Genomic DNA, 115,343 nt, shown 5'->3' with positions numbered 1-115,343 from the left:
AACCGTTGGATTTGGGAGCTGATATTGTGATGCATTCTGCGACTAAATATTTAGGCGGACATTCTGATGTGATTGCCGGCGCTTTGATTGCAAAAGATGTTGAATTAGGAGAGAAATTACATTTCATTCAGTTTGCGAGCGGTGGAATTTTAGGTCCTCACGATTCTTATTTGGTCTTGAGAGGAATCAAAACTTTGGCGCTTAGAATGCAAAGACATTCTGACAACGGTTTCGAAATCGCTAAATTTCTTGAAAATCATTCTTTGGTAGAAAAGATTTATTATCCGGGATTGTCGTCTCATCCGCAATATGATTTGGCAACAAGACAAATGACAGAATTTGGTGGAATGGTTTCTTTCACGTTCAAGTCTGGAAAAAAAGAAGATGCCATTAAATTCTTAGAAAATATCAAAGTTTTCACTTTGGCAGAATCTTTGGGCGGAGTAGAATCGTTGGCGAATCTTCCTGCGATGATGACACACGCTTCAATTCCTGAAGATAAAAGAGCTGTTCTTGGAATTACTGATGACTTGGTAAGATTAAGTGTCGGAATCGAAGATGCAGAAGATTTGATTGCTGATTTGGAACAAGCGTTTAACTCAATTATTTAAATCGTAAAATTGTTGATTTGTAAAATCGTTTTGCAGTTTTGAGATTAATCAATTTTATGATTTTACAGTTTAACAAATCAACAGTTTAACAAATAATAAACTATGACTTTTCGTGATGCGACTTTAGATGACCTTCCTAAGATTGTGGAAATTTACAATTCTACGGTTGCATCGCGATTGGTTACTGCTGATTTGGAACCTGTTTCTGTCGAGAGCAAAATCGACTGGTTTCATCAGCATAATTCTGAATTTCGTCCGCTTTGGATGGTTTTGGATTCGGAGAAAAATACCGTTGGCTGGGTAAGTTTTCAGGATTTCTACGGAAGACCGGCTTATCAGAAAACTGCAGAAATCAGTATTTATATTGATGAAAAATATCGAGGAAAAGGTTTGGGCAGATTGATTCTGGAGTATGCCATCGAAAAATCTCACGACCTTGGAATCGAAAATCTTCTCGCATTTATCTTCGCACATAACCTTCCGAGTTTGACTTTGTTTGAGAAATTCGGTTTTAAATTATGGGCAAATCTCAAAAATATTGCCGAATTGGACGGCGAAAAACGAAGTCTGATTATCCTCGGAAAAAATATTAAAGAATAAATTGATTGAATGGAACACTGGACGTCTTATTTGTATTGGAGCATTTCGGTTTTGGCGATTTTATCGGTTCTGATGCCGGCGATTAAAAATACATATTGGACTTTCAGAGTTTTTGATTATCCACGTTTTCAGAAGTTTATCATTCTGTTGGTTCTCATTTTAGTTTGGTTTTTTACTTTTGAAAATCCAACGATTTATGATCAGGTTCTTCTTTTTTCGGAGATCATTTTGTCATTTTATTTATTTTATATCATTCTTCCTTACACAAAATTTGGAAAAACAATGATTGATAAAATTAAACCAAATTCCGGTGAAAAACCTTTGGATATTTTGGTTTGCAATGTTTATCAGTACAATAATAATTATCAGAAATTAATTGATTTAGTTAACGAAAATAATCCGTCTGTTTTGTTTTTCTTGGAGACTGATGAAGAATGGAAAAACGCTCTGAAATCGGCTACAGATAGTTATCCTCATAAAATTGAAGTTCCTTTGCCAAACACTTATGGACTTCTATTTTACAGCCAATTCCCGATTAAAAATCAGGAAATCAATTATTTGATTGATGACGATATTCCGTCTATTGTAGCGGATTTGGAATATAATAATGACATCGTTCGTTTATATGGAATTCATCCAACACCGCCTGTGCCACAGGAAAATCCTGAAAGTACAGAACGTGATGCCGAGATTCTTCTGGTGGGCGAAAAGGCAGAGGAATTTGGAAAACCAGCCATTGTTTTTGGAGACCTGAATGATGTCGCCTGGTCCAGAACCACCAAGTTATTTCTAAAATCCAGTGGAATGCTCGATCCGCGACGTGGACGAGGAATGTACAATACGTTTCACGCCAAATATTGGTTTCTTCGTTGGCCTCTTGACCATTTTTTCGTAAGTCCACATTTCCGATTGGTTGATATGAAAAGAATGAAATCTGTGGATTCTGACCATTTCCCGATTTGGATTTCACTGGTGGTGAGAAATGAGGATAAAGAAGACCAATTCGAAATTTCACAAGAAGAAAAAGAAGGGGTTGTTGAAAAAATTGAAGAAGGTATCGAAAAAGGCGACGCCAATTAAAATTCTTAATTTAGTTCTTTAAATCCAAAATTTATGAAAAAGCTAATTCTGGCTTTCGCAGTTTTCTTTTGTGTTCAATTTTCTTTTGCCCAGAAATCTGACGTTAATCCGATTTATATTGTTGATAATGTAATTGTTTCTAATGTGTTGCTTCACAGTTTCAATCCAGAAGAAATTCAAAGTGTTCAAGTTTACAAATCGCCGTTTTCGCAAATCGAACAATATGACGACCTCGTGAAAAATGGTTTGATTAATATTGTAATGAAAAAGCCTCAAACTATCAAAAAAGTAACCATTGCTGAAGCTAAAACAAAATTGAATCTTACATCAGAATCAAGGTTTTTTCTAAATGATATCGAAGTTCACAACCAATCGATTCTAATTGCAGAAGACCTTCTGAAAAAAGCCAGAATTCTACAGCCTGACAAGAAATTCAATAATTATAAAGTTCCTGCAATTAGCATAGAAACGAATTAAAGTCATTTGCTTTTCCCTTTCTGAATCGTTAGTTTTGTAGAAATCGATAACATTTTAATATGGTTTTCACTAAAGCAAAATTATTCTTTAGCGCATTATTTCTGGTTTTAATTTCAAATTCATTGTCCGCACAAAACCGAATAAGCAATCACAATAATATTGGCTGGTACGCTTACAACGGAACGTTTAAATTAGATTCAAAATTCTCCATCCATACCGAATATCAGTGGAGGAGAAATGATTATATCACAACCTGGCAGCAGAGTCTTTTACGTTTGGGAATCAATTTTCAGGCAAACCCGAATCTGCAATTACGACTTGGTTACGCTTGGGCAGAGACTTTTCCTTATGGTGAAATTCCATTGAACGGAATGGGAAAAGATTTCACGGAGCATAGAATTTACGAAATGGCAACGGTGACCGACAAGATTGGGAAAATCGATTTGTCACACCGTTTTATGTTGGAACAGCGCTGGGTTGGGAGATATTCTAATGCTAATCTCACTTCGGAAGATGAGTTTCCTTTTATGAACAGAGCTCGTTATATGATTCGTTTGCAAATGCCTTTGAAAGGAACTTTGATTGTTGAGAAAACGCCTTATGTTGCGGTTTATGATGAGGTAATGATTGGCTTTGGAAAAAATGTTGTTGAGAATATTTTTGACCAAAATAGAATCGGAGTGTTGTTAGGTTATAAATTCAATGATTTGTTGAGAGTAGAAGGTGGTTATCTGAATCAGATTGTACAGTTGGGAAGGGAAGTGGAAGGTAAAAATGTGTTCCAGTATAACAATGGTTTTATCGTAAGTGCAAATTTTAATTTTGATTTTTCTAAGAAAGCTGATTAACGACAAAAGGCACAAAAGCTATTGTCATTTTTAAGTCTGTCAAAAGTTCAAAAAAGAATCTGTTTTAAAGTTTTAACTTTTGTAATCTTCAGTAAATTTTTGTTTTTCGATATCTTTTGTGACTTTTGTGGTTCAAAAATTCTTTAATTTCGCAAAATGAAAATAGCATTCTTAGGACCCGAAGCCTCTTTTACGCAGTTGACCGCGACTCAATTATTCCCAAACGAAGAATTGATTCCGAAAGCCAATATTTTGGATTGCTTTTTGGCGGTTCAGAATAATGAAGTGGATAAAGCGGTTGTTCCTTTGGAAAACTCTATAGAAGGAACGGTTTCTATGACTTTGGATTATCTTTATCAAACGCCGGAAATCAGAGTTGAAGCGGAAGCTGTAATGCCGATTGCGCATCATTTGATGATTCATCCAAATCAAGAAAATGATACTGAAATTGAGAAAATCTATTCTCATCCGCAGGCTCTTGCACAAAGTTTTCATTTTTTAAATCATAATTATCCCGAAGTTACAAAACAAGATTTTACTTCTACGGCTGCGGCTGCAAAACGGGTTTCTGAAAATCCTGACCGGAAAATTGCGGCTGTTGCCAACAAATTTGCTGCGGAATTATACGGTCTGAAAATCATTAATGATAACATTCACGATGTTGAAGAGAATCATACGAGATTCATTGTGATTTCGAAAAGTGATGAAAGTTTTGATAGCGATTTGAACAGTTCAGGAAAGAAAACCGGGCTTTTGATTACGCTTCCCGAAGACCACGCTGGAGGACTGCATCAGGTTTTATCGGTTTTTGCGTGGCGAAATATGAACCTTAGCAAAATCGAATCCCGAACTTTGAAAACCAAACTCGGTAACTATTTCTTTTTTGTAACTGTTGTCGGAGATTGGAACAATGTTCTTTATATCAATTCGATTGATGAATTGAGAGCAATTGGCGCAGATGTTAAGTTTTTGGGGAATTATAAGGAGTTTTTGTTGGAATCTTAATCTTTTATTCTTGATTTCAAATCCATATTAGCGCTAATAATTCTTGTAATTTCTATTTCATTGACATTTAAAATTCGGTAAAAGATAATATGTCGATTAGCAAGAAATCCAAAAATGTCAGAAGCAATTTCTTTATAATTTTTACCAATATTCGGGTTTTCTGAAAGCATTTCACAGAAGCTAATTAGTTCTTCATAATATTTATCAGCTTGATTTTCTGACCAAAAGTGATAAGTATATTCATAAATATTGGAAAGGTCATTGACAGCTTTGTTCGTGAACAAATATTTAGCCATTTTTAATTTTGGCTTTTAAAGATGCAAGATGATTTTTTGGTTCAAAATCTTTTGCAATCCCACTTTCGGTGCCTTCTTTGATTGCATTTTTAAGGAATTGTAATTTATTTTCCTCTTCTTCCAAAAGTCTTAATCCCGCACGAATCACTTCACTTGCATTCTTGAATCTCCCTTGTGAAATTTTTTCATCCACAAAATCTTCAAAATGATTTCCTAAAGAAACGGATGTATTACGTCCCATTTTAATTTTTTATTCTAAATCAAAGTTACCAAATTTTGGTAACAAACAAAATTTATTTTTTGCTTAACTCTCTTTGAATATTTAATCTCGCATTTACTTCATACTTTTCTTTAAAGTAATCTGTTTTGAAAATCTCATCAAATTCAAGGAAATGAGTCAAGACTTTTTTGCGACCAGGTTTATACATAAAGTCAGGATAGATTGAATATTCCTTTCTGATTTGTTGAGTGTAATTTTCATACATTTCCCAATCTTGACCGAGAATTGCTAAATCTGCATCAAGAAGAAAATTAGTGTCAGAATCTTTACTTTTTTTGTGTGACTTTGTTGCAAGAATTTGATTGTAAATCCTAGTTATTTTTTCACTCGGAATATTCAGTTTTTCCAGTCTTGTTTTTGCTAATTCTGCACTTTTTTCTTCGTTATCTTTTGATGTCGCTTTGTAAATAATATCGTGATAGAAAATGGAAAAAAGTATGCAATGATAATTTGAAATTTTATCTTTCACTTCTTCCAATTCAAGAATCATATTCTCAAGATGAATGAGATTGTGATATTTTCTGCTTTTCTGAGAATAAGATTGTTCTAGCTCTTTCCAATAATTAAGTTTCAGTTTTTCGTCGTCGCAAAAATTTGAGACTAAATCAAAAAAATGTAATTGAGATTAATAGTCATTCTGATGGCATTTTCCACATCTACAATTTGCTTTCATTTTTCTTATTAATAAAAAAATAAACCGGCAACCCAAGCAAAATCAATCCCAATCCAGGCCACGTATATTGTGGTTTGTAGATAAATAACAGAATACAAAATCCTGTACCAATCAAAAGATAAAGAATAGGTGTGAAAGGATAAAGAAATGTTTTGTAGCCTCTTTCCAGTTCAGGTTTTTTGATTCTTAGGTAAATTACACCAAAAACTGTAATCATATAAAACAAAACAATTACAAATGAAATCATATCCAGCAAATCGCCGTATTGTCCGCTAAGACAAAGCAAACTTGCCCAAATCCCTTGCATCCAAAGAGATTTTGCAGGTACGCCGTTTTTATTATTTTCAACTGCAGATTTCAGGAATAATCCGTCTTTTGCCATTGTCTGGAAAACTCTTGCGCCAGCGAGAACAATACCGTTCACACAACCAAAAGTCGAAATCATCACAAGAATAGCAATGATAATTGTTCCTGCATTTCCGAACATTTTTTCGGCAGCAGCAACAGCAACTCGGTCATTTGTAGCAAAAGCGATAGAATCTCTGCCGAGTGCGTTAAGGTAAACAAAATTCACTAAAAGATAAAGAATCATCACAGCCGAAGTTCCTAAAATCATTGCCTTTACAACGTTTTTCTTTGGATTTTCGATTTCACCGGAGATAAAAGTCACATTTTCCCAAGCCACAGAACTGAAAACCGAACCAACCATTGCGGCAGCAATTCCACCAACAAGAGTAGCACCAGAAATACTTTTCCATTCGGTTTGTTTCAGGTTTTGGAAAGCGTCCCAGCCGAAACTCATATTAGAATTCCAATTAGATTGAGAAATCAAGACAAAACCAAGAACAATCAAACCAAGAAGCGCAATGATTTTGGATGAGGTAAAAACATTTTGGAGAATTTTCCCAAACTGAACGCCTTTCGTATTCACAAATGTCAAAAACAAAATCACAACAATCGCCAGAATCTGAATCCACGTGATTTTAAATTCGCCACTTTGGAAAATCGGAGCCGCATCATTGAGACTCGGCACAAGATAAGCTGTAAATTTGCCGAAAGCCACCGCAACTGCGGCAATTGTTCCTGTTTGGATGACGGTGAACATTCCCCAACCGTAAAGAAATCCCATTGGTTTACCAAAAATCTCTGTGATGTAAGTATATTGTCCGCCTGCTTTCGGGAACATTGCTGATAATTCGCCATAACTTATTGCTGCTGCAACGGTCATTACAGCCGTAATCAACCAAACGACAATCAGCCAATGACCAGAACCGAGATTTCGCATAATGTCTGCGCTTACGATAAAAATTCCGCTTCCTATCATTGAGCCCATTACAATCATCACCGCGTCCCAAAGTTTGAGTTTTTTCTCCATAGTTTTTATTATTAATCAAATATATAAAAAGATGTGATAAGTTTTTTAGGTGATTTTTTTGTGTTTAAAAGTCTAATCAACTGAAAAATTTTAGGTTGATAAGTGATTGTGGTAAAACTAAAAGGATAATTTTCTTTAAATTATATTATAAAATGAATCTTTTATTAAGCTTTTTGTAATAATTTGTTAGTCTGAATAGAAATATATAATTTTGCAACTTCAATTTTAACAAATTATGGAATTAGAATACATAGAACATCTGAGCCCAATGCTGAAAGGCGATGTAAAGAATTATCTTATCGATATCGATGGTACAATTACCGAAGATGTTCCTAACGAAGAACCAGAGAGAATGGTAACTTGCGAGCCTTTTCCGGATGCTTTGGCGACCATTAATAAATGGTATGACGAGGGTCATCAGATTTGTTTCTTCACTTCCAGAACAGAAGATTTGAGAGAAATTACAGAAACTTGGTTGAACAAACACGGTTTCAAATACCACAGCGTTCTCTTAGGGAAACCAAGAGGTGGAAACTATCACTGGATAGACAACCACCTTGTACGCGCAACAAGATACAAAGGAAAATTCACGGATTTGGTTGAAAAACAAGTAACCATAGAGGTTTTCCGTGACTAAAAATATTTTAAATTAAAAATTCCCGAGCCTCAAACTTTCGGGAATTTTTGATTTGATGACAAAACCCCTAGCCCCGATTGCAGCGACATCCTTTTTCTTTTTTTGCTAAAAAAGAAAAAGATATAGCGGAAAGCGGGATTAAGCTCCTAAACCAATTAATTATTGAACAGATTCTGTTCTTCAAAAAACATACAATTTATAATGAAAGTACTTGCTAATGACGGATTGACACAATCTGGAATAGACGCGCTAAAAGAAAATGGATTCGAGGTAATTACTGATAAAGTAGCTCAGGAAAATCTGATCACATACATTAATGAATATCAAGTGAAGGTTTTGCTTGTAAGAAGTGCAACGAAAGTGACGAAGGAAATGGTAGATAATTGCCCAAGTCTGGAAATCATCGGTAGAGGTGGTGTTGGAATGGACAACATCGAAGTGGCTTATGCTAGAGAAAAAGGAAAACACGTAATCAATACACCTGCAGCATCTTCGGAATCTGTGGCGGAATTGGTATTTGCACATCTTTTCTCTGGAAGCAGATTTCTTCAGGATTCTAACAGACAAATGCCTGTAAAAGGTAATACTGAGTTCGCAAAATTGAAGAAAAAATACGAAGCTGGAATTGAACTGAGAGGTAAAACTATCGGAATCGTAGGAATCGGAAGAATCGGACAGGAAGTTGCAAGAATTGCCCTTGGTTTGGGAATGAAAGTGATTGCTTCCGATACAAGAATCGGAAAAGCAAGTGTACGTGTAGATTTCTACAACCAGCAATATATCAACGTGGAAATAGAAACAGAGCCGTTGGAGCAGTTGATTCAGCATTCGGATTTTATCACACTTCACGTTCCTGCTCAGAATGGTCCTATCATTGGAAAAGCAGAATTGGAAAAAATGAAAACTGGCGCAGCTATTGTCAACTGTGCTAGAGGTGGAGTAATAGATGAAGAAGCTTTGATAGAAGCTTTGGATTCTGGGAAATTGGCGTTTGCAGGTCTTGATGTTTTCGAGAACGAACCAACGCCTTCTGAAAAAATCCTGACGCATCCAAAAATCTCTTTGACGCCTCACACCGGTGCGGCTACGGAAGAAGCTCAGGACAGAATCGGAACTGAGTTGGCAAATCAGATCGCAAGTATCCTTTTGGTTAAATAATTTAACTAAAACATCAAAATAATGCTCGTTTTTTAACGGGCATTTTTTATTTTCCCCATTCAGATTAAAATTTTACTTTTGTTGAGAATTTTTATGGCAGCTTAATCCGTCTTCCGCTCCCAATCTTTTTTGCAGACGATTTCAGTTTAAATAGAACTTAATGAAAAAGCAAAAAAGGATTTCCGCTCAAGCCGGGCTGCAGTTTTCACTTTCGAATCAACATTAGTCTATGAAAAGAAAAGTCCTATTGATATACACGGGTGGAACCATCGGAATGGAAAAAGATTATACGACAGGAAGTCTTGTTCCATTTGATTTTTCCACTATTTTCAAAAGAATCCCGGAAATGAATCTTCTCGAATGCGAGGTTTCTGTTCATCCTTTTGAAAAGCCAGTCGATTCTTCTGATATGGGACCCAATGAATGGCGGATGATTGCAGAATGGATTCATAAAAATTATGATGCTTTTGACGGATTTCTAATTCTTCACGGGACAGATACAATGTCTTATACTGCTTCTGCGTTAAGTTTTATGCTAAAAAATCTTAGTAAACCGGTGATTCTGACGGGTTCACAATTGCCAATTGGAGATTTGAGGACAGATGCGAAAGAGAATCTTCTCACCAGTCTTTATTATGCCAGTCTTTATGAAAATGATGAAGCAGTTATAAAAGAAGTTGCTGTTTACTTTGAATATAAACTTCTTCGTGGAAACAGAAGTTTGAAATATTCTGCTGAATTCTTTGATGCTTATCAAAGTCCAAATTATCCGATTTTGGGACAGTCGGGCGTTCATCTTAATATTGAAAAAGATTTGCTTTGGAAACCAAAAGGCAAATTCGAATTGGATACTTATCTCAATGAAAATGTTCTTTTCTACAGAATCTTCCCAGGAATGAACTTCGAATCTTTATTGGAACTCAAAACTCCGGAAGCCATTGTTTTGCAGGTTTTTGGTTCAGGAACAATTTTTAATGGCGAGAAAACTCAAAATGTTTTACAAGAACTAAGAAGTCGTGGAATTGAGATTGTGGTTATTAGTCAATGTGTATCAGGAGGAATCAGTTTTGGGAAATATAGCAATAGTAATATTTTTACAAAAATCGGTGCAATCAGCGGAAAAGATATGACCGCAGAGTCAGCTATTACAAAATGTATGCACATTTTGAAGAATCCAAAATACTCAAAAAGCTTCTCTCACGTCTTCTCAGAAAATATTTGTGGAGAAATTACAGAAGAATTTCAATAATCCTTGCAGTAATCAGATATTTCATTATATTTGCAACCTCAAATAGAGAGGTGTCCGAGTGGTTGAAGGAGCTAGCCTGGAAAGCTAGTATACGGGTAACTGTATCGAGGGTTCGAATCCCTTCCTCTCTGCTAAAAACATTGAAAATCAAATGATTACAATGATTACACCCATTTTAACACCCACTTTTTTAGTGGGTTTTTTATTTTACAACAAAAGTAATTTGCGCTCATTTATAATAACAATTACATAAAATGAGTAACAAAGATTTAATGCACAAAAATATTGCTCTTATCTCAGAAGCAAAATTTTTACCGATGATTTACAAAACTCATTTACTGCTGAAAGTAAAAAATGATTTGGTGCAGGGATTAAATCTCGTTGATTTAAAATTCTGTAAACACTTGATTATAAGATAAAAAAAACCTTGCTTGTCAGTTTTGTGCGCCAGTTCTCTTGAGGAAAGTTCGGTGTTTCAAAGCGATTTCTACTACCAGATCTTTTTGTTCTTCCGGAATGCTGTTCCATTGTCTTTTAGATGTTCTTTTAGATGTTCTTTTGGATGTTTCCGAGCCATCGTAGCCATTTTCAAAGTATTTCTGATACCATTTGTAGAAAGTACTTCTTGCAATCCCAAGGCTTTCTAGGGTTCGTTTAACACCAATTTCACTTGTGGCAATGGCTTGCATTACGATTAAAATTTTCTGCTCGGCTGTAAAGATGCTCCTTGTATTTTTACGGATGTTTTTTACTAATTTTTCGGAACTTTTCTTTTTAGGTGTTTCCATAATTAAATGTAATTATTTTTTGAAAACACGCCTTAACTATTATATTATATAATGTCTACTTTTTGCTGACGATTTAAATTATTTGCATATCCAGCTTATCATATAAAACCTTAAGCCCTTTTGATATCAATAATTTTACAATAATAATATTGAATTTCAATTTTATGTCTTTTTACTACATTTTTTGGTTAATTTTTTTTGAGTCAAAACAAAATATTAAGTTAGTTGCAAGTCTTAATTTTTACTAATTTAATGTTAAATATTTGTTAAAATAATAGAATTAATTTATCTATTAAGTTATGATTAAAGTTTACTTAATATTTGGTTAATTTTCAAATTTGATTTTATTTCCAAAAAGGTTAATTGATTGGATATTAATTGATTAATGTTTTTTTTTAATGCCGTTGATTTATTTGGTGTAGTTGTTTTTTTGTTTTTTAGTCTTAGTTTTATCAGACAAAACATCAACAATATTACCCCTAATTATTAACAAATTACCCTTGACCTATTTTCTATGTCAATTCTTTTATTACATTTAGAAGTGTAAAAAATACATTTATAAAGTAAGCCTTTTATGAATAAAAAAATTGATTCCATTTCAAAGATAGCAGGAAGATTCTTATCATTTTCTGGCTCTCGAAAACTAGTTGTTGTTCTTTTTGCAACAATCTCAAGTTCTATTTATTCACAACAGATCATAAAAGGGTCGGTGGTGAATACTACTGACGGTAAACCTGTGTCCAACGCAACAGTTAAGATTGCTAATTCTGATGTCTTAGTTGAGAGTGATGCAGATGGAAATTTTGAAATCACGGCAAAGCCGGAAGACATCCTTATTTTTACTTCTTTGGATTATGATCCTCAAGAATTAAAGGTTGGAAATAAAACAGTGTTTAACATTAAACTAAGAAAGAATGTAAATAATATAGACGAAGTTGTGGTAATTGGTTACGGTAAGCAAAAGAAGTCTGATATTACAGGAGCGGTTTCTGTGGTGAAAATGGATGATGCTAAAAAAACGGTGACTTATGATATTGCGAAACAATTGCAAGGTCAAGTTGCAGGTGTTACAATGCAGTCTTCTGGCGAACCTGGTGGAACTGTTAATATGAAGATTAGAGGAATCACTTCTTTTACGAATAATAATCCTTTGTTTGTAGTAGATGGTGTAATGGTTAATAGCCCCAATGATTTTGCGCCGGGTGATGTAGAGTCTATCCAGGTTCTAAAAGATGCTTCTGCTGCTGCAATCTATGGTGTTCGTGGTGCAGCTGGAGTTGTAATTATCACAACAAAACAAGGTGCTAGAGGTAAAGTAAATCTTAGCTACAAAGGTCTTAATGGTTTTCAGTTTGCACCTAAAAAAATAAGTGTTACCAACCGTGAGCAGTATCAACAAATTACCAACCAATCCTATCTTAATGCTGGATTGGAAATTCTTTCTGGAAATAATCCCAATAGTCCATATTATATTAATAATGTAGATACAGATTGGCAAAAAGAAGGCTTTACCACTGGAAATGTTCAAAATCATTCGGTTAATTTTAACGGAGGATCCGAGAATATCAGTTATAGTATTAATTTAGATTATTTCAAAAATACAGCTTATCTCAATACACCTCAAGATTTTGAAAGATATGCCTTGAATGCTAACTTCAGTGGTAAAAAAGGTAACAAATTTAAATATGGAGGTAAATTCTCCTACACACAATCAGATAAAGAGAATTTTACAGGCTATAATAATGGTTCTATTTTGATTTCTCTTCTTCAAGCTATTCCAACAATGCCAATGTATGATCCTAACCGTCTAGGAGGTTTTGGGGGAACAGATGCTAATACACAAGCTGCTATTTCGCTTAATATTTTAGGATTTAACAGATTGGTTCAAAATAATACGAAAAGAAATCGTTTTCTTGGAGATTTTTGGGGAGAATATGAGATTGTAAAAGGTCTGAAATATAAATTAGATGTTTCTGCCGATAGAACCACAGTCCACAATCGTTTATTTGTTCCGCAATCTGATCTTGGATGGTATTATGTTACAGAAGCAAACGAAGCACAATTAGATATCTCGGATAATACTTTGCAGACTACCTTTATTAACAATCTATTGACTTATGATTTCAAACTAGGAGATCATAGTTTCAACTTATTGGCGGGTTGGATTCAACAAAGAGATGATTATTATAACCACTGGTCTAGAGGTGTAGGTTATGCGGCAGGAACTATTGCTCAATTGGAGTATGCAACAGCAAGAGATACAGGAGAATATAATAATAGGGTTACAACATCCTCTGTAATTGGAAGATTGAACTATAACTTCCAAGAAAAGTATCTATTTACAGCTAACTTCCGCCAAGATAAATCGTCATTATTTGCACCGCGTAATAACCACGCAGAAAACTTCTCGTTCTCTGGAGGATGGAGATTGGACAAAGAAGAATTTATTAACCTTCCAGATTATATTAATTTATTAAAAATAAGAGGAAGCTGGGGTAGACTCGGGAACAATACCATTGGTGTTTATTCTTGGGAAAATACAATTAATCCTTTTGCAAATTATATTTTTGGTGGTGTTTTGCAACCTGGTTCTACAGTTATTTCTATCAAAGATCCTAATATCAAATGGGAAACCGTAGAGTCTTCTAGTGTGGCTCTTGAGCTTAGTTTGTTCAATAAATTAGATTTCTCTGCGGAGTATTATTCTAAGAAGTCCTACGATATGTTGCTTTCAGTTCCATTACCATTTAGCTCTGGGGGAACACCTAATAATATCACGACTAACGCTGGTGATATGAAAAATATGGGATGGGAATTTAGTTTAGGTTATCGTCAAAATATTGGAGATCTTAAACTTAACTTTAATGCGAACTTAGGATTGCTGGATAATGAGGTGCTAAAACTAGGGGATAATAACAGTCCGATTTTTGGAGTTAATTCTAAAACAGAAGTTGGTAGATCTGCAGGTGAGCTTTACGGATGGATTGCAGAAGGTATTTTCCAAAATACTGGAGATATTCAAAACCATGCGACGCAAGTTAATGCAGCACCTGGAGATATCAAATTCAAAGATCTAAATGGTGATGGTATTATTAATGATAATGACAGAACATTCTTAGGTAGATCAATTCCTAAATATACCTTTGGGCTTAATTTAAGTGCGAACTATAAGAACTTTGATTTGTCTATGTTTTGGCAAGGGATGGCAGGACATTACATTTATAATGGTACTTATTCTTCTCTAATGATTGGTGACTTAACAAACCATTCTACGGATATGTTAAATTATTGGACACCAGAAAATACGAATACCAATGTCCCAAGACCAGTAAAAAATAATCCTAATGATAACAACAGACCTTCTAACAGATTTGTGGAAAAAGGAGATTATATCAAATTACAAGCATTAGAACTAGGTTATACTTTTACTACAGATAAAATAATTTTCAATAAACTGAGAATCTATACTTCTGGACAGAATCTTCTGACAATAACCAAGTACAAAGGCTATGACCCAGATTTTATTAGTGATGGATTATTATCAAGAGGATTTGAATACGGATCTTTCCCAAATCCCGTAACTGTTTCATTTGGTATCGAAGCTAACTTCTAATTTTAAATCTACTACAAAATGACAAAAACATATTTTTATATAGCACTGGCAGCATTTTCATTAATGAGCTGCGTGAAAGAAGATGATCTAGATCAGCACGATCCAAACGTAAATACAGAAGCAAATTTCTGGAAAACAGATGAAGATGGCCTAAAAGGTGTGACAGCGGTTTATCAATCATTGATTACAGATGGTACTTATATGAGAAGTACACCATTGTTATTAGATGCAAGAGCAGATGATACCCATAGTGTGAGTCCTTGGGGAGCTATGTTCACTGCAGGGAAGTTTACAACAGTTATTTCTTTAGATGATATCTACGGTTGGGCATTCAAAGATTACTATCAAGGGATTTACCGTGCCAATCAAGTAATTTTAAATGTTCCTAACATAGCATTCTCGGATCCAGCTCTTAAAGATAGAGTAATGGGACAAGCCTATTTTTTAAGAGGTTTGCTATTCTTCCATTTGGTTAATTTATATAATAGAGTTCCTCTTCCTTTGGATATGGAGTTGTACCACGGACAAAAAACTCATGAGGAAGGATGGCAACAAGTGATTTCTGATTTGCAAAAAGCTTCAGACTTGCTTCCTGTTTCTTATACTAATCTTAATGGTTTAGATAAAGGCCATACAGGTAGAGCAACCAAAGGAGCAGCTATGGCTTATCTTGGGAAAGCTTACTTATTTACGAAAGATTTTGCAAAAGCAAAAGAACAATTTGAGAAAGTTATTAATCTAGGAACATACTCTTTGGTAGATAACTATGCAGATAATTTTACGGATGCCAATGAAAATAACGCCGAATCAATCTTTGAGCTTCAATTTGATAGAAATGCCGGCGGTATAGACCTAGGATGGGGTGGAGCGCCAGGATCATCATGGGGTAAAACATCTGCTAGAGCTATTACTTATGGCCCTCCGGGATTTGGATTTAATGATATCCAACCTACAAAAGCTTTGTTTAATGAATACCAAGTAGAAAAAACAATCAATGATGAGCTAGATCCAAGATTAGGCGTAACCATGTTCTACAACCATCCGGGAGAAACACTTTATGGAAAAGACTTCGCAACAAATTATGCAAACAATCCAGCCTATCTTAATGATGTATTTACAAAGAAATATCAGAATTATAACAATGGATCTGTAAGCGAATATGATTGGAGATCTGGTATCAACGAAAGATTGATGAGATACGCAGACGTTTTAATGATGTATGCAGAATGTCTAAACGAATTAGGTAATACTGCTCAAGCATACGACTATATCCAAATGGTAAGAAGCAGAGTTCAATTACCAGATCTTAGAACCACAAAACCGGGAATGACTCAGGCTCAAATGAGAGAGCAAATTGGACACGAGAGATTTCTAGAGTTTTCTTTAGAAGGTCACCGTTTCGATGATATCAGACGTTGGGGATGGCTTCAGGATCAGTCTAAATTGAATTGGCTGAAATCTAGAGACAACGAGTTCAATACATACTCTCCAGGTAGAGAATTTTACCCAATTCCTTTAACGGAAATCGATAACAACCCAAATGGTCTTACCCAAAATCCAGGTTGGTAAAAAACTAAAAGTTCATATTAATTTTAACTGTCTGCAGTGTTGAGGCTGTAGGCAGTTTTTCTAAGATTTAATATCCTATGAAATACGCAAACAAATATTTTACAGCAGCGGCTCTAGCATTCACTGTTTCATTGGGAGCACAGCTGAAATCTACAATCAGTGCTAACAAAGAAGCTAAATCTCAAATTATCAATAAAAATATATACGGTCATTTTGCTGAACATCTTGGAAGAGGAATTTATGACGGAATCTTTGTAGGAGAAAATAGTACCATTCCTAATACAAAAGGTGTTAGGAATGATATTATCAAAGCTTTGAAAGACCTAAGTATTCCAAACTTGAGATGGCCAGGCGGTTGTTTCGCAGATACTTACCATTGGAAAGATGGCATCGGTCCAAAAAAAGAAAGACCAACTATTGTTAACAGATGGTGGGGAGGAAACACAGAAGATAACAGTTTTGGAACACACGATTTTCTTGATTTAGCGAAAGAATTAGGCGCAGAGCCTTACTTAGCAGGAAATCTTGGAAGTGGCGAAGTGAAAGAATTGTCGGATTGGGTAGCTTATGTCAACGGCGTTACCAAAAATCCAATGAGCGATCTTAGAAAAAAGAACGGTCAGGACAAACCTTGGAATGTAAAATATTGGGGTGTTGGAAACGAAATGTGGGGTTGTGGTGGTAATATGACACCAGAATTTTACGCTAATCTTTACCGTCAGTATTCCACTTTTATGACAGATTGGAATAACTCAGATAAACTTTTTAGAATTGCTTCGGGAGCTAATATTGATGATTATCATTGGACAGAAGTAATGATGCGAGATATCCCGAGAGGCTTGATAGAAGGTGTGGCTTTACATTCTTATTCATTTTCCAATTGGGAGAAAAAAGGAGATGCAGTAGATTTTTCCGAAGACGAATATTTTGCAACAATGAAATCTGCGCTTCGTATGGATGAATTAATCCAAAAGCACAGTGCTATTATGGACAAATATGATCCAGAGAAAAAAACAGCATTGATTGTTGACGAATGGGGCGGATGGTACGAAGTTGAAAAAGGAACTAATCCTGGTTTCTTATATCAACAAAATACAATGCGCGATGCGATGATTGCAGGCGTTACACTTAATATTTTCAACCAACATAGTGATAGAGTGAGGATGGCAAATCTTGCACAAACAGTTAATGTTTTACAAGCAGTAATCCTTACTAAAGGTGAAAAAATGTTATTGACACCAACTTATCACGTAATGAATCTTTATAAAGCACACCAAGATGCTCAATTGATTCCTTTGAATATCGATAGCCCAAATTACAGCAACAAAACTGAAACTTTGAAAGCAGTTTCAGGATCAGCTTCAGAGAAAAATGGAGTGACTACAATTTCTTTGGTTAACATCGATAGCAAAAACTCGGTGGAAGCGAGCATCGATTTGAAGGATTTTAAATCTAAAAACTTCACCGCTAAGATTATTTCATCAAACAAAATCAATGATCACAATAGTTTTGATAAACCAGAATTGATTGTACCAAAAGACTTCAAAAATATCAAAAAAGAGAAAGATGCTTTGAAATTGACATTGCCTCCGTTCTCAGTAGTTGTTCTAACTTCTAATTAATATTACTATGAAAACTCAAATTAATACTTTAAAAAAACTTCTTTTCGTAGCGCTTTCTTCAGCGGTAATTTACTCTTGTAAAGATGAAAATTGGGAACCTGTAAACAATTACGATGCTGAAATAGGAACGGGTGAGAATACTAATTTCGATGCAATTACAGATACTTATGCAGATGTTTCTGGACTTCCTTACATCAATATGTGGGGCTACAGAAACGTTCACGATCCATCCGTTATAAAAGTGGGAGATACTTACTATATGTACAGTACAGATGTTGCTTTTGGTGTAAGTGTAAAACCAGGAATCCAGGTTAGAAAATCAAAAGATCTTATCAATTGGACTTTCGAAGGTTGGGTTTTTGACGGCCTTCCAAAGAAAGGTGTAGAATATATTACACAAAATGGAGGCACACCAGACAATTCTCTTTGGGCACCTTACATTATGGAAGTTAATGGAGAATACAGATTGTATTATTCTTTGGCATCTAACAAGGGTAGATTAAGTGTTACCGGTTTGGCAACTTCATCTTCGCCAATGGGACCTTGGGTAGAAAAAGACATCGTAGTGACTTCCAAAGATGACAACAGCATTGGAACCAATGCCATAGATCCTACAGTTTTGGTAGCCGATGGAAGACATATTATGTATTACGGTTCTTCTTGGGATGGGATTTATAAATTAGAATTAGATCCGGCGACAGGTTTAGCGAAAAATGCTGGAGACAGAGGAACAAGAATTGTTCAGCGTGGAATGACAGGCGGAATGAGAAATGGAAATCTTGAAGGCCCTGAAATTATCTATAATGCAGAACAAAAGAAATATTATCTATTCTTAGCTTACGACTGGTTACAAACCAAATACAACGTGAGAGTAGCAAGATCCGACAGTCCGGATGGTCCTTTCTTGGATTACAATGGCGCTAATGTTAATAACAACATAGATTCTGCACCAATGATTATTGCGCCTTATCAGTTTAAAGGTCATTCTGGATGGCAAGGTGTTTCGCATCCAGGGGTTTTCAAAGGAGAGAATAACCAATATTATATTGCTCACCAAGGTCGTCCGGGTGTGAACAGTTTCTATATGGATCTTCACGTTCGTGAGTTGTATTGGATGCAAGATGGCTGGCCAGTTGCTTCTCCAGAAAGATACGCTGCGGTAACTCAGAAAGAAATCAAATCCGCTGATTTAGCAGGAACTTACGAACAAATCGTTTTGGGGTACAATGTCGTTCCAGGTTATGGTAATGAGCAAACGAGTCCAGATTTCCAATTGTCTTCAGAAACTATTCTAAGTCCAAACGGAACGATTAATAATGATCCAAATAATACTTGGTCTTTTAATGCACCTTATTTAACATTGTCTTGGGGCAATGGCGCTTTCAAAGATATTCTTTATGTAAAATACGGTAGAGATTGGGAAAACAAAGTCTCTTCTACAATTCTATTTACAGGTCTTAATCAATTCGGAACTGCGATTTGGGCTAAAAAAATTAAATAATGAAATTGAATCTATTATCAAAAAAAATAGCAGTACTAGCATTGTTTTCTTTTTACAATGTTAGTACAGCACAATCAACTGGTGGAAATCCTGTCATTAATAATGAATTTCTAGGAGATCCTGCAGCAATGGTTCACAAAGGAAAAGTGTATCTCTACGCTGGTCACGATGAGGCGCCGGATGATTTCCATTTCTATAAAATGAATGAGTGGAAAGTCTACTCTTCATCCGATCTTAAAACTTGGGATAAACATCCAGTTCCTTTGAAAGCTTCAGATTTTGCGTGGGCTTCTGGCGATGCTTGGGCTTCTCAGGTTATTGAAAGAGATGGTAAATTTTATTGGTATGTTACAGTTAGCCACAAAACTGTTCCAGGAAAAGCAATTGGTGTTGCAGTAAGCGATTCACCACTTGGTCCTTTCAAAGATGCACTGGGAAAAGCTTTAGTAACGAATGATATGACCAAAAAAACGCATATCGATTGGGACGATATTGATCCAACAGTTTATATTGATGACAAAGGTCAAGGTTGGTTATTCTGGGGAAACACAGCTTGCTATTACGCCAAGCTGAAACCAAATATGACAGAACTGGATGGCGAAATTAAAACCATAGATCTTCCAAAATATACAGAAGCACCTTATATCCACAAAAAAAATGGATGGTATTATCTGTCTTATGCAACAGGTTTTCCAGAAAAAATCGCTTATGCAATGAGCAAATCTCTGGATGGACCTTGGGAATACAAAGGGATTTTAAACGAATTAGCAGGCAACTCCAATACCAATCATCAATCTATTATCGAGTTCAAAGGCAAAGATTATTTCATCTATCACAACGGGGCTATTGAACCCAATGGCGGAAGTTTCAGACGATCGGTTTCAATCGAGCATCTTTATTATAACAAAGATGGAACAATTAAACCAATCATTATGACTACAAAAGGCATTAACTAAATTTTCAAAATGAATTTTCTAAAATATTTCTCTATTATTTTCTTAGTCAATGGTTTCGCTTTCGCACAGGAAGCGAAGCCAATTGATGTTCAATTTTCACACGATCCGGTTGCTATCAAACAAGGTAATACCTATTATATGTTTACAACTGGGAAAGGAATTGGCGTTTATTCTTCCACGGATTTTAAAAACTGGAAACCAGAGAAAAGTGTTTTCGATGTAAAACCGACTTGGGCAGACCAAGTGGTTCCAAATTATGACAATCACATTTGGGCACCGGATATTGTTTTCCACAACGGACTTTATTATTTATATTATAGTGTTTCGGCTTTTGCTAAAAATACTTCTGCAATCGGCGTTACGGTTAACAAAACTTTAGATCCGAAAAGCAAAGATTTCAAATGGATTGATAAAGGCATCGTCATCCAAAGTTATCCGAACAGAGATATGTGGAATGCCATCGATCCTCAAATTATTTTCGATGACAACAAAGTGCCTTATATGGCTTTCGGTTCTTTCTGGGACGGATTGAAAATGGTAAAACTGAATCCAGATCTCATCAGCATTGCACAGCCTCAGGAATGGCACACGATTGCGAAAAGAGAACGTTCTTTCAAATTGGATGATACAGATCCAGGCGATGCAGCGATAGAAGCACCTTTCATTTTCAAAAAAGGAAAATATTACTATCAATTTGCATCTTGGGATTTGTGTTGCAGAGCGGAAAAAAGTACGTATAAAGTGGTTGTAGGTCGCTCCGAAAAACTCACAGGACCTTATGTAGATGATAAAGGAATTCCAATGAACGAAGGTGGCGGAAAACTGGTCATCGAAGGGAATAAAAATTGGTTTGGCGCAGGACACAACAGTACTTACACTTTTGATGGAAAAGATTATATGATTTTCCACGCTTACGACGGCAAAAACAAAGGTTTCCCTGTAGGCAAAATCAAAGAAATCACTTGGCAGAATGATTGGCCGACTGTTACACCATTAGATTAATTTTCAACAATAGATTTGGCATTGTCAACCGATGCCAAATTTTCTTTTTTTAATAATTATCACTCCTATTTTAATCCAATTATTATGATCCGAGTAAGACATAAAATGCTTGCGGCAAGCATCGCATTATTAAGTTCAGCAACTATCTGGGCACAAAATTCAAAACACACTTTGGAATTGGACGGAAGTTCAACAAACATCAAAATTCAACCAACAATGTATGGTGTTTTCTTCGAAGATATCAATCAAGGTGCAGATGGTGGACTTTATGCGGAATTAGTAAAAAACCGTTCTTTCGAATTTTATAATCCTTTGATGGGGTGGACACAGCCAAAAGGTGATCTCCATTCAGAAAACAAAAATTCTGGTTATGCTAATATCGTGACGGATAAAAATAAAAGCAATCACAACTACGCCAGAATTACCATTAATAATGATAAAAACTACGAACTAATCAACGAAGGTTTCAAAGGTATGGGACTTCATAAAGGTTCCAAATATAACTTCAGTTTTTTATCAGAAAAGGCTTCTGGAAACATTCATCATATCAAAGCTGATTTGTTGGATGAACAAGGAAATGTGGTTGGCTCGGCTAATATCGCATTAGACAAAAATGGATTCCAAAAATATGATGCTGTAATTACCCCTAATAAAACAGTAGAAAAAGGAAAATTAAAATTAACTTTTGAAGGCAATGGCGTCTTGAATCTTGATATGGTTTCATTATTCCCGCAAGAAACTTGGAACAACAGACCAAATGGTTTGAGAAAAGATCTTGTGCAGAAATTGTACGATTTGAAACCTGGATTTGTACGTTTCCCAGGAGGTTGTATTGTGGAAGGAAGAACTTTGGCAGAACGTTACCAGTGGAAAAAAACCGTTGGTAATATTGCTGACAGGGAAATCCTAATCAACAGATGGAATACAGAATTCGCCCACAGACCGGCGCCGGATTATTTCCAATCTTTCGGACTTGGTTTCTTTGAATATTTCCAATTGTCAGAAGATCTTGGTGCAGAACCGCTTCCAATTTTGAGTTGTGGAATCGCGTGTCAGTTCAACACAGGAGAATTGGTTCCGATTGGTGATATTGATACTTATGTTCAGGATGCTTTGGATTTGATTGAGTTTGCAAATGGCGATCAATCCACAGCTTGGGGAAAAGTGAGAGCAGATATGGGACATCCAAAACCTTTCAATTTAAAATACATTGGTGTTGGAAACGAGCAGTGGGGACCAGATTATATCGAGAGATACAAGATTTTCGAAAAAGCGATTAAAAGCAAATATCCTAATATGATTATCATCTCTGGAAGTGGACCTTTTGAAGCTGGAGAATATTTCGATTACGGTTGGGACGAATTGAAAAAACTGAACGCAGAAATCATCGATGAACATTACTACAAAACACCACAATGGTTTCAGGAAAATGCTAAAAGATATGACAGCTACGACCGTAAAGGACCAAAAGTTTTCGCTGGAGAATATGCTGCACAAACTGTAGCAATCGCAAGTCCAGACAACAAAAATAGTTGGGAAACTGCACTTTCCGAAGCGGCTTTTATGACAGGTTTGGAGAGAAATGCGGATGTGGTTTATATGACATCTTATGCACCGCTTTTGGCTCACGCAGAAGGTTGGCAATGGACTCCGGATTTGATTTGGTTCAACAATTTATCGTCTTATGTAACACCAAATTATTACGTTCAGAAGTTGTTTTCTAATAACAAAGGAACAGATGTTATTAAGATCTCTGAAAACGGAAAAGCGGTGACTGGAGATGAGAAATTATACGCTTCTGCGGTGGTTGACAAAAATTCGAAAGAAACGATTATCAAGATTGTCAATACAGATTCTCAATCCAAAGAGATTAACATCAGTGCTAAAAATCAAAAATGGGGTAAAAACTTAACCAAAACTACATTGTCTTCTTCCAGTCTTTCTGATGAGAATAATTTCAGCTTGGAGAATATAAAACCAAAATCGGAGAATATAAGCGTGAAAAGTGGGAATCTTTCTACAACTATTCCGGCTAATTCTTTGGTTGTTTTGAAGATTAAATAGTTTTAAATTATTGACAATCAGTGTACTTAAAAAATAAGTGTTTTTTTTACATTTATTTCAATAAGAATATTATATTTGTGTTAACAGAAACTTAATATTTCAACTTCTGCAGTAGTAATTTTTAAAATTAAATAATGAATATCACTAAACTTTCTAAGGATTTTGCAGTTCTATTATTTTTTTCGATAAGCTTCAATGCTTTTGCTCAAGAGGCAGAGATTTCTAGCCCAGACAAACTTTTGAAAGTGAAAGTTTCTGTGGAAAATCAGGAGTTGAAATATTCTGTTTTTTACGAAAATAGAGTAGTTCTGGAAAATTCGCCACTTGGTATAACGACTAATGCTGGAGATTTTACCAATAAGATGAGTTGGAAAGATTCGAAAACGTCTTCTGAAAACAAAACTTACAAGAATCAGAAAATCAAAAAATCAGAAGTTACTTATTCTGCCAATGTTCTGGAAGTAGAAACTCAGAATAATGAAAACAAGATTTTGAAACTTCGATTCCAAGTTAGTAATAATGATGTAGCATTTCGATACGAGATTCCTTCTTGGAAAGATAAACTGAGTTTGGTTGTATTATCTGAAAAAACAGGTTATACTTTTCCAAAACATACGACTACTTTTCTTTCTCCAATGATGCCTGCAATGACAGGTTTTGGAAACTCTGCTCCAAGCTACGAAAGCGGTTATGAAGCTGATGCAGCTTTAGGTAAGATTTCAAAAAATAAAGAAGGTTACGTTTTTCCAGCGTTATTTCACGTGGGTAAAGATTGGGCAATGATTTCTGAAACTGGTGTTTCCAGCTTGTATTGTGCGTCACATCTTTCCGAAGCTAACGGAAATACTTATAGCATTGCTTATCCAGATCCAAAACAAAATAACGGATTCGGAACTTCTGGTGCAGCTATTTCACTTCCAGGTATTACGCCTTGGAGAACAATTACAGTTGGAAATTCTCTGAAACCAATTGTAGAAACTACGATTCCTTTTGATGTTGTAAATCCTTTGTTTGAGGCTTCTCAGAATTATCAATTCGGGAAATCCTCTTGGAGCTGGATTATCTGGCAAGATCCAAGTATGAATTACGAAGATCAAATCACATTCATAGACTTAGCGTCAAAAATGAATTTTGAATACATCCTTGTTGATGCATTATGGGATGTTAATATCGGAAAAGAAAGATTCAAAGATTTGATTGCTTATGCTAAGTCAAAATCGGTAGATATTCTTCTTTGGTACAATTCCAACGGTGCAGCAAACGACGCTCCGATGGGACCAAGAAATATGATGAATACTTCCGTTGCTCGAAAAAAAGAAATGAAATGGCTGAAAGAAGTTGGCGTAAAAGGTTTGAAAGTCGATTTCTTTGGCGGCGACAAGCAAGAAACAATCCGTCTTTATGAAGATATTCTTTCCGATGCCAATGATTATGGATTGAGTGTGATTTTCCACGGTTCAACTTTGCCGAGAGGTTGGGAAGTAATGTATCCGAATTTTGTGGGAAGTGAAGCGGTTTTAGCTTCTGAGATGTTGGTTTTTGATCAAAATGTAAGAAACTCAGAATCATTTTACGCAAGTCTTCATCCGTTTATGAGAAACTCGGTTGGAAGTATGGAATTTGGTGGCGTTGTTCTTAATAAATATTTGACCAAATCCAATTCCGGAGAAAACAAAAGATTGACGACTGATGCTTTCCAATTGGCAACTTCAGTTTTATTCCAAAATCCTATTCAGGCATTTGCCATTACACCAAATAATTTGACGGATGTTCCAGCTTTCGAATTGGATTTCCTCAAAAAAGTGCCGACAACTTGGGACGAAACAGTTTTCATCGATGGTTATCCAGGGAAATATGTTGTTCTTGCAAGACGTCACAAAGATCAATGGTTTATTGCCGGAGTGAATGCAGAGAAAAAATCAATCAAATTAAAACTTAATCTCAACGTTTTGAAATCCAAAAAGATGGATTTGATATTTGATTCAAAAAATAATGAAACTCAAACCAAATCAATTCAAATCAATAATTCTGGAGATTTTGAAGTAGAAATGCCTTCCAATGGTGGTTTTGTGATTCATTAAAAATATTTAGACATTAAAAATTAATTAAACAAAATTTATAAAGCTTTTACAATGAAAAAATATGTTATAGGTCTGGATTATGGTTCCGATTCCGTAAGAGCCGTTCTGATTGACACGGATAACGGAGCAGAGCTTGCTTCCAGTGTTCACAATTACAAAAGATGGAGTGAAGGAAAATACTGTAACTCTAGCGAGAACAGATTTAGACAACATCCATTAGATCATATTGAAGGTCTTGAATTTACAATCAAAAATGTACTTCAAACCAGTCAGATCAACCCTGAGCAGGTTGCAAGTATCTGTATAGATACAACAGGTTCTTCACCAATTCCGGTAACTCAGGACGGAACGCCATTGGCTTTGGTTCCAGGTTTTGAAGAAAATCCTAATGCAATGATGGTTCTTTGGAAAGATCATACTTCAATCAAAGAAGCAGAAGAAATCAATGAATTGGCTCAAAGATCATTAGAAGATTACACCAAATACGTTGGCGGAATCTATTCATCCGAATGGTTCTGGGCAAAGATCTTACATATCGCAAGAGAAGATAAACAAGTCAAAGATGCGGCTTACAGCTGGATGGAACATTGCGACCTAATGACATTCTTGCTGGCAGATCATAAAGATCTGGCAACGTTCAAAAGAAGCCGTTGTGCAGCTGGTCACAAAGCAATGTGGCATGAGAGCTGGGGCGGACTTCCACCGGAAGAATTCTTAAATGAACTTGATCCTTACCTAGGCGAACTCAGAGGTCGTTTGTTCAATGAAACCTACACGTCTGATCAAGTTGCAGGTCATCTTAATGAAGAATGGGCAGCTAAATTAGGATTAACGACTAATACAGTGATTGCAGTTGGAACTTTTGATGCACACGCAGGAGCTGTAGGTGCAAAAGTAGATGAGAATATTCTTGTAAGAATTATGGGAACTTCTACTTGTGATATTATGATTAGTTCTTATGAGCAAGTTGGAGACAGAACTGTAAAAGGGATCTGTGGTCAGGTTGATGGATCGGTCATTCCAGATTGTGTTGGTTTGGAAGCAGGTCAGTCTGCTTTTGGAGATTTATTGGCTTGGTACAAGGATATTCTTCTTTGGCCGGTGAATACTATTTTAATGAATTCTGAATTATTGAGTTCTTCCCAAAAAGAAGCACTTAGAGAAGAAGTTTCTGATAAATTAATCAGAAGCCTGACTCAGGAAGCGGAGAATATTCCATTGTCTGATGCAGTTCCGATTGCTTTGGATTGGATTAATGGAAGAAGAACGCCAGACGCAGATCAAACATTGAAAGCTTCTATCAGTAATCTTTCTTTAGGTACAAAAGCGCCTCATATTTTCAAAGCTTTGGTTAATGCTATTTGTTTTGGATCAAAGAAAATCGTAGATCGTTTCGAGGACGAAGGTGTTAAAATCGAAAAAGTAATCGGAATTGGAGGTGTTGCTAGAAAGTCACCTTTCATTATGCAAACTTTGGCTAATGTTCTTAACAGACCAATCATTGTTGCGGAATCTGATCAAGCACCGGCTTTGGGTGCAGCGATTTATGCAGCTGTTGCAGCAGGTGTTCATCCAACGGTTATAGAAGCAAGTAACAAAATGGGATCTGAGTTTGAAGCAGAATATTTCCCACAAGTTGATCAGGTGATTAAGTACGAGGCTTTTATGGAGCAATATCAAAAATTAGCGGATTTCACAGAGTCTAATATTAAAGCAAAGAAAAATTATGAGCTCAAAGTATAAAGAATTACAAAGAGAATGCTACGAAGCTAATATGCAGCTAGAAGAACTGAAATTGGTAGTTTACACTTTCGGAAACGTGAGTGCAGTAGATAGAACAGAAGGTATTTTTGCCATCAAACCGAGTGGCGTTCCTTACAAAGATTTGAAGCCGAAAGATATGGTAATATTAGATTATGATGCCAACTTGGTGGAAGGAAAATTAAGACCATCATCTGATACAAAAACCCACGCTTATCTTTACAAACATTGGGAGGATATCGGTGGAGTAGCGCACACGCACGCAATGTATTCTGTGGCTTGGGCTCAGGCTCAGTTGGATATTCCGATTTTTGGGACCACGCACGCAGATCATTTGACTTCTGATATTCCTTGTGCTCAACCAATGAGCGACGAATTAATCCAAGGAAATTACGAGTACAATACTGGAATTCAAATTCTAGATTGTTTCAAAGAAAAAAATCTATCTCATCTGGAAACAGAAATGATTCTGATTGGGAATCACGGACCTTTCACTTGGGGCAAAAACGCAGACAAAGCAGTTTATAATAGTAAAGTTCTGGAAACCGTTGCAGAAATGGCTTATCTCACAAGACAGATCAATCCATTGGCACCGCGTTTAAAGGATTCTTTAATCAAGAAACATTACGAAAGAAAGCACGGCAAAGACGCTTACTACGGGCAATAATTAAAATAATAATATAATATATATAATCAATGTTAACAGATTTAAGCACAAAAGAAATTTGGTTCATCACCGGAAGTCAACATTTATACGGACCTGAAACACTAGCTCAGGTTGCAGAACATTCTCAAAAAATTGTAGAAGCATTTGGACAATCTTCTTTGATTCCTGTAAAAATCGTTTGGAAACCAACTGTAAAAACAACAGATGAAATCTACGAAACTCTTATGGCAGCGAATCACGCTCCAGATTGTATCGGGATTATCACTTGGATGCACACTTTCTCTCCTGCAAAAATGTGGATCAGAGGTCTAAGCGCTTTACAAAAACCTATGTTGCATCTTCATACGCAGTTCAATCAGGATATTCCTTGGTCTACAATGGATATGGACTTTATGAACCTTAATCAAGCGGCTCACGGAGATAGAGAATTTGGATTTATGGTAAGCCGTCTTCGCAAAAACAGAAAAGTGGTTGTTGGACACTGGGCAGAAGAAAGAGTACAAAAACAAATCGGAGAGTGGACAAGAGTTGCTGCTGGTTGGGATGATTGGCAAGGTGCAAAATTCGCTCGTTTCGGAGATAACATGAGATATGTTGCCGTAACCGATGGCGACAAAGTGGAAGCTGAAACTAAGTTTGGATTCTCTGTGAACACTTGGGGAATCGGAGATCTTGTAAGCGTTGTTAATTCAATTGGCGAAGGCGAAGTTAAAACTTTGATTGAAGAGTACGAGGCTTCTTACAATATGGCTGCATCTTTATTAGCAGGTGGAGCAAACAGAAAATCATTGGAAACTGCGGCAAGAATTGAACTTGGATTAGAAAAATTTTTGGTTGATGGTAACTTCAAAGGTTTCTCTGATACTTTCGAAGATCTTCACGGGATCGAACAATTGCCAGGAATCGCTGTTCAAAGATTGATGGCAAAAGGCTACGGATTCGCAGGTGAAGGTGATTGGAAAACGGCTGCTTTGGTTCGTGCAATGAAGATTATGGGACAAGGTCTTGAAGGTGGAAACGCTTTTATGGAAGATTACACTTACCATTTGAATCCATCCAATCCATCGATTTTAGGTTCGCATATGTTGGAAGTTGATCCAGTTTTGGCGGTAAACAAACCATCTTGTGAGATTCATCCTTTAGGAATTGGTGGTAAGGCAGATCCGGTTCGTTTGGTTTTTAACTCAAGAGGAAATATTGATTCTTTGGTAGCCGCATTGATGGATTTCGGAAATCATTTCAGATTATTAATTAACAAAACTAAAGCTTTAGATATTACCGAAGAAATGCCAAATCTACCTGTGGCAAGAGTTCTTTGGAAACCACTTCCAGATCTTTACACAGCTGCAGAAGCTTGGATTCTTGCTGGTGGAGCGCATCACACTTGTTATTCTGAAAACTTGAGCGTTGAGCAATTGGAAGATTTTGCAGGAATTGCTGGCATCGAATCTTTAGTGATTGATGAAGATACCAAAATACGCGATTTTAAGAACACAATTAATTGGAATGAGATCTATTATAGATAATTTTACGAATTAATTTATTTAAATTATGAAGAAAAGATTATTTAAAATATCAGTCGTTTTGCTGGCAGCTCTATCTATTTGGAGCTGTAGTAAAACAGAAAAACCATCAGATGCAACTATGGAAAAACTAAATGTTTCAGATTATGCGGTTTCTCCGGCTGGAGATTCTATCAAGCAATATACTCTGAAAAATAAAAATGGAATGGAGGCGAAGATCATCAATTATGGTGCAATCATTACATCTCTTACTGCGCCTGACAAGAACGGGAAATTTCAGGATATTGTTTTAGGATATACAAAACCTGAAGATTATTTCAACGGAAATCCTTACTTTTTTGGTGCTTTGATTGGAAGATACGGAAACAGAATTGCTAATGCTAAGTTTGAACTAGACGGTAAAACTTATGATTTAGACAAAAATGATGGTTCAAATCATCTTCACGGCGGTAAAAAAGGATTCTATACCAAGTTATGGAAAGTGGATGAGAAAGGTTCTAACGATCACACTTTGAAGTTGGATTACACCAGTGCAGACGGCGAAGAAGGTTTTCCTGGAAAACTGGATGTTTCTGTAATTTATACGCTTAATGATGATAATGCGCTTGAAATCGAATATTCTGCAACAACAGATAAGAAGACGATTGTGAATTTGACGCAGCATTCTTATTTTAATTTGTCAGGGAATTTCACGCAGCCTATCACAGACCACGAACTTCAGTTGAAAGCTGCTCAATATATTCCTGTTAATAATACTTTGATTCCAACTGGAGAATTGAAAAATGTCGCAGGAACACCTTTCGATTTTAATCAATCAAAATTAATTGGTAAAGATATCGAAGCGGCAGATGAGCAACTGAAATTAGGAAAAGGTTACGATCATTGCTGGGTTTTGGATGGAAAAGGGTTGAGAACGATTGGCTCACTTTACCATCCTGCTACTGGAAGAGTAATGGAAGTAATTACAACTGAACCTGGCGTACAATTCTATTCTGGGAATTTCCTTGATGGAAAATATAATACAAAAACGGGCGGTAAAAACGAATTCAGAACTGGATTATGTTTAGAAACTCAACATTATCCAGATTCTCCAAATCAGCCATCTTTCCCTTCTGTAGTTCTTGAACCAGGACAGAAATATGAGACAAAAACGATTTATAAATTCTCTGTAAAAAAATAACTATGAATTGGAATTCACACGAATTTATCTGGTTAGACTGGGTAATCATAGTAGTAGGAATCGTAGCAGTCGGTTGGGCTGTTTGGCGTTCTGTACAAAAAGATAAAAAATCTCAAGACGGGGCTAATAGTGAAGATTATCTATTTGGAAAAGGAGAACCTTGGTACATCATTGGAGCAGCAATTTTCGCTGCAAACATCGGTTCTGAACACCTTGTAGGACTAGCAGGAACTGGTGCGAAATCCGGAGTAGGAATGGCGCACTGGGAAATGCAAGGTTGGATGATTCTTTTGTTAGGATGGCTTTTCGTTCCATTTTATCAATTGATGAACAACAAAATGGGGAAAATCATTACAATGCCAGATTTTCTTAAATATAGATATACACCTAAAACAGGTTCTTGGCTTTCTATTATTACATTGATTGCTTATGTTTTGACCAAAGTAAGTGTGACTGCTTTTACAGGCGGAATCTTTATGGAAAGTCTATTAGGAATTCCGTTCTGGTATGGTGCAATCGGATTGATTTTGTTAACTGGAGTTTTCACCGTTCTTGGTGGAATGAAGGGGGTAATGACATTGTCTGCAATCCAAACGCCTATTTTGATTATCGGTTCTTTTATGGTTCTTTTCTTAGGATTATCTGCTCTTGGAAATGGAAGTATCGGAGAAGGTTGGACTGCAATGATAGAATTTGCTAAAACTCAAAATGTTGGAGCGGATGGCGTTGCTTATGGTACCAATCATATGTTCCATTTGCAAACCGGTGATCCTATGTATGATGACTATCCAGGTTTCTGGGTTTTCCTAGGAGCTTCCATTATTGGATTCTGGTATTGGTGTACAGATCAGCACATTGTTCAGAGAGTTCTTGGACAGCAAAAAGGCGAGGCTAATGATGTAGTAATGGCTCGTGCAAGAAGAGGAACTGTTGCGGCTGGTTATTTCAAATTGTTACCGGTTTTTATGTTCTTGATTCCTGGGATGATTGCTGCAGCTTTGGCAGCTCGTCCAGATAGTGGATTTGTTTTGAGTGATCCCGATACAGCTTTTGGTTCTATGGTAAAATTTGTTTTGCCTGCGGGTGTTAAAGGAATTGTAACGATTGGATTTATTTCCGCTTTGGTAGCATCATTAGCAGCGTTTTTCAACTCTTGTGCAACATTGTTTACAGAGGATTTTTACAAACCAATGTACAAAGATAAATCTGAAGCAACTTACGTAATGGTTGGGCGTGTAGCTACAATGGGTGTTGTTGTTTTAGGAATTGTTTGGATTCCTGTGATGAAAAGTCTAGGTAGTTTGTACGATTATCTTCAAGGGATTCAGTCTTTGTTGGCGCCGGCGATGGTAGCGGTTTTTGCATTAGGAATTTTTTCTAAGAAAATCTCACCAAAGTCTGGAGAAGTGGGGATGATTGTAGGTTTTATTCTTGGAATGGTTCGTCTCTTAACCAATATTTTTACCAACTCTGGAAAAGATGTAATGACGGGCACATTTTGGGAAAGTACAACTTGGTTCTGGCAAACAAACTGGTTGATCTTCGAAATATGGTTATTGGTTTTCATTATTGTATTAATGATTGTCGTTTCTATGTTTACCCCAAAACCTACGGCTCAACAAATTGATGCCATCACATTTACTGGTGATTACAAAGAATTAATTAGAAAAAGCTGGAACGTTTGGGATGTAGTAGCATCGCTTGGTGTTGTAGTACTTTGTGGATTATTCTACTGGTATTTCTGGTAAAAGAAATTTTGTACTCTTTATATTTATAAAAAAATACTGATCACTTTTGCGGTGATCAGTATTTTAGTAAAGTTTTTTTGATGTTGGAACTTTAATCAACGAATACAAGATATGATCAAAAAGTCTTTTGTCTTTTCTCTATTATCTTTATTCTATTAAAGAATTTATATTTTAAATAAGTAACCTTGAGACAATTTTTTGTGATATTTTTCCTTATCAAATCGGTATAAGAAAGAGCCTTTTCTGGAAGAAGTCATATCTTTTTCATCGGTTTTCACAAGGATATCCATACTGTTGATTTTGCTGATGAAGTTTCTTTTGTCATATTTCTCATCAAAAATAACTTCGTACAAAGATTGCAAATCTTTCATTGTGAATTTCTCTGGTAAAAGTTCAAATCCGATGGGTTGCGTAGAAGCGCGATATCTTAATCTAGTAACAGCATTCTGAACCATTTTGTTATGGTCAAAGATTAAATTAGGGAATTGTTTAAGGTCAAACCATTTCGCACTGTATTTTTCATTAATTCTGATATTTTCATCAGTGCTAATGAGCGCATAATAAGAAACCGAAATAATACGTGCGGTAGGTTCTCTTTCCAGTTCGCTGTAGCATTTAAGTTGTTCCAGGTAAATGTTTTCCAAACCTGTCAAAGAGGTAAGAACACGATTAGCGGAGTCATCCAGAGTTTCTTCTGCATTTACAAAACCACCAACAAGAGACCATTCTCCTTTCTTAGGTTCAAAGTTTCTCTTGACCAACAAAAGATTGAGATTTTCACCATCAAATCCAAAAATGATACAATCTACCGCGATAAGATGTTTAATATATTGTGAATAATCTTTTTTCATTAAATGGTATTAATTTTTTAATAATTTACAAATCTATAATTTTTAATTATTGAAAACCTTATAAATAATAAAATAAATGTTTAATTTACATTTATTAAAAATTAGGAAATGATTTTAATTCTAAAAATCATCTCTAAAATTAATTTTAAATCTCAATAATATGATGAATCAAAAAGTCATTATAATTTTATTGTTTGCTTTCCAATGGATTGGAGCTCAAAAAAACCAAAAATATCAAAAAATCTCATATTTCCAACTTCAGGATGTTCAACTGCTGGATAGCAACTTCAAAAACGCAATGAATGTCGATAAACAATACATTCTTTCACTTAATCCAGATCGTTTACTGGCGCCATATTTTAAAGAAGCTGGACTAAAAACAAATGCAAATAATTACCCCAACTGGGAAAATACAGGCTTGGATGGACATATTGGTGGACATTATTTATCTGCGCTTTCTTTGATGTACGCTTCCACGGGAGATTTCAAAATCAAGGAAAGATTAGATTATATGATCAATCAATTGGAAATCTGCCAAAATGCGTCTGGAAATGGCTACATTTCAGGAGTTCCCAATGGAAAAGCAATCTGGAAAGAAATTTCCGAAGGCAATATCCGTTCTTCTCTTTTTAGTCTTAATGACCGTTGGGTTCCTTTGTATAATATTCACAAAATCTATTCCGGATTGCGCGATGCTTATTGGTACACAGACAGCAAGAAAGCCAAAAAAATGCTCATCAAACTGACGGATTGGATGATTGCCACCACTTCAAAATTATCCAGAAATCAAATCCAAACTTTGCTCATCAGCGAACACGGCGGTTTGAACGAAGTTTTTGCTGATGTTTACAATATAACTGGCGACAAAAAGTATCTTAAATTAGCCAAAGATTTTTCACAAGACACAGTTCTTGATCCGCTTCTGGAAAAGAAAGATGTCCTGACAGGAATGCACGCCAACACCCAAATTCCTAAAGTGATTGGGTTCAAGAGAATTGCTGATATCACCAATGATCAAAACTGGAATCAGGCTACAGATTTGTTTTGGCAGAATGTGGTTCATAAAAGATCCGTTGCAATTGGAGGAAATAGTGTGAGTGAACATTTCAATCCGATTACAGATTTTAGTGGAATGATGAAAAGTGTAGAAGGTCCGGAAACCTGCAATACGTACAATATGCTGAAACTTTCCAAAGATCTTTTCGCGACTTCTGGTTCGTCATCGTATATGGATTATTATGAAAAAGCGCTTTACAATCATATTTTATCGACCCAGCACAATGAGAAAGGTGGTTTTGTATATTTCACGCCAATGCGTCCGGGACATTACAGAGTTTACTCTCAGCCGGAAACTAGTTTTTGGTGTTGTGTAGGTTCTGGTTTGGAGAATCACGGGAAATATGGAGAGATGATCTATGCCCATACAGAACAAGATCTTTTAGTCAATCTTTTTATTCCTTCAAAACTTAATTGGAAAGAGAAAAATGTGACAGTTACTCAAATCAATCATTTTCCAGAATCTTCCGATACTAAGTTGATTTTCAATTTAAAAAACAAATCAAAATTCAATTTAAAACTAAGAATTCCAGATTGGACAAATGCTTCGGAAGTCAAAATTTTAATTAATAATAAAGAATATCCAATCAATAAAGACCAAGACGGCTATTCTAATATTAATAGAACTTGGAAAAACGGTGATGTTGTCGTGATGCAACTGCCAATGCATCTTTCTGCGGAACAACTTCCTGATGGTTCAGATTATTACGCTTTCAAATACGGACCGATTGTTTTAGCGTCGAAGTATGGAACAGAAAACCAATTGGGATTATTTGCAGATGACAGTAGAGGAGGACATATTGCGCACGGAACACCAATTCCATTGAATGATATTCCTGTGATTGTTGGGAATTCTTCGTCAGTTTTAGAACATATCAAAAAAGAAAATACACAAGGTTTGAAATTCAAATTGGATGGAGTTTATCCAAAAGAAAAATTCAAAGATGGTTTGGAATTAGTACCTTTTAATACGATTCAGGCAGAGCGATATATCATTTATTGGCCTCAGGCAGATGAAGATAAAATTGAGGAATTGATGACTCAGAAAGCTAAAGAAGAGCAAGAACTGAGGAAATTAGAAAGCATTACAGAAGACAAGATTTCTTTGGGAGAACAGCAACCAGAGTCGGATCATTTCTTCAAAAGTCCCGATTCTTATGCAGGCTATTTTGATGAATATCACTTTAGAGATTCCAAAGCTTGGTTTAGCTATGAGATGAGAAATAAGAATAAAAAAGCTAAGTTTCTTTACATTTCTTATTTTGATTTAGATAAAAATCGCAGTTTGAATATTGAGATTAATGGTAAAAATATCATTTCTAAAACTTTGGATGGATCAAAAGGTGCAAGCTTGCAACATTTGGTAATTCCAATTCCACCATCTGAATACGACAAGGAAACGCTTATTGTGAAAATAATTGGAAAAGAAGAACAATACACAGCGAAAATTGTTGGAATAAGATTACTCAATCAAAATATCAACTAATAAATATCATTTGATTTTATTTCAAATATTCTTAAATAAAATTTTACCAATTGGAAAATAAATGTAATTTTAACACTTATAAAATTTAAACTAAATATTTATGAAATTTTTTATAGACACTGCGAATCTTGAGCAGATCAAAGAAGCCAATGACTTAGGAATTCTAGACGGTGTAACGACCAATCCATCCTTGATGGCAAAAGAAGGCATCAGCGGAAACGAAGCGATTCTTAAACATTACAAAGACATTTGCGATATTGTAGATGGAGACATCTCTGCAGAAGTTCTTTCAACAACTTATGAGGAAATGATTGCAGAAGGCGAAGTTCTTGCAGCTATTCATCCAAATATTGTGGTGAAAATCCCAATGATAAAAGATGGTGTAAAAGCCTTAAAATATTTTTCAAACAAAGGAATCAAAACCAACTGTACTTTGATTTTCTCTTCTGGACAAGCACTTTTGGCAGCGAAAGCTGGAGCAACTTACGTTTCTCCATTTTTAGGAAGATTAGATGATATCTCAACAGACAGCTTGAATTTGATTGAAGAAATCAGAGTAATCTTTGATAATTATGGTTTCGAAACTGACATTCTAGCAGCTTCTGTTCGTCACGCGATGCATATTATCAATTGTGCAAAAATTGGAGCAGATGTTGTGACTTGTCCTATCCAACCGATTTTATCTTTACTTAAACATCCTTTGACAGATAGCGGATTAGAGCAGTTTATCAAGGATTCACAAAAAATGCAATAATCGATTATGGCTCACGATATTTCAAAACTTCAAAGTATCGCTTCTCAAGTCAGAAGAGATATTGTAAGAATGGTTCACGCTTGTCAATCCGGACATCCTGGTGGATCGCTTGGTTGTACAGACTTTTTGGTTGCATTGTATTTTGATGCGATGAAACGTAAAGAAGGCTTCGATATGAAAGCTAAAGGGGAAGATGCTTTTTATCTTTCCAATGGACATATTTCGCCGGTTTTTTATAGTGTTTTGGCGCACGCTGGTTATTTTGACAAATCAGAATTAGCCACTTTCAGAAAACTGAATTCCAGATTGCAAGGACATCCAACTACACACGAAGGTTTGCCAGGTGTCAGAATCGCTTCTGGTTCTTTGGGACAAGGTTTGTCTGTGGCAATTGGTCACGCTATCGGTAAGAAATTAGATAAAGATGAGAACTTGGTTTTTAGCCTTCACGGTGATGGAGAATTACAGGAAGGTCAAAACTGGGAAGCAATAATGTACGCTTCTCACAACAAAGTGGATAACCTGATTGCAACTGTAGATTATAACGGACAGCAAATCGATGGACCAACTTCTAAAGTTCTTTCTTTAGGAAATCTTAGAACAAAATTCGAAGCGTTTGACTGGAAAGTTCTTGAAGTAGAAAACGGAAACGATTTTGAAGAAATTGTGAAAGTTCTGGACGAAGCAAAATCTCTAACTGGAAAAGGACAACCAATCTGTATTCTTTTGAAAACAGAAATGGGTCACGGTGTAGATTATATGATGGGAACGCACGCGTGGCACGGAAAAGCTCCTAACGATGAGCAATTGCAAAAAGCATTAGACCAATTAGAAGAAACTTTGGGTGATTACTAAAACTAATAACAATGAAAAAATATACATATACAGAAAGTAAAGATACCAGAAGTGGATTTGGAGCTGGATTGGCAGAATTGGCGGACAAAAATCCTGATGTTGTAGCACTTTGCGCAGATCTTATTGGTTCTTTGAAAATGGAAAAATTCATAGAAAAAGCACCGGAGAGATTTTTCCAAATCGGAATTGCGGAAGCGAATATGATCGGAATTGCAGCAGGTTTGGCAATCGAAGGTAAAATCCCATTCACAGGTACTTTTGCGAACTTTTCTACAGGTAGAGTTTATGACCAGATTCGTCAGTCGGTAGCTTATTCTGATAAAAATGTGAAAATCTGTGCGTCTCACGCAGGATTAACTTTGGGTGAAGATGGCGCAACACATCAGATTTTGGAAGATATTGGATTAATGAAAATGCTTCCTGGAATGACAGTAATCAATACTTGTGATTATAACCAAACCAAAGCAGCAACTATAGCAATTGCAGAACACCACGGTCCGGTTTATTTGAGATTCGGAAGACCTGTGATTCCTGTTTTTACAGATGAAAATCAAACATTCGAAATTGGAAAAGCTTGGATGGTAAACGAAGGGAAAGATGTAACAATTGTTGCAACTGGACACTTGGTTTGGGAAGCAATCAAAGCTGGAGAAATCTTGGAAGCAGAAGGAATTGATGCAGAAATCATTAATATTCACACCATCAAACCTTTGGATTCTGAAGCGATTTTAAAATCAATCAAAAAAACAGGTTGCATCGTAACTGCCGAAGAACACAACAGATTAGGTGGACTTGGTGACAGTGTTGCTCAGGTTTTAACGACAGAATATTACGTTCCTCAAGAATATGTTGCGGTAAATGACAGCTTTGGAGAAAGCGTAACACCAGCCGAGTTGATGGACAAATACGGCTTGAATGCGGAAGCAATTGTAAAAGCTGTGAAGAAAGCTATTTCTAGAAAATAATAGTGAAATTTAACAAAAAAAATTCCGGACTTTGATTCGGAATTTTTTTGAATTTTAGAAAAATAGAAATATTTCAAAGGAAAATCTGTTTACCAGTTAACCAAACCACTTTCCAGGGCTTTGTTATAATTTTCTTCATCAAAAGAATAGAGATCTGGAGCTTTGTGTGCGCCTCCGCGTCTTTGTTCATCCAGTTTTCTAAGTATTCCTAGATTCTTGATTTTTCGGTAGAAATTACCACGATTCAATTCTTTTCCTAAAATTACTTCATATAGTTTTTGGAGTTCAGAAAGCGTAAACTTTTCGGGAAGAAGATTATATCCAATTGGTTTGATAGAGATTTTTTCTCTCAAAGTCAACAATGCTTTTTCTATAATTTCTCGGTGATCCATAGCAATATCTATATTGCCCAATTGATCAAGATAGATCCATTCGCAAGTCGTACTTATTTCATCTTTTACCAATGTCGTCTGAGTTGGATTGTACAATGCAAGATAACCAATCGAAATAAACCTCTGCTTGTAGAAAAGCGTTTCATCAAAATCCTCATAATAAAATTCGCTTCTATTTTTTTTTCCAAAAGCTCCAAATTCTTCTAGATAGGCATCGGAAACTCCAGCCCGTTCTTTTAAATTTCTAACAATAGCGTCATCCAAATCTTCGTCCTTTCTAACATAACCGCCTGGCAATAACCATTTTCCGCGATAGTTCATTTGTAGCATAAGAACTTTTAGTTTGTTATTTTCAAAACCGAAAATGACGGGGTCTAGGGATAGATGAGGTAAATAAATTTCTTTTGCTTCATCGGAACGAAGCAAAATCTGCTGTTTAGAATCCATTTGTTTTTTTAAGGCTGTGTGAGCAAATTTAGCATTAATTTCAGTTAATATAAGAATAAAGCGTCCTAAGCTGTAAAAATGGTAAATCTTTTATTTGATTATCTCATTGATTCTTATTGAATCAATAAGATTTTTAATTTTAAAACCATTATAAGCTATTGATTATTAATTATTTATTGTGAATGTTAATTTTTCTTAATATTTATTTGTTAGTTATAAAAATTTAATGTACAATCGCAATGCTTCAATATGAAACATTGGTTTGTCATCATTGAAGTAGAGAAAATAATAGAATATAATAGAGAAATTTTTAGTACCACAAATTCGATTTCAGGCTGATATAATTCAGAAGTAAACTCCTTAAATATCATTGAGTTATTTACAACTTCATATTTTGATGTTGCTATATCTCTTGTTGTTTTTCAAAAGAAAATTAAAAATATATAATAGAGAAAATGAGAAAATCAACTTTGAAAATTTCAGCTTTAGGACTGATACTTTCATTTGCCACAGCTTTTGGTCAAGAGAAGACAGATAGTCTGGCTGTAAAAAACGCTTTGAAAGAAGCTTCAAAAACTCAGGAAGGTGTAAAAACCGTGACTTCTTCTAAAGAAGACAACAACAGAAACGTAATGCTGAATGCAACCAATAACACGAGTCCAAGAGACGTGAATATCGGTTTGCCGGCAACGGTTGGAGGTATTACAATTCTTGAAAATGACTTGCCTTCCGTTTACTTTTTCTGGCCGGAACTTCCCAACAAAACGTGGAGACAAAGTGTAGGTCTTGAAAGAACCGGACTTTTGAAAATGGACCAATTAGCGAACACAATGGGCGACCTTGGTTTTGCGGTTAACTCTTATTCTCAAACGGGAACTAAAGATTTTAAATTAAAAGGAAAGTTCACGACAAGTAATTTTGGATGGTTGCAAGGTGATGTTAATGCTTCCGGACCAATTTCCAAAAACGGTTGGACGTACACAGTTGGTGCTTTTGCGAATTACGACCCAAGTACTTTCAAGTTAGGATTCAACAGAAATGTAGACGAAACCAAGATTTTCAGAGCTGGACTTACCAAATATTTCAATGATGATAAAGGTAAAATCTCAATTTTATATAAATACGCAGATTCTTTCAATGTAGGAAACTACGCGGTTTTCCAATATGGAGCAGAAGGAAAAGTAACTGAGCTTGACAATTTCAGAATCGGTAGAGATTCTTATGTTGTGAACGATGGACAAATCAGAATGAAAGATATCCTTTCAGGTCAGGATTATTGGGCTGGAATGAGCGGAAAAGACAACAGAACTTCTTCTCACAACATCGATATTTTCGGGAATTATTTATTGAATAACGGTTGGAATTTCAAGTTCTCAACAAGAACGCATTTTGCAACAGCAAGAATGTCAACCATTATTCCTTTGAGTATTTTCAATGCTGATGCTTCTGCAGGTTATACTTTGGCTTCAAACGGTCAGGCTTACTCAGGTCCGGTTGGAACTCAGTTGGCGATGCACACGCCAGAAACTCCGATTACCAATATCGCAGGTCGTTTTTCATTAAACAAGCAAATCAGAAATCACAATGTGACGGTTGGTTTGTTGGAACAATATTATAACATCGATAAATTCACTTCAAACCGTTCGTTCTTCTTCCAGACTGTTGGTGCGCAACCTCAGAGATTGATTGGTCCAAATACAGATAGTTATGGATTCTACAATTATAACTCTGGAGGAGAATTCCACAGCGGAACAGAAAATAAACTTTCAGTTTATGCAAACGACGAGTGGAAAATTTCAGATAACTTCAATTTAAGCTACGGTTTACATTTAAGAAATCAAATCATTGACGGACAATATTCTACGACACCAAGAACACAAAATTTTGTTTTTAGAGCTAATGATTTCCAGAATATCAAAGAAAACTGGTTCCACGTTGCAGGAAGTTTGAATGCGACTTATAACATCAATAAAAACTTTGGGCTTTTAGCTAACTTCTTATATACCGAAGAAAACAGAAGATTGGAGAGTTATTCTCAGCCATTCACGCCAGATACAGGGAAAATCAAAAGTCCATTGGGAGCGTTTGGAGTTTTCTGGAATACCAATTTCATTCAGTTGATTTCTCAGGCTACTTGGTTGACGAAAAACGGATACTTGGGAAGATACAACCTTGTAAATCCTAGCAACACAACTCAGGTAAGCGTTGCTCAGGTAGATTACAGTATTCAGACTTTGGGTTGGACAACTGACTTTGTTTTAAAGCCTTTCAAAGGATTCAACTTACACTATTTGATTACGTTCCAAAATCCGGTTTACAAAGATTTTGCATTTGATGCTTTTGGACAGAATTACAATTATGGAGACAAAAACGTGGTTGGAGTTGCGAAAACATTAATGGAAATCGCCCGAGTTATACAACAGGGAAATTCAGATTCTGGGCTAGTTTCAGATATTTCTCTAAGCAATATGCAAGTATTACCAACGCATTGTATTTCGCTCCAAGATGGGAAACCTTCGGCGGTTTGAATTATACGGTTAACAAAAATATCAGTCTTGGCGCAACAGTTATCAACTTCCTTAACCAAAGAGGTGCAAGTGGAACCATCAACGGTGCCGAATTGATTACAGACGCAAGTCAATATTACGAAAGATTGTTGACTGGAACGTACATCATGCCATTAACAGGTCAATTCTCAGTAAGCTTTAATTTCTAAAATTTAAAAAATGAAAAGAACGGTTTTAAATGTTGCTGCATTATTTTTAGGAGTAACAGCATTTGCACAAAACATTCAGACAGTTACGAATTCTAAAGGTCCTGTTTTAGGATATTCTTCAGAATCTGGTGTTAAAATTCTGACGGTTGGCGGAAATAAATTTAAAGATTTAAACAGAAACGGAAAACTCGATAAATACGAAGATTGGAGACTTCCAGTTGACGAAAGAGCAAAAGATTTAGCTTCAAAAATGACAATCGAACAGATTGCAGGTTTGATGTTGTACAGCGGTCACCAATCCGTTCCAGCTCCTGCAGATGGTTTCAGAGCGGGATAATATAACGGAATGTTGTATAAAGAAAGTGGCGCAAAAGCTTCTGATTTAACAGACCAGCAAAAGAAATTTTTAAAGGAAGACAACCTTCGTCACGTTTTGGTAACAACAGTTGAATCTCCCGCAATTGCCGCACAATGGAGCAACAATATTCAGGCTTATATTGAAGGTTTAGGATTGGGAATTCCTGCAAATAACAGTACAGACCCGAGACATTCTGCAACTGTAACCGCTGAATTTAATGAAGGAGCAGGCGGACAGATTTCTCTTTGGCCAGACGGTTTGGCAATGGGTGCAACGTTCGACCCTGAATTGGTTAGAAAATTCGGAAATATTGCTGCTCAGGAATACAGAGCTTTAGGAATTTCAACAGCTTTATCTCCACAAATCGATTTAGGAACAGAACCTCGTTGGTACAGAATCGCTTACGTTTTCTCTGAAAGTCCGGAATTAACGGCTGATTTAGGAAGAGGTTATATTGATGGTTTTCAGACAACAATCGGAAATAAAAACGGTTGGGGAAACAAAAGCGTAAATGCAATGGTAAAACACTGGCCGGGAGGCGGACCTGAAGAAGGTGGTCGCGACGGTCACTGGGCGATGGGGAAATTTGCGGTTTATCCTGGAAATAATTTCCAAAACCACGTAAAACCTTTTACTGAAGGTGCTTTCAAATTAAATGGAGGAACCAAAGAAGCTTCTGCGGTGATGCCTTATTACACGATTAGTTTTAATCAGGATACTAAAAACGGCGAAAATGTTGGAAACGGTTACAGCAAATACTTAATCACAGATTTACTTCGTGGAAAATACAAATATGACGGCGTAGTTTGTACCGATTGGTTGATTACGGCAGACGAACCAAAAACTCCCGGCGGATTTGCCGGAAAACCTTGGGGAGCAGAAAAATTGTCAATTGCTGAGCGTCATTACAAAGTTTTGGAAGCTGGCGTTGACCAATTCGGAGGAAATAATGATAAAGAACCTGTTTTGGAAGCCTATCAAATGGGTGTAAAAGAACACGGCGAAAAAGCTTACCGTGCTAAATTTGAGCAGTCTGCAATTCGTTTGTTGAGAAACTTCTTCAGAACGGGATTGTTTGAAAATCCTTACGTGAACGTTGAAGAAACCAAGAAAATCGTTGGTAATCCTGAATTTATGAAGGCAGGTTACGAGGCTCAGGTAAAATCAATCGTAATGTTGAAAAACAAAGCGAATATTCTTCCAATCAAAGAAAGAAAAACGGTTTACATTCCGAAGAGATATTCTCCTGCAACGTTCAACTGGTGGGGAATTTATACGGCTCCGTCTTTGGATTTTCCTGTTGATATTAATCAAATTAAAAAACATTTCGATGTAACTGAAGACCCGACAAAAGCTGATTTTGCATTGGTTTTTGTGAAAAGTCCGCACAGTGAAGAAGGCGGTTATAGCGACATCGATGCCAAAGAAGGCGGAAACGGTTACGTGCCGATTTCTCTTCAATATCAAACTTATACGGCAACAGAAGCTCGTGAGAAAAGTATCGCTGCGGGCGATCCCGTTGTTGCACCAAATGTACACGACAGAACTTTTAAAAATAAAACTTCGACTGTTACCAACTTCACAGATTTGTTGACGATTGAAAACACTTACAAAGCAATGAACGGAAAACCTGTCATTGTTTCTGTAACGGCTTCAAAACCGATGATTTTCAATGAATTTGAAGGTCACGCTGATGCAATTTTGATGAATTTCAATGTGTCAAATCAGGCTGTTGTAGATATTGTAACTGGGAAATACGAACCTTCAGGATTGCTTCCTTTACAAATGCCTGCAAATATGGCGACTGTTGAAAAACAAAAAGAAGACGTACCTTACGATATGGAAACGCATAAAGATTCCGAAGGTCACAACTACGATTTCGGATACGGAATGAACTGGGCTGGGGTGATTAAAGATGCCAGAAATCAGAAATATCAAAAGTAAGATTCATCATAAAATGTAAAAATAATTGATGTCTTGAGACCGGACATTTTGTTCGGTCTCATTTTTTAATCGTTATAATATTTAAACAAAATTAATATGAAAATCAGATACACAATCTATTCATTAATGCTTGGCTCATTAATGTTTGCTCAGGAAAGCCTCGATTTCAGCGGAAAGAAAAACTTAATTTCTCCTGAAATCAACGGTCAGAATGTTACTTTTCGTTTGCTCGCTCCCAATGCGAACAGCGTAAAATTACAGGGAAACTGGTTTCTTTCAAAAGGAATGGAGCCGGGTTCTGTTGATTTACAAAAAGACAAAGACGGAATCTGGAGTTTTTCAAAAAATGATTTCAATCCAGATTTATATACTTATTCATTCATCGTTGACGGCGTAAAAGCCAACGACCCAAATAATTCTTATCAGGTTCGTGATGTTTCGTCGGTGATGAGTATGATTTTAATTGACGGAAAACAATCTGAAAATTACAAAGTTCAAAACGTCCCACACGGAACGGTTTGCAAAAGATGGTACAAATCAAACGGACTGAAAGAAGACAGAAGATTAACCGTTTACACACCTCCGAATTACGAAAATTCTAAAGAAAAATTCCCTGTTTTATACTTATTACATGGAATGGGCGGCGATGAAGAAGCGTGGATGACTTTGGGAAGAGCATCACAGATTTTAGATAATTTGATTGCTCAGGGAAAAGCAAAACCAATGATTGTTGTAATGCCAAACGGACACACCAGCAATTCCGCAGCACCAGGCGAATCTTCAAAAGGGTTGTATAAAATCGATATGAGAACGCCGGATATTTTCTCAGGCGATATGGAAACCTATTTCAAAGAAATTATGGATTTTACGGAATCGAATTATCGAGTAAAAGCTGATGCCAATAACCGTGCAGTTGCCGGACTTTCGATGGGCGGTTTTCATTCGTTGTACATCTCTGCCAATCAGCCGAAAACCTTCGATTATGTTGGTCTGTTTTCTCCTGCAATTCTTCCGCCAGACGAAAAGAAAAGTCCGATTTATCAGAATCTTGACCAAAAACTGAAAACCCAACAAACCAATTCATACAAACTCTATTGGATTGCTATCGGAAAGACAGATTTCTTATATAAAAATGTAGAAGAATACCGTCAGAAACTCGACAAAATGAATTTCAAATATCAATATGTAGAATCTGAAGGCGGTCACACGTGGAGCAATTGGAGAACATATTTGAACGAGTTTGTTCCGCAGTTATTTAAGTAAAATTTAAACAAAATAATTAACCACAAATCGAAGATTCGAGGGAGTTAAAAGTCACAAATGTATCAAGTTTAAATTAATACTGTTTAAAAGCTCACAAAACTGAAAATCTTTGATTTTCAAACTAATGTGTTCTATGGTTTCAAAGTAAGAAACTTAAAACTAATGTGAGTAATGTGTCAAAAAACTTTTGTGGTTAAATCTAAAATCAAAAATGAAAAAATTCATTATAGCAAGTTTATTTCTTGCAGGTTTAACGAGTATCAGTGCTCAAAAACAAATTCAATTATACAAAGGAAAAGCTCCGGGAACAGAAAACTGGACGCAGAAAGAAGCACAGCAATTCAACGAATTGTTTAAAACAGAAGTTGTTTTCAATGTTACACAACCTTCAATTTTAGTTTTCGAAGCTGAAAAATCAAAAGCTAATGGAACTGTTGTCGTTGTCGCTCCGGGTGGAGGTTTCCAAAGCTTATCAATCAACCGAGAAGGAATTGATATGGCAAAAAAACTCGCAGAAAACGGAATCACAGCAATCGTTTTAAAATACAGATTATTGGAAACAAAATCCAACGACCCAGCCAAAGAAATGATGGAAAACATCAAAGATAGAAAAGCTTTTGATGCGAAAACGGCGCCTATCAAAGTGATGGTAGGAGACGACATCAAAACAGCAATTTCTTATGTTCGAACTCACGCCAAAGAATTGAATATTAATCCTGAAAAATTAGGTGTAATCGGATTTTCGGCAGGAGCAAGTGTAATTTTGGAAAGCGTTCTTCATAGTAAAGATGCTTCAACATTACCAAATTTCGCAGCATCCATTTACGGTGGACCAAGTCAGGAAATTTTAAATACAGAAATTCCAAAATCTCCGCTTCCTTTGTTTATTTGTGCAGCAAGTGATGACCAATTGAAACTCGCTCCTAAATCAGTTTTACTTTACAGCAAATGGCTGGAAGCAGGACAACCAACGGAGCTTCATATCTACGAAAAAGGCGGTCACGGTTTCGGTATGGGAAAACAAAATCTCCCTGTTGATCAATGGTCTAATGTATATCTTGACTGGTTGAGATTCCACAAATTTTTATAAACATTTAAACTGAAAAATATTCACCACAAAAGTCACAAAAGCGTCAAGTTTTAAAATAATTCTTCTGAAAGTTCACAAAAATGAAAATCAAAGATTTTCAAAACTTAAGTAATCTTTTAAAACATATAGCATTGAACTTAAAATGACTAAAGTGTCAAAACTTTTGTGCCTTTTGTGGTTAAAAAATAAACAATGAAATCAATTTTTAATATAGTTTCTTTTTTTGCGGCAATGGCTGTGTCCGCACAGTCTAATGCCGTGATTTCGGAAATGGATAAATATGTAAAACCCCGCTATCGTGTCATCGTCGACAATGATTTCGGTGGCGATCCCGACGGACTTTTCCAGCTCGTTCATCAGATTCTTTCGCCTTCTGCGGAAATCAAAGGAATTATCGGTTCGCATTTAAAACCTACTGACCCTTTTGATAAATCGAATATCACTGCTGAAAACGCGGTGAAAAGAGTCAACGAAACTTTGGAAGTAATGGATCTTAAAAACAAATTCAATGTTTTTCAAGGTTCGAATGACCAGTTAAAAGATACCAAAACACCAAGCATTTCTGAAGGTGCAAAAGCGATTGTTGCAGAAGCAATGAAAGCCGATGAGAAAAATCCTCTGTTCGTGGTTTGTGGCGCAGGTTTAACAGAAGTGGCAAGTGCTTATCTGATGGAACCAAAGATCGCCGACAAAATCGTTGTCGTTTGGATTGGCGGTCCCGAATATCTTGATTTGTCAACGCCTCCTCCTGGATTTACGCCTTTAGAATACAATCTTGGAATCGATATCAAAGCCGGACAAGTTGTTTTCAACGAATCTAATCTGAGAACATCTGGCAAATCCCTAGAAATGCTTATAGACAGACTTTGATGTCTTATGGAGAACTCATCACCAAAGTAAAACCTGAAGGAAAAACAGGCGCTTATTTAACCAAGAAAATTGAAGATTTAATGGAAAGAGTTCAGAAACTGAATTTCCATATTGGTGAAACTTACATTATGGGAGATTCGCCTTTGGTTTTGGTGACAGCTTTACAGTCTTCATTTGAAGCCGATTCTTCATCAAGTTCTTATGTCTTGAAAAACGCTCCGAAAATCGATGATAATGGTTTGTATCAATACAATCCGAAAGGAAGAAACATCAGGGTTTATACACAACTCGATACAAGATTGATGTTCGAGGATTTCTACACAAAACTTAAATTATTTAACAACAAAAAGTAAAAATATAGTATTATGAACAAGAATGAAACTACCTTGCTGATGCTTTCAAAAAAAGCAAAATTTGCAGGATTGTTCCTAGCTTTATTAGCAGTTTCGCCTTTTGCAAAGGCTCAAAATAATCCAACGGTTACAGTTGGCGGAAAAACTTTCAAAGACCTCAACAAAAATGGTAAGCTGGATGTTTGGGAAGACACAAGACTTTCGGTGGACAAAAGAATTGATGCTATTATCAAGCAAATGACCAACGAAGAAAAAGTAAATCTTCTCATCGGAACAGGAATGCCCGGAATTGAAGTTCTGACAGGTCCTGTTGGGGATTCAAAACAAGGTTTGGTTCCCGGAGCTGCTGGTGGAACAGATTCTTTTGACAGATTCGGAATTCCAGCGACGATTGTCGCGGATGGACCTGCAGGTTTGAGAATTCAGCCAACGAGAGAAAATGATTCTAAAACCTATTATGCAACGGCTTTTCCTGTAGGAACAGCTTTAGCTTCAACTTGGAATAAAACATTGTTGGAGCAGGTTGGAAAAGCGATGGGAAATGAAGTGAAAGAGTATGGTGTTGATGTACTTTTAGCGCCTGCTTTGAATATTCAAAGAAATCCATTGAACGGAAGAAACTTCGAGTATTATTCTGAAGACCCATTGATTTCCGGTAAAACTGCGGCTGCGGTCGTGAACGGAATTCAGTCTCAAGGTGTGGGAACTTCAATTAAACATTTCGCAGCGAATAATGAGGAAACCAACCGTTTGACAATCAACGCTCACGTTTCTGAAAGAGCAATGAGAGAATTATATCTGAGAAATTTTGAAATCACAGTTAAAGAATCTCAGCCTTGGACTGTGATGTCGTCTTACAACAAAGTGAACGGCGTTTATACTTCAGATTCAAAAGATTTGTTGACTCAGGTTTTGAGAAACGAATGGGGTTTCAAAGGAATTGTAATGACTGACTGGTTTGGTGGTTTCCCAGGATTTGAATCGATTAGAAGCGGTGGGATTTCCGATGTTGTAAAACAGATGAACGCTGGAAACGACCTTTTGATGCCGGGAATTCCAGCGCAGAAAAAAGTGTTGTTGGAAGCTTTAAACACAGGGAAATTATCTCAGGAAGTTGCTAACCTCAACGTGAAAAGAATCTTGGAATATGTTTTCAAAACGCCAACTTTCGCACAATACAAATACAGCAACAATCCGAATTCTGTTCAAAATGCAGAAACAACAAGAAATGCAGCTGCAGAAGGAATGGTTTTGCTTAAAAACGAACAAAATGCTTTGCCTTTTGTCAACAAACAGAAAGAAGTTTCATTATTCGGAGTGACTTCTTACGCTTGGATTACAGGTGGAACGGGAAGTGGAAGTGTGAACAACAAACACACAGTTTCTCTTTTGGAAGGCTTGAATGCGGCAGGTTACAAATTAGATAAAGAACTGGTTGATTTATACAAACCATTTGCTGAAAAAGAAGAAGCGGCTGAAAAAGAAAGAAGAAAAGAAAGAGGGATTTTGGCACTTCCGGGAAGATTGTCTGAGATGAAATTAGACGACGCTTTCTATGCTAAAAAAGCAGCAACTTCAGAAATCGCTTTCGTTACTTTGGGTAGAAACTCTGGTGAAGGCGGCGATAGAGTAGTGAATGAAGATTTTAATTTGGCTACAGAAGAAATCGAAATGCTGGATAAAATCTCAAAAGCTTTCCACGCAAAAGGGAAGAAAGTGGTTGTGATTTTAAATATCGGAGGTGTAATTGAAACTGCTTCGTGGAAAGATAAAGTTGATGGAATTCTTTTAGCTTGGCAACCGGGTCAGGAAGGTGGACATTCTGTTGCAGATGTGATTTCAGGAAAAGTAAATCCTTCAGGAAAACTGACGATGACTTTCCCTGTAAATTATGCAGATCACGCTTCAGCAAAGAATTTCCCAGGAATTCCTGCGGATAATCCAAAAGATGTGACGTATCAGGAAGGTGTTTATGTTGGGTACCGTTATTTCAATACGTTTGGTGTGAAGCCTTCGTATGAATTCGGTTATGGTAAGTCTTATACGGATTTTGCTTATTCGAATATTAAAACCAATTCAACAACTTTTAACAACAAATTAGAAGTTACCATTGATGTAAAAAACACTGGGAAAATTGCAGGAAAAGAAGTGGTAGAATTGTACGTTTCAGCTCCGGGAGAAACGATTGACAAACCAAAATCTGAGTTGAAAGCCTATGCTAAAACTAAAGATTTGAAACCTGGAGAATCTCAAACGATTACTTTGACTTTAAATGCAAAAGATTTAGCTTCATTTGAAACTGCAAAATCTGCGTGGATTGCTGAAGCAGGAAGTTACAAAGTGTCTGTGGGAGCATCTTCTTTGGATATCAAACAGACTGCAGAATTCTCTGTTCCAAAAGAATTGGTGGTGGAGAAAGTGCAACATATTTTGCCTGCAGATGAGAAGTTTGAAGATTTGAAGCCTTAAAAATAAATTCTCGCAGATTGAGCAAATTTTGCAGATTCTTTTTTTTATCCGCGCTATCTGTAAAATCTGCGAGAGATTTCAGTCAAATTAAATAATCAATATTAAACTTGACTTTTAATGACAAATTTAATGTTTCAAAATAATATATTATCAACAAAAGGGGCTATCTTTAGCCTCTTTTAAAATTAAAAATATATGGCGAATAATGAAGTTGGAACAAAAAGGAATTATACGGTTCCTTTGGTTACGATTACACTTTTATTTTTTATGTGGGGGTTCATCACGTGTATGAATGACATCCTTATCCCATACCTGAAACAACTTTTCAAACTGTCGTTCTTCGAATCGATGTTGGTGCAGTTTTGTTTCTTTGGAGCTTATTTTATCGGCTCATTAATTTACTTTTTAATTTCAACAACCAAAGGCGATCCAATTGATAAAGTCGGTTACAAAAAAGGAATCCTTTTCGGGATTTTCTTGGCAGCATTTGGTTGCGTATTGTTTTTTCCTGCAGCGAGTTTGGCTTCTTATCCATTGTTTTTAGGAGCTTTATTCATTTTAGGACTTGGATTTACAGTGTTGCAAATCACGGCGAATGCTTACGTTTCACTTTTAGGACCAGAAGATTCTGCATCCAGCCGATTGAATATGACTCAGGCTTTCAACGCATTCGGAACTACAATTGCACCGGTTTTGGGAGGACATTTGATTTTCGAATTGTTTTCTGAGGCAGATGGTTCTTTCTCTGCTGCAGCGACTAAAATCCCTTATTTGATTTTTGCGGGGATTCTATTGTTGGTAGCTTTGATTATCTCTAGAGTTAAATTACCAGATTTCAAAGTAGCTGGGGAAGAAGTAGTGAAAGGTTTTGGAGCTTTGCAACACAATCATTTGAAGTTCGGTGTTTTGGCAATGTTCTGTTATGTAGGTGGAGAAGTGGCTGTTGGAAGTTTCATCATCAGCTTTTTGGAACAACCGCAAGTGATGAATCTTACCGAGTCTGTAAGTAAAAACTACCTTTCTCTATACTGGGGTGGAGCGATGATTGGTCGTTTCCTTGGTGCTATTTCATTGAATCATTCTATTAGTCAAAGTAAGAAAGCTTTGTATATGTTAGGTGCGGCTGCGGCTGTTTTCTTGGTGATTTTCAGTATTGTGGATTTGACGTTTGCACAGATTAGTTTCTTCTTGGTATTTATTGCTTTGAACTTCGTGGCATTCTTTATCGGGAAATCTGCTCCGGCAAGAACCTTATCTATTTTTGCTGCAATAAATGTTGTATTATTAATTTCTGCAATGTTGACCGAAGGACCATTAGCAATGTACAGCATCTTAGGAATTGGGATTTTCAACTCAATTATGTTTTCTAATATCTATACATTGGCGATTTCCGGTTTAGGAAAATATACGAGCCAAGGTTCATCATTAGTAGTAATGGCCATCTTAGGAGGTGCTATTGTTCCGATTTTCCAAGGATATTTGGCAGATACTTTTGGAGTTCAGCATTCCTTTATTATTCCTGTGTTCTGTTATCTTGTGATTTTGATTTTTGGTGCGTATTGTACTAAATATCTTAGCCACGTAAAACAAGATGCAGATGCTAAGTCTGGACATTAAGATTTTTACTTTATAAATATGAAAACCTGCTGTTGAGCAGGTTTTTTTGTTTTATTTATTAATTAGCACGAGCTGGAAGCTCGCGCTAACGAATTGGTATTTATAATGCTGGCGCGAGCGTCTCGCTCGTGCTCATATGAATAGAAAATTCTTTGAAGCTGGCGCGAGCGTCTCGCTCGTGCCCATATCATAAATTAACATCAATCTTCAAAACTCCTTCAAAATCATCACAATAATTTCTTGCACTGCTGTATTTCCACTCCCAAGATTCAATGACAAAACCACTTTCAACAGGATTTTGATGGATGTAATTAAGTTTTTGCTCAAATACTTTTAATGACCAAATTTCTATCGGTTGATTGTTTTGCTGCCAAAATTGATATTCTTTTACATTAGAATTTCTACTTCCAGCTTTTTTAAACATCCAAAGCATCCATTCTTTTCTACTTTCCTGATTATTCTCTTCAATGGCTTTAAGTAATTTTCTAGAAGTAAACCCTTTGAAATCTCTAATTAATTCAGAAGGTTTCCCGTCATCAGAGCGAAAGATTAAATGTACGTGACTTGGCATAATACAATAACCAAAAATCACCATTCCTTTATTTTTCCTACAGTAATCTAAAGAACTGATTACGATGTCAAAATATTCTAATCTTGAAAATACATCTATCCAAAAAACAGTTGCAAAACTGATAAAGTAAGCTCCATCTTTTTCTCGGAATTTATATTTTCTACTCATTGTATTGTGTTTTAAGTAAAACTACAAAATATAATGATATGCTGGTGCGAGCACCTTGCTCTTACTCATAAAGTAAAAAGGCACGAGCTTGAAGCTCGCGCCAGCGTGGTGCAAAACTTATGAAATATGCTCCATCTTTTTCTCGGAATTTATATTTTCTACTCATTATTTTGTGTTTTAAGTAAAACTACAAAATATAATGATACGCAGGTGCGAGCACCTTGCTCTTACTCATAAAGTAAAAAGGCACGAGCTTGAAGCTCGCGCCAGCGTGGTGCAAAACTTATGAAATATGCTCCATCTTTTTCTCGGAATTTATATTTTCTACTCATTATTTTGTGTTTTAAGTAAAACTACAAAATATAATGATACGCTGGTGCGAGCACCTTGCTCTTACTCATAAAGTAAAAAGGCACGAGCTTGAAGCTCGCGCCAGCGTGGTGTCAAAATATTCTAATCTTGAAAATACATCTATCCAAAAAACAGTTGCAAAACTGATAAAGTAAGCTCCATCTTTTTCTCAGAATTTATATTTTCTACTCATTATTTTGTGTTTTAAGAAAACTACAAAATATAATGATATGCTGGTGCGAGCTTCAAGCTCGTACTCATAAAGTAAAAAGGCACGAGCTTGAAGCTCGCGCTAGCGTGGGCTAAAATTGTATTCCGCATCTCTAGCATCTGATCCCAATTCTCATCCTTCCGTATTTCTACTGCAATTAATAAAAATTTCCAACCCCAAAAACCCTAGTTCTCCAACCTACCCAACTCCTCCGGAAGTCTCAAAACCCTAGTTTTGTAACAAAACAACTTTTACTTTGGTTTCCAAACGAGGGTTTTGTAACCAAACAACTTTGGCAGAAGTCAGAAAACCTTCGTTTTGTAACAAAATGACTTTTACTTTTGTTTCTCAACTATAGTTTTGTGACTAAAGAATATTTTTTATACATTTAAAACGTTTAAAAACTATATTATTCACAAAAAAAATTAATCATTACATGAAAATTACATTATCCAAGTTGAGCACCAAAGATTTGGCTACACTTGCTCAAAGAACCATCAATGTTTCAGAATCCGGAACTTATGCTGTCATCACAGCTCATCCATTATTAGCAGATCTCAAACTGAAATATGCAGATTATGATGCCGTTTATGCTAAACAAATCTACAGTGGGAAAGGAGATTCGGTTGCTCAAGCTGACAAAGAAAGAGACGATGCTTTTTCTAACCTGAAAGGATTCTTAAATGGTTACAGAAAACTGTCGTCAGTTGCCAATCAACAATCTGCAGAAGACCTGTATCAGATTTTTAAATTGTTTGGTCTGGAGCTATATAAGTTAAGCTATTCCTCCCAAACCGCTCAAATGAAAAAACTAATCGAGGAGTTGGAAAAACCAGAGAACAGCCAAAAACTGAATGACTTGAAAATAATGGCGGCTTTTGATGATATGAAAACCAAGCAGATAGATTTTGAAACACTCTTTGCAGAACAAGCTTCTGCCAATGCCGACCTTAGGAATCAGAAGAGTGCATCGGGAATCCGCAAAGATCTGGAAAAGTCTTTGAAATCTTTCCTCAATCTAATCACCGCAATGAAAGATGTTTCCGATTGGAAATTGTTCTATGCCGATGTCAATGAGCTGGTAAAGGCTGCAAAAAATTCGAACAATTTGCCTCATAATAATGGAGAGGGTAATCCTCAATAAAATCAAAAAAGCAACCTATATTTGGTTGCTTTTGTTTTATTTAATCTTTTCCAATAGGTAAAGTTTACCACCTGAGAAAGCTTGCTTCGGAATCAGAGCGCCTTCCAGTATCATGGTTTTGTTATTGATATCGATGATAGAGATGTAATTGCTGGAGTTGATTTTCAGATAGTTTTCTTTCTCCTTGGTCAGCGGATTTTTTCCGAATTCGAAGTCGTACTTTTCCCAGCTCACCTTTTCCGTATTGCAATGCACAGGCTTGTATTTGGATTTTTTAGAATTGAAAATAATCTGATCAAATCCCTCTACGCACTCACTTTCGAAGGAGCTTTCTGGATTAGGATCATTGGTGAAAGCTTCAAAATCTCCTTTGTATACGCCTACTATTTTCCAAGTACCGTCTATTCGGTCTTCATCTATTTTGCCTTTGGCTTTGCTCACAGCCCAGCTAACACCTTTTACAGTACCTTTCACTGTTTTGTAACCTAGTTTTGCAACGCCTGTTACGACCTTGGTTGCAGTAGAAACAATGCAAGATTGCAAAAGACCTATTACACAAATAGAAACTATTATTTTTTTCATAACATTCGTTTTTCTGATACGAATATAATGTTTTAATTAGGTTTTCCCCGAAAAAAAATATTTATTGATAACGCTCGTGTTCTTTTGGTTTAGAGAACTTCTCGATAATTGGTTTGAAAAGCGCTTTGTACTTCTCTATATCAAATAACTGAGAATCTGTCAATGCTTTGTAAGTAATCCACACACTGAAAGGGAATAAGACCATGTTCGGGATCCAAGCAGCAATATAAGGGTTGATACCGCCTTTCCAAGAGATGTTTTCTACAGTAAGATTAAGGACATAAAAAATGATGAAGATTACAATGGCAATGATCACGGGAAGTCCCATTCCTCCTTTTCTAATGATAGATCCAAGGCTGGCACCAATCAAAAAGAAAATAATACAAGTGAAAGAGTAGGATACTATTCTTTGCTGATACATCACGATTTTGTTATGATTTTTTACAATATCTGAGATGCTATTTTGGTTAGACTCTATGCTGGACTTCAAAGCTTCAATTTTGTTATAAGCGCCCCAAAGAACCTCCAGTTTTTTATCTTTTTTCAGCGTATCGATTTTGTAAGGTTCTTTTATAACCTTATTCATAGGTTTGGTTTTGTCGATATATTGGACAAAGTTATTGGTTTGCGAGATCACAGGAGAAGCCATCGCACTTACCGAGACAATGTTGCTTTTTCTGTTTTTAATAAGAGTTTGGTTGACCTCGCCATAAGTCTGGAAACGATAATCATCTGTGATTTTTTCTTTTTCAATGGCATTATTTATCAGCTCACTGATATCGAAGTGGTAAACCAAACTATCATATTTTACCGATTGATTGGGTTGTTTTTTTCTTTCTTCGTAAGGTTTGTTGGAGATGTTATCTTCGTAAACGTATCCATCATAAAGAATCAGTTTCAGATAATTTCTATCTTCTGCATTAGCAAATTTTCCTTTTTTTGCAATAATGGTTTGCTGATTGTCGTATGGGCTTGCATTTTTGTGTAAGAAAACACCTTCTAGTTTTTCACCTTCTTTACCATAGATTTTATCAAATTTTACAGAGTATCCGGAAATTTGATCTATGAAAACACCAGGAGTAAAATTGATGGCTGGCTTAGAAGACACAATATTGAACAGCATATTCTTGGCTTTTCTTTGAAAATCCGGAATAATGTTATTGGAAAATAAAAACAAAATTCCCGCAAGAAAAGAAACCGTAATCAATAATGGCATCATTACCCGAAGCAGAGAAATTCCCGCAGCTTTCATTGCAGCAAGCTCGTACCGTTCTCCGAAATCTCCAAATGTCATGATGGAGGAAAGTAGGATTGTAAGTGGTAAAACCATACTTACAACGTTCATCCCAAGATAGAAAAGCAGTTTTGTAATTTCTCCGTAGGTCAATCCTTTTCCCGTTAATTGGGACATCTGTGTCCAGATAATATTAACAATGAAAATGAAGAACAGTACACTGAAAATAAATAGAAATGGGCCGAAAAAAGTCTTGATTATATATTTGTCTAATTTTTTCAATTCAGAAATTTAGACTTCAAAAATACTGTAAAAAAAGCAATACTGAAATTGATTGTGTGATTTTAGGAAATTTTTAGAATTAAGTTGATGCAATAAGCATAAAAAATCCGCAATCATATCGATTACGGATTTAATTTATTAATGATAGAAAGTCTATTATCTATCCATCTATCATCTTTTAGTTTGATTTAGAAAATATAATCTGTACTCAGGAAATTAGAATCGTGGTCTCTAACGATTGTGTTTAACAATTCTTTGTTGGAATCTGTCACTTTTGCTGCGACCAAAGAACGAATTGAGAAAGATCTCAAAGCATCGAAAACAGAAAGTGTTCCTTCTGCACTATCTTTTCTTCCTGTGAAAGGGAAAACGTCTGGACCTCTTTGAGCCTGACAATTGATGTTGACACGGCTGACCAAATTCACAAATGGATCAATTAATTTTGAAACCTCCATTGCATCTTCGCTGAAAATACTAACCTGCATCCCATGGTCTGCGTTGACTTGATAATCAATTGGTTCATCAATCGTTTCAAAAGGAACAACAGGAATGACTGGTCCAAATTGCTCTTCGTGGTATAATTTCATATCGCTGTTTACGGGATAAACAACAGCAGGGAAGAAGAATGAAGCGTCGTTATAACCACCATTTTCATTCAAAACTTTAGCACCTTTTGATAAGGCATCATCAAGACATTCTTTCAAGTATGATGGTTTGTTAACTTCTGGAAGAGGCGTTATTTTCACGTCTTTTTCCCAAGGCAATCCGCCCTTCAGAGCAGAAACAGCTTCAGACAATTTTTTAGTAAATTCTTCCGCAACTTCTTTCTGAACGAAAATCAATTTAAGAGCTGTACAACGCTGTCCGTTAAAAGACAATGAACCTAAAATAATTTCGCTGACTGCAATATCCAGATTGGCATTTTTGGTGACAATGGCTGCGTTTTTGGCATCAAGACTTAGGATTGCTCTTAATCTGTTCACTTTTGGGTGCAGTTTTTTCAAACCATTAGCCACTTTACTCGAACCGATGAAAGCCAGAACATTCACTTTTCCACTTTCCATAATTGGTGTGATGATTTCCGAACCTTTTCCATAAAGTGTGTTTACAGTTCCCTTTGGAAACGCTTCTTTGAAGGCATTCAGTAAAGGATAATGAGCAAGAACACCGTGTTTTGGTAATTTGAACAAGATTGTATTTCCCATGATTAGAGCAGGAATCAAAGTGGTGAAAATCTCATTCAGTGGATAATTGAAAGGTCCCATACTTAAAACAACGCCAAGCGGAGCTCTTCTGATTTGCGCAATAGTTCCTTCGGCTTGTTGGAAACGAGAAGATTCTCTGTCTAGGTCTTTCAGAGCGTCAATTGTTTGATTGATGTAATCTACGGTTCTGTCAAATTCTTTGGTAGAATCGGGTAGGGTTTTCCCAATTTCCCACATCAATAATTTGATAACCAAATCTCGCTGCTGGATCATTAGATAAACAAATTTCTGCATACATTTGATTCTACCTTCGACTGACATTGTTGGCCATTCGCCGAGTCCATTGTCGTACGCTTTTACGCAGGCTTCCAAAACGTCAAGCGCTTCTTTTGGGCCAATGTTAGGAATACTTCCCAAGAGTTTTCTTTCCAACCCATTTTCTGTAGGGATGCAAACCGGCGAATATATTTCTGTAACATCGCCGTCCCATTGTACCAATTCTCCGTTCAGAAGATATTCTCTTTGATGGATTACTGGAACTTGGTATACTTCTGGGATTTCTTTTTTGAATAGATTGTCAAATGCTTGTGCTGAACTCATAGTTTTTTATTTTAAATATCATTTTTAGTTACAATAAAGTTAGAACTTATAATCGATTTTTAATATTAAATAAATAGGATTTATAAAATCTTAATAATTAAAAATCAACATCATTGTTGAGTTTTATAATGAATTAAAAACTGGCCTATTTTGTTGACTTAATAGCCCAAAATAATAGCAAAGGTTGCATAAATAATCTTGCCAATCTTTTATTGTCTGTATTGAGGCCAAAGCTGTCTCGTCTGTTTTTGTATTGGGCAATGTTTCCGGGGAAAACGGCTGTGAATAAACCTGCAGCTATTTCTCCAATTATAGGTTCATATTTTTTAGGTGCGGCGATGATGGCAGTTCCCACGGCTATTTCTACAATTCCCGAATAGACAACAGTATCGTCTTTTTCTAACGGAACCCAGTCCGGAACTTGAGCCTGAAATTCTTTCCTTGCGAAAGTAAGATGTCCTATTCCAGCTGAGATAAGCATGGCGCCCAATCCGTATTTTGCGATTTTTTTGATGGTGTTTGATTTCATATTAAAGGATTTCCTCATATGAAGTCAAGAATGATTCCAAATTGGATTTTAATTAATGAAAATACCTCGGATCTGGATATTGAAATTCGAAGTCCAATTCTTGAATTAATTTTTCAGGAGAAATGGTTCTGCCTTTTGTGGTTCGTTCGCCGGAGTAGGGAAGTCCTTTCTGTGCATTGATGACTTCTTCTTTGTTAGGATGTATTGGCGCAACTATGTTATAAACTTTTGACTGCGAATTATTTTTCAGCATCTTTTCAAAAACTGAACAGATATCGGCGTAATGAATATGATTAACCAGCATATTCAGATTAGAGATATTGTAATTCTTAAGTAATCTGTTGTCACCCATCAATCCTGCTAATCTCATAATATTAGTCTGAGGAAATTTTTCTAAAATGAAATTCTCGCTTTCCACTTCCAGTGCTGGTTTGTCTTCTTCTATGAAATCTTGTTCGGTTTCGGGATAAACGCCCGTTGAGCTCAATAGGAAGAGTTGACCTTTGTAATCGCCAAGGAAATTGAGGAGGTTTTGGCGTTTGTCATTCATCGGAATCTGTGCACCTCGGATTCCGGAAAACGGCACGCTGATGATGATGGCATCCAGATCTTTGGCGGCTTCCCAAGCTTGCATCTTAGTATCTATGGTTTCCGGAAAACTAACCAAAGTGGCGTGGTAGCCTTTGGTGTTGAGGTCTTGTGCTTTGGTGGGTGTGGTAGTGGTGGCAAAGATTTTATATCGGTTGGATAATCTATCTGCGATGTGATTGCCGAGCCAGCCGAAGCCGATGATTCCTAGGTTTTTCATTTATAATCTTTTGGAATTTCAAAAGTATCAATTCCTCTTGTTTTGAACAACTAAAGTTCTCTAAGGCTTTTCCGCAACTTGTAGGAGACTTCTGCAGTTCTACAAAAGTTACAAACAAGTTTGTTTTAAACAAAATGTAAATGCAGGAGGCTTGTTTTAAGATTGTTTATGAATTTCTGCGGATGCGTGAGGTTTTAAACGAGGTTATTTTGAAAATGAATATTTCTGCATCATACTCCGCTAGCGCGAGCTTCTAGCTCGTGTCTCAAGATAAATAATGGGAACGAGCAAGATGCTCGCACCAGCGAAGGGACTATACTTGAAAGAATTTCTCCTATCACATTTCCATTCTCATCTAATAATTGAAGTGGAGAAAATATAGGATAAATTACAGTGAATTCTTTCATTAAAGCTTAATAGGATTAAAACAAACTCTCATCCACAAAATTCGGCAATGTCACTTTTAAATTCGGTTCAGCTTCCATCGCTCTTTTGATGGCGAACACAGCACCTTCATTTCTTGCCCAGCTTCGTCGGGAGATTCCGTTGTTCACGTCCCAGAAAAGCATAGATTTTAATCTTCTGTCGGCATCATCACTTCCATCAAGCAACATCCCGAAACCACCGTTGATCACTTCGCCCCAGCCAACGCCACCACCGTTGTGAATAGAAACCCAGGTCGCTCCACGGAAACTGTCGCCAATCACATTGTGAATCGCCATATCTGCCGTAAATCTCGAGCCGTCATAAATATTGGAAGTCTCTCTGTACGGCGAATCCGTCCCCGAAACATCGTGATGATCCCTACCCAAAACTACCGCCCCGATTTCTCCGTTTTTAATCGCTTTGTTGAAAGCTTCTGCGATTTTCATTCTTCCTTCCGCATCGGCGTATAAAATTCTCGCCTGCGAACCTACGACCAGTTTATTTTCCTGAGCCCCTTTGATCCACTGGATATTATCCTTCATCTGTCGCTGAATTTCCTCGGGAGAATTTTTAATCATTTCCTCTAAAATCTGGCAGGCAATTTCGTCTGTTTTCTGTAAATCTTCCGGTTTTCCGCTCGTACAAACCCAACGGAACGGCCCGAAACCATAATCAAAACACATCGGCCCCATAATATCCTGAACATAAGAAGGGTATCTGAATTCTCTTCCCAACGTAGGATTTTCTGACATTACATCAGCTCCGGCTCTGGAAGCTTCCAATAAGAAAGCATTTCCGTAATCGAAGAAATAGGTTCCTTTTGCCGTATGTTTGTTGATGGCTGTAGCGTGTCTTCTCAAGGTTTCCTGAACTTTTTCTTTGAATAATTCAGGGTTTTCTGCCATCACCGTATTTGATTCCTCGAAAGTCTGGCCAACCGGATAATAACCGCCCGCCCAAGGATTGTGAAGCGAAGTCTGGTCTGAACCAATATCGATTCTTAAATTTTCTTCATCAAATTTCTCCCAAACTTCTACGATATTTCCCAAATAAGCCAGAGAAACCGTTTCTTTATTTTCCTGAGCTTTTCTCACTCTTGCCACCAATTCATCCAGATTTTCGTGGATTTCGTTTACCCATTTCTGGTCGTGACGGATTTTAGTAATCTTTGGATTGACTTCTGCAATCACCGTTACGCAACCAGCAATATTTCCTGCTTTTGGCTGAGCTCCGGACATTCCACCCAAACCGGAAGTCACAAACAAACCGCCTTTCGGTTCTTTATTGATTTTTCTAAATGCATTCAAAACAGTAATCGTCGTTCCGTGAACAATTCCCTGCGGACCGATGTACATATAACTTCCTGCTGTCATTTGTCCATATTGCGAAACGCCCAACGCATTGAATTTCTCCCAATCATCTGGTTTAGAATAATTCGGAATCATCATTCCGTTTGTCACCACCACTCTTGGCGCATCTTTATGTGAAGGAAACAATCCCATCGGATGGCCAGAATACATCGTTAAGGTTTGTTCATCTGTCATTTCAGACAGATATTTCATCGTTAAAAGATACTGCGCCCAGTTGCTGAAAACAGCGCCGTTTCCACCATAAGTAATCAATTCGTGAGGGTGTTGCGCCACGGCATAATCCAGATTATTCTGAATCATCAGCATAATAGCTTTTGCCTGCTCAGATTTTCCAGGATATACTGCGATGTCTCTTGCTTTCATTTCGTAATCTGGACGAAAACGATACATATAAATTCTACCGTATTTTTCTAGTTCTTCCTTAAATTCTGGCAACAATTCTGCGTGAAATTTTGGCTCGAAATAACGTAGAGCATTTTTCAGAGCGAGTTTTTTTTCTTCTTCTGTTAGAATTTCTTTACGTTTTGGAGCGTGGTTGACGTTTTGTTCGTATGGTTTGGGTTGAGGTAATTCGGATGGAATACCTTGTTTTATTTGTTCTTGGAAAGTCATTGTATGGTTGATGGTTGTTTGTTGACTGTTGTTGGTTTTTTTGTGGTTTTAAAGATATTTAAAATGAAAATTATAATTCCCATTACACTTATTGGAATAAGGATTTTGTTTAGCATATCATTAACAAGTAAAAAATAGTTTGCAATGAATATAAGGAGGTTCAATGCGGAGTAAAGGAAATTTGTACATCTTCGCATTAGAAAAATAACAGAATAGCCTACAAGATATATCGCATAAGATAAATAGAAACTAGATATTGTATAAATAGGATTACTCAAAATTGCATTAATATCTATTCCAAAATTAATAGTTCTATTGACTCCCCAAGTTTTTACTTCACCTTCTGTTTTTGTACTAAAAAAATAAGCTATCATAAATATTAAAACCGGCAGAAAGAATATAAAAAATAGATATTTAGTAAAAACTTTTTTCATAAAGAGTTTTAGATTTTCAAAGTTTTAAAGATATTCAAAATTGGAAAAATGATTTTTATGAAATTTTATAAAATTGAGGCTATCTCATTTTTGAGATAGCCTCTTTCTTTTTTATCCAAGAACATCATCGTTTTGTTCTTCGTGGTCATCATCATTATCACTGGTGCTCCAATAGTTGTTTTCTTCATCTTCAGAACCTATTTCTTCCATCTCGTCATCTTCTTCAGTCCCTGGGATATCTAAACCTTTATCAAGTTTGTCTTCATCTGTTTCAACATTGAAAATGGGATTTCCGTCGCCATCTAAAGGGATGTGTTTTTCTCTGATAAAGATATCTTCTGATTTTGGATAGTCGAGTTCTTCTAGATTTCTGTCTTGTTTGCTGGTGTTGTCTTTTGGTATCATAATATTTTGTTTAGTGTTGAGTATTTTATGAACAAATATGATTCCAAGCGGTCAATTTAATTATTGATAAATTTCAGGATTCACACAATTGGGCATTGGTTGATTTTTGGAAAAAGCGATGACATTTTCTGCTGCCAATCTCGCCATTCCGTTTCGGGCTTCAATGGTTGCAGAACCAATGTGCGGCAAGATGCAGACATTCGGGAGTTGGAGTAGGGGATTTTCATTACTCATAGGTTCTGGATTAGTAACATCTAAACCTGCGCCCCAAATTTTTCCTGATTTCAAAGCTTTGTATAAATCTGTTTCGTTATGAAATCCGCCTCTTGCTGTGTTAATGAAAATCAAATTAGGTTTCATTTTTTCAAAAACTGATTGGTTGAAAAGATTAGCTTGCTCTGGCGTATAATTGGCGTGAATACTAATGATATCCGAATTTTGAATTAATTCATCAAAAGAAACATATTTAGCATCCAATTCTTTTTCAGCAGTTTCATTATGACTTCTGTTATGATAAATGATATTCATTCCGAAAGCGCCTTTACATTTTTCAGCCATTTCAAAACCAATTCTTCCCAAACCTAAAATTCCCAAAGTCTTTCCATACAATTCCTGTCCGAGTTCTTCCAATGCATCAAAGTCTTTCCAATTTCCTGATTTTACTTTTTCGATGTTATAATTGACTTTTCTGGAAACCATTTGCATTAATAAAAATGCGACATCAGAAGTGGCTCTACTAAGAACATCAGGCGTATTTCCAACGGGGATTTTTCGTTTTGTAGCTTCGGCAATATCAACTTGATCGAATCCTACTGAGAAGAGTGAAATAGCTTTTACATTTGGAAAATTGTCAAAGAAATCCTTATCATATTTGTTCTTACCAACATTGAGAATAATATCTGCTTTTTTACAGTTTTCCAACCATTCTTCGTGAGATAGATTGTCTGTTTGAGGTGTTATGATTTCGAGATTATTTTCTTTCAGTAAGTCGATTCCGATTTGTGGAATCCTTTTGTTTAGGAATACTTTCATTTTTAATATTTAGATTTAAATAAAAAAACCGGAAACTAGCTCCGGTTTTATATGTTGTTTAAATTTTTCTTATCAAAAATTATTCCTCTGTTGGTCTTTCTTTGTCTTTTGAGAAAAAGAATTTGATAATGATTGGCAATGTTGTAACCAAAACAATGATTAGAATTATGATTTCTAATTTTTTCTTAAGGTCTATTCCGAATTGATCCATAAACAACTTGTCTAGATAATGACCTGCAAAAATCATTGTGAAAGACCAAAGAATTGCGCCTACAACATTGTAAAAGAAAAACTTTTTTTTGTCCATTTTAACAATTCCTGCAACTATTGGAGAAAACGTTCTCACAATAGGAAGAAATCTGGATAAAATCACGGCTACGGTTCCGTGTTCTTCGAAGAAATCGTGCGCTTTGAAAAGGTATTTTTTCTTGAACCAGAATGTGTCTTTCTTTTCATATAGAATTGGACCACTCTTGTAACCAAACCAGTATCCAACTTCGTTTCCGATGATTGCTGCAATAGCGACAGCAGTTGCAAGAATAGTAGTGTCTAGAAAATCGGAACCTGTAGACCCAAAAGTCGTATCAATGATCTGAACAGCATAAATCCCAGAAATGAAAAGCAAACTGTCACCTGGCAAAAAAAATCCGACAAATAATCCAGTTTCAGCAAAAATAATGAATAAAATCAACCAAAAACCACCTAACTTGATGTAAAATTCGGGGTTTAGTAAGTCTTTCCAACTTTCAAAATGTTCCATAGTTATTTCTCTTGCGCAAATATATTAAAAGCAAATTGAATTAGTTGGCTTAAAAAATGATTTTATGATTATTTAACGAAAGCTTTATTAATCGTACTTGTCACCCCATTTATCTTTGAGCTGTTCCTTGATTTTTTTCTCTGTAGAGTTATTAGCTGGATGATAAAATGCTGTACCTTTGATGTCATCTGGTAAAAATTCTAAATCTACAAAGTTACCTTCGTAAGAATGCGCATATTGATACTCTTTGCCATAATCCAAGTTTTTCATCAGTTTGGTTGGTGCATTTCTAAGATGTAGTGGAACAGGAAGATTTCCGGTTTTCTTCACAAAAGCCATTGCTTCATTAATTGCGCTGTAAGTCGAATTACTTTTCGGAGATACAGCAAGATAAACCGCGGTTTCACTTAGGATAATTCTAGCTTCCGGATTTCCAATCACGTTGATAGCTTGAAAACAATTATTTGCCATTACAAAAGCGTTGGGATTGGCGAGACCAATATCTTCTGCAGCAAGAATCATCATTCTTCGGGCAATGAATTTGATGTCTTCGCCTCCGACCAACATTCTAGCAAGCCAATAAACAGCGCCGTTTGGGTCGGAACCTCGCATCGATTTGATGAAAGCAGAAATAATATCGTAATGTTGTTCCCCATTTTTGTCATACAAAGCCATATTTTCCTGCAAAACAGAAAGTACATCTTTGTTGGAGATTTTGTTTTTCTTAGCTGATTTGAATTGATTCAGAACCAATTCTATGGAATTAATCAACTTTCTCGCATCGCCTCCCGAATATTGGATGAATGCTTCTTTTTCTTCGAGATAGAATTTGGTATTGTTGATTTCGTTATATTTTGAAACGCTTATATCTGCTAACTCCTCCAATTTTTCAAAAGTCAAAGCTTTCAGAATATAAACTTGCGAACGAGAAAGCAAAGCTGAAACCACTTCAAAACTTGGGTTTTCTGTAGTTGCGCCAATCAGAACAATCCAGCCTTTTTCAACCGCGTGAAGCAAAGAATCCTGCTGCGACTTGTTGAATCTGTGGATTTCATCAATGAATAAAATCGGACTTTTTCCAGAGAAAAGATTCTGTTTTTTAGCTTCATCAATAATGTCTCGTACATCTTTTACACCAGCGGAAACAGCTGATAATTTGTAAAATTTTCTTCCAGATTTTTCAGAAATAATTTCTGCCAAAGTCGTTTTTCCAGTTCCCGGCGGACCCCAAAAAATAAGAGAATTGATGGTGTCATTATCCAACATTCTTTTGATAGTTCCGTTTTTTCCTGTGAGATGTTCTTGACCTAAAACATCATCCAAAGTTTTTGGACGTAAGATTTCGGCAAGTGGAGAATTGTTCATATTTCAAAATTACGGAATTAAAATTTTCGGAGGAATTAAATTATACTAAAAACCCTTTCAAAGTTCTAAATTGACTTACGTCGAATCTTCGATTTCTGAAAGGGTTGATTTTTATTTTAATGTAAATATTAAAGTTTTCTGCTAATCACATAATCCAGCATTAGTTTCAGTGATTCTTTAGCTTCGTTATCAGGAAATTCAGCCAGAATGTCAAGCGCTTTTTGCTGATAATCTTTCATTGTTTTGATAGCATAATCCATTCCGCCAGAAGATTTCACAAATTCTACCAATTCGCGAACTTTTTTGGAATCGTTGTTATAACGCTTTATCGTTGCAAAATATTTTTTGTAATTCTCAGGACTTGCATTTTTCAAAGTATAAATCAAAGGCAAAGTCATCTTCTGTTCCTTGATATCGATTCCGACAGGTTTTCCGATGATATTGCTCGTTTGATAATCAAAAAGGTCATCTTTGATTTGGAAAGCCATTCCTGTGTAAGTCCCAAATTCCTGCATTTTTTTCGCAGTCGCTTCATCCACACTATTTGATAAAACACCAACTTCGCAACACGCTGCAATCAAAGTTGCTGTTTTTTGACGGATGATTTCGTAATAAACATCCTCAGTAATATCCAATTTTCTGGCTTTTTCCAATTGAAGCAATTCGCCTTCAGACATTTCTCTGATGGTTCTGGAAATTACAGCTAACAAATCAAAATCCTTGTTGTCTGTAGAAAGAAGAACCGATTTCGAAAGCAAATAATCGCCCACCAAAACCGCAATTTTATTCTTCCAAAGTGCATTAATAGAAAAGAAATTTCTGCGCTTAAAACTCTCATCCACAACATCATCGTGAACCAAAGTCGCTGTATGAATCAGCTCAATCATACTGGCACCACGGAATGTTTTTTCATTCACATTTCCGACCAACTTTGCGCAGAGAAAAACAAACATCGGACGCATTTGTTTCCCTTTTGTCGTCACAATAAAACGCGTGACTTTATCCAACAGCGCCACATTACTTTTCATCGATTCGTAAAACTTTTGTTCAAAAAGTTTCATTTCGTCAGAAATCGGAGCTTTGATTAGTTCTACTGTATTGGCCACTGTTCGCGTTTAAAAATTATATTTTTGGAGCAAGACGATTAGGTTTCTTTTCACTTTTTCAACCCGCTGTCCGTTGCAATCTTTTTTTACAAAAAAGGATTTCCACTACCATCGGGGCTATGTTGAGGATTTGTCTTTCGTCTCACCGGAAAAACTGTTGTAAAAATATCAAGAATTCTGAAATATCAAAGCATCAGATACAGCTTAATATTCAAATGATGATATCTTACATCCAATCTATTATTCTACAAATATAATTATTCTAAATCTTCAAAAGGAATAAAATAAAGACTTTGAGGTACTTTTTTGATTTTAATACTGAATCGTTCTCCAGAAATGTAAATTCCCTTTTCGGTTGCAGTAATTCCTTCGATTTGCCCGACATTGTAAGCTCTTCCAAGAGAATATTTTTTTAGAGGCTTATTAAAGAAAAGATTTCCAGTTTCATCTTTCTCGAAAATCATCATATAAACCGAAGCTTTTTTGGTATAACCAACAACATATAATTTGTTTTCAAAAACCGAAGCATCTGTCACAACAAAACCTGTATCAAAACTCTCGAGTTTTTTTGCTGGTTGATTTTCTGTCAGATTTTTATTAATGACATAATGTGAAACAGTATTTGTAATCCATTCTTTTGTAAATAGATGAATGTTTCCGTCCAAGAAAATCATCGCTTCTGCATCGAAATTATTATTGATGTTTTTCGGAGTAAAATCAGTTTGTTCAGGATAAAAAAACGGAATAGTTTTAATAGAATCAACAATCAAAGAATCATTTCTGAAAGGAATTCGATAAACTTTCAAATCTTTTCTCGTTCCCAAATTATTCCCGAATTCGCCAACATAGAAATTTTCTCCGTCATTCGTAAACGCTTCCCAATCGATGTTTTTGAGTCCGGTTTGAAAGGTTTTTTCTATGTAAGGACTTCCTGCTTTTATTTCAAAAATTTCGCTGGTGTTTCCGCTGTCATTAAAGGAGAAGAGTTTTCCGTCGAGATTTGTCAGACCAGAAGATTCTTGCAAAGAGTCACTCAAAACAGCCATTTTATATTTTTTCAGATTTAAGGATTCAACTTTTTGAGCTGAAATCTGAATCCCAAATAGAAAAACTAAAAAATATAAAACCTGATTTTTCATTTTTTGAAATTACAGAATATTCATAATATCATCCCAGCCAGAAACTCTTACCGAATTTTCAACCTTTGAATTCGCATTATGAGGCTGAGAAAACAGAATTCTTTGACCTGAAAAAAGATTCAGGTTTTTCGGATGGTCATCAATCATAATGTCGCCGATGATAAAATCCTTTCTTCCACAAAAAATCATCTGCTTCCAGCTGATAAAAGGAAAATGTTCCATCAGCCATTCAGCTTTTTCGGTAAGACTATTTGGAAACTCTGTTGCAGAGGAAACGATGAGAACATTATATTTTTCGTTCAAATATTTCAAAACTTTTACTGCATTTTCTATAACTGGAACTGTTCTGAAAAATCCTTTGGAATTAACATCTTCCAAGAAATTAGGAAAAGCTTCGGCTTCTAAAAGTCCTGAGATATTTTCCCAAAGAATTTGGTTGCCGTTTCTTTTGTATTCGTAATCTATAAAATGTTGGTTCGTATTGGCAAGAACGCCGTCCATATCTACTAAAATCGTCTTCATATTGTAAAAATAAGAATTGATTTTTTGAGTAGGAAATTTACTGGATTAAAATATTGTTAAAGAATTACTCCGCCGTTTTGTTCGCCAATTGTCCACACGCCGCGTCGATGTCGCTACCACGACTTTTTCTAACAACGATTGTGATTCCGGCTTTCTCCAACTCACGGACATATTTTTGCTCAGCCTCAATGCTTCTGTGGTCAAATTTCCCTTCGCCAATCGGATTGTATTGGATCAGATTGACTTTGCTTGGAACTTGTCTGCAATATTTGATTAAAGCTTTGATGTCTTCGTCTCCGTCATTAATTCCTTTCCAAACACAATATTCAAAAGTAATTGGAGAACCTGTTTTTTGATACCAATATTGAAGCGAATCCATAATATCGGTCAACGGAAATTTTTCCGAAAAAGGCATTATCTCATTTCGTTTATGCTCGATGGCTGAGTGTAACGAAAGTGCTAATTTAACTTTCAATTCTTCATCCGCCAGCATTTTTATCATCTTCGGAATACCCGATGTTGAAACAGTGATTCTTCTTGGTGACATTCCCAGACCGTCCGGTTTTGTGATTTTGTGAATCGCTTCGACAACGTTTTTGTAATTCATCATCGGTTCGCCCATTCCCATAAACACAATATTTGTGAGAGGTCTGTCAAAATATAATTTACTTTGACGGTCAATCAGCGCCACTTGGTCTACGATTTCTGCAACTTCCAGATTTCTCATTCTTTTGAGTTTGGCTGTTGCACAGAATTCACAGTTCAGAGAACATCCAACTTGTGAAGAAACGCAGGCTGTACTTCTGGATTCAGTTGGAATCAGAACGGATTCTACCATCAGTCCGTCGTGAAGTTTTACACCGTTCTTTATCGTTCCGTCAGAAGATTTTTGTAATAGGTCAACAGCAATCGGATTGATGAAAAAATCACGTGAAAGATTATCACGAAGATTTTTAGGAAGATTTGTCATCTCATCAAAAGAATGCAGATTCTTGCTCCAAAGCCAATCATAAACCTGCTTGGCACGAAACGGCTTGTCACCAATTGTGCTGAAGTAATCTTTGAGTTGATCGAGGGAAAGTGTACGGATATCTTTCAATGTATTCTGAAAATTTTTGCAAAGATACGTTTAATGTAACAATTTTAAAATCTAATAATGAAACGATAGATATATCTAATAATCTTGAAATTATTTTAAATTTAAAAGATAATTTCTAAGCTATGTCTCAGATTGATAATAGATTAAAATTTAATTTTTTTAAATTATGAAATTAAATTAAAGTATTAGGAATCATCATTCGACTTTACTAATATATTCATAATTATTACATTTGCATTGATTTTTACCCTTATGAAATTCCAAGCCTTTTACGACAGCCCGTTTGTACTTAAATTTTCTTTTGAAAAACTCATCCGAAAAATGGAAGCAGAAGCTTCTGAGAGCTCGCAGTATGCGCTTTCGCATCAAAGGATTTTGGATAAAACCAAAGAATTTCCCGAACTTTTAAATGGCATTAGCAATCTTGATTTCTTCAAACACAACGAAACAATGATGAAGGAACTTTTGCGTGACCTTTTTCCGCCAATGCTGACTGGGAATGAAATCAAAGCAATTGGTTTTCCTTTTTATAATTTTTTTTTCAATCCGTCGAAACGTTTTCAAAGTATTCTGAAAAATGCTGGCGAAAACTTTGATATGTTCATCAAAGGTCTTGACCCGCATCGCTTTTATGTGATGAGCTGTTGTATTATTCTAAGAAATTTTTATAATGTTCCGCTCAATTTTTCAATGCCTTTTATTTTCGATATTCCGAATGAAGAAGGTGTTGTAAATCATTATCGTTTTCTGAATAATATTGATTTCATCGATGTTAATCCATTGGAAAATTTCAAGAGATTAACAGAAGAGGAGATTGCAGAATTGCTGGATAATTTTGAAGATTACGAATTGTGGAAAGAAAAATTCCCCTCAAAAAGTTGGGAACTGAAAGGTTTTGCTGTGGTTAATTTCTTTGATGCAACAACGGAAATTGCCGTTTCTAATCTCAAAACTAAGCTTATTAATCTTGAAGATGATGAAAACCTAAAACCAGAATTGAACAAAATCTTCCGATCGATTTTTCAGGTTCCTGATTTGGAATTAGGATATACGTCAATCAACCACGAAGAAAATAAATTTGTGAAAACGCCTGTCAATAGTGTGATTGATAGTTTTATTCTCTCAGGATTCAACCATTCTAAAAATGAATTGCTTTGCGAAAAGAATTTCAATGCGTTGGTAGAATCCAGAAAATATTTCAGCATTTCTGATTTTGAAAAGATTTACAAAGAGTTTCCGGACAGTGATTTTGCAAAACAATTCTACGACGCTGGAATCAAAAGTGCGATTTTTGCTCCAATTATAAAGAATAAAAAAGTTCTCGGAATTATCGAACTCGTTTCCAGAAAAAAAATGCTGAACAGCATCAATGCTCAAAAAATGGAAATTGTAATGCCTTATCTGGAAGATACGATGGACAGGCTTTATGACGGCATTGAGACGAGAATCCAAGCGATTATCCAAAGAGAATATACATCGATACATCCCAGTGTTTATTGGAAATTCCGACAAGAAGCGGAACGCCATATCGGTTTTTACAGAGAAGAATTTGATTTGCCTTACCGAGAAATCACTTTCGAAAATCTGACACCACTTTTTGGACAAACAGATATCAGAAACTCTTCGGTTTCCAGAAATTTGGCCATTAAAAAAGATTTGGAAATCAATCTGATGCTGATTTCTGATGTTTTCAAAAATGTGAGTTCTGACAATGATTTGGAATCAATTAATCTAAAACTGATTCATTTTCAGGAATTGTTGGCTAAAGATTTAAAAGCAGATACAGAAAGCCAGGTTCAGAATTTTATTCATCAGGAAGTTCATCCTTTGTTGGAATCAATCAAGCTTCAGAATGTGAATTATAATCAGGTAGTTACAGATTATCATAAGCAATTAGATTCTAAAACTGAATTGGTTTACAATTTCCGTAAAAAATTTGATGATAGTTTGTCTTCGGTTAATAAAACCTTAGCAGATATTCTGGATAAGCGTCAGGAAGAGCAACAGCGCAGATTTCCGTTTTATTATGAGCGTTTCAAAACCGATGGAGTTGAGCATAATATATATATTGGTTCATCGATTGAACCTGATTTGATTTACGATCCGATTTTCTTGAAAAACCTACGTTTGTGGCAATTGAGAGTGCTTTGTGAAACAGAAATCGAATATGCAAAACACAAAGACCGATTGGCTTATCCTTTGGATGTTGCGTCTCTGATTTTGGTTTACAGTACGCCAATCAGTATTCGTTTCAGAATGGATGAAAAACGTTTTGATGTGGACGGAAGTTATAATGCGCGCTACGAAATGATTAAAAAACGTATAGACAAATCCTTAGTGAAAAACTCGGATGAACGGATTACACAATCTGGAAAAATAAGCATTATCTATTCTCAGGAAAGAGAACGTGAAGAATATCTGAAATTGATAAAAATCCTTCAAAACCAAAATATTCTGGAATCGAGTATTGAAGAATTGGATGTTGAAGATTTACAAGGAATTAATGGACTCAGAGCTTTGCGTGTTGCTGTGAATTATCAAGCGGAGAAGGTGGAGTATGATTTTGTGGAAGTTCTCTAAATTCTAAGCTAAAGTTTTCAAATAAGTTTCTGGAGTCATTATTGATAAACTGCTGGTTTTATAATCTTTGATATTTCTGGTTACGATGATTGTGATGTATTTTTCCATCTGTGCTGAAAAATTCTGCAGAGCATCTTCAAAATCCTTGAAATCAGAATCTAAAGCGTTTTGGACAGCTTGTCTATTTGTGACTGAAATATCTACTATCAATATTAAAGATTTTAAACTTTCAATCACTTTTTCGTGTTTAGCAGATTTTCTTAACAGATAATAAATATTGCTAAGCATTATAGCTGTTACAAATCCTTTTATTTCTCCTTTTTCGCAAAGGCTAAGCAATTTGGCGCTATCTTCGGAAAATGGTTTTCTATCAAAAAGAAAATCCAAAATAACATCAGTGTCAATGAGTATATGATGCATCACAGATATTTTTCGGACAAACGATTTCCTAATTCTTTTTTGTAATCAAAATCTTTTGGAGCTTTAAAAGACCCTTTCAAAGAGTCCACGATTGGTGTAGTTTCCTTCGGCTCCGAAGGCTCTACTTTTGTTAAAGCTTTTAAATAATTTTCAATCAAATCAGAAAGGCTTCTTTCTTTTTTGCGAGCATATTTTTTTGCTTTTTCAATAACAGATTGTTCTATGGTAAGCGTTAGTTTTGTGTTCATTATTAATAGATTGGCTAAACAAATATACTGAAAATAATTATAACACGTGTTTTTGCGTTTTTTATTATACGTGTTAGATTTAAGAGGAAGTGGAGTATGATTTTGTGGAAGCTTTGTAAATTATTCTCCGTGTGTTATTTTTATTATTTTACCATTTTTTGAATTCAAAATAATTAGAAAAACGCCACCGATTTCTGCTTTTTTTTTGTTCCATTTATAATCCAATAACTATCTTGGAATACTAAATTATATGGTCGTTGTCTTTTGATATTTTTTTCACCATAAGTATTAAAAAGAATATCTTCTGCAATGTCAACGGCATTCTTAGCGTCATTAATAGGTTTTGGAGGATAATTTAATCCTTGTTCTGAAAATGTTTCATTATTCAATATTGTTTTTTTTAATTCAGAATTTGAATATTCACGATTTTGATTCAATATAAATCTTTCATCTGAGCCGATTTTATCAGAACAGGATAAATTTAAAATCGCTATTAATACTAAACAAAATTTTCTAACCACTTATATAGATATAGATAATAACTAAACCGTCGCATTCCGAAAAGCCACCACAAAAGCCACCACAGAAGCAATAATTCCGATTGTGAAAACTGTGTAAGTTAGCCTTAATAAAGTATATTTTCTGTTCAGAACCACACCAAGATAATAGAGGTCTTTTATCATCGTATCGTAGAGATATTGTCGGTCTTTCATCATTTCTTTCATTGCCCAGATATATTCTTCCATTGGCATTTTGTGGAAATTTCCGAAGAAAAGGAGATTCACTTTTTTCTCTTCAATTTCCTTTCTGGTAAAGGTTCCGCTGGAGACTTTTGGTCTTGTGGACATTATTGCGAGAATAATACACGCCACACTAAACATAATCATCACAAATGACGGAATTACAAGATGCGCATTTCTCGGCGAATCTAGTTTTGGAATCAGTGTTGACAAAGCGATAGAAATAATAATGGCGTTGACGGAAAGTAAGATATTCGCTTTGCTATCAGCAATCTGGCTCAGTTTAGTATGGTTGTTCAGTGTCACTCGGAACATCGTTTCTATACCACGTTCAGGACTTTCCAGTTTCTCAAGCTTTTTCTTATTCAGAAGTGCTTTATCTTTTTCCAGACTGCTTTTCTCTTTTTTCTCTTCCTTCATATTTCTGATGGACGACAGTATTTTTTCAACATTTTTTTCCTTTTCAGGTTGCCAGTTCTCTTTCGCAAATTTAGTATAGAATTGATGCTTGGCAAAAAAACTAATATTCAGTTCTGCCCATTTCAGTTTACTGAATTTTTGATGATGAACTTCTTTGATTTCCTGTCTCAGATTCTCACAAATCCTGAAATAATCATCCGAAGCCAAGTGGTACAAATCCGCATCTTTTATGACTTCTTCCAGATGATTTTTTGGTTTGTAAAATTTGTCTGTAGCCAAAATCAACTCGCCAATTTTCTGGATTCGCTCTTCGCTGAATTGATTTTGTCTCAAAAAATCCTGAATCGCTTTCCTGCTTTCTTCCTCGTGATTTTCGCAGTCGCTGATGTATCCCAAATCGTGAAACCAACCTGCCAGAAGAAGATTTTCTGTGTCTTCGGGACCAACGTTTTCTGCTTTTGCAAGGATCTTTATTTTATCAACAACCTGAATCGTATGTTCCAGATTATGGTAAGTGTAATCAGAAGATAATCTATCTTTGAATAAATTTTTAACGTAATCTTCCGAAATTTTTAAAATATCCATAAAAGCAATTTGAAACAAATTTAAGAAAGTATAATGGCTTTTAAATTTTAATTTTGTTAAATATTGTTAGAGTTTCAGTAATTTTAAACTTTTAATTATAAAATAATAATTATGGCAGCTTAATCCGCCTTCCGTTCCCGCTTTTTTCTTTTTTGAGAAAAAGAAAAAGAGCTCCACTCAAGTCGGGCTGCAGATTCAGTTTTATAATAACATTGATTATAAAAAAGAAGTTTTGTCATTTTATAGAAATCTAAACAGCACTGAAATTTCTTAACAGAATAACAAACTGAATTTTTTTAGAAATATTTTATCAACCAGAGCAATTATGAAATATATATACCAACTTTCTTTATCAATAATAATTTCATTAGCTACAATTTCCTGTGCAGTTCAACAAGCCGATTACGGAAAGAATGCCAGAAATTTTGAAAAGAATTCAACCATAAAAGACAGCATCATTCATACATTTTATTTGGTTGGTGATGCTGGAAACCTTGACCAAGACAAAGCTTTCCAAAATATAAATATTCTAAAAGATTCATTGTCCAAAGCTTCTGAAAAAAGCACACTAATTTTTCTTGGCGATAATATCTATCCAGCAGGAATGCCAAAAAAAGAAGATAAAGAAAGAGGTTTAGCAGAGAAAAAAATCGATAACCAAATCTCATTATCCAATCAATTCAAAGGAAAAAAGATTTTCATTCCTGGCAATCACGATTGGTATAACAACGGCATCAAAGGTCTGAAACGTGAAGAAGATTATGTAACAGAAAAATTTGGGGACAAAAATACATTTGCGCCAAGAAATGGCTGTCCCATCGAAACCAGAAAAATCAACAAAAAGCTGACTTTGATTTTAGTCGATACAGAATGGGTTTTAGCAGATTGGAATAAGAATCCGAATATCAACGAAAAATGCGACATCAAAACCCGAGAAGATTTCTACACAGAATTCGAAGACCAATTGAATAAAAATCAAAACAAAACAATTGTCGTTGCAACGCATCATCCTTTGGTTACAAACGGTTCTCACGGCGGATATTACTCTTGGAAAAAGCAGGTTTTTCCTTTGGAAAATAAAATTCCTCTTCCAATTTTAGGTTCCATCATCAATTTGACGAGAGCAACCGGCGGAATCACGCATCAGGATATCAGCAATCAGAATTATAAAAATCTGGCAGACCGACTGAAAACTTTGATCAGCGGACGGAAAAATGTAGTTGTAGTTTCCGGTCACGACCATAATTTGCAATATATTGAGCAAGGCGACATCAGACAAATCGTGAGCGGTGCTGGTTCCAAAACAGAATCTGCAAAAGCTGTTGGAGCTAATGATTTTTCATTCGGAAAAAATGGATATGCGGAACTGAAAATCTCAAATTCTGGAAATGCAGAAGTGAGTTTCTACAACCTTAATCCGGAAAAATCGGAATTGTTGTTCAGAAAAACGGTTCTTGGAACCGAAGAAAAAACTTCCAAAGATTACCCGAAAAACTTCTCGGAATATACAAAGGCTTCAATCTATGATTCATCGATGACCAAGAAAAGTAAACTGTACGAATTTCTTTGGGGAAAACATTACAGAGATTATTATTCTAAGAAAATCGATGTTAAGAACCTAGCTCTGGACACGCTTTTCGGAGGTGTGAAAACAGATAGAGCAGGAGGTGGACATCAAACCAAATCGCTTCGTCTGGAAACCAAATCAGGAAACGAATATGTGATTCGAGCACTCAAAAAAAGTGGTGTTAGATTTTTGCAGGCTGTTGCGTTCAAAAACCAATATGTTGTAGATGATTTTGACGGAAGTTATGCGGACAAATTTTTGCTTGATTTTTATACAACTTCTCATCCTTACACACCTTTGGCAATTGGTGAAATGTCCGATAAATTGGGAATTCGTCATACAACACCTGAACTTTTTTACATTCCGAAACAGAAGACTTTGAAAAATTTCAATGAGACTTTTGGTGACGAATTGTATTATCTCGAAGACAGACCAATGGAAACTGAAGAAAATCCAAATAAAGTTATCGGAACTGATGAAGTCATCCTGAATCTTGCCAAAGATGAAAAGTATAAAATGGATGAAAAAGCTTGGATAAAAGCACGTTTGTTCGATATGTTGATTGGCGATTGGGACAGACATCACGACCAATGGAAATTCGAAGCTAAAAAAGAAAACGGAGATGTGATTTACAGCCCGATTCCGAAAGACAGAGACCAAGCATTTTCAAAATATGATGGATTGATTTTGTCTTTGGTAATGAGAATTCCTGATTTGAGACATATGCAAGGATTTGATAATAAAATCAGAGATATTAAATGGTTCAATCGCGAACCTTATCCTTTGGATCTAGCTTTTACAAAAAATTCTAGTGAAAAAGATTGGTTGGAAGTTGCCGATTTTATTCAAAATAATTTAACTGAAAATGATATCAGAAAAGCATTTGAAAATTTGCCGAAAGAAACTCAGGATAAAGTTTCCGAAGATTTGATTCAGAAATTGTTGATTCGTAAAGGTGATTTGAAAAAATATGCTTCGGATTATTTTAGATTCTTGGAAAGAAAAGTGATGCTGACAGGAACGGATAAAAAGGATAAAATTATTGTCACAAGATTGCCAAACAACGAAACCGAAATCAAAATCTATCGTTTGAAAAAATCAGGCGAAGAGTTGGATTCTTCCAAGATTTATTCAGGAAAAGAAACCAAAGAAATTTGGATTTATGCGCTTTCTGATGACGATGAGTTTGTTGTGGAAGGAAAATCAAATTCAAGTATAAAAGTTAGATTGTTAGGTGGTTTGGACGAAGATAAATACACCGTTTCTAACGCTAAAAACTTGAAAATCTATGATTACAAAAGCAAAAAAAATAACTTTGAAAATAAAGGAAAAGCTAATGTAACTTTAACCGACGATTACGATATCAATCAATATAATTACAAAAAACCGAAATATAACAGCACTTTGGTAATGCCAAATTTGGGTTTCAATCCTGATGATGCGCTTTCTTTTGGAGTTGTCGGAACTTATATTGTGAACAATTTTGTGCAAAATCCTTTTTCTCAAAAACATCAGTTAAAAGCCAATTATTTTACAGGAACCAAAGGTTACGAGTTGGCTTACCAAGGCATTTTTCCGCAGTTGACAGGCGGATGGTTTTATGGTTTAGATGCGAGAGTTACGAGTTCGCATTACATCAGAAATTTCTACGGAATAGGGAACGAAACTGTTAATTTGAATGAAGAATTTGGAAATCGATTTACGAATGTAAGAGCAAAAGAATTTGCGTTTTCTCCGTCTATTAATTGGAACAAAAATGCGTCAACTTTCTCAGCAAAACTGAAATATGAAGTTTTGAAAATTGATAGAACTTCAGACCGATATATTTCGTTGCCAAATGTTGTGAACGAAGATGTCTTCAATTCGAAACAATTTAGTGGAGCGGATGTTTCCTTTAATTATGAGAATTATGACAACAAAGCTAATCCGAAATTGGGAATGAAATTCGATGTACGAGCGGTTTACAATATGAATCTTGAAAATACCGACAGGAACTATACTTCACTCGAAACAGGGCTTGGTTTTTTACATTATTTAACGACTGATAAAAGATTGATTTGGTCTACTTATGCAAAAGCAAAATGGCTTTTGGGAGACGGTTATGAGTTTTATCAGATGGCGACTTTAGGCGGAAATAATGATTTGAGAGGTTTCCGATTTAATCGTTTTTATGGAAAAAATTCTTTCTTTGAAACCACGGATTTGAAATATGAAGTAGGGAAAATTAAAAACTCGATTTTACCTTTGAGTTATGGATTTTTTGGTGGATTTGATTTAGGAAGAGTTTGGAATCCGAATGAAAGTTCCAACAAATGGCACAATTCTTACGGTGGCGGATTTTGGTTGAATGCAGTTGATGCAATTTCTTTGAACGCTTCTTATTTCAATTCTTCTGACGGCGGAAGATTGGTGATTGGAATTGGCGGAACTTTTTAATAATTGGGTTATAATAACAATTTATTTAAAGACAAAAACGCCTTCAGGGTTTCAAACTCTGAAGGCGTTTCTTTATAAATGGCTACATTATTTCAACTTCAATTGATAAAGATTTCCCGTTTGTTTTTTTCCACCTTCGTCAGTCATTAAAATGGTATTTTCATCTTTGAAACATAAGCCTTCTTTCTGAGTATGATGATTCAATTCAATTTTTTCAACCTTTCCAGATAAGAAATTGTTGTCTTTCCAATTGGTGAAAATCCAAACTTTATCGGAGCTTAAGATGGCAACTTTATCTTTTTTAGGACTGATGTCTGCACTTGTCACAGCGCAATGGTTGAATTGCTCGCATGTCACAAAACTCCCGATTTTTTTAGCAGGTAATTTTTGAGACGAATTATTCTCAACTTCATATAAAACGGTTGTTCCATCGAATTTTGAACTTCTGTTTTTTGTAAAAAGATAAAACTTATTGTTATGAATAAAGAACGATTCTACGTCAAAAATTCGGTCTTTTTTCTTTGGAGGAAATTCGGTTTGTTCAGGATAATAGAATTGAACAATCGATTCTGCTTGTGCTTCATCCTTATTTAAATCCGAAGCCTTGATTTTATAAATAGCAAGATTCTGCCTTTCGTTATCATTATTTCCAAAATCTCCGATATAAATATTGCCTTCATCATCAGAAGTCAAATCTTCCCAATCGTTATTTTCAACATTAGAAATGGTGATTTGCTTTATTAATTCTCCTTTTTCATTGAATCCGAAAAGAACATTATGATTATGATTATCCTCAATTGTCCAAATCAATGGTGAAGCTTTCGAAATTTCACAAGCTGAAGCTTCTTTTATTTTTTTTGGTAGGGATGAAATAGTGGAGAAATTGTCCTGAGTTTGTGAACAGGAAAACGTAATAGATAATAATGCTAAAAAAGAAAGTGCTTTCATACGATGAAATTAATGAAATTACAAGACATAAAAAAATGCACAACCATAAAAGTTGTGCATTCTATCTTTGAAAAATTCAAATCTTAAAGAATCAACATTGCGTCTCCGTAAGAGTAGAATTTGTATTTTTCTTTTACAGCTTCCTCGTAAGCTCTCATTATGAAATCTTTGTTTGCAAAAGCTGCAATCATCATAATTAGAGTAGATTTAGGCGTGTGGAAGTTGGTAATCATTGCATTAGCAACACCAAAATCGTGAGGCGGATAGATGAATTTGTTCGTCCATCCTCTGTAAGCAGATATTTTTTTATTAGAAGAAACAGATGTTTCAAGCGCTCTCATTGTAGTTGTACCCACGGCAACAACTCTACGGCCTTCTTGAACAGCTCTGTTGATGATTTCTGCGTTTTTCTCATCAATAATCGCCTCTTCAGATTCCATTTTGTGCTTAGAAAGGTCTTCAACTTCGATTGGGTTGAAAGTTCCCAAACCAACGTGAAGCGTAATTTCAGCGAAATCAATTCCTTTGATTTCCAATCTCTTCATCAAATGTTTTGAGAAGTGCAGACCAGCAGTTGGAGCCGCAACAGCACCTTCTACTTTTGCATAGATAGTTTGATATCTTTCAGCATCTTCTGGCTCAACATCTCTTTTGATGTATTTTGGAAGCGGAGTTTCACCAAGTTCAGTCAATTTTGCTCTAAATTCTTCGTAAGAACCGTCGAATAAGAATCTCAATGTTCTTCCTCTTGAAGTTGTGTTGTCGATAACTTCTGCAACTAGAGATTCGTCCTCTGTGAAGAATAATTTGTTACCGATTCTGATTTTTCTTGCAGGATCAACCAAAACGTCCCAAACACGAGTTTCTGCATCTAGTTCTCTCAATAAGAAAACTTCGATTTTTGCGCCTGTTTTTTCTTTGTTTCCGAACAATCTTGCAGGGAAAACTTTTGTATTGTTGAAGATGAAAAGGTCTTTTTCATCAAAATATTCGATGACATCTTTGAAAAGACGGTGTTCGATAGTTTCAGTTTTTCTGTTAAGAACCATCAATCTTGCTTCGTCACGGTTTTCTGAAGGGTGTTCAGCTAATAATTCCGCAGGAAGGTCAAAATTAAAATCAGATGTTTTCATAAAATTTACGGATTTTATTTGTTTTAAATTTTCGAGGTGCAAAGATACGACATCAAAAAGCCTTTGTCAAGTAATTATTGATTTTTAAATCTTCTGTCATAATCTTGGTAAATATTTAGTGCTTTTTTTTGAAAATTAGTATTAATATTTGGTGTTTTCTAGAAAAAACAGTTAATTTAGTGCATTTAAAAGTTGTTTTTGTCAATTAATTTGCCTTGTTATGAGTATTGAAAACGAAAATCCTGAAAACGAAAAACTTAATTCTGAAGTCAATCCTTCTGAAAATCAATCAGTAGAAGAAGTGACAACAGAACAGGTTTCGGAAACCGAAACGCCTAATTCTGCATCTGAAGAAGTTGTTGCAGAAGAAAATTCTGAAACCGAAACTCAACATCAGGAAATCGAACTTGCAGAAGAAAATTATTCTAATCTTTCTCTGAATGAAACTTTGAATGAAATGGAAACTATCGTGAACAAAGACGATGCTTTTGCTTTTTCGAAAAAATTCAACGCGCTTAGAGATCATGCTAATCATAAATTGGCAGATGAGGTTGAAGACAAAAAACACGAATATCTTGAGCAAGGTAATCCGGAAGAACACTTCGAATTTCATCATCCACTAGCATCCAAACTGTCAGCGTTAGTCAATATATTCAAGGAAAAACTTGATGTTTTCCACAAAGCTCAGGAAGCTGATCATCAGAAAAACTTAAAGGAAAGATTGTCAATCATCGAAAGATTGAAAAACCTTTACACCAATTCTGAGCCAGGTGTCAATCTATTTAAGTCCATTAGAGAAATTAAAGAAGCTTGGGGTAATGCTGGTCAAGTGGCGAAATCCGAATTCAAAAATCTTAATAACAATTATTTCCATCATTTGAAAATGTTCAACGAAATGTTGGATCTTAATAAGGAATATCTTGAGCAGGAGTTTGCTCATAACCTTGAAAAAAGAGAGCATATCATCCAAAGAGCAAAAGAATTGTTGGACGAAAAAGTAGTTCAAAAAGCTTTGAATGAGTTGCAATATCTACACAAACTTTGGAAAGAAGAAGCAGAGCCAGTTGCAGAGGAATTCCGTGAGAAAACTTGGGATGAGTTCAAAGAAATTTCTAATAAAATCCACGAAAGAAAATCTGAACTGATTGCAGTTCAGGAATCTGAGCAACAAGAGAATCTTGATAAAAAGAATAAAATCATCGAAGAGTTGAAAACTCTGTCTGCAACTCAAAATGTTAATCATTCTTTTTGGCAACAAGCTATAAAAAGAGTGGAAGATTTGCGTACAGAATTTTTGAAAATAGGACCGGTTCCTAAAAAAATATCCAACCAAAATTGGACAGATTTCAAACAAACCTTGAGAGATTTCAATACCACTAAAAATGATTTCTACAAAAATCTGAAAGGTTCTCAGATTCATAATCTTGAGGAGAAATTAAGCTTGATAAAAACGGCTCAGGATAATATGAATTCTGAAGATTGGGATATTATAGTTCCACTGTTCAAAAAATTGCAGGAAGATTGGAAAAAGATTGGTCACGTTCCTAGAAGTCAGGCAAACAAAGTTTGGGATGATTTCCGTGATGCTTGTAATACTTTTTTCAAGAATTACAGAGATAAGAATAACGCAACAGGAGATAACTGGAAAGAAAATTATAAAAACAAAAAAGCACTTCTGGAAGAGTTGAAAGCTTTGATGGACGAAGAGGGTTCTGTAGAAAAAATTGAGAACATCAAAAATGCTTGGAATGCAATTGGTAAAGTTCCTAAAGATAAGTTGTCTATTAATACAGAATTCAACAAGACACTTAGAGAGAAATTAAAACTTAATAAGATTAATGAATTCGATTTGAAAGAAGAAAACCTTTCTGAAAGCCAATTGACAGATAAGGCAAGGAAAATCAAAAATCAAATTGCTGATTTGGAAGCTGAAGTTGTACAATTGGAAAATAATTTGGCATTCTTCAATAATCCAAGTAGAGAAAATCCTCTTTTGAAAGATACTTATAGTAAGTTAGATGCTAAAAAAGAACAACTTGAAAGCTTGAAAGTTACGCTTCATAACATTATCGCAGGAGAGTGAAGTTTTTGAATCTCAGAATATATAATATATTAATCCTCTTTTATAGGGGATTTTTTTGTCTAGATATCTAATGTAAATTATTATTAATAATCAATTTTTAAAAAATAAAATAAGTCTTATAAAAAAATGATATTTTTATAGCCCGATTATTAAAAAATATTCTATTTTGAAAAAATACTTATTCGTATTGTCTGTTTTGCCGGTTTTAGTTATTGCACAAGCTGCACCGGAAGGATACTACTCTGGAACGGAGAATTTGACAGGTTATCAATTGAAAACTAAACTTCACGATATCATTTCTACAAAAGTTTATAATTATCATTACGACGATTTGAAAACTTTGTATGGACAGACGGATATTGATAAGTATTATGATTACGATGCTAATAATTCAACTTATTTACTAGATATCTATTCTAATAATCCAACTGGTGAGACGGCTTATCATTATACTTTGAATGATATTGTTAGCTCCGCAGCTTCGGAAGGATTAGGTTGGAATCGGGAACATATGGTACCGCAAAGTTCTTTTAATAGTGCTTATCCCATGTATTCGGATTTGTTTTTTGTAATTCCGACCGATGGGAGAATCAATCAGCTAAGAAGCAATTATCCTTATGGAAAAGTTGCAAATGCGAGCTACACATTTACCAATGGTTCAAAACAAGGAACTAATGGGATTCTTGGTTCTAGTTATAAAGAAAGGGCTTATGAACCGATAGACGAATTTAAAGGTGATATTGCAAGATCTTTGCTTTATTATGTAGTTAGATATGAGGGAAAGTTAAGAAGTTTTAATTATAGTTCAAATGAGGATCCTGCGAAAGATAGAAATCCAATGGATGGAACAGAAGAAAGAGCATTTGAAAGTTGGTACATTGATATGTTGCTTTCTTGGCATCAGTTAGATCCTGTTTCACAACGGGAGATTGATAGGAATAATTCGGTTTATATTATTCAGAAAAATAGAAATCCTTTTATTGACCATCCAGAATGGATAGACTTGATTTGGAATCAGACACCTGATAATATTGCTCCATCGGCACCTTCTCAACTTACATTGGAAAGAAACTCTGCCTATTTTGTAAACTTGGTTTGGCAAGCGAACTCAGAATCGGATGTTTTAGGGTATAAGATTTATCAGGATGGCGTATTAACAGGAACTTCAAAAACCAATTCTTTTTCAGCCGATCATTTGATTCCTAATACAACCTATAATTTTTCTGTTAAGTCTTATGATTCTAGTTATTTGGATAGTCCGGAAAGTAATACTTTTTCGGTCACAACTTTGGAAACTGATATTTTTGCAAAAGATTTACAAATAATCAAATATCTTGAAGGAACTGAAAATAACAAAGCTTTTGAAATTGCAAACAGAACCGGACACAAAGTCAACCTTCAAGGTTATAAACTATACATTCAGTACAAAGGAACTGCTTATTATTTTGGAGAACCATTTGAATTGGAGGGCGAGGTAGAAAATAATCAAAGTTTTGTAGCAATCAATCCGAATGCGAATTTCAGTTGCTTCAATGTTTCTGATGCCAAATTCGTTACAGCAGCTCCGTCTCTTTCTTTTACAGGAAGCAACTATGTTGATCTTTCTTATAAATCCGAAACTGTAGATGCCATTGGAATCAAAGCTCAGGATAATGCCAATGCTAATAAGTCACTTTACAGAAACTCGAATGTTATCAATCCTACAGCAACTTTCGATGCAAACGAATGGACTTCTTACGCATCAGATTATTGCCAAGGTTTAGGCATTTTAGCGGTTAATGATGTTGTGAATCCTAATCTGGATTTCAAGATTTATCCAAATCCAGTGGTTGATAGAATCAATATTGCCGGCGATGTTAGCAAAGCGAAATCTGCGAAGATTTATGATCTTTCTGGGAAATTGATGAAAAATATCGGTAATCCATTTACAAATGAAAAATCAATTGACGTTCACTCATTACTTCCAAATACTTACATCCTGAATGTTGATGGAAAATCAATCAAGTTCATCAAAAAATAAAATTGGTTAAAATGTATTTCAAAAGTCTCTTTTTCGTAAGAGACTTTTTTTTGTTTTATAATTTGGGCAGCTTAATCCGTCTTCCACTCCCGCTTTTTTCTTTTTTATTCAAAAAAGAAAAAGAGCTCCGTTCAAGTCGGGCTGTTAAGATTTTCTGTTTCAAAAATGCTTCATGAACTCAATATTTACAAAACCGGATTTAATGTAAAAATTTCGTAAATTTGCGCATAAATCTAACAGTAAAAAGTTTAATTGGAAATCGAAGTGATTCGCGACTTCCTTTTAAAAAAATGAAACATTATGAGTCAAAAGAAAGAAATGCTTTACGAAGGTAAAGCTAAACAGGTTTTCGCTACCGAAAACCCTGACGAAGTCGTTGTTCGTTACAAAGACGATGCTACAGCTTTCAATGCACAGAAGCGTGGACAGTTCGATAGAAAAGGCGAATTGAACAATGCTATTTCTACACTTATTTTCGGATATCTTATCGAAAACGGAATCCCAACACACTTCATCGAAAAATTGGATGACAGAGAACAATTGGTAAAAAAAGTGGATATCATTCCATTAGAAATGGTTGTTCGTAACTATGTTGCGGGAAGTATGGCTCTGAGATTAGGCGTAGAAGAAGGTCTTAAATCTCCAGTAACTATTTTTGATCTTTGCTACAAAAAAGATGAATTAGGAGATCCGTTGATTAATGATCATCACGCTGTTTTCCTTGGAGCTGCAACTTACGATGAACTTGACGAAATGTATGCTTTGACAGATAAAATCAACAAACTTTTAATTGATTTATTTGATAAAGCTAATGTGATTCTTGTAGATTTCAAAATCGAGTTAGGAAAAACTTCCGATGGTAAAATTGTTTTAGCAGACGAGATTTCGCCAGACACTTGTAGACTTTGGGACAAGGATACAATGAAAAAGCTTGACAAAGACAGATTCCGAAGAGATTTAGGCGAAATCACGGAAGCTTATGTTGAGATTTTTGACAGATTACAAACTGCTCTAGAAAAATAAAATCCGAGAAAAATTTAGAATGGATTTAGAATTTCAAAATTACAGCACATTACCAAAATACGCTTTTCAAAACCGCTATCAGGAATTCGAAGAAACCAAGCATCTCTCCAAAGAAGAAAAGGAAGCTCACTATCCTTTTGATAAAATGGAAGAAGAATGTGGGATTTTCGGATTGCATTCTACAGAGAATTTGGACACGTTTTCTCTGTCGCAGTTCGGTCTTTTTGCCTTGCAACATCGCGGTCAAGAAGCTTGCGGAATTGCGGTTGGTAATAATGGTAAAATACTTTCCGTAAAGGATGAAGGGTTGGTTTTAGACGTTTTCAAAACGATAGAAGAGCCTCAGCAATACATGGGAAGTACCGTTATCGGGCACACGAGATATACTACTGCAGGAGACAAAAAGAAATATAATTTTCAACCGTTTTTTGCAAAGAATGAATACGACCAAATCATACTTTCTATAGCTCATAACGGAAATCTTACCAATGCAAAGCAACTTAGAAAAGAGTTGGAAGACGAAGGTGTTGTTTTTCGTGCAACTTCTGATACCGAGGTTATATTAAGATTAATTCAAAAAAATCTTGATCTTGGACTTCGTGGGGCAATCAAAGCAACCATGGAAAAAATCGAAGGTGCATATTCTGTAGTTGGGATTACAAGGAATAAGTTTTTTGCTTTCCGCGATTTCAATGGAATCAGACCGTTGGTTCTTGGAGCAATTGACGAAAATACATTTGTTGTAGCTTCCGAAAGTTGTGCTTTGGATGGAGTAGGAGCGCAATATGTACGCGATGTTTTACCTGGCGAGATTATCTATACCAGTGATAACGAAGAAGGATTACAGTCCTATCTTGTAAAAGATGACTGCGTCAACAGGATTTGTGCTTTCGAATATATCTATTTTGCAAGACCAGATTCTACTTTAGAAGGAATTAATGTTCACGAAGTTAGAGAGCAATCAGGAAAGAAGATTTGGGAACAAGCTCCTGTTGAAGCGGATATTGTGATTGGTGTTCCAGATTCTGGTGTTCCAGCAGCAATTGGTTTTTCTAAGGCTTCAGGCATTCCTTTTCGTCCGGTTTTGATTAAGAATAGGTATATTGGAAGATCATTTATTATCCCGTCTCAAGAGATGAGAGAACATTTGGTTAATCTTAAATTGAATCCCATAGTTTCTGAAATCAAAGGTAAAAGAGTTGTTATTATTGATGATTCTATTGTAAGAGGAACTACATCAAAACGATTGGTTAAGATTTTGAAAAAAGCAGGTGTGAAGGAAATTCATTTTAGAAGTGTTTCTCCGCCAATTATTGCGCCTTGCTTTTTGGGAATAGATACGCCAACAAAAGATGATTTGATTTCTGCTAATATGAATAAAGAAGAACTGAGAAAGTATCTAGATGTTGATAGCTTAGAATTTTTGAGTGTTGATAACCTGATTAATATTTTAGGTTCTCCTAATCATTGTTTTGGTTGTTTTACAGAAAAATATCCCGTAGCTAATCCGGAAGCAGTAGCGCTCTTTTAAAATAAAATATCATATGATATTTATCAAATTGATTTAAATCAATTGTTTAATAGTAAAAACCGTCAGCAATATTTGTTTGACGGTTTTTTTATTTGACTAATCTTATTTTAAAAACAAAAAAACCCCAACCGAAGTTGGGGTAAAAACTAATAACCATGAAAACTCAAATTAAACATGAGAATCGAATTAATTAGAACAAATAGTGTGCCAAAGAATGTCGTTTCCCAGAAAAGAATTTCCGAGAACAAATGTAACAAAAAAATATTGTAAATTTGTAACTCTTTAAAAAAAATAAATAAAAAAATGTCAGGAAAAATCACTTTTACCATGATTAAGCCAGATGCAGTAGCGGATGGACACATTGGAGCGATTCTTGGAAAAATCAGCGAGGCTGGTTTTAAAATTAAAGCTTTGAAATTAACTCAGTTAACTGTAGCTGATGCAAAAAAGTTCTATGAAGTACATTCTGAAAGACCTTTCTACGGAGAATTGGTTGACTTTATGTCTTCTGGACCAATCGTAGCAGCAGTTCTTGAGAAGGATAACGCTGTAGAAGATTTCAGAACTACAATTGGAGCTACTAATCCAGCAGAAGCTGCTGAAGGAACTATCAGAAAGCTTTTTGCAAGAAGTATCGGAGAGAATGCTGTTCACGGTTCTGACTCTGATGAGAATGCGCTTATCGAAGCTCAATTTCATTTTTCGGGGAGAGAGATTTTTTAATTTCTTCTGAAAATAAAATATAAAAATAGGCTGTCAAAACTGATAGCCTATTTTTTTTTTGTATTAGCTTGTCACTAGCCCCGATAGTAGCGGCATCCTTTTTTGTCTTAACAGAGAACTTCGACTCGGTGTCAAAATTTCTAAGACAAAAAAGATATAGCGGATAGCGGGATTAAGCTCCTAAAATTTAAGTAACTCAATAGTTCTCTCGGGATCTTGGGAAGAGAAAACTGCATTCCCTGCTACCAGAACGTCTGCTCCTGCCTCGAAAAGCTTAGAAGCGTTGTCTAAGTTTACGCCGCCGTCAATTTGGATTAGTGCGGTTGAATTGTTGCTTAGAATCAAATCTTTGGTCTCGCTAATTTTTTTATAAGTGTTCTCAATGAATTTTTGTCCTCCAAATCCTGGATTGACACTCATCAATAAAACTAAATCTACATCTGCAATAATGTCTTCCAACATCAAAACGGGAGTTGCCGGATTAAGAACTACGCCTGCTTTCGCCCCTTTGTCCTGAATCTGATGAATGGTTCTATGGAGATGTGTGCAAGCTTCGAAATGGAGAGAAACCAAGTCAGCACCGTATTCTATAAATTCTTCCACATATTTTTCGGGTTCAACAATCATCAGGTGAACATCCACGAATTTTTTGGCGTGTTGCTGAACGGTTTTCATCACAGGAAATCCAAAAGAAATGTTTGGGACAAAACGACCGTCCATCACATCTACGTGGAGCCAGTCTGCCTGAGAATTATTTAGCATTTCGATGTCTCTCTGTAGATTTCCAAAATCCGCAGAGAGAAGAGAAGGCGCTATAAGTTTGTTTTTCATTTTTATAGTTACTTTTTACTTGAATTATTAATGATATTTCAACTTCATTGTTGGTTCGATTTTTAGAAGACTTTCGTAGATTAATTTTATAACATTTGAAACGTCTTCTTTTGAAACCATCTCTACCGTTGTATGCATGTATCGTAATGGTAGGGAAATCAAAGCGCTTGGAACACCGCCGTTGGAATGTGCAAATGCATCTGTGTCAGTTCCTGTTGCTCTGCTTGCTGCGGCTCTTTGGAAAGGAATTTCTTTTTCTTTGGCTGTATTGATGATTAATTCTCTGATGGTGTGATGTACGCTCGGGGCGAAGAAAACTACCGGTCCGTCGCCGCATTTTTGGTCGCCTTCTTTTTTCTTTTCAATCATTGGTGTTGTGGTGTCGTGTGTCACGTCTGTCACAATGGCAATATTGGGCTTGATGGTATCGGCAATCATATCTGCGCCATAAAGTCCGACTTCTTCCTGAACGGAATTTGTAATGTATAATCCAAAAGGTAATTTCTTTTTGTTTTCTTTTAAAAGTCTTGCAACTTCAGCGATCATAAAACCTCCGATTCTGTTGTCCAAAGCACGACAAACAAAATATCTGTCATTCAGTTCGAAAAATTCATCGGGGTAAGTAATCATACATCCTACGAAAATTCCTAGTTCTTCAACTTCTTTTTTGGAATTTGCGCCACAATCGATGAAGATATTATCAATTTTTGGTGTAGGTTCGTTTTGATTAGCACTTCTTGTGTGAATTGCTGGCCATCCAAAGACGCCTTTTACAACTCCTTTTTCTCCGTGGATATTTACCACTTTTGATGGCGCAATAGTTTGGTCGGAACCTCCGTTTCTGATAACGTAGATTAATCCATCATCTGTAATATAATTGACATACCAAGAGATTTCGTCTGCGTGAGCTTCTATTACTACTTTGAAATCGGCTTCTGGATTAATGATTCCGTAGGCTGTTCCGTAATGATCAACTTCAATTTCATCAACATAAGGTTTGATGTAGTTCATCCATATTTTTTGACCATTATGTTCATAACCTGTTGGCGAAGCTGTATTTAAGTAGTCTTCTAAAAATTTAATTGATTTCTTTTCGAATTTCATATCTAAAGGGAATGATTTTTGATATTAAGATTTGTTGATTTTTATGAAGGTAAAAGTAATGATTTTTGATAAATTGATTCCAATTCTTTTTTTGTTTATCGGTGTATTTTGTTTTTCGCAGCAAGATACTTTGGATGTTAAATCTTTTGATGATATCCCAAAGAGCAAATTGAAAAAAGATGAATTTGGAAATGAATATTACTACGATGAAGCCCAAAAGGCTAAAATCTATAAAATAAACGGAGAACAGGTAATTGTGATGGATGAGTTGACTTTGAGAGCTAATCCGCATTTTAATAACCAGCTGGATAAAAATTTCTATTTTTTTCTTAATAAAAAACTTAATCGTGTGTATCCTTTGTTTCTTGATGCGCTAGAACAATATAGAGATATTCAAAAGGAAAGTGCTAATATGAAAGGTTCTGACAGGAGTCGCTACATCAAACAAAGACAGACTGAATTAGCCGCTAGTTATGAGAAGCAACTCCGGGGATTGACAACTACAGAAGGTCAGGTTTTTGCAAAATTAATGAACAGAGCAACTGGTAAAACTGTTTATGAAATTATTAAAGAATTGCGAGGAGGTTGGAGTGCTTTTTGGTGGAATGTAAAAGGAAATATTGCGGATATAAGTTTGAAAACACCATATGATCCACACAGATTCAGAGATGATCTTTTTATAGAATCTCTCTTAAAGTCTAATTGGAATTTAGGGTATTTGAAGCCATATCCTGGGGCAGATGAATATGAAATTAAGAAATAAAAAAAATGCATTACTTTTTGTGATGCATTTTTTTATTTTGTTTAGACTAGTTTATAATTCTGTAATCAGGTAATTCTGATATTTCGATTTGTCAAAAGTAAATGTTGATGGAGAAAGAGTTTGATTTTCTTTGTAGTTGCTAATTGTAATTACAGCTAAATCATTGCTTGTGGAAACTTGTTCTAATTTGATTAGTTTTTTCTGAGGAGTGTTAACATATAGTGTTACACTTTTCAAACCATTAGATTTTACTGGAGTCATTTTGATAATATCTACAGGGATTCCGCTTATGGTTTTCTTGCCAGAATAAGTGACGTTATAATCTTTCTTGTATGAATCCAAATAACTCAAAGGTGAGAAAGCAACTTGGTTGTCATTGGGCTTTGCGATAGTTACTTCTTTATCTTCTTCGCTAATGCTGTAAACCTTATTTCCGTCAAAAATCTGCTCAGTTCCCATTATTTTCAGTTTATATCTTTTATTGTCAGAATAGAAAATTCCTGTTTGGCTAGCTTTTCCAGATGTGTACAAGAATTTGAAATAAGAATTCTTTTTACTTTTATAATTTTTGGTTATATCATCAAGAATAGTCTTTGATTTTGTGTCAATAGTTTGACCAAATATCACTAGGTTGATTCCTAAAAAAGCTATTGCTGAAAAAGATTTTGTAACGAGATTTTTCATTTAGTTTTTGCAATTTATTGTTATGCAAAGTTAAGTTTTCAAGATTGATGCCAAATATTATGAATAATAAAGTTTGTTAAGATTTGAATAAAAAAAACCTTTCCAGAAAAGTCTGAAAAGGTTTTAGTTTTTAAGATGTAATCTATCTCTTGAGTTATTCTATAATAAGTTTCTCAGCATTAGATTTTCCATTCTCAGTTATTACAACAAGATAAGTTCCCTTGATGAGGTCTTGTGTTGAGATAGAGTCTGAGCTATTTTTCTTTCTTTCAAGGGATTTAACAACTTTTCCACTCAAATCGAGAATTTGAACTTTAATAGTTTCATTTCCTACAGTTGGTTGAGTTTTGATGAAGAATTCTCCTTTTGCAGGGTTAGGATAGATTCCAAAGTTTTTATTCTTTGTAATATCTTCAGTCGCAAGAATGCATGCTTCTGGCGTAGTGAAGTCTTCGACTTGATCATAGATGTTTGCTGCAGTACCAGAGGATGCATTAACTCCTAATCCTCTTCTTGCAAATACCTCCCAGATAAGACAGTTGTCGGCTCCTCCGGCTAATTGGTCAGCTTGAAGAATAGCATCTCTACCAGAAACGAAGTTTGGGCTACAAGGTTGTAGTTTCAAACCATCCATTACCAATTGTAATGCCTTCGCACTTCCGGAATTTGGATCAGCGGTTACGTCAGAATTGTAACCATATTTTTCTGCTAATTTCCAATGCAAATCCCATAACATTGTTGCCCAAATCTCACCAACAGCGTGTGGTTGTCCACCAGTAGAATTGGTGTCTGCATATGTGTGAGGGTTGATTGTCATGTCCGTAGTATATCTGTATTGTCTGATACCAGGGCCTGTTGTTACAGTGTTTGTAGAGTAAGTTCCAATTCCTCTTCCAGTTGTTGCGGATGCGTTTGGTGAGTTAGTTAACATGAGAGCGAAGAAATCTGACCAGCCTTCACCCATTTGTTCTAAGTTTTGTAAGCAGCTATAACCCTGACCTGTTAATCTATTAGAAATTCCATGTCCATATTCATGAATGATTACTCCGTTATCAAAACTTGAATTTTTGTATCCAACAGCTAAGTCTTTTAAGTTAACATTGACTGTTCTACCCGCAGTAAGTTCGTCGGTTATGAAGTTGCCTTCATCGCGTGGTATCATTATAGATGGGATAGACACGTTGGTAACATTGGAAACGCTGATATTTGGTACTGTATTGGAGTTTGTTCTGTGAACAATCATACCAATTGCTCCAGCATCTTGTACTGTTTTTGCTTTTATATTATAGGCGCATCCAGTAGTATTAACCATTGCTATTTTACCAGTAAGACTTCCTGAGGGTAAAGCGGTACATCCTGTAGCAACACTAGGGATAATTACATCTCCTGTAATCCCTGCCTCCATCAATGGTCTTCCGAAGTTTGCAGAACCAGTATTTACAGGGGGTCTTGTTGCTAAAGCGGGATCTGTGTAGAATAATCTTTGCTTAAGAGAAACACTGTAATTCCAAAGATACATCTGCATTCTTGGAGCTTGTACTGTGTAATTTCCGGTAACCGTATTTAGTATTTCATAGCCAGATGCAAAGTTGGCATTGTTGTATCCACTGCCATCGTAAGCTTCTGCTCTTACGGCATCTCCTTGTCCGCCTCCTTTTCCAAAATTATTAGATTGAAAGTTTCTTGTAGCTTCAGTAAATCCAAATTTATAGAAGATATCATGAACCATGTTGTTAGCATAGAAAAGATTGGTTACGGCAGAGCTTCTATTGTCATATGCGCTTAGTGTAGTGCTTTCTGCAAAAGGAAAATCAAAAGTGAAATCTCCTGTTGTTGTGCTAGTTGGAGAAAAGCCATAACTATTACTACCATTATTATCTACGTAAGCTAAAACATTGTTTCCATAAGTGTTTGAGTAAGTAGTGTTGCCGTTAGAATGCCAACCTTCTGGAGAAGCAGCAAGATCCCAAGGATTTGTAACAAGGGTTCTAGATCCAAACGTAGGTGCTTCTAATGGGAATGGGAAAACATTGTAAGAAGCATTTGTAAATGCTTTTGATTCGTTTTTGGCTGTAGTATTATGGTTAAAATGACTAATTAAATGTTCTGTAGTATCAAATGATTCTGATGAAGAAAAATGATCAGTGTCAAAAGAACATTCATCAATCATTTTATTATTTTCCAAAATTTCACCAGTTGTAAGACTTACAAGAATCCCAAAAAACTTATTCTCTTTACTTTGGTTGATGAAAAATAATTGAGCAGGGATCAAACTATTATTTTTTTCAAAATAAAAACGAACATTTGCAACTTTGTTATCCGGAAGATTTACAAGATCTCCGTCTATATCATTAGCAAGTTCAAAGCTACTATCTTTGATGTCTAGATATCTTAAAGCAGAAGATAAAGCTTCGGTTTTATCAATTTTATCAGAAATGACATTGTTGCTAGCTTTCTGAAAATTATTATTAAAAGAAATTACTTTACCATCTCGGATCACAGCTTTTGCTAATGACTTATATATTGGTGTATTTCCTAAATATTGCTGAACATTGACGATGTTAGATTTAAGACTTACAGAATTATCTTCATTTAAGATTTTAAATTCTGCTGTGGAGTTGTTGCGAAAATTGACATCGTTTTGGATGAAATTCTTGATAACTTTCTCACTAGATTGTGCATTAAGATTAGCAAATAAAAAGAAAACGCCAATTCCTGCACATTTAGATAGTTGATTTATTTTCATATTTAAGATTTATTATTCTAAATTTTAAGAAAAAAGATTAGCAAAAATATTAAAAAAAAACCTTTTCCATGTAATAACTGTAATGAAATTTACTTATGTTGTGTCTTTGATATAAAAATAACTTTTTTGTTGTTGATTTTATAATTAGAAAAGTTTGTTCCCTACATATACTACGTTTGGATTTTCTAATAATGAAACGATATTCTCACGGAACTTCAGCATGTGGTCAGAAACCTGATGATTATGTAGATCTTCGCTAGTTTCCCAATTTTCGTGGATGAAAAACACACCTTTGTTTCTGTGATCTTCGAAGAGATCGTACTGTATACAGCCTTTTTCTTTACGAGTTTCTATAACAAGTTTTTTTAATAATTCAATAGCATCCATTATTGAGTTTTCTTTGATTTGGATGATTGCACTCAGGTAGATATTCATTGTGTGATTATAAAAATTTTGATTATCAAATTTATAAAAAAATAGGGCTTACAAATTTTAAATATGATAATTATATATTTAATAAAAAAAAGTGTACTTTTGGGAAAATTCAAAAAACCAAAAAATGGCAGAATATAAACTATTGCTCCCGAGTATGGGCGAAGGAGTTATGGAAGCAACAATTATCACTTGGTTGTTTAATGAAGGAGATATTATTAACGAAGACGATTCTATTGTAGAAATTGCTACAGATAAAGTAGATTCTGATGTTCCTACGCCGGTTTCGGGGAAAATTGTCAAAATTCTTAAACATAAAGATGAAGTTGCTAAAATAGGTGAAGCCATTGCGATTTTGGAAATTGGAGGCGAGGCTAATACTCAAGAAACTCCTGAGGCTAAATCTTATGAAGAAGTAAAAGAACAGATTGTTCAGCCGGAGCCTGAAGTTGTAAAAACTCTGGAACAGCCTTTGTCTAATTATTCTGATAATTCATTTAACAATCAAAATTCAGATTTGTATCTTTCTCCGCTGGTGAGATCAATTGTTCAAGAAGAAAAAATCTCTGAATCTGAACTGAAATCAATCAAAGGTAGCGGATTAGAAGGCAGAATTACAAAAGAAGATATTCTTGGTTTTGTAAAAAATAGAGGCGCGGTTCAAGCAACTTCTGTTCAAAATACTGTTGCACAACAAGCTCCTCAAGTTAAAGCTCAACCAGCTCCAGCTCAGCCAATCAGTATTAATGATGGAGATGAAATTATCCAAATGGACAGAGTTCGTAAAATCATTGCAGAGGCGATGGTTAATAGCAAACATACTTCGCCGCACGTAACATCATTTATAGAAGCCGATGTTACAAATGTTGTGACTTGGAGAAATGCCAACAAAAATTCTTACCAAAAAAGAGATGGCGAAAAATTGACTTTTATGCCGATTTTCATCAGAGCGGTTGTGAAAGCCATTCAGGATTTTCCAATGATTAATGTTTCTGTTGACGGTGACAAAATCATTAAGAAAAAGAATATCAATATAGGAATGGCAACAGCTCTTCCGGACGGAAATCTGATAGTTCCTGTTATTAAAAATGCAGACCAATTGAGTTTGTCAGGATTGGCAAAAGCAATCAACGATTTGGCTTACAGAGCACGTAATAAAAAACTGACTCCAGCCGATACACAAGGTGCAACTTACACGATTTCTAATGTTGGAACTTTCGGAAACCTTATGGGAACGCCGATTATTCCTCAACCTCAAGTGGCTATTTTGGCAGTTGGTGCGATTGTGAAAAAACCTGCAGTTATCGAGACAGAATTTGGAGATGTGATTGCGATTCGTCAAAAGATGTTTATGTCACATTCTTACGACCATAGAGTAGTGGACGGAAGTCTTGGCGGAATGTTCCTGAAACACGTCAACGATTATCTAGAAAATTGGGACCTCAATACAGAAATATAAAAACAAAGCCTCAGAATTTTCTGAGGCTTTTTTATATTTTTAAAATTATAATTTCATTTTATCTGGAGATTGTCTGTTTAAGAAGAATTATACAATTTCAATTTTATCATTCATAATTCTATAGTATAAAGTGTTAAATTTTAAAATTACTGCTTTTCTAGTTTGTAATCTATCAGAATGAGGGAAAATATTTGGATTTTGCGATATGATTGAACTAATTCTTTCAATTTCATCTCCCAAATTGTCAATTTCTTTTTGAGAAAATTCTCTTTTAAGATATCCAACAGTTTCAGAAAGTTCTTATAAAGCTAAATCAGTCCAAAGAATTTCAAATCCTTTTTCCATAGATCTCTCGCGCTTTAGAATGTGGATTTAATTTTCCAGCATCTGCTTGTGCAATTCCTTTTTCAATAGATTGTCTTTCAGTGTTCGAAATTTGATCTGCCCAATCTTTTTTGTTTTCACGAGAAATTAAATCTGAAATTTTTTCCAGAAAATTTAAATCTTCAATCGTTGATAACCATTGAATTAACTCTAATTTTTTATTTTGTATTTCTAAATCAGTGTCCATTGTAAATCTTTTATTAAATTTAAAAATATTATTTCAAATTGATTCGAAGTTTTCTACAAATCATCCATCTCATCTGCAGAACCTTGCCCTTCATTCATCAAGTAGGCTTTTAGAAAAGGGGTTAGGTTACCGTTCATCACACCATCCACATCAGAAGTTTCGTATCCGGAACGCACATCTTTTACCAATTTATAAGGATGCATCACATAATTTCGGATTTGAGAACCCCATTCGATTTTCATTTTTCCGGCTTCGATTTCGTTTCTGGCTTTCATTCGTTCCTCGAGTTCAATTTCATAAAGTCGGGAACGTAATAGTTGCATTGCTTTTTCTTTATTCTGAAGCTGAGAACGAGATTCTGAGTTTTCAATGATAATTCCTGTTGGCGCGTGACGAAGACGAACTGCAGTTTCAACCTTGTTTACATTTTGTCCACCAGCTCCGGAAGAACGCATCGTTTCGAAACTGATATCGGCAGGATTAATATTGATTTCAATCGTGTCATCCACCAAAGGATAGACATACACCGAAACAAAACTCGTATGACGTTTTGCATTACTATCAAAAGGCGAAATTCTCACCAATCTGTGAACCCCATTTTCACCTTTCAAATATCCGAAAGCAAATTCCCCTTCAATTTCTAAGGTTACGGTTTTCACACCTGCAACATCACCTTCTTGGAAATTCAGTTCACGGATTTTGTAACCTTGTTTGTCTGCCCACATTGTGTACATACGCATCAGCATACTTGCCCAATCGCAAGATTCTGTTCCGCCTGCACCGGCTGTGATTTGAAGAACGGCAGACAGCTCATCACCTTCGTTGGAAAGCATATTTTTGAATTCCAGATTTTCGATTTTTTCTACCAATTGTGGGAACGTTTCGTCCAGTTCTTTTTCGGAATCAGGGTCTTCTTTGGCAAATTCTATCAAAACCTGCAAATCCTCGAATTGCGTTTTGATTTCCTCATAGCTTTCCACCCATTTTTTTTTGGAACGGAGCTGTTTCAGAAAAACTTCAGCTTCTTTTGGTTTTTCCCAGAATTCCGGCGCAGCGGTTTTCTCATCGTCGTTAGAAATTTCAATTTTCTTTTTCTCGATTCCAAGAAATTTGTGCAGGTCTTCTATTCTGGATTGTATATCTTTTATTTGGTCTGTGTTTACCACGTTTGTTTTAATTTTTGCAAAAATAAGAAGAAAATGATGAATGTTGGGAAATGATTTTGTTCTCTTGATTTAATAATGTTTTTAAATACAAAGTACACTAAGATTTCTTAATCTTAGTGAAAATATTTTTAAGGTACACAAAGGCTCTTCGCTCGGACAAGAATCGTTTTCAGGATTTTGTTATTCCGTAGGAAACCTAACAAAGTGATTCGACGCAGTCGATCTCAACAGTTTATATTCCTACGGAATGACAAACTCGCTTCAATTTTCCTTAAATTTTGCTACAAAAAAAAGCCACACATCAAAGATTTATGACTTTCACTAACAATTTAAATTTCTATCGGTAGCAATTGTAATACTTACCGACATTACATAAGAGCTTGCTATCAGCAGGCCAGACACACATGTTCTATTTGTTTGCTCACGTTTTTGCAATCTCCGTTGGCGTGAATGTTGGTAATTTTTCCGTTTTCAGAAAGACTGAATCTTACGCTAGAATTTACGATTCCTTCTTTATAATCTTGATTGGTGAAATCAAAATTATCTTTCAATAATTTCCTTAATTCCCCGAAACCGTCTCCAGAACTTAGGATAACTTCTTGTATATTGTTGTCTGTCGTTTGAGCATTTACTAAGTTGAGCGTTCTTAAAATTCCAAATAAAAATATTGATAACGCTAGCATTTTCTTGTATATAATCAATTGATTTTAAGTTATTACTTATCTAATGTTACGACGAAGCTGCATGATATTTACATTTAGTCAATATTAAATTAACATTGAAAGTGGAAATTTAATATTGGAAAAAGAAAAAGGATTCTGAAGTTTCAAAATCCTTGATATAGCTTTATTTATTTTGTCCAGGAGCAAAAGGCTTTGCAGACTTGGTTCCATAGATTTTCTTGGCTTGTCCAGGTGGAATTGATTTGGAACCCACACCTCTTGTACTATTGGTTGTTCTGACCTCGCAGGACATCATTCCTAATGAAAAAATCGCTGCCATAAGATAAATTCTAATTGATTTCATAACTGTTTTTCTGAGAGAATGACAAATCTAATACCAATCACATTTCTTTCTTCAAAAACTTAGCTGTCAAACTTTTTTTGGATTTAATTACTTCTTCCGGTGTTCCTTCTGCAATGATTTGTCCGCCGTGTTTTCCACCTTCTGGTCCAACATCTATGATATGATCAGCGAGTTTAATCACATCCATATTATGTTCGATGATAATAAAAGAGTTTCCTAATTCTACCAATTGTTCAATAGCCTCCATCAGGATTTTCACATCTTCAAAATGAAGTCCCGTTGTTGGCTCATCCAAGATATAAAGTGTATTTCCGGTTTGTTTTTTGGAAAGTTCGGTTGCCAGTTTTACACGTTGCGCTTCTCCTCCACTCAATGTTGTGGATTGCTGTCCAATCGTGATATAACCCAAACCAACATCTTTCAAAGTTTTCACTTTATTAAAGATTTTCGGAATCGGTTGGAAGAATTCTACAGCTTCGTTAATTGTCATATCGAGAACATCAGAAATCGATTTTCCTTTGTAACGAACTTCCAGAGTTTCTCGGTTGAAACGTTTTCCGTGACAGGTTTCGCAATGAACGTAAACATCTGGCAAGAAATTCATTTCAATGACTTTCAAACCGCCACCTTGACAGGTTTCGCATCTTCCACCTTTCACATTGAAAGAAAAACGTCCAGCTTTGTAACCACGGATTTTACTTTCCGGTAATTCCGCAAAAAGATTCCTAATATCTGTGAACATTCCCGTGTAAGTCGCAGGATTGGAACGTGGCGTTCTCCCGATTGGACTTTGGTCAACATCTACGATTTTGTCGATATTGTCAATGCCTTCGATACTTTTGTATGGCAAAGGTTCTTGGATTGCTCTGTAAAAATGACGATTCAGAATCGGGTACAATGTTCCGTTAATCAAAGAAGATTTTCCACTTCCGGAAATTCCTGAAACAACAACTAACTTCCCTAACGGAATCTCCAGCGTCACATTTTTCAAATTATTTCCGGTTGCACCTTTCAGAACGATTGATTTTCCATTTCCTTTTCTGCGTTCGGCTGGAATTTCGATTTTACGTTTTCCGGTGATATAATCAGCTGTAATGGTATTAGCTTTCGTAATATCTTTCGGATTTCCTTGCCAAAGAATTTCTCCACCGAATTTTCCCGCTTTTGGACCAATATCCAAAACGTGGTCGGCTTCCATAATCATATCTTTGTCGTGTTCCACAACTAAAACCGAGTTTCCAATATCACGCAATTCTTTCAGAGATTTAATCAATCTTTCGTTATCACGCTGATGAAGTCCGATTGAAGGCTCATCTAAAATATAAAGAACGTTGACTAATTGAGAACCAATTTGAGTTGCCAGACGAATTCTCTGAGACTCTCCTCCAGAAAGCGTTTTAGAACTTCTGCTCAAACTCAAATAATCTAAACCGACATCTAAAAGGAATTGCAATCTGGTTTCGATTTCTTTCAGAATTTCGTGAGCAATCAATTTATTTTTATCACTGAATTTATCCTTAACATCTGCCAACCAATCTTTAAAATCCAATAAAGACAAAGCATTAACTTCCGCAATATTTTTGCCATCAATTTTGAAACTCAAACTTTCCTGACGAAGACGCGCGCCTTTACAAGTTGGGCAAGTCTCTTCCGTTGTGAAATTTCGTTCCACTAAAACTGCATCGTAATTTTCTCTTTCCTCAACAATTTCGTCAAGGATTTTGACTAAACCTTCGAAATTGATTTTGATTTTTTTAGAGATTCCGGCGTGTTTCAGTTCTTTGGTAATATCACTGTTGTAACCGTAATAGATGTATTCCAAAGCTTCTTTCGGAATATCTTTAAATGGCGTTGTTAAACCTAAATCAAAAACTTCAAGAATCGATTTGATTTGAGACAGAATCCATTTGTTGGATTTGATTTGTTCCAAAGGTAACAAAGCGCCTTGATTGATTGATAAACTGGTATTTTCTACGAAATAATCCGTGTTTACTTTTTTAACAGTTCCAAGGCCTTTGCAGGTTTCGCAACTTCCTTTTGGAGAGTTGAAAGAAAACGTGTTGGGTTCTGGCAAAGCCATCGAATCTCCCGTAACATCATCCATTAGATTCTTACTGAAAAAGTGAATCTCGTCTTGCCCCATTTCTTGGATGGCAATCAAACCTTCTCCCATATCAGAAGCGGTTTTCAGAGATTTTTCCATTCTCAGTTCAGAAGCATTTTCTCCGATAATCCAACGGTCAATCACAACCTCAATGTCGTGAGTTTTATATCTATCAAGTTTTAAATCGTATTCAATATCTTGTAAAACACCATCAATTCTGGCTTGTGAATAACCTTTTTTGGAAAGATGAATGAACAATTCGTGGTAATGTCCTTTTCTAGAACGCACAACCGGAGCCAACAGATAAACTTTTTTCCCTTTGAAGTTTTCTTTGATGGTTTCCAAAATCTGGTCTTCTGTATAACTTACCAACCTTTTTCCAGAACTCATCGAATAAGCATCGGAAACTCTTGCAAACAAAAGTCTCAGAAAATCATACAATTCGGTAATCGTTCCAACAGTTGAACGTGGATTTTTGTTGGTTGTTTTTTGTTCGATTGCAATAACCGGCGACAAACCTTCAATTTTATCAACATCCGGACGTTCCAATCCGCCTAAAAACTGCCTTGCATAAGCCGAAAAAGTTTCGATGTAACGGCGTTGTCCTTCGGCAAAAATTGTATCAAAAGCCAAAGAGGATTTTCCACTTCCGGAAAGCCCTGTGATTACTACCAATTCGTTTCTTGGGATTTTTACGGATATATTCTTGAGATTGTGTTCTCTAGCACCGTAAACTTCGATAAATTCTTGATTATCTTTCATTAAATGGGAAAACGCAAAAATACGGAAATTAACTCGTTTTTTAATCATCGCAAAGGTGCCAATTTTTGAAAATTAACAATACTTAAAAAGACGCAAAGTTTACCTTCGCGACTATTAACAATGATAAAAATCAAAATTTTTTGCGTCTTTGCGATAAAAATGAAACACAAGTTTAATAATAATTAACATTGTTTTTTATCGGATAAAACCTGAGCTAAAACTATCTTTGCAGTCTGAAATAAATTTAAAAATGAAACACCTATCACTAAATTTCTTAAAATAAAAAATTTTTATGGGTGTAACATCTGACCAATAATAAAAATAAATAATTACAGATGAAAAGTATTTTATCAAGATTCGTGTTCTCTATTTGTATTTTGTCCTCGCTTTACTCATTTGCTTGGGGATTGACAGGGCACAGAATCGTAGCAGAAATTGCACAACATCATTTGAGTTCCAAAGCTCAAAGAAATATCAAAAAACTCTTTGGAGAACAGAAAATGGCTTATTACGCCAACTGGCCAGATTTCATCAAATCTGACACAACGGGCGTTTGGAAAGAAACCTCGTCTTGGCATTATGTGAATATCAATCCACAGAAGAATTTTGTGCAGTTTAAAGATTCTTTATCTATACAAAAATCTCCGAATCTTTATACTCAAATCAAAAGTTTGTCGGAAAAAATCAAGGATAAAAATGTTTCTCAAAAAGACAAAAAAGAGGCTCTGATGTTCCTGATTCACTTGGTCGGCGACCTGCATCAGCCTTTGCATGTTGGTAGAGCTGCGGATTTGGGCGGCAATAAAATCAACCTGACTTACTTTGGACAAAATACCAATTTACATTCGCTTTGGGATTCCAAATTGGTGGATGACCAAAAATATACTTATACAGAATTTGCGAATCTTTTAGACGTAAAATCAAAAGATGAAGTGAAGCAAATCCAAAGCGGAACGTTGGAAGAATGGTTGTTTGACAGTCACAAAATTGCAAACTCCATTTATTATCAAACTCTGAAAGATTCGAAATTAAGTTATGCTTACAATTATCGTTTTGAATCCACACTAGAAAGACAATTACTTTACGGAGGATTGCGATTAGCGAAAGTTTTAAATGATATTTTTGGATAAAATCAATCCAGATTTTTAATCATCCAAAGATTACAACCAGAATGTCCTGAATCTCCCAATGGTTTTGCCAAATATCGAAATCCTTGCTTTTCATAAATGGAAACAGCTTTGCTGAACTCTGGAATGCTTTCAAGGTAAACTTTTTTGTATCCTAAACCTTTAGCTTTTTCAATACATTTTTCAAGTAATAATTTCCCAATTCCTTTTCCTCTTGCATCTTTTGACAGATAAAATTTGGCAAGTTCAGTCGTATCGTCAGGCAAATTTGTAGTTGGGAAAATCCCGCAACAACCTAAAATCAAACCATTTTCTTCGGCAACAAATAAAGCTGATTTCTCAGTTTGAAATAACGAATACAAATCATCTGTAGTTGGGTCAGAATAAACTGTTCCATTGGTGCAACTCACTTCAAAATCGTGAAAAGAAGTTCTGATAATCTTTGCGAGTATCTCATTGTCTTCTTTTCTATTTTCTCTAATTATTACTGACATTCTGATATTTAGTTTTAAATCAACCAAGAATATTTATGGAAAATACCATCAAAAAGCATTGCTAAAATTCCGAAGAAAATCCAAAGTCTAAGAAGATTCAGAGATTTAAATTTATCATTTTTTTGATTTCGGAAAAGCATAAAAACTGTTCCGATAATTACAATTGTGGTTGCTAAAAAATACCACGCGATAATATTTTTGAATCCTATTCCAATACTTAGAATCACCGAAGTCGCCAAAGTAATTATTAATAAAACTAATAAAATCGACCTTGTATTTTGAAACCCTAATCTGTTAGCAATCGTGTCGTAACCGAACATTTTATCGGCATTCTTTGTCAATGTATCTTTTGTGATATCGATGATAAATAACATCAGAAAAAGGAAAATTGCCAAGAACAAAATCTTAAGTGAAAATGTCTGATAATAAATCAACATTCCGAAGAATGGATAAAGTGTCAACACCACAAAAGTGAAATTGTTAAGAACAATTATTTTGCTGAGTTTATGACTGTAAAACCACATCAGAAACTGATAAATCAAGAAGAAAATAAAAACTCGGTGAGACACAAAAATTGCTAATCCCAATGACAATACATTCAGAATGACATAAGCTGTAAGGAAATATTTTTCTTTTAAGAAATTCTGCAATCTGGAACGGAAAGGCTGCGTCAATTGGTCTTTTTCCTTATCATAAAATCGATTGATAATTCCACCCGCCAATATGCTGAGTACGGAACAAATAATAATTGTATGAACTTTGTAATCGAAAACAAAATCCCTGAAGCTTTCTTCTCTATTGAACAGGAAAAATGTAGAAACATAAAGCGCAAAAGTGAGAAGAACAGCAACAAAAAAACGAGCACCTAAAAGAAAACCCATCAACTGAGAAATACGGTAAAAAGCATTTCGGGACGTTGGTTTTTCTGTCATTTTTTAGTTTAAATAAATCTTTTAAACCACAAAAGTCACAAAAGATTTTTAATGAATTTAGAATTTGAAAAGTAGGATCAAAAGAACAAAAAAGTCAAACTTTTTAAACCTTAAATTTGTTTTTTTAAGTTTTTTTTCTTTTGTGACTTTTGTGGTTCAGACTAAAATCTGTAAATCACTTCTTTTTGGAAGCCATCTAACATTTTCTCGGCTTTTTCGTAATCTTTCGTGAAACCAAGGATGTAACCACCGCCTCCGCTTCCGCAAAGTTTCAGGTAATAAGCGTTAGAATCCAAGCCTTTTTTCCAAGCATTAAAAACGTTTTCAGGAATCATCGGACGGAAATGTTCGTAAGCCCAAACAGACAATTTTTTCATATTACGGAAAAACGGATTCATATCTTTTTTCAAGAACGCATCAATACAAGCATTATTGTATCGGATAAATTCTTCTTTAAGCGTTTTACGGAAACCTTCGTTTTTCAATTTCTCAAAGAAAATCTGAATCATTGGTCCAGTTTCACCGGTTATACCAGAATCTATCAAGAAAATAGCACCTTTTCCAACTTCTTCTTTTGGAAGTGAAACTTTCCCGACATTTTCTTTATTTTCAATAAGAATCGGAAGATTCATATAGCAAATCAAAGGGTCCATTCCGGAACTTGTTCCGTGGAAATAACTTTCCAAATGGCCGAAAACTTTTTTCAGATCCTTCAACTCGTCTTTAGAAATGGTTTCGGGGTCTCTTTTTGTGAAAGAATATTTTTCGAAAATCGCTGCGACCAAAGCGCCAGAACTTCCAACACCATATCCTTGTGGAATATTGGAATCGAAAAATAACCCCTTTTCTATATCATTTTTGAAAGCATCCACATTCAGTTTGAAATCTGAAGGCAATTCTAAATCAGCTAAATAATTGGAATATTTTTCTAAAGATTGGTTCGATTTTTTTTCAAAATCGTTGTCCAAATCAGAAAACTTGAGTGTTCCTTTATAAAAACTATACGGTACAACCAACCCTTGCGAGTTCTCTATCATTCCGTATTCTCCGAACAAAATTATTTTTGCGTAAAATAAAGGGTTATTCATATTGCGTTTTAGTGTTGCAAATTTACAAAAAATAAACTATTCCATTAATATCAAATAATAAACCAATTTTTTGAAGATTAAATGTTTATCGGGTATTATTTTTCACTTTTAGAAAACGAATCAGAATCAATCCAATTGCAAAGAAAATCGTCATTGACAATGCTGAAAAACGCATATTATTAAAATATTCAATCAAAGTAGAAAATATTAATGTCCCAAGAATAATCGCTAATTTCTCCAAAACATCATAAAAACTGAAATAAGTCGTATTATCCATAGAATCCGTCGGAAGTAATTTGGAATAAGTTGATCTAGACATCGCTTGTAAACCACCCATTACTAAACCAATTACACCTGCAATTCCATAGAATTGATATTCCACATTCGGATTTTCTTTATTAAGATAATAAGCTGCAAGACAAGCTCCAATCCACATTGCAACTGTGATACTGATGACATTTTTGTTTCCGATTTTTTTCGATAACCAAGAGAAAAATAATGCACCGATAATCGCTTCTATTTGAATTAATAATAATGTCATTATTAATTTCTCTTGAGCCATATTGATTTCTCTTTTCCCAAATAAAGTCGCCATAAGGAAAATCGTCTGCATCCCAACACTGTAAAAGAAAAAACTCGAAAGAAAATATTTTAAATTTCTGTCTCCGAAAAGATGATTTCCAACTTTGAATAATTCTTTGAAACTTTGTTTTATAATATCAATATAGAAACTGATATTATCTTTTAAAACTTCAAAGAAACCACCTTGTTCAGCGTGACTTTTGAAGATATTTTTATAATTAAGCAAAACCAAATCTTTCGGCAATTGTTCTTTAACTTGCCCAAATTGGGGTAAATGTTTAAATGTATATTGCGAAAATCCAAACCACCAAGCACCAGTTAATAAGAAACTAACTCTTGTATAGATTGCAGCCTGTTTAGGTGTTTCTGCACAAACCTGAATTAAGACCAAACAAATCACAACCAAAATCACAGAACCAATATAGCCGTAAACATAGCCTTTTGCTGAAAGCGCATCTTGCTTATCTGGTGTTGCAATATCTGGCAAAAAGGAATTATAGAAAACCAAACTTCCCCAGAAACCCACACTGGCTGTTACACTGAATAATAATCCCAGCCAAACAGTTCCCATCCCTGTAAACATCGCTAATCCCATACAAGATGTAGCACCAAGATAACAGAAAAACTGAAGGAAAGATTTTTTATTACCAATTGTATCCGCTAAAGAAGATAAAATTGGAGAAAGTAAAACCACGATGATAAAAGAAAGTGTGAGAGAATATCCGTAAACAGTATCCGGATGAAACTCTTTCCCAAAGAGTTTAATCATATGAGGTATAGCAACATCAATCCATTGTTTAGATTCTGCAACATACTCCTTCTTTTCATAAGCCGTTGTCAGAATAGCGTAATATATTGGAAAAATCGTTGAAGTAATAACTAATGAATAAACCGAATTTGCCCAGTCATACAAGGCCCAAGCGCGCATGATTTTCGGATTATTTTTTATGGAGTTTTCAGTGTTTGTTTTTTCTATTTCAGACATTGGAAATATATTATTTAGACAAAAATAAAAAAACCATCAAGAAGTTGATTAAAAAATCAATTATTCTTAATGGTTTGTTATTATTAAGGAAAAATCTTACTGTAGATTCTCTATCACAATTGCAGTTGCACCACCGCCACCATTACAAATTGCAGCTGCACCGTATTTTCCGTTGTTTTGTTTCAGAACATTAATCAAGGTTACAATAATTCTTGAACCGGAACTTCCTAGTGGATGACCGATGGAAACTGCGCCACCATTCACATTCACTTTCGAAGCGTCTAAGCCTAAAACTTTACAATTAGCCAAACCAACAACTGAAAAAGCTTCATTCAGTTCAAAAAAGTCGATGTCGTCTTTTGTAAGTCCTGCTTTTTCAAGAGCGATTGGCAAAGCTTTGGAAGGTGCCATTGTAAATCTTTCCGGTTCAATAGCGGCATCAGCATACGAAATAATCTTAGCTAAAGGTTTTAAACCTAACTCTTCTACTTTTTCTTTTGACATCAATATTAAAGCAGAAGCTCCGTCATTAAGAGTTGATGCGTTGGCTGCAGTTACAGTTCCATTTTCTTTCTGAAAAACAGTTGCTAAAGTTGGGATTTTATCAAATTTAACCGCTTTATATTCTTCATCTTCTGAGAAAATAACAGGTTCTCCTTTTCTTTGAGGAATCGAAACTGGAACAACCTCTTCTTTAAATTTTCCAGATTCCCAAGCTGCTGCAGACCTTTGGTAAGATTGGATTGCGAAAGCATCTTGTTCTTCTCTTGTGATATTATTTTCTTTAGCACATAATTCGGCACAAACACCCATATGCTGTTTGTTGTAAACATCAGTCAAACCGTCTTTTACTAAGCCATCTTCAATTTTGATATCGCCTAACTTCACACCATTTCTTCCTTCTAGATAATGAGGAACGCTTGACATATTTTCCATTCCGCCGGCAACGATAATGTCAACATCACCAGACTTGATTGCCTGAGCTGCCATTGTTACGGCTTTCATTCCGGAAGCACAAACTTTATTAATTGTTGTGGAAGGTGTATGGTTAGATAAACCTGCGCCCAAAGCGACTTGTCTAGCTGGAGCCTGACCTTCACCAGCCTGCAAAACATTTCCCATATAAATTTCCTGAACCAAAGCTGGGTCAAGATTGATTTTGTCTAAAGCTCCTTTTACCGCAGTTACTCCCAATTGTGTTGCAGGAACAGCTGACAAGCTACCCATAAAACTTCCCATTGGAGTTCTAACTGCTGATACAATGAATACTTCTTTCATAATATTTTTAATTTTTGATTTTAATTATTTTTTAAACACAAAGGTCACAAAGTTTTTTCACTAGGCTCACAAGATTTATTGTGATTATTCTGAAATTAATTGTGTAAATCCTTGTGTCTTTGTGATTCAATATTTTTAATTGATGAGATTAAAATTAGAGCAACCCCTAAAAATTCTATGAACCATCCCCAAGATAATTTTACGATTCCCGCGAATGTCGATTGCCAAGATTTGAATGGTAAAAAACTGAAATAATCTAAAGATTTTAACTTAATAGCAACGATTGTGAAAACAAAAAGCAATATCATTAAAAACGCTATTATTCTCACGAATTTAGTTTTGTCAATTAAGATGAAAACAAGCATTAATAAGGAAAATCCCCAAACTGCAACAGCAAGTGTATTATCAACTTTCCAATAGTTCCAGTTTCCAATGATGGGAATACGAACCAATGGTAGAAAACTGCCTGCCACAACCAAAAATAATCCGATTAACTGTAAATTTTTCATTCTTAAATCCTGTTTGGCAATGTAAATAAAAAATCAGATAAGCACAACAATTGTACGATGATGTTTTTAATTTATTCAGAAAAAAAGTCAAATTAATTTTATAATTTTATATCAAGATTTATGAATCATGAATACTGCGGAATTAAAGCTAGACTTAATCAACCATATTAAAAGCATTACTGACAAAGCAAGGCTAAAAGAAATATTACAGCAATTGAAATTTCAAGCTGACGAATCTATTTATATAACTTCCGAAGAAGAAAAGAAAGCAATTTCCGAAGCAAGATATCAGATTGACAATGGAGACGTTCTTTCTAACAATAGTGTTCAAGAAGAAATCAAAGAATGGCTGAAAAAATAGTCTGGACTCTCAAAGCCAAAAAGGAGCTTGTGGAAATTTTGCAATATTGGATTGATAGATACAAGTCAAATGCCTTCAGTCTGAAATTAAACTCACTTATTGAAGCTCAATTAAATCTAATTCTGGAGCAACCGAAAATTGGCAGAAAAACCGACATTCCCAATGTTTACATCAAAATCATTCATAAGTATCTTCTCTATTATGAATTCGTAAATGACACTCTTTACATCTTAACCATCAGACACGGAAGTCAAAACTCCGAAAATGTAGAATTGAAATAAAAAACTCACATCCATTCAAGATATGAGTTTTAATAAGAAAATAATGTATAAGAATGTTCTATGAAAATGTTATCAATTAAAAATCAATATTGGCGATTTCGATTCCGATTTGGATTCCGTTTTTGTTTGACAAGTTCGCTTTGTTATTGAAAATCGGTGTGAAATCTTTTTTGATGAATAAATTAACGCCTCCATATCCCAGACTGAATTTTCCTCCAAATAAGAAAGCATTCACGCCGTCATCCAAAGTATAATCGTACTTTTTGAACTTGTCATTTTCATTATGATATTTCACTTTTACGATACTTCTTGTATTGATTCCCGCATAAGCTCCCAATCCAACTTTCCACATTTTTTTTCTCACATCCAGATATTGTTTACCATCATATTCGGTGTGTTTTGGATTAAGATAAAGCTGAAATTCAATTGGTAAAGTCAGATAAACATTTCTCAATTTTGAACGTTTCAAACTTCCTTGTTGAAAATCTTCAAGAAATAACTGTGAATTATCCTGAACAAAAACCTGAGGACGTTTTGGCATATAAGTGTCTGTTCTGTAAGCCAATCCGTATCTTAAAATCCAAGGACTCTTGAAACTTCCTAATTGCTTATCTTTTCTGAACTGAACCTCAACATTGTGTGAGTTCCCAATTCTCATTTCCGAATCATTTTCAAACGGATTGAAACTTCCTTTATCTTTTGTCAAATTGGCGAAAGCATAACCTACACTGACGGCGCTCGTATTGATATATTCTTTTGGTGACTTGTCTTTCTTTTTAATTTTAATTGACAATCCTGAAGTTCCAAAAACCATTACATTTTTATTTTTCAATGTGTCTGGTTTTGTATTGTAAACCGAGTTCGTAACAGCGGTTTTAGTAATATCCTCAAGCTGTTGACGCTCGTTCTCAATTTTATCATTAATAATAGTTTCATATTTTTTAGAAACCGTTTCTTTTTGAGCAATTTGTTCCGCTTTTGTAATCTTTCCGGAGGTGAAAGCTTCATCGATTTTATCAGTTTCGGCTTTCATATTCGCTTTCTCTGTGGATACGATTGAATTGACTTTCTCTGTATAAGATTTCATCTGATTATCAAGCGTAGTTTGTGCTGTAGCAAAGCTTGAAAGCATTGCTAAAAGTAGAATTTTGAACTTCATAGTTTAATTATTTAGTAGTTATAGAATCTTTGTCGTAGAGCGTAATTCCGAAGAGTTTGATACGTTTTGGATTTGGGAGATCAGAATCATTTTTGAGTTTTATGGTATTAATTCCCATTGCAGATTTTGGAGTTTCTGTTTTGGCTTTATCGATTTCTACCCCGAAAAGTAAATCCGATGAAGACACGTATTTTACTTTTTCTCTTGGTTTCTGTATTTCATTTTGAGCCAATTTTTCTTCTAATTGAGAAATAGTTTGTGGCTCTTCTTTTTTTATAATCAATTCTTTTTCAGAAACTTTTTCTGTGATTTGATTTTCTTTCTTAGTTAGTTCTGAAGTCGAAGAATTGATGTTTGTAATTGTCAATTTTTGATGATTAGTTTCAGAATTATTAATAGGAATCGATTTTTGGATTCCGTCTGTATTTTCAGAATGCTGACGTACACTTGAAATTTGGTCAGTTCTGAATTCAAATTCTGGATTTTCTTTCACTTTATTTTTAATATCAGTCATCCAAGAAATTGCACCGAAATTCACAATTAGAATAATAACAGCAACAAACCTCCACCAAATTACTTTCGGTTTCTTTTCTTTCGTAGGAGCTTGGTCAAGTTTTTCTTCCAATCTGTCCCAAAGACCGTCGGAAACTTTCATTTCCTTTTGTTCGTATTTAGATTTCAGATTCTGCATTTTTTTTCGTGTTTTGTTGCCCGTTAAAATAATCTTGTATCCATTTTTTTGCTTTGCTAAGCTGACTTTTGCTTGTTTCTTCAGATATATTAAGGATTTCTGCAATTTCCTGATGCTTCTTTTCCTCAAAAACGGCGAGATTAAAAACTAGTTTGTAACCAATCGGCATTTCTTTGAAAATCACTTCTAAATCAATCTCCTGAGAAAACTCCGAAATATCTTCTACCTTTTCTGCTATCGAATCTGTAAACTCGGTTTCCGCATACAGAATATGTTTGTTTTTTCTGATAAAACTGATGGCATCATTCACTACAATTTTTCTCAGCCAGAAAGGAAACGATTCATAATTTTTACAATCATCGAGCTTTGTAAACGCTTTGTAGAAAGCATTCATCAAAACATCTTCCGCATCATCCCGATTATTAATGTAAGAATTGGCGACCGACAACATTTTCCCCGAAAACATCTCGAACAAACTCTTCTGAGCCAGTCGGTCATTTTTCTTCGCTTTGGAAAAGATATGTTGCAAATCTCTGTTCATTTTTTCTTTCTGACTATAAGACGACAAAAATCCGAAATGGTTGCCTCAATATTCAAAATTAATTAAAATAAAACTTTAATATATTGATTATCAGTAAAATAAATTTAAAAACTTTTTGCATTCGCATCATATATTTTACGATATTTGGGCAATTCCGTCGCCTGCGCTTGTCAACCTGAGACTCTCGCAGGGCCACAGCTTGGGTAGCGCTATCCACTACAACCTTTTTTGTGGAAGATGTTTTCCCTTTTGAATAGAAGATTTCCAAACTACAAAAACAGGATTTCCATTACTGTCTCTAATGCGGGATTGGTCATAATTGAAATTTTCAATAAGATCACACATTGAATCATAATATTAGTAAACCATTGAAATCATGCGGAATAACAAAGGTTTTATTTATAGGATTTTGAAAATTTCAGAATCCTTTTTCTTTTCTCAAAGTTAAATTTTCACTTTTAATATTAATTTAATATTAACTTGATACGAATATTTATTAACTTTGCTGTAATGTTAGATAAGTAATAACTTAAAATCAATTGATTATGAACAAGAAAATGCTAGCGTTATCAATATTTTTATTTGGAATTTTAGGAACGCTCAACTTAGCAAAAGCTCAAACTACAGACAACAAAATACAAGAAGTCATTATTAATTCAGGCGATGGATTTGGGGAATTAAGGAAATTGTTGAAAGATAATTTCGATTTCACCAACCAAGATTATAAAGAAGGAGTTGTGAATTCCAACGTGAGATTCAGTCTTTCTGAAAATGGAAAAATCACCAATGTAAGCGCCAATGGCGACTGCAAAAATGTGAGCAAAGAATTAGAAAACGTTTTGACGCATTTGCTTTATAAAGTGAATATGGACAAAATAAGCCAGAAAATGGTAGCATCATCTTATGTAATGCCAGTGAGCGTTACTATAGACAACCGATAAAAGTTTAAATGTTTAAAATTGTTAGGGAAAAGTCGTACATTTTTGGTGTATGGCTTTTTTTGTGACTTTTTGTGGTTTTTACTTCAAAGAATATCAGTTTTTTGTCTTTTCTCTATTTTCTTTCTTCCAATACACGGATTTTTCTATATTTATAAACCAACAAATTGAACAAAAGAAAACTCAATTTTATGATTGATAAAAGAGTGAAAAACGCTCAGGAAGCGGTAAAAGATATAGAAAACGGAATGACGATAATGCTCGGCGGATTCGGGCTTTGCGGGATTCCTGAGAATTGTATTGCTGAATTGGTAAAGAAAGACGTAGATAATCTGACTTGTATTTCAAATAACGCAGGCGTTGACGATTTCGGTTTGGGATTATTATTACAGAAAAAACAAATCAAAAAAATGATTTCTTCTTACGTTGGAGAAAACGCAGAATTCGAACGTCAGATGTTATCTGGAGAATTGGAAGTGGAATTGACGCCTCAAGGAACTTTGGCGGAAAAATGCAGAGCAGCACAAGCTGGGATTCCTGCATTTTACACACCAGCAGGATTCGGAACCGAAATCGCGGAAGGCAAAGAAGTGAAAGATTTCAACGGAAAACCTCATATCTTAGAACACGCTTACAACGCTGAATTCTCCATCGTAAAAGCTTGGAAAGGCGACCACGCCGGAAATTTAATTTTCAAAGGTTCGGCTCGTAATTTTAATTTTCCAATGGCAGGCGCAGGAAAAATAACAATTGCGGAAGTGGAAGAGTTAGTAGAACCTGGACAACTTGACCCAAACGAAATCCATATTCCGGGAATTATGGTTCAAAGGATTTTCCAAGGCGAGAATTATGAGAAAAGGATTGAGCAGAGGACTGTTAGGAAGAAAGCTTAAAAACTAAAAACCGTTTCATTTTTAAATGAGACGGTTTTCTATTTATCGTTGTAATGACCTAAAGATTGGATGAGCGTGACAGAAACTTCTTCTTCGAAAATCTCATAAACAAAGCGGTCTTTTTTATTCACTTCTCTGCTCCAGACTTCTCCGTCGTGATATTTTAATTGTTCTGGTTTGCCAGCTCCAGTACGAGGATGTTCTTCGAGTTCGATAAGAAAAGTCTGAACCTTTTCCATATCCAATTTTCTGCCTGATTTTTTGATGTCTTTCAAATCCCTCAACGCTCGTTTTGAAAGTTGAACTATATACTTTCCCATATTTTTTTTGGGTCAATGGTCAAAAGTTTTCCTTCTTTTTTTTCCGTTCGAGCTTCGTTAATTTTATCTTCGAGTTCAGAGTTTATGGTTTCGTTTTCGTTTTTTTCGTATCTGAACTTGATTTTCATTTCCTCCAGCAATAATTTGAGTAACTGCAATTGCTTTTCATTTTTAGGCGTAATCAGAATGTTGTCCATAATCCAATTTTTAACAAAGTTATTGATTTTTGAAATCTTTAAATTTAAAATTACAAAATAATTGCAAGATTTAGACGATAATACAAACGAAATCCACATTCCGGGAATTATGGTTCAAAGGATTTTCCAAGGTGAGAATTATGAGGAAGAAAAATTTAATTATACTCGTAGTGCATTATTAAATTAATTCAATTTTAAGTCTATTCATTTTTCTACTGAAAACAAAAACATTTACAAACTGAATGAAAGTTAATGCTGTTATTTTGCTCAATATCCTTGTTTTAAAACCGTTAAAAGATTTTGCGTAATTGTTTCTGATTTTAAATTGGTCGCAAAGTTGAGAGAATAAAGTCTCAATTCTTTTTCTGGATTTTCTGAAAATATATTTTTGTTTTTGATAATTTTTTTGGTTGTTTCTCATGGGTGTATCCAGCTTTATATTCGCATAATTGAACAAATCTGTTTGCACTTGGGTGGATAAATAACCCCTGTCTCCAATCAACGTACAATTGTTCATTTGATGCTTGATATCTTGCAAAAAATGAATATCATGAATGCTTGCTGTAGAAATATCAAAACTTTGGAAAACTCCGGAAACAGAACAAACAGCATGTAATTTGTAACCATAATAATAACTCGATTGAGAAGCGCAATAACCTTTGCTGGGAAACGAAAATTCATTTTCCTTACAAATTTTAGAGCGGTTCGCTCTTGCGTTTTTACAGATTTCTAAAGGCATCGAATCTACAATAAAAGTGGTTTCCATCTCATTAAATTTAGCAACCATAAGTTTTCTAATATTTTCCAAGTGTAAGAAAAGCTTTCTTTTTCTGCGATTAAACACACTTCTCTCAATCATTCCCTTTAGTTTTGAATTAGAGAGGTATCTAAACAACTGATATTCTGAATCTATCGATAAATATTCCGCAGAAATATTTATTGCAATGAGCTCTAAATCAGATAATTTTGGTTTAATTGGTTTGAAATAAAAATTTTCTTTGATGGTTAATTTTCTTAATTCCTTTAAAATAAAATCGTAAATTGCATCTAGGTTATT

102 protein-coding genes, 1 tRNA gene and 2 pseudogenes (1 of these 105 running past the window's edge) are annotated in these 115,343 nt (G+C 35.3%); 54 read left to right on the top strand and 51 right to left on the bottom strand.

Translation table 11 applies throughout. From position 1 onward, the window contains the following. The 6 genes from DRF58_RS01990 to pheA all read left to right on the top strand — a co-directional run. Positions 1-611 carry the 3' portion of a cystathionine gamma-synthase gene (locus tag DRF58_RS01990; RefSeq protein WP_116032223.1) on the top strand. It extends 541 nt beyond the left edge of the window, so the window shows 611 of its 1,152 coding nt (coding positions 542-1,152); its start codon lies off the left edge, out of view; the stop codon is at positions 609-611. A 102-nt stretch (positions 612-713) separates the two neighbouring features. After that, the gene (locus DRF58_RS01985) at positions 714-1,211 is read left to right on the top strand and encodes a GNAT family N-acetyltransferase (protein ID WP_116032220.1); all 498 of its coding nucleotides are present in this window, start codon (positions 714-716) and stop codon (positions 1,209-1,211) included. A 9-nt stretch (positions 1,212-1,220) separates the two neighbouring features. Next, complete coding sequence (locus DRF58_RS01980) at positions 1,221-2,291, top strand: endonuclease/exonuclease/phosphatase family protein (RefSeq protein WP_206605211.1); 1,071 nt, start codon at positions 1,221-1,223, stop codon at positions 2,289-2,291. 33 nt (positions 2,292-2,324) lie between these two features. Further along, entirely contained in the window at positions 2,325-2,768 is a 444-nt protein-coding gene (locus DRF58_RS01975) for a hypothetical protein (protein WP_116032217.1), read from the top strand. 59 nt (positions 2,769-2,827) lie between these two features. Next, the gene (locus tag DRF58_RS01970; protein ID WP_116032215.1) at positions 2,828-3,616 is read left to right on the top strand and encodes a DUF2490 domain-containing protein; all 789 of its coding nucleotides are present in this window, start codon (positions 2,828-2,830) and stop codon (positions 3,614-3,616) included. 156 nt (positions 3,617-3,772) lie between these two features. Next, positions 3,773-4,621, top strand: coding sequence for a prephenate dehydratase (gene pheA / locus DRF58_RS01965; protein WP_116032212.1), 849 nt, complete (start codon positions 3,773-3,775; stop codon positions 4,619-4,621). Here pheA and DRF58_RS01960 read toward each other — a convergent pair. The 4 genes from DRF58_RS01960 to DRF58_RS01945 form a co-directional block, all read right to left on the bottom strand. Further along, complete coding sequence (locus tag DRF58_RS01960) at positions 4,618-4,917, bottom strand: type II toxin-antitoxin system RelE/ParE family toxin (protein WP_116032210.1); 300 nt, start codon at positions 4,915-4,917, stop codon at positions 4,618-4,620. The genes pheA and DRF58_RS01960 overlap by 4 nt on opposite strands. Continuing rightward, positions 4,910-5,158, bottom strand: a complete 249-nt coding sequence (locus DRF58_RS01955) for a type II toxin-antitoxin system ParD family antitoxin (protein ID WP_116032208.1) — start codon at positions 5,156-5,158, stop codon at positions 4,910-4,912. The genes DRF58_RS01960 and DRF58_RS01955 overlap by 8 nt, the downstream gene beginning before the upstream one ends. A gap of 52 nt (positions 5,159-5,210) precedes the next feature. Further along, on the bottom strand, positions 5,211-5,687 hold the full coding sequence (locus tag DRF58_RS01950; protein ID WP_245955346.1) for an HD domain-containing protein: 477 nt from the start codon (positions 5,685-5,687) through the stop codon (positions 5,211-5,213). 166 nt (positions 5,688-5,853) lie between these two features. Further along, the gene (locus DRF58_RS01945) at positions 5,854-7,245 is read right to left on the bottom strand and encodes an APC family permease (RefSeq protein WP_116032203.1); all 1,392 of its coding nucleotides are present in this window, start codon (positions 7,243-7,245) and stop codon (positions 5,854-5,856) included. 235 nt (positions 7,246-7,480) lie between these two features. Here DRF58_RS01945 and DRF58_RS01940 point away from each other — a divergent pair, with 235 nt between their 5' ends. The 5 genes from DRF58_RS01940 (at position 7,481) to DRF58_RS18330 (ending at position 10,708) form a co-directional block, all read left to right on the top strand. Beyond that, positions 7,481-7,882: an LNS2 domain-containing protein gene (locus DRF58_RS01940; protein WP_116032202.1), complete on the top strand. Its 402-nt coding sequence runs from the start codon at positions 7,481-7,483 to the stop codon at positions 7,880-7,882. Between the two features lie 201 nt (positions 7,883-8,083). Beyond that, positions 8,084-9,040 carry a D-2-hydroxyacid dehydrogenase gene (locus tag DRF58_RS01935; RefSeq protein ID WP_185144526.1) on the top strand — a complete coding sequence of 319 codons (957 nt, stop codon included), beginning with the start codon at positions 8,084-8,086 and terminating at the stop codon, positions 9,038-9,040. A gap of 229 nt (positions 9,041-9,269) precedes the next feature. Further along, on the top strand, positions 9,270-10,289 hold the full coding sequence (locus DRF58_RS01930) for an asparaginase (RefSeq protein WP_116032199.1): 1,020 nt from the start codon (positions 9,270-9,272) through the stop codon (positions 10,287-10,289). Positions 10,290-10,333: 44 nt separating this feature from the next. Then, a tRNA-Ser gene (locus tag DRF58_RS01925) sits at positions 10,334-10,420 on the top strand. A 123-nt stretch (positions 10,421-10,543) separates the two neighbouring features. Beyond that, entirely contained in the window at positions 10,544-10,708 is a 165-nt protein-coding gene (locus tag DRF58_RS18330) for a hypothetical protein (RefSeq protein ID WP_157966695.1), read from the top strand. 15 nt (positions 10,709-10,723) lie between these two features. Here the strand turns inward: DRF58_RS18330 and DRF58_RS01920 are convergent, their stop codons facing one another. Next, entirely contained in the window at positions 10,724-11,077 is a 354-nt protein-coding gene (locus DRF58_RS01920; RefSeq protein WP_116032197.1) for a transposase, read from the bottom strand. Between the two features lie 574 nt (positions 11,078-11,651). On the opposite strand from DRF58_RS01920, the gene DRF58_RS01915 reads away from it, so the two are divergent. The 13 genes from DRF58_RS01915 (at position 11,652) to DRF58_RS01855 (ending at position 32,364) form a co-directional block, all read left to right on the top strand. Then, the gene (locus DRF58_RS01915) at positions 11,652-14,690 is read left to right on the top strand and encodes a SusC/RagA family TonB-linked outer membrane protein (protein ID WP_116032195.1); all 3,039 of its coding nucleotides are present in this window, start codon (positions 11,652-11,654) and stop codon (positions 14,688-14,690) included. Positions 14,691-14,708: 18 nt separating this feature from the next. Further along, positions 14,709-16,259 carry a RagB/SusD family nutrient uptake outer membrane protein gene (locus DRF58_RS01910; protein ID WP_116032192.1) on the top strand — a complete coding sequence of 517 codons (1,551 nt, stop codon included), beginning with the start codon at positions 14,709-14,711 and terminating at the stop codon, positions 16,257-16,259. Between the two features lie 77 nt (positions 16,260-16,336). Further along, positions 16,337-17,881: an alpha-N-arabinofuranosidase gene (locus tag DRF58_RS01905; RefSeq protein WP_116032189.1), complete on the top strand. Its 1,545-nt coding sequence runs from the start codon at positions 16,337-16,339 to the stop codon at positions 17,879-17,881. Between the two features lie 7 nt (positions 17,882-17,888). Then, on the top strand, positions 17,889-19,382 hold the full coding sequence (locus DRF58_RS01900; protein WP_116032188.1) for an arabinan endo-1,5-alpha-L-arabinosidase: 1,494 nt from the start codon (positions 17,889-17,891) through the stop codon (positions 19,380-19,382). Beyond that, positions 19,382-20,338, top strand: a complete 957-nt coding sequence (locus tag DRF58_RS01895) for a glycoside hydrolase family 43 protein (protein WP_116032185.1) — start codon at positions 19,382-19,384, stop codon at positions 20,336-20,338. Before DRF58_RS01900 ends, DRF58_RS01895 begins: the two co-directional genes overlap by 1 nt. Positions 20,339-20,347: 9 nt before the next feature. Continuing rightward, on the top strand, positions 20,348-21,340 hold the full coding sequence (locus DRF58_RS01890; protein ID WP_116032183.1) for an arabinan endo-1,5-alpha-L-arabinosidase: 993 nt from the start codon (positions 20,348-20,350) through the stop codon (positions 21,338-21,340). 84 nt (positions 21,341-21,424) lie between these two features. Beyond that, positions 21,425-23,404, top strand: coding sequence for an alpha-L-arabinofuranosidase C-terminal domain-containing protein (locus DRF58_RS01885; protein ID WP_116032317.1), 1,980 nt, complete (start codon positions 21,425-21,427; stop codon positions 23,402-23,404). Positions 23,405-23,538: 134 nt separating this feature from the next. Then, positions 23,539-25,485 (top strand): glycoside hydrolase family 97 protein, encoded by a 1,947-nt coding sequence (locus tag DRF58_RS01880; protein WP_116032180.1) that lies wholly within the window; start codon positions 23,539-23,541, stop codon positions 25,483-25,485. Positions 25,486-25,536: 51 nt separating this feature from the next. Continuing rightward, a complete protein-coding gene (locus tag DRF58_RS01875) occupies positions 25,537-27,228 on the top strand; it encodes a ribulokinase (RefSeq protein WP_116032177.1) in 1,692 nt (563 codons plus the stop codon). Beyond that, entirely contained in the window at positions 27,212-27,913 is a 702-nt protein-coding gene (locus tag DRF58_RS01870; protein WP_116032176.1) for an L-ribulose-5-phosphate 4-epimerase, read from the top strand. Before DRF58_RS01875 ends, DRF58_RS01870 begins: the two co-directional genes overlap by 17 nt. 29 nt (positions 27,914-27,942) lie before the next feature. Continuing rightward, positions 27,943-29,439 (top strand): L-arabinose isomerase, encoded by a 1,497-nt coding sequence (araA, locus tag DRF58_RS01865; RefSeq protein ID WP_116032173.1) that lies wholly within the window; start codon positions 27,943-27,945, stop codon positions 29,437-29,439. Between the two features lie 25 nt (positions 29,440-29,464). After that, positions 29,465-30,616, top strand: coding sequence for an aldose epimerase family protein (locus DRF58_RS01860; RefSeq protein ID WP_116032171.1), 1,152 nt, complete (start codon positions 29,465-29,467; stop codon positions 30,614-30,616). A gap of 2 nt (positions 30,617-30,618) precedes the next feature. Further along, positions 30,619-32,364 carry a sodium:solute symporter gene (locus tag DRF58_RS01855; RefSeq protein WP_116032168.1) on the top strand — a complete coding sequence of 582 codons (1,746 nt, stop codon included), beginning with the start codon at positions 30,619-30,621 and terminating at the stop codon, positions 32,362-32,364. Between the two features lie 164 nt (positions 32,365-32,528). On the opposite strand, the gene DRF58_RS01850 is transcribed toward DRF58_RS01855, so the two are convergent. Next, complete coding sequence (locus DRF58_RS01850; RefSeq protein ID WP_116032165.1) at positions 32,529-33,215, bottom strand: NUDIX hydrolase; 687 nt, start codon at positions 33,213-33,215, stop codon at positions 32,529-32,531. A 160-nt stretch (positions 33,216-33,375) separates the two neighbouring features. Between DRF58_RS01850 and DRF58_RS01845 the strand changes: the two genes are divergently transcribed. The 4 genes from DRF58_RS01845 to DRF58_RS01830 all read left to right on the top strand — a co-directional run bounded on the left by DRF58_RS01845 (position 33,376) and on the right by DRF58_RS01830 (position 38,331). Beyond that, positions 33,376-35,757 carry a glycoside hydrolase family 127 protein gene (locus DRF58_RS01845; protein WP_245955345.1) on the top strand — a complete coding sequence of 794 codons (2,382 nt, stop codon included), beginning with the start codon at positions 33,376-33,378 and terminating at the stop codon, positions 35,755-35,757. A 100-nt stretch (positions 35,758-35,857) separates the two neighbouring features. Continuing rightward, the gene (gene fsa / locus DRF58_RS01840; protein WP_116032160.1) at positions 35,858-36,511 is read left to right on the top strand and encodes a fructose-6-phosphate aldolase; all 654 of its coding nucleotides are present in this window, start codon (positions 35,858-35,860) and stop codon (positions 36,509-36,511) included. A 6-nt stretch (positions 36,512-36,517) separates the two neighbouring features. Beyond that, positions 36,518-37,366 carry a transketolase gene (locus DRF58_RS01835; RefSeq protein WP_116032157.1) on the top strand — a complete coding sequence of 283 codons (849 nt, stop codon included), beginning with the start codon at positions 36,518-36,520 and terminating at the stop codon, positions 37,364-37,366. 11 nt (positions 37,367-37,377) lie between these two features. After that, on the top strand, positions 37,378-38,331 hold the full coding sequence (locus DRF58_RS01830; RefSeq protein WP_116032154.1) for a transketolase family protein: 954 nt from the start codon (positions 37,378-37,380) through the stop codon (positions 38,329-38,331). Positions 38,332-38,420: 89 nt separating this feature from the next. Here DRF58_RS01830 and DRF58_RS01825 read toward each other — a convergent pair whose 3' ends face one another. Continuing rightward, positions 38,421-39,170, bottom strand: a complete 750-nt coding sequence (locus DRF58_RS01825) for an NUDIX hydrolase (protein ID WP_116032152.1) — start codon at positions 39,168-39,170, stop codon at positions 38,421-38,423. A 455-nt stretch (positions 39,171-39,625) separates the two neighbouring features. Between DRF58_RS01825 and DRF58_RS01820 the strand changes: the two genes are divergently transcribed. The 10 genes from DRF58_RS01820 to DRF58_RS01790 all read left to right on the top strand — a co-directional run bounded on the left by DRF58_RS01820 (position 39,626) and on the right by DRF58_RS01790 (position 51,850). Continuing rightward, positions 39,626-41,698 carry a TonB-dependent receptor gene (locus DRF58_RS01820; RefSeq protein WP_245955344.1) on the top strand — a complete coding sequence of 691 codons (2,073 nt, stop codon included), beginning with the start codon at positions 39,626-39,628 and terminating at the stop codon, positions 41,696-41,698. Next, positions 41,695-41,886, top strand: a complete 192-nt coding sequence (locus DRF58_RS18680) for a hypothetical protein (RefSeq protein ID WP_245955343.1) — start codon at positions 41,695-41,697, stop codon at positions 41,884-41,886. Before DRF58_RS01820 ends, DRF58_RS18680 begins: the two co-directional genes overlap by 4 nt. Before the next feature lie 10 nt (positions 41,887-41,896). Beyond that, positions 41,897-42,223 (top strand): hypothetical protein, encoded by a 327-nt coding sequence (locus tag DRF58_RS18990; protein WP_317124849.1) that lies wholly within the window; start codon positions 41,897-41,899, stop codon positions 42,221-42,223. Between the two features lie 9 nt (positions 42,224-42,232). Then, positions 42,233-44,188 (top strand): glycoside hydrolase family 3 protein, encoded by a 1,956-nt coding sequence (locus DRF58_RS01815; RefSeq protein WP_317124848.1) that lies wholly within the window; start codon positions 42,233-42,235, stop codon positions 44,186-44,188. 96 nt (positions 44,189-44,284) lie between these two features. Next, positions 44,285-45,451: an esterase gene (locus tag DRF58_RS01810; protein ID WP_116032149.1), complete on the top strand. Its 1,167-nt coding sequence runs from the start codon at positions 44,285-44,287 to the stop codon at positions 45,449-45,451. 211 nt (positions 45,452-45,662) lie between these two features. Next, positions 45,663-46,541 (top strand): alpha/beta hydrolase, encoded by an 879-nt coding sequence (locus DRF58_RS01805; RefSeq protein WP_116032147.1) that lies wholly within the window; start codon positions 45,663-45,665, stop codon positions 46,539-46,541. A gap of 192 nt (positions 46,542-46,733) precedes the next feature. After that, positions 46,734-47,411 (top strand): nucleoside hydrolase, encoded by a 678-nt coding sequence (locus DRF58_RS18585; RefSeq protein WP_206605210.1) that lies wholly within the window; start codon positions 46,734-46,736, stop codon positions 47,409-47,411. Further along, positions 47,411-47,764 (top strand): hypothetical protein, encoded by a 354-nt coding sequence (locus tag DRF58_RS18580; RefSeq protein WP_206605209.1) that lies wholly within the window; start codon positions 47,411-47,413, stop codon positions 47,762-47,764. The genes DRF58_RS18585 and DRF58_RS18580 overlap by 1 nt, the downstream gene beginning before the upstream one ends. A 12-nt stretch (positions 47,765-47,776) precedes the next feature. After that, the gene (locus tag DRF58_RS01795) at positions 47,777-50,233 is read left to right on the top strand and encodes a glycoside hydrolase family 3 N-terminal domain-containing protein (RefSeq protein ID WP_116032145.1); all 2,457 of its coding nucleotides are present in this window, start codon (positions 47,777-47,779) and stop codon (positions 50,231-50,233) included. Between the two features lie 195 nt (positions 50,234-50,428). After that, positions 50,429-51,850, top strand: a complete 1,422-nt coding sequence (locus DRF58_RS01790; RefSeq protein ID WP_116032143.1) for a sugar MFS transporter — start codon at positions 50,429-50,431, stop codon at positions 51,848-51,850. A 187-nt stretch (positions 51,851-52,037) separates the two neighbouring features. On the opposite strand, the gene DRF58_RS01785 is transcribed toward DRF58_RS01790, so the two are convergent. Both DRF58_RS01785 and DRF58_RS18675 read right to left on the bottom strand, forming a co-directional pair. After that, entirely contained in the window at positions 52,038-52,589 is a 552-nt protein-coding gene (locus DRF58_RS01785; RefSeq protein ID WP_116032141.1) for an REP-associated tyrosine transposase, read from the bottom strand. Between the two features lie 445 nt (positions 52,590-53,034). Then, positions 53,035-53,133, bottom strand: a pseudogene (locus tag DRF58_RS18675) (transposase); the annotation flags it as partial. Positions 53,134-53,587: 454 nt separating this feature from the next. Between DRF58_RS18675 and DRF58_RS01775 the strand changes: the two are divergent. Then, entirely contained in the window at positions 53,588-54,295 is a 708-nt protein-coding gene (locus DRF58_RS01775) for a DUF6261 family protein (RefSeq protein ID WP_116032139.1), read from the top strand. Positions 54,296-54,331: 36 nt separating this feature from the next. On the opposite strand, the gene DRF58_RS01770 is transcribed toward DRF58_RS01775, so the two are convergent. From DRF58_RS01770 to rlmN, 14 genes are all read right to left on the bottom strand, one after another. After that, positions 54,332-54,877, bottom strand: coding sequence for a hypothetical protein (locus tag DRF58_RS01770; RefSeq protein ID WP_116032137.1), 546 nt, complete (start codon positions 54,875-54,877; stop codon positions 54,332-54,334). A 61-nt stretch (positions 54,878-54,938) separates the two neighbouring features. Next, complete coding sequence (locus DRF58_RS01765; protein WP_116032135.1) at positions 54,939-56,393, bottom strand: LptF/LptG family permease; 1,455 nt, start codon at positions 56,391-56,393, stop codon at positions 54,939-54,941. Positions 56,394-56,581: 188 nt separating this feature from the next. Then, positions 56,582-58,198 (bottom strand): NADP-dependent glyceraldehyde-3-phosphate dehydrogenase, encoded by a 1,617-nt coding sequence (locus DRF58_RS01760; RefSeq protein ID WP_116032133.1) that lies wholly within the window; start codon positions 58,196-58,198, stop codon positions 56,582-56,584. Between the two features lie 145 nt (positions 58,199-58,343). Further along, positions 58,344-58,727, bottom strand: coding sequence for a DoxX family protein (locus tag DRF58_RS01755; RefSeq protein ID WP_116032315.1), 384 nt, complete (start codon positions 58,725-58,727; stop codon positions 58,344-58,346). Between the two features lie 52 nt (positions 58,728-58,779). Next, positions 58,780-59,535, bottom strand: a complete 756-nt coding sequence (locus DRF58_RS01750; RefSeq protein WP_116032131.1) for an NAD(P)-binding domain-containing protein — start codon at positions 59,533-59,535, stop codon at positions 58,780-58,782. A 422-nt stretch (positions 59,536-59,957) separates the two neighbouring features. After that, positions 59,958-61,943, bottom strand: a complete 1,986-nt coding sequence (locus DRF58_RS01745; RefSeq protein ID WP_116032128.1) for a urocanate hydratase — start codon at positions 61,941-61,943, stop codon at positions 59,958-59,960. 545 nt (positions 61,944-62,488) lie between these two features. Beyond that, a complete protein-coding gene (locus tag DRF58_RS01735; RefSeq protein ID WP_116032123.1) occupies positions 62,489-62,782 on the bottom strand; it encodes a hypothetical protein in 294 nt (97 codons plus the stop codon). Positions 62,783-62,842: 60 nt separating this feature from the next. After that, positions 62,843-63,814, bottom strand: a complete 972-nt coding sequence (locus DRF58_RS01730; protein WP_116032120.1) for a 2-hydroxyacid dehydrogenase — start codon at positions 63,812-63,814, stop codon at positions 62,843-62,845. Positions 63,815-63,893: 79 nt separating this feature from the next. Further along, positions 63,894-64,574, bottom strand: a complete 681-nt coding sequence (locus tag DRF58_RS01725) for a DedA family protein (protein ID WP_116032117.1) — start codon at positions 64,572-64,574, stop codon at positions 63,894-63,896. 87 nt (positions 64,575-64,661) lie between these two features. Then, entirely contained in the window at positions 64,662-65,939 is a 1,278-nt protein-coding gene (locus DRF58_RS01720; protein ID WP_116032116.1) for a replication-associated recombination protein A, read from the bottom strand. Between the two features lie 128 nt (positions 65,940-66,067). Beyond that, positions 66,068-67,045 (bottom strand): polyprenyl synthetase family protein, encoded by a 978-nt coding sequence (locus DRF58_RS01715; protein ID WP_116032113.1) that lies wholly within the window; start codon positions 67,043-67,045, stop codon positions 66,068-66,070. A gap of 257 nt (positions 67,046-67,302) precedes the next feature. Then, positions 67,303-68,184: a hypothetical protein gene (locus DRF58_RS01710; protein ID WP_116032111.1), complete on the bottom strand. Its 882-nt coding sequence runs from the start codon at positions 68,182-68,184 to the stop codon at positions 67,303-67,305. 9 nt (positions 68,185-68,193) lie between these two features. Beyond that, positions 68,194-68,706, bottom strand: coding sequence for a 5' nucleotidase, NT5C type (locus DRF58_RS01705; RefSeq protein WP_116032108.1), 513 nt, complete (start codon positions 68,704-68,706; stop codon positions 68,194-68,196). Positions 68,707-68,770: 64 nt separating this feature from the next. After that, positions 68,771-69,805, bottom strand: coding sequence for a 23S rRNA (adenine(2503)-C(2))-methyltransferase RlmN (rlmN, locus tag DRF58_RS01700; protein WP_116032105.1), 1,035 nt, complete (start codon positions 69,803-69,805; stop codon positions 68,771-68,773). Between the two features lie 252 nt (positions 69,806-70,057). On the opposite strand from rlmN, the gene DRF58_RS01695 reads away from it, so the two are divergent. Beyond that, positions 70,058-72,385, top strand: coding sequence for a GAF domain-containing protein (locus tag DRF58_RS01695; RefSeq protein WP_116032103.1), 2,328 nt, complete (start codon positions 70,058-70,060; stop codon positions 72,383-72,385). Positions 72,386-72,388: 3 nt separating this feature from the next. On the opposite strand, the gene DRF58_RS01690 is transcribed toward DRF58_RS01695, so the two are convergent. The 4 genes and pseudogenes from DRF58_RS01690 to DRF58_RS01670 all read right to left on the bottom strand — a co-directional run bounded on the left by DRF58_RS01690 (position 72,389) and on the right by DRF58_RS01670 (position 74,798). Continuing rightward, positions 72,389-72,805 (bottom strand): PIN domain-containing protein, encoded by a 417-nt coding sequence (locus tag DRF58_RS01690; RefSeq protein ID WP_116032101.1) that lies wholly within the window; start codon positions 72,803-72,805, stop codon positions 72,389-72,391. Further along, a complete protein-coding gene (locus tag DRF58_RS01685; RefSeq protein ID WP_116032098.1) occupies positions 72,805-73,053 on the bottom strand; it encodes a DUF6364 family protein in 249 nt (82 codons plus the stop codon). The genes DRF58_RS01690 and DRF58_RS01685 overlap by 1 nt, the downstream gene beginning before the upstream one ends. A 120-nt stretch (positions 73,054-73,173) precedes the next feature. Further along, positions 73,174-73,574, bottom strand: a pseudogene (locus DRF58_RS01675) (NTF2 fold immunity protein). Between the two features lie 21 nt (positions 73,575-73,595). Beyond that, positions 73,596-74,798, bottom strand: coding sequence for a Pycsar system effector family protein (locus DRF58_RS01670; RefSeq protein WP_116032091.1), 1,203 nt, complete (start codon positions 74,796-74,798; stop codon positions 73,596-73,598). Positions 74,799-75,123: 325 nt separating this feature from the next. Here DRF58_RS01670 and DRF58_RS01665 point away from each other — a divergent pair, with 325 nt between their 5' ends. Next, entirely contained in the window at positions 75,124-78,801 is a 3,678-nt protein-coding gene (locus DRF58_RS01665) for a metallophosphoesterase (RefSeq protein ID WP_116032089.1), read from the top strand. Positions 78,802-78,888: 87 nt separating this feature from the next. Here the strand turns inward: DRF58_RS01665 and DRF58_RS01660 are convergent, their stop codons facing one another. Together DRF58_RS01660 and queA are read right to left on the bottom strand one after the other, a co-directional pair. Beyond that, positions 78,889-79,749, bottom strand: coding sequence for a hypothetical protein (locus DRF58_RS01660; RefSeq protein WP_116032087.1), 861 nt, complete (start codon positions 79,747-79,749; stop codon positions 78,889-78,891). A gap of 83 nt (positions 79,750-79,832) precedes the next feature. Further along, positions 79,833-80,882 (bottom strand): tRNA preQ1(34) S-adenosylmethionine ribosyltransferase-isomerase QueA, encoded by a 1,050-nt coding sequence (gene queA, locus DRF58_RS01655; protein ID WP_116032085.1) that lies wholly within the window; start codon positions 80,880-80,882, stop codon positions 79,833-79,835. 220 nt (positions 80,883-81,102) lie between these two features. Between queA and DRF58_RS01650 the strand changes: the two genes are divergently transcribed. The 5 genes from DRF58_RS01650 to DRF58_RS01630 all read left to right on the top strand — a co-directional run bounded on the left by DRF58_RS01650 (position 81,103) and on the right by DRF58_RS01630 (position 88,262). Continuing rightward, on the top strand, positions 81,103-82,965 hold the full coding sequence (locus DRF58_RS01650) for a DUF349 domain-containing protein (RefSeq protein WP_116032084.1): 1,863 nt from the start codon (positions 81,103-81,105) through the stop codon (positions 82,963-82,965). 166 nt (positions 82,966-83,131) lie between these two features. Beyond that, entirely contained in the window at positions 83,132-84,985 is a 1,854-nt protein-coding gene (locus tag DRF58_RS01645) for an endonuclease (RefSeq protein WP_116032082.1), read from the top strand. A 300-nt stretch (positions 84,986-85,285) separates the two neighbouring features. After that, positions 85,286-86,008, top strand: coding sequence for a phosphoribosylaminoimidazolesuccinocarboxamide synthase (purC, locus tag DRF58_RS01640; protein WP_116032080.1), 723 nt, complete (start codon positions 85,286-85,288; stop codon positions 86,006-86,008). Between the two features lie 19 nt (positions 86,009-86,027). Beyond that, on the top strand, positions 86,028-87,539 hold the full coding sequence (gene purF, locus DRF58_RS01635) for an amidophosphoribosyltransferase (protein WP_116032079.1): 1,512 nt from the start codon (positions 86,028-86,030) through the stop codon (positions 87,537-87,539). 303 nt (positions 87,540-87,842) lie between these two features. Beyond that, entirely contained in the window at positions 87,843-88,262 is a 420-nt protein-coding gene (locus tag DRF58_RS01630) for a nucleoside-diphosphate kinase (protein WP_034965572.1), read from the top strand. 180 nt (positions 88,263-88,442) lie between these two features. Here the strand turns inward: DRF58_RS01630 and rpe are convergent, their stop codons facing one another. Next, on the bottom strand, positions 88,443-89,093 hold the full coding sequence (gene rpe / locus DRF58_RS01625; protein ID WP_116032077.1) for a ribulose-phosphate 3-epimerase: 651 nt from the start codon (positions 89,091-89,093) through the stop codon (positions 88,443-88,445). Between the two features lie 27 nt (positions 89,094-89,120). Beyond that, positions 89,121-90,197, bottom strand: coding sequence for a chryseobasin maturation metalloprotease ChrP (gene chrP / locus DRF58_RS01620; RefSeq protein WP_116032075.1), 1,077 nt, complete (start codon positions 90,195-90,197; stop codon positions 89,121-89,123). Between the two features lie 43 nt (positions 90,198-90,240). Between chrP and DRF58_RS01615 the strand changes: the two genes are divergently transcribed. Next, positions 90,241-90,960 (top strand): DUF4294 domain-containing protein, encoded by a 720-nt coding sequence (locus DRF58_RS01615; RefSeq protein WP_379883780.1) that lies wholly within the window; start codon positions 90,241-90,243, stop codon positions 90,958-90,960. A gap of 51 nt (positions 90,961-91,011) precedes the next feature. Here the strand turns inward: DRF58_RS01615 and DRF58_RS01610 are convergent, their stop codons facing one another. From DRF58_RS01610 to DRF58_RS01600, 3 genes are all read right to left on the bottom strand, one after another. Next, positions 91,012-91,644, bottom strand: coding sequence for a LolA family protein (locus DRF58_RS01610; protein WP_116032073.1), 633 nt, complete (start codon positions 91,642-91,644; stop codon positions 91,012-91,014). A 154-nt stretch (positions 91,645-91,798) separates the two neighbouring features. Beyond that, a complete protein-coding gene (locus DRF58_RS01605; RefSeq protein WP_116032070.1) occupies positions 91,799-94,390 on the bottom strand; it encodes a T9SS-dependent M36 family metallopeptidase in 2,592 nt (863 codons plus the stop codon). A gap of 144 nt (positions 94,391-94,534) precedes the next feature. Continuing rightward, positions 94,535-94,825 carry a putative quinol monooxygenase gene (locus DRF58_RS01600; RefSeq protein ID WP_116032067.1) on the bottom strand — a complete coding sequence of 97 codons (291 nt, stop codon included), beginning with the start codon at positions 94,823-94,825 and terminating at the stop codon, positions 94,535-94,537. 124 nt (positions 94,826-94,949) lie between these two features. On the opposite strand from DRF58_RS01600, the gene DRF58_RS01595 reads away from it, so the two are divergent. Beyond that, on the top strand, positions 94,950-96,281 hold the full coding sequence (locus DRF58_RS01595; protein ID WP_116032311.1) for a dihydrolipoamide acetyltransferase family protein: 1,332 nt from the start codon (positions 94,950-94,952) through the stop codon (positions 96,279-96,281). 328 nt (positions 96,282-96,609) lie between these two features. On the opposite strand, the gene DRF58_RS01590 is transcribed toward DRF58_RS01595, so the two are convergent. The 5 genes from DRF58_RS01590 to uvrA all read right to left on the bottom strand — a co-directional run bounded on the left by DRF58_RS01590 (position 96,610) and on the right by uvrA (position 101,910). Then, positions 96,610-96,852, bottom strand: coding sequence for a hypothetical protein (locus DRF58_RS01590; protein WP_116032066.1), 243 nt, complete (start codon positions 96,850-96,852; stop codon positions 96,610-96,612). Positions 96,853-96,905: 53 nt separating this feature from the next. Continuing rightward, positions 96,906-98,018, bottom strand: a complete 1,113-nt coding sequence (prfB, locus tag DRF58_RS01585) for a peptide chain release factor 2 (RefSeq protein WP_116032063.1) — start codon at positions 98,016-98,018, stop codon at positions 96,906-96,908. A gap of 386 nt (positions 98,019-98,404) precedes the next feature. After that, positions 98,405-98,701, bottom strand: a complete 297-nt coding sequence (locus DRF58_RS01580; RefSeq protein ID WP_116032062.1) for a hypothetical protein — start codon at positions 98,699-98,701, stop codon at positions 98,405-98,407. Positions 98,702-98,864: 163 nt separating this feature from the next. After that, a complete protein-coding gene (locus DRF58_RS01575; RefSeq protein ID WP_116032059.1) occupies positions 98,865-99,044 on the bottom strand; it encodes a quinol oxidase subunit 4 in 180 nt (59 codons plus the stop codon). A 37-nt stretch (positions 99,045-99,081) separates the two neighbouring features. Continuing rightward, positions 99,082-101,910, bottom strand: a complete 2,829-nt coding sequence (uvrA, locus tag DRF58_RS01570) for an excinuclease ABC subunit UvrA (protein ID WP_116032056.1) — start codon at positions 101,908-101,910, stop codon at positions 99,082-99,084. A gap of 335 nt (positions 101,911-102,245) precedes the next feature. Here uvrA and DRF58_RS01565 point away from each other — a divergent pair, with 335 nt between their 5' ends. Beyond that, positions 102,246-103,040, top strand: a complete 795-nt coding sequence (locus DRF58_RS01565; protein WP_116032054.1) for a S1/P1 nuclease — start codon at positions 102,246-102,248, stop codon at positions 103,038-103,040. Positions 103,041-103,042: 2 nt separating this feature from the next. On the opposite strand, the gene DRF58_RS01560 is transcribed toward DRF58_RS01565, so the two are convergent. The 6 genes from DRF58_RS01560 to DRF58_RS01535 all read right to left on the bottom strand — a co-directional run bounded on the left by DRF58_RS01560 (position 103,043) and on the right by DRF58_RS01535 (position 108,905). Further along, positions 103,043-103,531: a GNAT family N-acetyltransferase gene (locus DRF58_RS01560; protein WP_116032309.1), complete on the bottom strand. Its 489-nt coding sequence runs from the start codon at positions 103,529-103,531 to the stop codon at positions 103,043-103,045. A 14-nt stretch (positions 103,532-103,545) separates the two neighbouring features. Further along, positions 103,546-104,463, bottom strand: coding sequence for a UbiA family prenyltransferase (locus DRF58_RS01555; RefSeq protein ID WP_116032052.1), 918 nt, complete (start codon positions 104,461-104,463; stop codon positions 103,546-103,548). 161 nt (positions 104,464-104,624) lie between these two features. Next, the gene (locus DRF58_RS01550) at positions 104,625-105,551 is read right to left on the bottom strand and encodes a mevalonate kinase family protein (RefSeq protein WP_116032050.1); all 927 of its coding nucleotides are present in this window, start codon (positions 105,549-105,551) and stop codon (positions 104,625-104,627) included. A gap of 85 nt (positions 105,552-105,636) precedes the next feature. After that, positions 105,637-107,118, bottom strand: a complete 1,482-nt coding sequence (locus DRF58_RS01545) for an MFS transporter (protein WP_116032048.1) — start codon at positions 107,116-107,118, stop codon at positions 105,637-105,639. Positions 107,119-107,214: 96 nt separating this feature from the next. Continuing rightward, positions 107,215-108,396 carry an acetyl-CoA C-acyltransferase gene (locus DRF58_RS01540; protein ID WP_116032046.1) on the bottom strand — a complete coding sequence of 394 codons (1,182 nt, stop codon included), beginning with the start codon at positions 108,394-108,396 and terminating at the stop codon, positions 107,215-107,217. 95 nt (positions 108,397-108,491) lie between these two features. Beyond that, positions 108,492-108,905, bottom strand: a complete 414-nt coding sequence (locus tag DRF58_RS01535; protein ID WP_116032043.1) for a hypothetical protein — start codon at positions 108,903-108,905, stop codon at positions 108,492-108,494. A gap of 127 nt (positions 108,906-109,032) precedes the next feature. Between DRF58_RS01535 and DRF58_RS01530 the strand changes: the two genes are divergently transcribed. Together DRF58_RS01530 and DRF58_RS01525 are read left to right on the top strand one after the other, a co-directional pair. Then, positions 109,033-109,266 (top strand): hypothetical protein, encoded by a 234-nt coding sequence (locus DRF58_RS01530; RefSeq protein WP_116032041.1) that lies wholly within the window; start codon positions 109,033-109,035, stop codon positions 109,264-109,266. Continuing rightward, entirely contained in the window at positions 109,251-109,547 is a 297-nt protein-coding gene (locus DRF58_RS01525) for a type II toxin-antitoxin system RelE/ParE family toxin (RefSeq protein WP_116032039.1), read from the top strand. The genes DRF58_RS01530 and DRF58_RS01525 overlap by 16 nt, the downstream gene beginning before the upstream one ends. A gap of 76 nt (positions 109,548-109,623) precedes the next feature. On the opposite strand, the gene DRF58_RS01520 is transcribed toward DRF58_RS01525, so the two are convergent. The 3 genes from DRF58_RS01520 to DRF58_RS01510 are packed head-to-tail and all read right to left on the bottom strand — an operon-like array spanning position 109,624 to position 111,938. Then, positions 109,624-110,706: a porin family protein gene (locus tag DRF58_RS01520; protein ID WP_116032037.1), complete on the bottom strand. Its 1,083-nt coding sequence runs from the start codon at positions 110,704-110,706 to the stop codon at positions 109,624-109,626. 7 nt (positions 110,707-110,713) lie between these two features. Further along, entirely contained in the window at positions 110,714-111,397 is a 684-nt protein-coding gene (locus DRF58_RS01515; RefSeq protein ID WP_116032035.1) for a hypothetical protein, read from the bottom strand. Next, positions 111,378-111,938, bottom strand: coding sequence for an RNA polymerase sigma factor (locus DRF58_RS01510; protein ID WP_116032306.1), 561 nt, complete (start codon positions 111,936-111,938; stop codon positions 111,378-111,380). Before DRF58_RS01510 ends, DRF58_RS01515 begins: the two co-directional genes overlap by 20 nt. 545 nt (positions 111,939-112,483) lie before the next feature. Between DRF58_RS01510 and DRF58_RS01505 the strand changes: the two genes are divergently transcribed. Together DRF58_RS01505 and DRF58_RS01500 are read left to right on the top strand one after the other, a co-directional pair. Continuing rightward, entirely contained in the window at positions 112,484-112,879 is a 396-nt protein-coding gene (locus tag DRF58_RS01505) for a hypothetical protein (RefSeq protein WP_245955342.1), read from the top strand. A 188-nt stretch (positions 112,880-113,067) separates the two neighbouring features. Then, positions 113,068-113,769, top strand: coding sequence for a CoA transferase subunit A (locus DRF58_RS01500; RefSeq protein WP_116032033.1), 702 nt, complete (start codon positions 113,068-113,070; stop codon positions 113,767-113,769). Positions 113,770-113,807: 38 nt separating this feature from the next. Here the strand turns inward: DRF58_RS01500 and DRF58_RS01495 are convergent, their stop codons facing one another. Together DRF58_RS01495 and DRF58_RS01490 are read right to left on the bottom strand one after the other, a co-directional pair. Beyond that, positions 113,808-114,089, bottom strand: coding sequence for a Txe/YoeB family addiction module toxin (locus DRF58_RS01495; RefSeq protein ID WP_116032031.1), 282 nt, complete (start codon positions 114,087-114,089; stop codon positions 113,808-113,810). Then, a complete protein-coding gene (locus tag DRF58_RS01490; protein ID WP_116032029.1) occupies positions 114,074-114,286 on the bottom strand; it encodes a DUF2683 family protein in 213 nt (70 codons plus the stop codon). The genes DRF58_RS01495 and DRF58_RS01490 overlap by 16 nt, the downstream gene beginning before the upstream one ends. A 61-nt stretch (positions 114,287-114,347) precedes the next feature. On the opposite strand from DRF58_RS01490, the gene DRF58_RS18900 reads away from it, so the two are divergent. Further along, positions 114,348-114,473, top strand: coding sequence for a hypothetical protein (locus DRF58_RS18900; RefSeq protein ID WP_262510752.1), 126 nt, complete (start codon positions 114,348-114,350; stop codon positions 114,471-114,473). Here DRF58_RS18900 and DRF58_RS01485 read toward each other — a convergent pair. Next, positions 114,465-115,343, bottom strand: an 879-nt coding sequence (locus DRF58_RS01485; RefSeq protein ID WP_245955341.1) for an IS982 family transposase, incomplete at its 5' end; no start/stop codon positions are given. The two genes, DRF58_RS18900 and DRF58_RS01485, sit on opposite strands and share 9 nt — an antisense overlap.

Origin of the sequence: Epilithonimonas hispanica, from assembly GCF_003385395.1 — a bacterium.
Classification (GTDB): domain Bacteria; phylum Bacteroidota; class Bacteroidia; order Flavobacteriales; family Weeksellaceae; genus Epilithonimonas; species Epilithonimonas hispanica.
This window is presented reverse-complemented; position numbering and strand designations above follow the sequence as displayed.

Bases quoted from the DNA above. Each gene is read 5' to 3' on its own strand.
- DRF58_RS01985 (WP_116032220.1), top strand. From the start codon at position 714: ATGACTTTTCGTGATGCGACTTTAGATGACCTTCCTAAGATTGTGGAA.
- DRF58_RS01980 (WP_206605211.1), top strand. From the start codon at position 1,221: ATGGAACACTGGACGTCTTATTTGTATTGGAGCATTTCGGTTTTGGCG.
- DRF58_RS01975 (WP_116032217.1), top strand. From the start codon at position 2,325: ATGAAAAAGCTAATTCTGGCTTTCGCAGTTTTCTTTTGTGTTCAATTT.
- DRF58_RS01970 (WP_116032215.1), top strand. From the start codon at position 2,828: ATGGTTTTCACTAAAGCAAAATTATTCTTTAGCGCATTATTTCTGGTT.
- pheA (WP_116032212.1), top strand. From the start codon at position 3,773: ATGAAAATAGCATTCTTAGGACCCGAAGCCTCTTTTACGCAGTTGACC.
- DRF58_RS01960 (WP_116032210.1), bottom strand. From the start codon at position 4,917: ATGGCTAAATATTTGTTCACGAACAAAGCTGTCAATGACCTTTCCAAT.
- DRF58_RS01955 (WP_116032208.1), bottom strand. From the start codon at position 5,158: ATGGGACGTAATACATCCGTTTCTTTAGGAAATCATTTTGAAGATTTT.
- DRF58_RS01950 (WP_245955346.1), bottom strand. From the start codon at position 5,687: ATGATTCTTGAATTGGAAGAAGTGAAAGATAAAATTTCAAATTATCAT.
- DRF58_RS01945 (WP_116032203.1), bottom strand. From the start codon at position 7,245: ATGGAGAAAAAACTCAAACTTTGGGACGCGGTGATGATTGTAATGGGC.
- DRF58_RS01940 (WP_116032202.1), top strand. From the start codon at position 7,481: ATGGAATTAGAATACATAGAACATCTGAGCCCAATGCTGAAAGGCGAT.
- DRF58_RS01935 (WP_185144526.1), top strand. From the start codon at position 8,084: ATGAAAGTACTTGCTAATGACGGATTGACACAATCTGGAATAGACGCG.
- DRF58_RS01930 (WP_116032199.1), top strand. From the start codon at position 9,270: ATGAAAAGAAAAGTCCTATTGATATACACGGGTGGAACCATCGGAATG.
- DRF58_RS18330 (WP_157966695.1), top strand. From the start codon at position 10,544: ATGAGTAACAAAGATTTAATGCACAAAAATATTGCTCTTATCTCAGAA.
- DRF58_RS01920 (WP_116032197.1), bottom strand. From the start codon at position 11,077: ATGGAAACACCTAAAAAGAAAAGTTCCGAAAAATTAGTAAAAAACATC.
- DRF58_RS01915 (WP_116032195.1), top strand. From the start codon at position 11,652: ATGAATAAAAAAATTGATTCCATTTCAAAGATAGCAGGAAGATTCTTA.
- DRF58_RS01910 (WP_116032192.1), top strand. From the start codon at position 14,709: ATGACAAAAACATATTTTTATATAGCACTGGCAGCATTTTCATTAATG.
- DRF58_RS01905 (WP_116032189.1), top strand. From the start codon at position 16,337: ATGAAATACGCAAACAAATATTTTACAGCAGCGGCTCTAGCATTCACT.
- DRF58_RS01900 (WP_116032188.1), top strand. From the start codon at position 17,889: ATGAAAACTCAAATTAATACTTTAAAAAAACTTCTTTTCGTAGCGCTT.
- DRF58_RS01895 (WP_116032185.1), top strand. From the start codon at position 19,382: ATGAAATTGAATCTATTATCAAAAAAAATAGCAGTACTAGCATTGTTT.
- DRF58_RS01890 (WP_116032183.1), top strand. From the start codon at position 20,348: ATGAATTTTCTAAAATATTTCTCTATTATTTTCTTAGTCAATGGTTTC.
- DRF58_RS01885 (WP_116032317.1), top strand. From the start codon at position 21,425: ATGATCCGAGTAAGACATAAAATGCTTGCGGCAAGCATCGCATTATTA.
- DRF58_RS01880 (WP_116032180.1), top strand. From the start codon at position 23,539: ATGAATATCACTAAACTTTCTAAGGATTTTGCAGTTCTATTATTTTTT.
- DRF58_RS01875 (WP_116032177.1), top strand. From the start codon at position 25,537: ATGAAAAAATATGTTATAGGTCTGGATTATGGTTCCGATTCCGTAAGA.
- DRF58_RS01870 (WP_116032176.1), top strand. From the start codon at position 27,212: ATGAGCTCAAAGTATAAAGAATTACAAAGAGAATGCTACGAAGCTAAT.
- araA (WP_116032173.1), top strand. From the start codon at position 27,943: ATGTTAACAGATTTAAGCACAAAAGAAATTTGGTTCATCACCGGAAGT.
- DRF58_RS01860 (WP_116032171.1), top strand. From the start codon at position 29,465: ATGAAGAAAAGATTATTTAAAATATCAGTCGTTTTGCTGGCAGCTCTA.
- DRF58_RS01855 (WP_116032168.1), top strand. From the start codon at position 30,619: ATGAATTGGAATTCACACGAATTTATCTGGTTAGACTGGGTAATCATA.
- DRF58_RS01850 (WP_116032165.1), bottom strand. From the start codon at position 33,215: ATGAAAAAAGATTATTCACAATATATTAAACATCTTATCGCGGTAGAT.
- DRF58_RS01845 (WP_245955345.1), top strand. From the start codon at position 33,376: ATGATGAATCAAAAAGTCATTATAATTTTATTGTTTGCTTTCCAATGG.
- fsa (WP_116032160.1), top strand. From the start codon at position 35,858: ATGAAATTTTTTATAGACACTGCGAATCTTGAGCAGATCAAAGAAGCC.
- DRF58_RS01835 (WP_116032157.1), top strand. From the start codon at position 36,518: ATGGCTCACGATATTTCAAAACTTCAAAGTATCGCTTCTCAAGTCAGA.
- DRF58_RS01830 (WP_116032154.1), top strand. From the start codon at position 37,378: ATGAAAAAATATACATATACAGAAAGTAAAGATACCAGAAGTGGATTT.
- DRF58_RS01825 (WP_116032152.1), bottom strand. From the start codon at position 39,170: ATGGATTCTAAACAGCAGATTTTGCTTCGTTCCGATGAAGCAAAAGAA.
- DRF58_RS01820 (WP_245955344.1), top strand. From the start codon at position 39,626: ATGAGAAAATCAACTTTGAAAATTTCAGCTTTAGGACTGATACTTTCA.
- DRF58_RS18990 (WP_317124849.1), top strand. From the start codon at position 41,897: ATGAAAAGAACGGTTTTAAATGTTGCTGCATTATTTTTAGGAGTAACA.
- DRF58_RS01815 (WP_317124848.1), top strand. From the start codon at position 42,233: ATGTTGTATAAAGAAAGTGGCGCAAAAGCTTCTGATTTAACAGACCAG.
- DRF58_RS01810 (WP_116032149.1), top strand. From the start codon at position 44,285: ATGAAAATCAGATACACAATCTATTCATTAATGCTTGGCTCATTAATG.
- DRF58_RS01805 (WP_116032147.1), top strand. From the start codon at position 45,663: ATGAAAAAATTCATTATAGCAAGTTTATTTCTTGCAGGTTTAACGAGT.
- DRF58_RS18585 (WP_206605210.1), top strand. From the start codon at position 46,734: ATGAAATCAATTTTTAATATAGTTTCTTTTTTTGCGGCAATGGCTGTG.
- DRF58_RS18580 (WP_206605209.1), top strand. From the start codon at position 47,411: ATGTCTTATGGAGAACTCATCACCAAAGTAAAACCTGAAGGAAAAACA.
- DRF58_RS01795 (WP_116032145.1), top strand. From the start codon at position 47,777: ATGAACAAGAATGAAACTACCTTGCTGATGCTTTCAAAAAAAGCAAAA.
- DRF58_RS01790 (WP_116032143.1), top strand. From the start codon at position 50,429: ATGGCGAATAATGAAGTTGGAACAAAAAGGAATTATACGGTTCCTTTG.
- DRF58_RS01785 (WP_116032141.1), bottom strand. From the start codon at position 52,589: ATGAGTAGAAAATATAAATTCCGAGAAAAAGATGGAGCTTACTTTATC.
- DRF58_RS01775 (WP_116032139.1), top strand. From the start codon at position 53,588: ATGAAAATTACATTATCCAAGTTGAGCACCAAAGATTTGGCTACACTT.
- DRF58_RS01770 (WP_116032137.1), bottom strand. From the start codon at position 54,877: ATGAAAAAAATAATAGTTTCTATTTGTGTAATAGGTCTTTTGCAATCT.
- DRF58_RS01760 (WP_116032133.1), bottom strand. From the start codon at position 58,198: ATGAGTTCAGCACAAGCATTTGACAATCTATTCAAAAAAGAAATCCCA.
- DRF58_RS01755 (WP_116032315.1), bottom strand. From the start codon at position 58,727: ATGAAATCAAACACCATCAAAAAAATCGCAAAATACGGATTGGGCGCC.
- DRF58_RS01750 (WP_116032131.1), bottom strand. From the start codon at position 59,535: ATGAAAAACCTAGGAATCATCGGCTTCGGCTGGCTCGGCAATCACATC.
- DRF58_RS01745 (WP_116032128.1), bottom strand. From the start codon at position 61,943: ATGACTTTCCAAGAACAAATAAAACAAGGTATTCCATCCGAATTACCT.
- DRF58_RS01735 (WP_116032123.1), bottom strand. From the start codon at position 62,782: ATGATACCAAAAGACAACACCAGCAAACAAGACAGAAATCTAGAAGAA.
- DRF58_RS01730 (WP_116032120.1), bottom strand. From the start codon at position 63,814: ATGAAAGTATTCCTAAACAAAAGGATTCCACAAATCGGAATCGACTTA.
- DRF58_RS01725 (WP_116032117.1), bottom strand. From the start codon at position 64,574: ATGGAACATTTTGAAAGTTGGAAAGACTTACTAAACCCCGAATTTTAC.
- DRF58_RS01720 (WP_116032116.1), bottom strand. From the start codon at position 65,939: ATGAACAATTCTCCACTTGCCGAAATCTTACGTCCAAAAACTTTGGAT.
- DRF58_RS01710 (WP_116032111.1), bottom strand. From the start codon at position 68,184: ATGAAAAATCAGGTTTTATATTTTTTAGTTTTTCTATTTGGGATTCAG.
- DRF58_RS01705 (WP_116032108.1), bottom strand. From the start codon at position 68,706: ATGAAGACGATTTTAGTAGATATGGACGGCGTTCTTGCCAATACGAAC.
- DRF58_RS01695 (WP_116032103.1), top strand. From the start codon at position 70,058: ATGAAATTCCAAGCCTTTTACGACAGCCCGTTTGTACTTAAATTTTCT.
- DRF58_RS01690 (WP_116032101.1), bottom strand. From the start codon at position 72,805: ATGCATCATATACTCATTGACACTGATGTTATTTTGGATTTTCTTTTT.
- DRF58_RS01685 (WP_116032098.1), bottom strand. From the start codon at position 73,053: ATGAACACAAAACTAACGCTTACCATAGAACAATCTGTTATTGAAAAA.
- DRF58_RS01670 (WP_116032091.1), bottom strand. From the start codon at position 74,798: ATGGATATTTTAAAAATTTCGGAAGATTACGTTAAAAATTTATTCAAA.
- DRF58_RS01665 (WP_116032089.1), top strand. From the start codon at position 75,124: ATGAAATATATATACCAACTTTCTTTATCAATAATAATTTCATTAGCT.
- DRF58_RS01660 (WP_116032087.1), bottom strand. From the start codon at position 79,749: ATGAAAGCACTTTCTTTTTTAGCATTATTATCTATTACGTTTTCCTGT.
- queA (WP_116032085.1), bottom strand. From the start codon at position 80,882: ATGAAAACATCTGATTTTAATTTTGACCTTCCTGCGGAATTATTAGCT.
- DRF58_RS01650 (WP_116032084.1), top strand. From the start codon at position 81,103: ATGAGTATTGAAAACGAAAATCCTGAAAACGAAAAACTTAATTCTGAA.
- purC (WP_116032080.1), top strand. From the start codon at position 85,286: ATGAGTCAAAAGAAAGAAATGCTTTACGAAGGTAAAGCTAAACAGGTT.
- purF (WP_116032079.1), top strand. From the start codon at position 86,028: ATGGATTTAGAATTTCAAAATTACAGCACATTACCAAAATACGCTTTT.
- DRF58_RS01630 (WP_034965572.1), top strand. From the start codon at position 87,843: ATGTCAGGAAAAATCACTTTTACCATGATTAAGCCAGATGCAGTAGCG.
- rpe (WP_116032077.1), bottom strand. From the start codon at position 89,093: ATGAAAAACAAACTTATAGCGCCTTCTCTTCTCTCTGCGGATTTTGGA.
- chrP (WP_116032075.1), bottom strand. From the start codon at position 90,197: ATGAAATTCGAAAAGAAATCAATTAAATTTTTAGAAGACTACTTAAAT.
- DRF58_RS01615 (WP_379883780.1), top strand. From the start codon at position 90,241: ATGAAGGTAAAAGTAATGATTTTTGATAAATTGATTCCAATTCTTTTT.
- DRF58_RS01610 (WP_116032073.1), bottom strand. From the start codon at position 91,644: ATGAAAAATCTCGTTACAAAATCTTTTTCAGCAATAGCTTTTTTAGGA.
- DRF58_RS01605 (WP_116032070.1), bottom strand. From the start codon at position 94,390: ATGAAAATAAATCAACTATCTAAATGTGCAGGAATTGGCGTTTTCTTT.
- DRF58_RS01600 (WP_116032067.1), bottom strand. From the start codon at position 94,825: ATGAATATCTACCTGAGTGCAATCATCCAAATCAAAGAAAACTCAATA.
- DRF58_RS01595 (WP_116032311.1), top strand. From the start codon at position 94,950: ATGGCAGAATATAAACTATTGCTCCCGAGTATGGGCGAAGGAGTTATG.
- DRF58_RS01590 (WP_116032066.1), bottom strand. From the start codon at position 96,852: ATGGACACTGATTTAGAAATACAAAATAAAAAATTAGAGTTAATTCAA.
- DRF58_RS01580 (WP_116032062.1), bottom strand. From the start codon at position 98,701: ATGCTAGCGTTATCAATATTTTTATTTGGAATTTTAAGAACGCTCAAC.
- DRF58_RS01575 (WP_116032059.1), bottom strand. From the start codon at position 99,044: ATGAAATCAATTAGAATTTATCTTATGGCAGCGATTTTTTCATTAGGA.
- uvrA (WP_116032056.1), bottom strand. From the start codon at position 101,910: ATGAAAGATAATCAAGAATTTATCGAAGTTTACGGTGCTAGAGAACAC.
- DRF58_RS01565 (WP_116032054.1), top strand. From the start codon at position 102,246: ATGAAAAGTATTTTATCAAGATTCGTGTTCTCTATTTGTATTTTGTCC.
- DRF58_RS01560 (WP_116032309.1), bottom strand. From the start codon at position 103,531: ATGTCAGTAATAATTAGAGAAAATAGAAAAGAAGACAATGAGATACTC.
- DRF58_RS01555 (WP_116032052.1), bottom strand. From the start codon at position 104,463: ATGACAGAAAAACCAACGTCCCGAAATGCTTTTTACCGTATTTCTCAG.
- DRF58_RS01550 (WP_116032050.1), bottom strand. From the start codon at position 105,551: ATGAATAACCCTTTATTTTACGCAAAAATAATTTTGTTCGGAGAATAC.
- DRF58_RS01545 (WP_116032048.1), bottom strand. From the start codon at position 107,118: ATGTCTGAAATAGAAAAAACAAACACTGAAAACTCCATAAAAAATAAT.
- DRF58_RS01540 (WP_116032046.1), bottom strand. From the start codon at position 108,396: ATGAAAGAAGTATTCATTGTATCAGCAGTTAGAACTCCAATGGGAAGT.
- DRF58_RS01535 (WP_116032043.1), bottom strand. From the start codon at position 108,905: ATGAAAAATTTACAGTTAATCGGATTATTTTTGGTTGTGGCAGGCAGT.
- DRF58_RS01530 (WP_116032041.1), top strand. From the start codon at position 109,033: ATGAATACTGCGGAATTAAAGCTAGACTTAATCAACCATATTAAAAGC.
- DRF58_RS01525 (WP_116032039.1), top strand. From the start codon at position 109,251: ATGGCTGAAAAAATAGTCTGGACTCTCAAAGCCAAAAAGGAGCTTGTG.
- DRF58_RS01520 (WP_116032037.1), bottom strand. From the start codon at position 110,706: ATGAAGTTCAAAATTCTACTTTTAGCAATGCTTTCAAGCTTTGCTACA.
- DRF58_RS01515 (WP_116032035.1), bottom strand. From the start codon at position 111,397: ATGCAGAATCTGAAATCTAAATACGAACAAAAGGAAATGAAAGTTTCC.
- DRF58_RS01510 (WP_116032306.1), bottom strand. From the start codon at position 111,938: ATGAACAGAGATTTGCAACATATCTTTTCCAAAGCGAAGAAAAATGAC.
- DRF58_RS01505 (WP_245955342.1), top strand. From the start codon at position 112,484: ATGAACAAGAAAATGCTAGCGTTATCAATATTTTTATTTGGAATTTTA.
- DRF58_RS01500 (WP_116032033.1), top strand. From the start codon at position 113,068: ATGATTGATAAAAGAGTGAAAAACGCTCAGGAAGCGGTAAAAGATATA.
- DRF58_RS01495 (WP_116032031.1), bottom strand. From the start codon at position 114,089: ATGGGAAAGTATATAGTTCAACTTTCAAAACGAGCGTTGAGGGATTTG.
- DRF58_RS01490 (WP_116032029.1), bottom strand. From the start codon at position 114,286: ATGGACAACATTCTGATTACGCCTAAAAATGAAAAGCAATTGCAGTTA.